Source organism: Mobilicoccus pelagius NBRC 104925, from assembly GCF_000247995.1.
GTDB classification, from domain to species: Bacteria; Actinomycetota; Actinomycetes; order Actinomycetales; family Dermatophilaceae; genus Mobilicoccus; species Mobilicoccus pelagius.
Window position 1 is genome coordinate 57,192 of sequence record NZ_BAFE01000003.1, and the last position, 115,343, is coordinate 172,534.

Consider the following 115,343-nt stretch of genomic DNA (forward strand, 5'->3'; position numbering starts at 1 on the left):
CCCGTCGCTCCTCCCGTCGGTGCGGTTCGCCGGGTACGAGAAGAGCTCCCGCTGGGCCTCGGTGACCGTGAGGTAGAGCGCATGATCGATCTCTCCTCGTGCCGCCTCCTGGATACTCACGACCCCACCCGCCATGGCGAGGCCCGACGCGGACACCCCGTACGGCGGGGGGAACGCACCGTGGGACGTCGAGACGCCGTCGACCCGGCCACCCCAGCACGCCTTCCACTCGCCGTCGGCGGAGCGACGCGTCACCCAGAACTCCCACAACCGGTCGCTCGTCGGGTCGTAGATCCCGAGCTGCGCGTCGGTCCCGGTCGCCGGCACGGCATCGTCCGGGATCGGCACGTCGACGAAGTAGGCAGGGCCGTCGTACAGGCCGGACGGCGTGTACCCCTTCCCCTGACAGTCGTAGAACCTGACCCTCCGACGCGGTGTCTGCGGAGTTGCCCGGTAGAAGGCCGAGTTGTACTCGTACGCGTTCACCCCCGCGTTCCAACCCTTGCCCGCGTCGATCGCGGTGAGCAGGCGCGCGACCGCCGCTGCGGAGTTGCCGGCCACGGGCGCGGACCTGACGTCACGCCGGAACTCGCTCGAGTCCGCGTGTGGGATGAGAGAGGCGAGGGGGAGACCGGTGGCGGCGGCCGGGTCCGTGGAGACGACCTCGATGCCGGCCACGAGCGCCTGATCGACCTCGTTGACGAACTGGATCGTGAGCATCCCGTCCTCGACCCGGGTCTCGAAGACGACGTCGTGGGCGGTGCGTGGCCCGGCTGCGGCGACCGGATCGACGTCGTCGGCGACGGTGACGCCCTCGGCGCGCAGGTCGACGACGCGCTGCCCGGGTCGCGTCCAGTACCCCTCGGCGAAGAGCAGCCGCACCCGATAGTCCGCCGCTGCCGGGACGGGCACGAGCATTCCCTTCGGGCCGACGACGCTGCGCTGGTACAACGCGTCGTCCTCGGTACCTGCGACGTCCTTGCCGACGAGGTTCGTGTTGTACTTCGACGACCCCAGGGCGGGCCCACGTCGACGCCACACGTGCCCGGCCGAGTCGACGAGGTCCGTCGGGGAAGCGGTCATCCTCATCGCGAACGTCTCCTGCACGACCTCCGGGTCACGCGGGATCTCTTCCGTGGCCGGCGCCTCCGGTGGCGGGGTACTTCCCGTCGGGGGTGACGGTTCCACGGAGGGTGGGCGGGTTCCCGAGGGATCGTGGTCCTCGGTGGGGGCGGGCGGCGTCGCATCGGGAGCCGACACGTCCGTCGTCGGGGCCGGTGAGGAACTCGTCGGCGCCGAACTCGGCGGGGGCGTGGCCTCCGGTTCCGTGACGGCAGGCACCTCGGGCGGGGGAACCTCGTCGACCTCGATGGCGCCGACGACCGGCAGATCCGCCCTCGCGACGAAGTCGATATCGAGCCGCCCGTCGTCCACCGCGACGACGAACGTCACCTCGTGGGCCGCACCCTTCCCCACCGAGTGGAAGATGTCGACCCCCGCCGCGGCGAGCACCCCCTCCGCGTGGACGTCGAACACCCGCCTTCCGGGCCCGCTCCACCAGCCCTCGGCCATGTGGAGACGGACGCGATACGAGCCGTCGTGCGGGACGGGGAGCGCGTAGCCGGTGACGCCGACGGCGCTGTACTGGTAGAGGGCGTCACGGGTGGTCCCGATGATGTCCTTCCCCTCGAGTGCGGTGCTCGACCGGACGGTGCCCAGCGTCGTGGAGCGCGCCGCCCACGTGACACCCGCGGGATCGGTGTACGGCTGCCACCTCGCCGTCATCCTCGACGAGAACGGGGCGTCGACCGCCGCGGCGGTCTGTGTGGCAGCGAGAGCAGTGGGCACGGCCGGCGACGCGGTGAGAGTCGTGAGCGCCACGACGGCGAGGAGCCGACGCCGGGTGCGCCGGATCGAGGACACGACGGGGTACGGGGATGACGGCATGGCAGGGTTCGTTTCTCGTCACGGTCCGCGGGTCTGTGGCAGCAGACGCCGGGACGGCAGGGACATGGACGGGGGTGAGGAGTCGGCGAGGTCGCCACGCGACAGAGACGTCGGGAGGGACGCGGGCCGCGCTCGTGTCCGTCGGGCGCATATGTGAACGCGGTGACGACGGTGCGGTGCATTGGACCGCCGCACCGGGTGGCAGTCCGAGGCGCGGCGAGTGGGTCAGCGGGTGGGCTTGCCGTAGTCCTTGGGCAGGACCTGGATGTGCTCCCACGGAAAGCCCTGCATTGCCTGGTAGTCGGGACCGGCGAGCAGCCCGTTCCACGGATCGACACCCGTGCGGGCCTTCTCGGCATTGCCCGACTCGGTGGCGACGGCGACGGCGCCGGCCTTGTCGGCCACGACGAAGCCGTACTTCTGGGCGGCTTCGGCGACCATCCGTGCGACGGGCGTCATGGGGATCGTCGACAGATCCAGGGTGGGGTCGAGCCGGAGACGTTGACCCTCCATGATCGCGTCGGGGTCGTTCGACAGACCGTCGGACCGGTTCGCCGGCCAGGAGTACCTGTCCCACTTCGCGACGTCGATGAGCGCGAGGTACATCGCGTGGTCGACGCGGCCACGACGGAACTCGTCGATCGAGATCACGCCGGGGGTCATCGCGAGACCCGACGCCGACGCACCATAGGGGCGGGGGAAGACTCCCTGGCTCCTCGAGACGTCGTCGATCCGCCCACCCCAACAGGCGCGCCAGGACCCGTCGGGCCGTTTCTCGGTCACCCAGAAGTCCCACAGCTTGTCCGCGGTGCGGTCGTAGACGGTCAGTTGTTTGTCGCTGCCGGTGGCGGGCACGGCGTTCGGCGGGATCGGCACGTCGACGAAGTGCTTCGGACCGTCGAACAGACCTGCCGGCGTGTACCCCTTGCGCTGGCAGTCGTAGAAGTTCACGCGCACCTTGCGCTGTGTCGCAGGCACCTCGTAGAAGGAGTTGTTGAAGCGGCGCGCGTTGAACGCGGCCACCCCACCCCAGTTGTCCCTGACCTGCTTCGTGAGACCCGCCGCGGCTCGTGCCGAGTTGGGTGCGAGGGGTGCGGTACGGATGTCGGTGAAGAACGCGCTGTTCCTCGCCAGCGGAACCTTGGGTGAGGGAGCAGCGGTGACGGCGACCGGGGTCGTCGAGACGACCTCCACCCCGGAGAGGATCGGCAGGTCCTTCTTGGCGACGAACCCGAGGTCGAGGCGGCCGTCCCGCACCGGAACGGTGAAGGTGACGTCGCGGGCCGCGTTCTTGCCGACGGCCTTGACGACATCCACGTCACGGGCCACTCGGCGTCCCTCCGCGGTGACGTCGAAGACCCGCTCCCCCGATCGCGTGAACCAGTTCTCCGAGAAGAGCAGGCGTACCCGGTACGTGGCGGCGGCGGGCACCTCGAGGCGGTACCAGGAGATTCCCGGCGCAGTACGGCGATACAGGGCATCGTCACGCGTACGGGCGACGTCGACCCCGGGCGGGATGACACCCGTCCGCCACGACCCGACCCCCGTCGTCCGGTGTCGCCACACGTGCCCCTTCGAGTCCGTGACGTCCGCGGCGCCCATGACCACCCGGGAGGAGAAGACCCGGCGGGCCGGGGCCTTCTTCACTGCACGACGCGGTCTCGCCGAGGTCGGGGGCTGGGGCGACACGGATCTGGCTGCGGGCCGCCGTATCGTGGGGGTCGCTTCGGCTGAGGTCGTGGCGGGCGGAACGAGGACGGGCAGGGTGAGCAGGCCGCACGCGAGTGCGGCACGACGTCGAGGCATGTGGCAGGGAGCCTTCCGTGGCATGGCAGGTGGTACGAAGCCGCCGACTGAAGGGCGACGTCTCCCCATCGGCATGCCCCCGGGGGCCCTGAGACACCTCCACACATAGGAAGGAAACGGACGATTCGCGCGGACCGACCGGCCCCTCGCCGCTGGGCCGACCGGCCGTGCGCCCCTGACGAACTCACCGCCGCACCGCGACCTCGAATGTCTGACCCGTGAGACATCTCTCGGGCGTGCGCCGCCACCGCGCGGCCTCTGCCACCGGGAGGCCCCCGGAGCCCCTCCGCGCGGTGCGCCCGGCCGGGCCGGTCGCGACACCCACCCCGCACCCGTGGCGCACCGCAGCCGCCGCCGTCGGCGCCACCCACCCTCCCCTGCGCCAGTTCCGTTGCGTGACAACGCTCCCCACACGGCCCGGTGTGGAGGCATCGGCTCGATGTCCTTACCCTTGACACATGACGTCCCGCGAGCCCGCGCAGTCAGGTCATCGCGCCCCGGCCCTCGACCGCCTCGGCGCCACCGCCGTGTCCCTCCTGTTGTCACCCGTGTCCGCGGCGCGTGCCGCAGTGGCCCTGGCCCACGAAGGACGCGTCTTCGACCGTCACGAACGACTCGGCGCGGACGGCACCCCCATCGTCATCCGGTCCTTCGCCGGCAACACCAAGGGGCGGCGTCTGCCCTACCTCTGGTCCGTCGCCCGGGGCGATCTCCGGTTCGTCGGCCCCCACCCCCTCGAACCGGAGGACCCCACCCCGCTGGACCGTACCCTTCCGGGACTCATGTCTCCTCAGCGCCTTCGTGCCCGCACGGGCATCGACTACGAACCCGCCGACGACGAGGACGCCCCCCTCCCGATCAAGGACCAGCTCCTTCTCGCGGCGCGCTACCTCGTCGCCGAGACGCTGGCGGGCGGGTTCGGCCGATACGACGAGACGCTTCACGTCCTCGGCGTCGCGATCGACAACACGACCATGGCCGAGACCCTCGACTGGATCACGGTCACCGCGCACCGGCGCCCCATGTCCATCCTCGCCTTCGTCAACTCCGACTGCCTCAACCAGGCGGTCGAGGATCCCGAGTACCTCGGCACGTTGCGTCGGAGCAACCGTGTCGTCCCCGACGGCATCGGCGTCAAACTCGCCGCCCGCTTCCAAGGCCACGACATCAAGGAGAACCTCAACGGCACGGACCTGCTGCCGCGCCTCTGCGAACGCGCGGTCGCCGAAGGCCTGTCGCTGTACCTGTTCGGCGCTCGACCGGGTGTCGCAGCGGCCGCTGCCGACGCTCTCGTCACCGCCCACCCAGGCCTGCGCATCGCGGGGACCCAACACGGTTATGTGATGCCCGAGGAGGACACCTCGGTCGTCGAGAAGATCAACGCCTCGGGTGCGGACATCCTCCTGGTCGCCCTCGGTGCCCCTCGCCAGGAGGAGTGGCTCGACCGCCACCGCGACGACCTCGACGTCGGCGTGGCGATGGGTGTGGGTGGCCTGTTCGACTTCTACTCGGGCCGGATCCCCCGCGCGCCCGTCTGGGTGCGCGAGATGGGTTTCGAGTGGGTGTGGCGCCTCGCCCAGGAGCCCGGCCGTCTGTGGCGCCGGTACCTCGTCGGCAACCCCCTCTTCCTCCGGCGCGCAGCCTCGGAGGCTCGTCGTATGCACGACGCCCCCACCACCGTGCAGCGTCCCCCTCTGCTCAACTACGGCCGATACGCACCGGCACCCCGCCGCAGGCAGGCAGAGCCCCGCACCGCCTGACGGTGTCCCCTCGCTCCCACCCACCGTCTCTCACGGCCGTGCGCGCCGACATCCCCGCCCCGGCGACCGCGACCGACGTGATGACACGGCTGCGGCCCGGGTCCCCGTCGGGGATCCGGGCCGCAGCCGTGTCGGAGATCAGGACCTCAACAGGTCACTTCTCCAGCTCGGCGGCCTGGCGCTCGACGTCGTCGAGGCCACCGCACATGAAGAACGCCTGCTCGGGGAGGTGGTCGTACTCGCCGTCGCAGATCTTGGTGAAGGCCTCGATGGTGTCCGCGAGCGGAACCGTGGAGCCCTCGATGCCGGTGAACTGCTTGGCGACGTACGTGTTCTGCGACAGGAACCGCTGGAGGCGGCGAGCCCGGTTGACGAGGATCTTGTCCTCTTCGGAGAGCTCGTCGATACCGAGGATCGCGATGATGTCCTGGAGTTCCTTGTTGCGCTGGAGGATCCCCTTGACGCGCACCGCGGTCTCGTAGTGGTCCTTGGAGATGTACCGCGGGTCGAGGATGCGGCTCGTCGAGGTGAGCGGATCCACGGCCGGGTAGATACCGAGCGACGCGATCTCACGGGAGAGCTCGGTCGTCGCGTCGAGGTGGGCGAACGTCGTCGCCGGCGCCGGGTCGGTGTAGTCGTCGGCGGGGACGTAGATGGCCTGCATCGACGTGATCGAGTGACCACGCGTCGAGGTGATGCGCTCCTGCAGCACACCCATCTCGTCGGCCAGGGTCGGCTGGTAACCCACGGCGGACGGCATGCGGCCGAGCAGCGTGGAGACCTCCGAACCGGCCTGCGTGAACCGGAAGATGTTGTCGATGAACAGGAGGACGTCCTGCTTCTGCACGTCACGGAAGTACTCCGCCATCGTCAGCGCCGACAGCGCGACGCGGAGACGCGTGCCCGGCGGCTCGTCCATCTGACCGAAGACGAGAGCGGTCTGGCCGAGGACGCCGGCCTCCTCCATCTCGACGATGAGGTCGTTGCCCTCGCGGGTGCGCTCACCGACACCGGCGAACACCGACACGCCACCGTGGTTGCGGGCGACACGCGCGATCATCTCCTGGATGAGCACGGTCTTGCCGACACCGGCACCACCGAAGAGGCCGATCTTTCCACCCAGGACGTACGGGGTGAGCAGGTCGATGACCTTGATGCCCGTCTCGAACATCTGGGTCTTGGACTCGAGCTGGTCGAACGCGGGCGCGGGGCGGTGAATGCCCCAACGCTCGGTGATCTCCAGCGTCTCGTCGGTACCGACGAGGTCGAGGCAGTCACCCGTCGCGTTGAACACGTGCCCGAGGGTCACGTCGCCGACCGGGACGGAGATCGGGCCGCCCGTGTCACGGACCTCCTGACCGCGGACCAGGCCGTCGGTCGGCTGCAGCGAGATGGCGCGCACGAGGTTGTTGCCGATGTGCTGGGCGACCTCGAGGTTGATGCGCTTGGTCTCCCCGCCGAGGGTCACCTCGGTGTGGAGGAGGTTGTACTGCTCGGGCATCGAGTCCGCGGGGAACTCGACGTCGACGACAGGGCCGATGATGCGACTCAGGCGGCCGACGCCACCCTCGGTCTGCCCGGAGGTCGTGGGCTCGACATACGTAGTAGACATACCGTGCGTACTCCCTGCTCTCTCTTACTTGGAGTCCGCGAGGGCATTGGCGCCGCCCACGATCTCGCTGATCTCTTGGGTGATCTCGGCCTGGCGCGCCTCGTTGGCCAGCCGGGTGTAGGTCTTGATGAGGTCGTCGGCGTTGTCCGTCGCCGACTTCATCGCGCGCTGACGTGCCGCAAGTTCGGAGGCGGCGGCCTGCAGCAGGCAGTTGTAGATGCGGTGCGTGACGTACTGCGGGAGCACCGTGTCGAGGAGTTCCTTGCCGTTGGGCTCGAACTCGTACAGCGGGTGCATGCTGTCCGGGCGGTGCCGGAGCGACTCCTCGTCGGTCGCGTCGTCCGCGTCGACGATCTCCAGCGGAAGGAGACGCAGCGTGCGCGGCTCCTGCACGACCATGGAGCGGAAACGCGTGGAGACGATGTGGACCTCGTCCACCGAGTCGGCTTCTTCACCGAGGTACGCCTCGAGGACGGCGTCGCTGATCGACTTCGCCATCTCGTACGGCGGCGCGTCCGTCGAGTCCTCCCAGGACTCGGCGAACTCGCGGTTACGGAAGCTGTAGTACCGCATGGCCTTGCGACCGACGAGGAAGGGGACGACCTCCTTGCCCTCGCTGCGCAGGCGCTCGATCACCCGCTCGCTCTCCTTGAGCACCGAGGAGGCGTAGGCGCCGGCGAGCCCACGGTTGCTGGCCATGATGACGACCGCGACCCGCTTGGGGTCCTCGGCGGCCGTGATGAGGGGGTGCTCCAGCTCACCGTAGGACGCCACGGCCGAGAGCGCCCGGGTGAGGGCGGTCGAGTAGGGAGTGGTGTCGTCCACCCGCTGCCTCGCCTTGACGACGCGGGAGGCCGCCATGAGCTCCATCGCCCGAGTGATCTTCTTGATCGAGCTGACGGAGCGGATGCGCTGCCGGTACACCCGGATCTGCGCTCCCATATCTTTCCGCCCTTCTGTGGTTCGTGTGTGCGCGCGATGCTGTCGGTCTAGCTGCCGCCGCCCCGACCGGGCCCGAGATCACGGGCCCGGTCGGTGGGTCGGCGGGATGACCCGTCAGTGACGGACGATCTGGGCCTGATCCATGTCCTCGTCGGATGCCGGCTCGACGGGCTCGTCGGGACCGTCGACGAGGCTGTCGTCCGCTCCCGGTCGGAAGTCGCGGGCGAAGGCCGAGATGGCCTCCTCCATCGCGTTCTTGGTGCCGTCGTCGAGCTTCTTCGTCTCGCGGATCGAGTCGAGGATGCCGGGGTGGTTGCGGCGCACGTCGTCGAGGAACTCGGCCTCGAAGCGGCGCACGTCGGACGCCTCGACGTCGTCGAGCTTGCCGGTGGTACCGGCCCACACGGCGACGACCTGCTCCTCCACGGGCATGGGCGACGCCTGCGGCTGCTTGAGCAGCTCGACGAGACGGGCACCGCGGGCGAGCTGCGCGCGGGACGCGGCGTCGAGGTCGGAGGCGAACATGGCGAACGCCTCCATGGCGCGGAACTGGGCCAGGTCGAGCTTCAGGCGCCCGGAGACCTCCTTCATCGCCTTGATCTGGGCGGCGCCACCGACACGGGAGACGGAGACACCCACGTCGATCGCGGGACGCACGTTGCTGTTGAAGAGGTCGGCCTGGAGGTAGATCTGACCGTCGGTGATGGAGATGACGTTCGTCGGGATGTAGGCCGACACGTCACCGGCCTTCGTCTCGATGATCGGCAGACCCGTCATCGAGCCCGCACCCATGTCGTCCGACAGCTTGGCGCAACGCTCGAGGAGACGGCTGTGCAGGTAGAAGACGTCACCCGGGTAGGCCTCGCGGCCCGGCGGACGACGCAGCAGCAGCGACACGGCGCGGTAGGCCTCGGCCTGCTTGGACAGGTCGTCGAAGACGATGAGGACGTGCTTGCCGGCGTACATCCAGTGCTGGCCGATGGCCGAACCGGTGTACGGCGCGAGGTACTTGAAGCCGGCGGCGTCGGAGGCCGGGGCTGCGACGATCGTCGTGTACTCCATCGCGCCGGCCTCTTCGAGCGTGCCGCGGACGGACGCGATCGTCGAACCCTTCTGGCCGATGGCGACGTAGATGCATCGCACCTGCTTCTCGGGGTCACCGGACTCCCAGTTGGCCTTCTGGTTGAGGATCGTGTCGACGGCGACGGTGGTCTTGCCCGTCTGACGGTCGCCGATGATGAGCTGGCGCTGGCCACGCCCGATCGGGATCATCGAGTCGACGGCCTTGATGCCCGTCTGCAGCGGCTCGTGGACCGACTTGCGCTGCATGACGTTGGGGGCCTGGAGCTCGAGTTCACGAACCCCTTCGCTCTCGATCTCGCCCATGCCGTCGATCGGCTGGCCGAGGGGGTTGACGACGCGGCCGAGGTAGCCGTCGCCCACGGGGACGGACAGGACCTCTCCCGTGCGCTTGACCTGCTGGCCCTCTTCGATGCCGGCGAAGTCACCGAGGACGATGACACCGATGTCGTGGACGTCGAGGTTGAGCGCGAGGCCGAGGGTGCCGTCCTCGAACTGCAGCAGTTCGTTCGCCATCGCCGAGGGAAGACCCTCGACGTGCGCGATGCCGTCACCGGCGTCGACGACCCGGCCCACCTCCTCGCGGGTGGCCGAATCGGGCTCGTAGGACTGCACGAAGGAATCCAGTGCTGCCCGGATCTCCTCCGGACGGATCGTAAGCTCCGCCATCGTTTCGTCTCTCTCCTGTCAGCTCCTCCGGCGGGGAGGCCGGGTGAGAAGCGTGTGCTGCTGGTTCATGATCGGCGGCGTCGGGCCGCCTGGCGGACGGGTCAGGCCGCGCCCATGGCGCGTCGTACGTCCTCGAGTCGTCGGGCCACGGTGCCGTCGATGAGTTCGCCACCGACCTTGACCCGCAGCCCACCGAGGACGCTCGGGTCGACGGCCACGGTGACGAACATCTTGTGGCCGTACACCCGGGCGAGACCGGCGGCGAGCCGCTCCTGCTGTTCCCAGGAGAGCGGCACCGCGCTCGTCACGACGGCGGTCATCTGGTCACGGCGTCGTGAGACGACGTCGAACTGCTCCTCCATCACGGCCGCGAACTTGCGCCCACGGGGGTGCAGCAGCGGTCGTTGTGCGAGCCACACGGTGTCGGGCAGTGCCCGACCCGCCAGGAGATCGATGACGAGTTGCGCCCGGTGGCGACCGTCGACGTCGGAGCGGCTCAGCGAGCGGTCCAACTCCTTGTCGGCGGCGACGAGACGCTCGAAGCGGAACAGCTCGTCCTCGACCCGGTCGACGACGTCGTCCTGCTCGGCCGCGGCGAACACGGCTTCGAAGCCGAGGCGTTCGAGTGCGTCGACGAGGTCGCGTTCGGTGGCCCACCGGCCCCCCACGACGGTCTCGAGGACCGCCATCGTGGACTCGGCGATACGGCCCCCGAAGAGGCGCCGGACCAGCTCCCGCTTGGGCTCGGCCTCTCGCGAGGGGTCACCCACGGCACGGCGGACCTGTGAGTTGCCGTCGATGGCCTCGCCCACGGCGAACAGCTCGCCGGCAAGCGTGCGGGCGTCGATTCCGGGGAGCGCCTCGTTGAGGGCGCGCACGGACTCGGTCCACGAACCACGCGAGAGGCCGTCCATCAGCGCTCGACCTCCTGGGCACCCGTGAGGGACCCGGGCGCGTCGTCGCCGACGGACTCACGCCGGACGTCGCCGGCCTCGAGGTCGGCGAGGAAGCGCTCGACGATCCCGCTCTGGCGGGTCTCGTCGTGGAGGGACTCCCCGACGATGCGGCTCGCGAGATCGGTCGACAGGCGACCGATGTCGGCGCGCAGGCTCGTCATGGCCTGCTGACGCTCGGCCTCGATCTGCTTGTGCGCGGACTCGGTGATCCGAGCCGCCTCGGCCTGGGCCTCACTGCGCATCTCCGCGATGATGCCGGCGCCCTGCTCGCGCGCCTCCTCGCGAATGTGCGCGGCCTCGGTACGGGCGTCTGCGAGCTGGGCCTCGTAACGCCGCTTGGCGTCCTCGGCCTCGGCCAGCGCACGCTCGGCCCGACCCATGTCGCCCTCGATCGCCTCGGTGCGCTCGGCGTAGGCGCGCTCCATGCGGGGCACGACGACCTTGAGCACGAAGACGAAGAACGCGGCGAAGATCAGGAGGCCGAAGACGAGTTCTCCGGTGTGCGGCAGGATCGGGAGCGCGGTGCCGTCGGCACCGCCGCCCCCGCCCTCACCGCCGCCCGCAGCGGGGGCGAGACCCACGACTGCGTGCATCAGATTGAGCTGCACGTGATTCTCCTAATACCGGTCGGTCGATGGCCCCGGCGCGGGTGCACCGGTGTCGTCGGCCGAGATGAACCGACGGGCGTCAGCGTGCGAGGAAGAACAGGACGAAGCCGAGGATCGCAAGGGCTTCGGCGACAGCGAAGCCGAGGATGGCGAGCGGCTGCAGGATGTTACGGGCCTCGGGCTGGCGGGCGACGCTGTTGATGAGCGAGCTGAAGATCCAGCCGATCGCGAGGGCCGGGCCGAGGGTGGCGATGCCGTAACCGATGAGTTCCATGGGGTCCTCTCTCAGGGTGTGTCCGCAGGGGGGTTCCCCCGTGGAGCGTTCTTGGTGGTGCGGTTGTCGGACGGTGAAGTGTGTGGGCTCAGTGCTCGTCGGCGATGGCGCTGTGGATGTACGAGGCGGTGAGCAGGGTGAAGACGTACGCCTGGAGGCTTTGGATCAGGACCTCGAACAGGGTGAAGATGATGGCCATGGCGAACGACCCGACGCCGGCGATGGCGTTGAACGCGGTACCGCTGAAGAGGAGGAACTCGCCACCGAGGATGAACAGCACGAGCAGCATGTGCCCGGCGAACATGTTGCCGAAGAGACGCAGCGTGAGCGTGAGTGGCTGGGTGATGAACTTGGTGATGAACTCCAGCACGAAGATCGCAGGGACGATCCAGGCGGGGAGGCCGCTCGGGACGAGGCTCTTGAAGTAGCCACCGAAGCCGTGCTTGCGGACACCGACGAAGTGGTACGTCAGGTAGACGACGAGCGTGAGGGCGATGGGGAAGCCGATTCGCGCCGTGGTCGGGTTCTGGAAGGGCGGGATGACACCGGCCAGGTTGTTCACCCAGATGAACATGAAGAGCGCGAAGAGCAGCGGCACGAACTGCCGGAAGTCGCGGGCGCCGATCATGTCGCGACCCACGCCGTTGCGGACGAAGTCGTAGACGTACTCGAGCATGAACTGGCTCTTGGTGGGGACCGCCGAGGCGCGCCGCGTGGCGAACCAGAGGAAGAGGGACACCAGGGCCGTGACGCAGAGGGAGACGAGCATCGGGCGGGTGAACGCCCACTCCCCGCTCGTGCCGAACAGCGGGTGCCAGAAGTCGGCCGGGGCCGGCGGGATGAAGCCCTCACCGTTGCCGGAAGCGGCGGCCCAGGCGGGCAGCAACGCGGCGACCTGCACGTGACTCACGTGGTCTCCTCATTCGTCGTACGGGGTGCGGATGTCGCGATGGGGGTCTGGACCGTGGCGTGAGGCGCGGCGCTCTGGCTCCCGGGAACGTCCTTGGTGGAGGTGTCGGACCCACCGTACCGAAGCCAGATCACATATAGCGCCAAAGCGAGGCCGATCAGTACGCCGAGCGCGACGAGAAAGGTGGTGTGGAACAGGCGGTCGAGCCCGTGGCCGATGAGGCCGAAGGTGCCCGGGCCCGCCAGGAGGTACGCGGTGACCGCGGTTCCGGCGTCGTCCTGGACGGTGTGCCGGACCGCGTCGTGGGTGGGATCGTGCGCGGGGTCGTGCGTCATCGCACGACCTCTTCGTCCGTCGGTATGGCGACGGTGGGGTACAGCAGCTGGCGGGTGTGCATGAGCACCCCGACGAGGGACGCCTGCCAGAGGAGAGCCGCAGCGAGCGCGCCGTACCCGAAGGCGACGGCGTCGAGCGCGGGGAGGGACGACGGCGCCTTCTGCGACTGCGTCCACAGGGCGAGGAGCGCGAGGACCTGGAATCCGAGGACGCTCAGCACTCCGGGCAGGACGAGTGCCTCGTGGGCCTCGAGGACGAGACGTAGGCCGAGGAGCCCGGCGCAGAGGAAGAGGGCAGTGAGGCCGACGCCGGCGAGGGCGCTCGTGGCGATCGCCGGGCCACCGGCGAGGAGTCCCACCCCGTAGGCGAGGGGCGCGAGCCCCAGCATCGAGGCGGATCCCAGGACGAACAGTCGTCCCCAGACGCGACGGTTGCCCGAAGGAGCCACGCCGCGCGGGGCTGAACTCGTCGTCGAGACCTTCACGAAGGGGAAAACCTCACTCTGGGCAGCACGCCGGGGCGCACTCCCTACTGCGGCAAAGCAGTCGGAGGACGCTGGTGGCGCTGGGTGGCAGGAGTGCCGATGTCGGCGTTTGGAAACTATCACACGCGGCGACGGCGCACCCATTCCGGCAGGCGTGCCGTGAGGGCGATCGCGGCGACGACGCCGACGGCGATGACGAGGAGCGGGAGCGGGCCGCTGACGAACGCGAAGGAGGTCGCGCCGAACGCGATGATCGCCGCCCACAGGTAGAGGAGGAGCACCGCGCCCCGATGGGAGTGTCCGAGGTGGAGCATGCGGTGCTGGAGGTGCTGGGCGTCCGGATGCCAGGGGCGCTGGCCCCGGCGGGTGCGACGCACGACGGCGAGGGTCATGTCGAGCAGCGGGATCGACATGATCGCGAGCGGCAGGGCGATGGGCAGCGCGATCGCCACCGTCGCGTTGCGGCTCACCTCGACGGTGGGGTCGACGTTGCCCATCATCGAGATCGTCGCGGCCGACAGGAGCAGGCCGAGGAGGAGCGCACCTGCGTCCCCCATGAAGAGGCGCGCGGGATGGAAGTTGTGCGGGAGGAACCCGAGGCAGCAGCCGAGGAGCGCCGCGGTGACGAACGTCGCCGTCGAGAAGACGTTCGGCGGGTTGTACTGGAACGACAGCTGGTAGGCGTAGAGGAAGAACGCGAGCGACGCGATCGCGACGATGCCCGCGGCGAGGCCGTCGAGCCCGTCGATGAAGTTCACGGCGTTGATCGTCACGATGACGATCGCGACCGTCAGCGCCATGAGGACGGGCGCGGGCAGCACGGTGACACCGAACAGCGGCAACGAGAGGAGCTGCACGCCCATCCCCGCCATCGCGCCGGCCGCGATGATCTGCCCCGCGAGCTTCGTGAGCCAGTCGAGCTCCCGTACGTCGTCGATCGCGCCGACGAGGGTGATGAGGACGGCGCCGAGGCAGATGCCGAGGATCTCGGGGTTGGCGAAGATCTGCGAGAGGTGCTCGAGACGGGTGGCGACGAGCACGGAGGCGAGGAAGCCGAACAGCATCCCCACTCCCCCGAGCCGCGGGACGGGCACGGTGTGGACGTCCCGGGCACGCACCGCCGTCATGGCCCCGATGCGCACGGCCACGACGCGCACGAGCGGGGTGAGGCCGAACGTGACGGCCGCGGCCACGACGAAGACGAGCAGGTACTCGCGCATCCCCCCGGCTCAGTCCTTGCCGGTCGGGCGGGTCGCGTCGGGGTTGACGGTCGTCTCGACACGCTCGGCAGGGACATCCGGGGTGCCCGCGGCACCCATGGCGTCCTCGGGCAGATCGGCGTCGTTCACGTCGGCCCACTCGCCCTCGGGCTCCCTGTCGGACGCCGCGAGGAACTCGCGGATCTCCTCCTCGGGGATCGCGCCGTGGCGGAGGACGACGGGTACGTCGCCGGTGCAGTCGACGATCGTCGACGCCTCCCCGTCGCTGCTGCGGCCGCCGTCGAGGTAGACGGTGACGCTCGGGCCGAGCTGCGTCGCGGCCTCGACGACGGTGCGGGCCGGCGGTTCGCCGTGGCGGTTGGCGCTCGTGACGGCCATCGGGCCCGTCTCGGCGAGGAGCTGGAGGGCGAGGGGGTTGTCGGGCATCCGTACGGCGACGGTGCCGTTGGTCTCGCCGAGATCCCACATGAGGGAGGCCTGCGCGCGGAGCACGAGCGTGAGCGCCCCGGGCCAGTAGTGGTCGACGAGACGCCGCGCATAGTCGGGCACGGCGGTGGCGAGACCGTCGACGGTGCGGGGGCTGGGCACGAGGACCGGCGGCGGCATCTCCCGCCCGCGGCCCTTGGCCTCGAGGAGCGAGGCGACCGCGGCGGCGTCGAAGGCGTCGGCGCCGATGCCGTACACGGTGTCGGTGGGGAGGACGACGAGACGGCCGGCGCGGACGGCGTCGGCGGCCGCGCGCAGACCCTCCTCGCGCCCCGCGTCGTCGTGACAGTCGATGACGGGGCTCATGATGCGCAGTCTAGGAGGCCCGACCGGATGCGTCGGTGCGGCGTGCGCGCACGGCGCGTGGCCGGTCGGTGAGGTCGGTGTGGGCGGTGACGTCCGTCCAGGCCTCGCCGGCGCGGAGATGGGCGACGAGCGCGTCGGACTGCACGTCGGCGTGTTCCATGACGAGGACCCCGCCGGGGCGGAGGAGGGGCGCCGCGGCGTGGGCGACGGCCCGAGGGATCTCGAGGCCGTCGTCTCCCCCGCCGTACAGCGCCCGGGGCGGGTCGTGGCGGGCGACCTCGGCGTCGACGGGGATCGCACCCGGGGGGATGTAGGGCGGGTTGCTCACGACGACGTCGACGGTGCCGCGCAGCGGAGCGACGGTGGGGAGGTCGCCGGTGACGTCGTCGTCGTGGAGGGTGACTGGCAGGCCCGTCCCCGCGATGTTGCGTCGCGCCCAGGGCAGGGCCTCCGACGACGTCTCGACGGCGTGGACCCGCGAGCCGGGGACCTCGTCGGCGATCGCGAGCGCGAGCGCGCCCGAGCCCGTGCAGAGGTCGACGACGACGGGACGGTCGATTCCGGCGCAGGCGGCGATGGCGAGGTCGGCGACGGTCTCCGTCTCGGGGCGCGGCACGAACACGCCCGGCCCGACGGCGAGGTCGAGTCTGCGGAAGGGCGCGGTGCCGGTGAGGTGCTGGAGCGGTTCGCGCGCGCAGCGGCGGTCGAGGAGCGCGGCGAAACGAGGCGCGAGGTCCGCCGGGAACCGCCGCCCGAGGACCGCGCGACGCTGGAGCTCGCCCGTGTCGATCTCGAGGACGAACGCGAGAAGGGAGTGGGCGTCCGCGTGCGGCGAGGCCACCCCGGCCTCGACGAGACGCGAACGGGTGTGCCGGAGGACCTCGGCGAGGGGCGCACCCACCTCCTGCGGCGCGGCCTCGGCGCCGGCCCCCGACCCGGGAGTGCTCACGACGACCCGTCGACGAGCGCGGCCATGCGGGCCGCCTCGTCGGCGTCCACGGCGGAGGAGACGACCGGGTCGAGGTCGCCGTCGAGCACCCCGTCGAGGTTGTAGGCCTTGAACCCCGTGCGGTGGTCGGCGATGCGGTTCTCGGGGAAGTTGTACGTGCGGATGCGCTCGCTGCGGTCGAGCGTGCGCACCTGGCTGCGACGGGCGGCGCTCGCCTCGGCCTCGGCCGCGTCGCGTTGCGCCTGGAGGAGCCGGGCCCGCAGCACGCGCAGCGCCGACTCCTTGTTCTGGAGCTGGCTCTTCTCGTTCTGGCACGACACGACGATGCCGGTGGGCAGGTGCGTGATGCGGACGGCCGAGTCGGTCGTGTTGACGCTCTGCCCGCCCGGGCCGGAGCTGCGGTAGACGTCGATGCGGAGGTCGTTCGGGCCGATCTCCACCTCGCCCTCGTCCTCGACCTCGGGGAGCACGAGGACACCCGCCGCGGACGTGTGGATCCGCCCCTGGCTCTCGGTGACGGGTACGCGCTGGACGCGGTGGACGCCCCCTTCGTACTTGAGTCGCGCCCACGGGGCCTCCCCCGGCCCCGGCGTACCCTTCGCCTTGACGGCGACCTTGACGTCCTTGTACCCGCCGAGGTCGGACTCCGTCGCGTCCATCACCTGCGCCGACCAGCCACGACGCTCGGCGTAACGGAGGTACATGCGCACGAGGTCACCGGCGAAGAGGGCCGACTCCTCGCCGCCCTCCCCCGCCTTGACCTCGAGGATGACGTCGCGGTCGTCGTCGGGGTCACGCGGCAGGAGCAGCACGCGCAGTCGTTCGGCGGCCTCCGCCCGCGCCGCCTCGAGACCGGGGACCTCCTCGGCGAACGACGCGTCGTCCGCACCCAGCTCACGTGCCGCCCCGAGATCGTCGTCGACGGCGAGGAGGGCGTGATAGGCGGCGACGACCGGCGCGAGCGCCGCGTACCGTTTGTTGATCCGCCGCACCCGCACCGGATCGGCGAGCACCTCGGGATCGGAAAGCGCCGCCTCGCAGTCCTCGTGCTCGGCGATCACCGGGCGCGCCGACGACAGCAGCGCCTCGTCGGCCTCGGACGACGCGGACATCACTCACCCACCTCCGGCCGGCACCCACGGCACGACCCTCGACGAACCCCCGGAACGACGGAACGCCGACCTCCCCGAAGGGAGGTCGGCGTTCGTGGACCGACTTACTTGCCGGCCTTCTTGCCGTAGCGCTTCTCGAAGCGGGCGACGCGACCACCGGTGTCGAGGATCTTCTGCTTGCCCGTGTAGAACGGGTGGCACTGGCTGCAGACGTCGGCGTTGATGCGGCCGCTCGTGGCGGTGCTGCGCGTGACGAACGTGTTGCCACAGGTGCACGTCACGGTCGTCTCGACGTAGTCGGGGTGGATGTTCTTCTGCACGGTGATCTCCTGTCGCGTGTGGGTCTTCCGGGTCGCAGGGGCCACCCGCGGATCGGGTGGTCTCCGGGCCGCCCCACAGAGCGGTCGTGCGTGAACCGGGAGCCAGCGGTCAATCATGCCACGACGGAGGGTGCGGGCCCAATCCCAGGGGGGGGGACCGGATGCGGCCGGAGCCGCATGCCGGGGCCACCGGAGTGGGTCACCGCAGCTTCGTCGTAGGGGAGAACGTGCGCGCCCGTCCCCCTATTCCGTCGAGGCCGGCTCGTACCCCTTGCGGCCTCATCCCTGGCCGCCCGCGGTGACGGGGACCGCTCGACCTTCCCGCCGGGCTCCACTGCGACCGCGGCGAACGACGACCACGACCTCCCCCTGCAGGCGAACGCCCAGGTCGGAGACGCCCCCGTGCGGGGAAGCGCGCTCGTCGATCCTCGATCGCGACGGTCGCGGGCCCCAGGACACGCGTGAGGCCCCTCCGCATCGGGAGGGGCCTCACGACGTCGGCGTGCCCGTGACGAGACGCCCGGACTCACGACCGATCAGTCGTCGTCGAGCTTGATGTTCGACGTCTGGTGCACCTGCATGAGGAACTCCGCATTGCTCTTCGTCTTCTTGAGACGGTCGATGAGCAGCTCGATGCCCTGCTGCTGGTCGAGCGCGGCGAGCACCCGGCGGAGCTTCCACATGATCTTGAGCTCGTCGGGGGCGAGGAGGATCTCCTCGCGCCGCGTACCCGAGGCGTTGACGTCGACCGCCGGGAAGATCCGACGGTTGGCGAGCTGACGGTCGAGCTTGAGCTCCATGTTTCCGGTGCCCTTGAACTCCTCGAAGATGACCTCGTCCATCTTCGAGCCCGTCTCGACGAGCGCGGTCGCGAGGATCGTGAGCGATCCGCCGTGCTCGATGTTGCGGGCCGCGCCGAAGAACCGCTTCGGCGGGTAGAGGGCACTCGAGTCGACACCACCGGACATGATGCGACCGCTCGCCGGGGCGGCGAGGTTGTAGGCGCGGCCGAGCTTGGTGATCGAGTCGAGGAGGACGACGACGTCGTGCCCCATCTCGACGAGACGCTTGGCGCGCTCGATCGCGAGCTCGGCGACCGTCGTGTGGTCGGACGCCGGACGGTCGAACGTCGAGGAGATGACCTCGCCCTTGACCGCCCGCTGCATGTCGGTGACCTCCTCGGGCCGCTCGTCGACGAGGACGACCATGAGGTGGCATTCGGGGTTGTTCGCGCTGATCGCGTTGGCGACGGCCTGCATCACCATCGTCTTGCCGGCCTTCGCCGGGGCGACGATGAGACCACGCTGACCCTTGCCGATCGGGGCGACGAGGTCGATGATCCGCGTCGTGTAGATGTTCGGCTCGGTCTCGAGGCGCAGCCGCTGCTGCGGGTAGAGCGGGGTGAGCTTGCCGAACTCGACGCGCTTCTTCGCCTCCTCCGGCGTCATGCCGTTGACGGTGTCGAGGCGCACGAGCGCGTTGAACTTCTGACGCGCCGGCAGCTGCTCGCCGTCACGCAGCGCCCGGACCGCACCGGTGACGGCGTCACCCTTGCGAAGCCCGTTCTTCTTCACCATGTTCATCGGCACGTAGACGTCGTTCGCACCCGGCAGGTACCCGCTCGTACGGACGAACGCGGCGTTGTCGCTCAGCTCGAGGACACCGGCGACGGGCACGAGCACGTCGTCGGAACCGACGTGCTGCTCGACGTCCTGCACATCGTCGTAGCCGCCGCCCTGGCCCCGGTTGCCCCGACGCTTGCGGTCGCGGCTGCGCTGACGGTTGCGACGGCGACGCCCGCCGCTCTCCTCGTCGCCACGGTCGTGCCGGTCACCACGGTTGCTTCGGTCACCACGGTCGTCGTGGTCCCCACGGTCGTTGCGGTCGTTCCGGTCGCCACGGTCGTTGCGAGCGCCACGGTCGTTGCGAGCGCCACGGTCGTTCCGGTCGTTGCGGTCGCCACGGTCGTTCCGGTCGCCACCGTCATTCCGGCCGCCACGGTCGTTGCGGTCGTTCCGGTCGCCACCGTCATTCCGGCCGCCACGGTCGTTGCGGTCGTTCCGGTCGCCACCGTCATTCCGGCCGCCACGGTCGTCGCGGTCGCCACGGTCGTCCCGGTGGGAGTCGCGCTCGTCGCGACGCTCGGAACGGTCGCGTCCCTCGGACGTGCCGGAGGCGGAGTCGTGAGGCCGGTCGGCGCTCTCGCCGCGGTTCTGCGGTGTCTGCTCCTGCTGCTCGTTACGCGCCTCGGGCGTGGTCACGCCGGTCGTGGCGCGGCGGCTGCGGCGGGCGGGGCGTTCGCTCTGCGTCGTCTCGGAGGCGCTCGGCGCGTCCGTCGTCGCCGGCGAGTGGGAGCGGGAGGCCGCCCCGCCCTGGCGTTCACGGATCGCGGTGATGAGGTCACCCTTGCGCATCTTCGCGGTGCCGGGAATGCCGAGACCGGCCGCGACTTCCTGGAGTTCGGCGAGACGCATCGCAGTGAGGCCACGGCGCTTCGCCGGTTCGGGGGCGCCTGTGAGCTCGGTGGTGTCGGTCACGTGGGTCCTTCCCCCCGAGGCCCGTAGGGCGTTCGAGGTAGGGAGAGTCGGTACCTCCCGGCGCCCCGTGTGCCACGGCGGCGCCCGAAAGAGGTCATGGAGTCGTGAGACGGCAGTCCTCGTCGAGGCCTCGGAGGAGGCGTTCGTGGAGAGGACGGCTGGTCGACGACGGGTACTGCATCCACGGGAGCGGGGGACTTCGAGCCGGCGGGACCGGTGGAAGGGATCGAACCGATCGTTCGGGCCGAGGCCGGATCGTCGCTGATGGATCTCGACTACGTGATCGTCACAGATCGACCCGGCGCACAGCCGCGCGCTCCCCGAGAGACGCCCCCAATGTAGCACGCACGGCCACCACGCCCACCGATGGAACACCAGGCCGCAGACACTGCCACGTCGTCGCACCCCCTTCGGGGGCCTGCAGGTCGGCCGCGGCGGCACGGGTCGCGAGGACGAGGACGCTCGGCCCCGCGCCGGAGATCGCCGCGGCGTGCCCCTGCTCGCGCAGGGCGTCGACGAGCGCCATCGACTCGGCGTAGGCCTCGCGGCGCTGCTCCTGGTGGAGCCAGTCGCGGGTCGCGGGAAGGAGCGAGGCGGGCTCGCTCGTGAGCGCGTGCGTGAGGAGCGCGGCACGGGCCGCGTTGAGCGCCGCGTGCGCGTGCGGGACCTGCGCGGGCAGCGCCGCGCGGGCGGTGTGCGTCGAGAGGCGGCTCGTCGGCACGAGGACGACCGGCTCGACGTCGGGGTGGGGCGTGAGGCACGTCGTGTGCACCCGCGGCCACGGCCCGGCGTGCGGTGCGACGTCGTCCTCGACCCAGGAGACCGTCATCCCACCGAAGACACTCGCGGAGGAATTGTCGGGGTGCCCCTCGAGCGCGGCGGCGACATCACCGACGAACGCGAGGTCGAGAGGGATCTCCGTGCCGGGCTCGGCCGCGGATGCCTCGCCACGACGCAGGGCGTCGGCGAGCGCCGCGCCGGCGACGATCGCGGCCGCAGAGCTCCCCATGCCGCGCCCCATGCGGATCGTGTTGCGGCACACGAGTTCGAGACCCGCAGGCCGCTCCTCCCCGAGCGCGTCGAGGCACCGGAGGAGGGTCGCGACGACGAGGTGAGTCTCGTCCACGGGGACCCCCTGGGCGTCCTCGCCGAGGTCGACGACGAGCCCGGGCTCCTCGCGCACGATCGCGCGGTAGTCGTCGAACACCCCCAGCGCGAGTCCGATCGAGTCGAATCCCGGACCGAGGTTGGCCGAACTCGCGGGCACCCGCACGTCGACGGCCGCGCCGGGGCGCAGGCTCACTCCCCCTCCACCCGCATGACCGAGGAGACGCCGACGACGACGTCGAGGTCACCGATCTCGCGCACCGTGGCTCCGAGGGCCTCGTCGGTGGCGCGGTGGGTGACGATGACGAGCTCGGCCGAGGAACGGTCGTCGGCGGCGACGGTCTGACGGACCTGCTGGATCGACACCCCGTGCCGGGAGAACGCCTCGGCGACCTGGGCGAGGACGCCCGGCCGGTCGGCGACGTCGAGGCTGAGGTAGTAGCGGGTGCGCGTCTGCCCCATCGGCAGGACGGGTAGGTCGGCGTACGCGCTCTCGGCGGGGCCGAGCCCGCCGCCGACGCGGTGCCGGGCGACCGCGACGACGTCGCCGAGTACGGCCGATGCCGTGGGGTCGCCACCGGCGCCGGGGCCGTAGAACATGAGCTCGCCGGCAGCCTCTGCCTCGACGAACACGGCGTTGAACGCCTCACGGACGCTCGCGAGCGGGTGACTCCTCGGGATCATCGCGGGGTGGACGCGGACGGAGATGCCCTGGCCACCGTCCTCGCGCTGCTGACGCTCGCAGATGGCGAGGAGCTTGACGACGCAGTCCATCTCGGCCGCGGCACGCACGTCGGAAGCCGTGACCTCGCTGATGCCCTCGCGGTAGACGTCCGGGGCCGTCACCCGGCTGTGGAATGCGAGGGAGGCGAGGATCGCCGCCTTCGCCGCCGCGTCGAAGCCCTCGACGTCGGCCGTGGGGTCGGCCTCGGCGTACCCGAGCGCCTGCGCCTGCTCGACGGCCTCGGCGAAGCCCTGCCCCGTGGAGTCCATCTTGTCGAGGACGTAGTTCGTCGTGCCGTTGACGATGCCGAGCACCGTGCGCACGTCGTCGCCCGCGAGCGACTCGCGCAGGGGGCGCAGGAGCGGGATCGCACCGGCGACCGAGGCCTCGTAGTAGAGGTCGACGCCGTGGGCGCGGGCCGCCTCGTAGAGCCGCGGGCCGTCCTCGGCGAGGAGCGCCTTGTTCGCGGTGACGACGCTCGCGCCGTGCTCGAACGCGCGGAGGATGAGGGAACGCGCGGGCTCGATGCCGCCGATGACCTCGACGACGATGTCGGCGCGGGTGACGAGCTCCTCGGCATCGGTCGTGAACAGCTCGTCGGGCAGACCCGTGTCCCTGCGGTCGCGGCCGAGACGTCGGACGGCCACGCCGACGACGTCGAGGGGACGACCGATGCGCGCGGCGAAGTCGTCACGCCCCTCCACGAGCAGTCGGGCGACGGAGGCGCCGACGACACCGCATCCGAGCAGTGCCACCCTCAGCGGGGTCTCCTCGCGGGCTTCGTGCTTCGCGTTCACCGACATTCCTTCGTCCTGGGGCTCGACAGTCACCCCTCCATCCTGCCCTGTGCCACATCGTGGATCGCGCGGAGTCCGCATCACGAAACCCGGTGTGTCGCGTCGGTCCCGCCGTCGACCAGGGTCCGGCAGGGCACCGTCGGGCGTCGGGGGACGCCGCGGCGGGCGGTCCACGGCCCTCCGCCGGAGCCGTCGGCCCTGCTCACGAGCCGCGTTCCCACGGCAACGATCGACCCGTCGTCCGCTCGTCGCCCACCCCCGCCACCCGTACGGGGACGAGGCCGTCAGTCGACGTCGAGCGCGAGGATGTCGTCGATCGTCTCCCGACGCACGATCGCCCGCGCCACACCGTCGCGGACGGCGACGACCGGCGGCCGCGGCACGTGGTTGTACTGGCTCGACAGGGCCCGGCAGTAGGCGCCCGTACCCGGCACCGCGAGCAGGTCGCCAGGGCGCAGATCGGCGGGGAGGTACTCGTCCATGACGACGATGTCGCCGCTCTCGCAGTGCTTTCCGACGACGCGGGAGATCATCGGCTCACCCTCCCCCGCGCGGTTGGCCGTCGTCACCGAGTAGTCGGCGCCGTAGAGGGCGGTGCGGGCGTTGTCGCTCATGCCGCCGTCGACCGAGACGTACGTGCGGTGCGCGCCGCCGTCGAGGGCGACCTCCTTGACCGTGCCGACCTCGTAGAGCGTGTAACCCGAGGGGCCGGCGATCGCCCGGCCCGGCTCGATCGACACGGCGGGCACGTCGAGGCCCTCGCGTTCGCACTCCCCCGCGACGATCGCCGCGAGACGCGCACCGAGCTCGCCGGTCTCGAGGGGGGTGTTCTCACTCGTGTAGGCGATACCGAAGCCGCCGCCGAGGTCGAGCTCGGGCATGTGGTGCCCGTGCTCACGCGCGACCTGCGCGTGGAGGCCGAGGAGGCGACGTGCCGCGACCTCGAAGCCCGCGGTGTCGAAGATCTGGCTGCCGATGTGGCTGTGCAGGCCACGCAGGTCGAGGGAGTCGTGGGCGAGGGTCCGCTCCACGGCCCGGGCCGCCTGCCCGCCGGTGAGGGAGAACCCGAACTTCTGGTCCTCGTGGGCCGTCGCGATGAACTCGTGCGTGTGCGCCTCGACGCCGACGGTGACGCGGAGCATCACCGGCGCGACGACGCCGAGGTCGGTGGCGATGCGGGCGACGCGGTCGATCTCGTCGAAGGAGTCCATGACGATGCGGCCGACGCCGTAGCGGAGCGCGTCCTCGATCTCGGCCGCGCTCTTGTTGTTGCCGTGCATCTCGAGGCGCTCCCCCGGGAAGCCGACGCGACGCGCGACGGCGAACTCACCCCCGGAGCAGACGTCGAGGGAGAGCCCCTCCTCCTCCACCCACCGCGCGACCTGGGTGCAGAGGAACGCCTTACCGGCGTAGTAGACGTCGAGGCTGACACCGGCGGCGGCGAATCCGGCCGCGAAGTCGTCGACGAACGCCCTCGCCCGGCGCCGGAACTCGGTCTCGTCGACGACGTAGGCGGGCGTGCCGAACTCCTCGGCGATCTCCGCCGCGGGCACCCCACCCACGACGATCCGCCCCCCCGCGTCGCGGTGGGCCCCCTCCGGCCACAGCTGCGGCAGGAGGGCGTTGACGTCGGCCGGGTACGGCAGCCACTGCGGGGCCGCCCCGTACCCGTCGGCGTGGAGGGCTCCGGCCTCGTGCGGACGCATCGTCATCTCGTCTCCTCGTCGTTCCCGGCCGGGCATGTCCACCCGCGTACACGTCGTCCGGTCGGCCGCGCGCGGTCCGGGAGGGACCTCGCGGCGATCGACCGCGGACCAGCATGGCGGTGACCTGCGGGGCCGCGCCGGGGCGTCCATGTCGTGAAACCGAAGTCCGCTCGCTGGGACGACGAGTCCGCGGTGGAGACCCGCCCCGGCACACCTGTCGACACGGCGCGCAGTCCCCGCGTGGTGCGTGGGCCCCGCCGTTCCGCTCAGAGCGGCGTCGGGACCTCGACGTCGAGGAGGTCGAGACCCGCACGGAGGACGACGGCGGTCGCCTCCGCGAGGCGCGCCCGCGCGTCGGTCCCGCGCCGGCCCGGAGACATGGGGTGGACCGCCGCGAACTCCGTCGCGACCGCGTCGAGGTGACGGAGGAGGAGCTCCGGCGCGAGCATGAGCGCCGCCTGCCCGGCGACGCGCGGGGCATCGATGAGGAGGGCCAGGAGTGGACCGTCTCGATCGGCGTCGGACGCGGCGGCCCCGCAGCTGCCGACACGCTTCTCGACCCGGCCGGGCGCCACGTCACGGCCGGGTCGTTCCTCCACTCCTGTGCCGAACTCCACGGGGCCCCCAGGGTGCGGGAGGGTGGGGCCGGCCGGCCGCAGCGCCGTCTCGCGGGCGACTCGCGCCTCACGGACGGCACATGCGTGGGCGTGGACGAGCCGGAACGCCGGGTTCGCCTCCGTCCGCCCGCTCCACCCCACGAGGGGGACCGTCGCACCCTCGCGCGCCGGAACGCGCAGGAGGCCGACCCGCAACGCGTCCGCACCGACGAGCATCGCGGCCTCCGCGAGAGCGGCGGACCCGTCCTCCCCAGGGGCACCGGCGGCGTCGACGCCCCTCACCGGCGTGCCGATCCCGGCGGAGGCGGGCGATCCACCGGTCGCCGGTGGGTTCGTCGACTCGCGGATGAACCGGACGGGGCCGACGCGCACCTCGGCCACGGGAACCTCGATCGGGGCGGGGCGGCGAGGTGACGCCACGGCGTCGCCCTCGAGGGTGGAGCCGTCGACCCGGTCGGTGACGAGGCGGAGATCGGGGCCGTTCGCTCCGGCCTCGTCGCGCGTCACCGTCGCCCCGGCCGCGGCGAGGAGGCGGTGGAGGCTCTCGGCGAGGACGGCGGCACGGAACTCCCGGACGTCGGCGACGAGCGGGGCCCCGCCCTCCACCCGGATCCGTCTCCCGGCACAGGCGGCCGTGTGCAGCCACCGCGGACCGTCGGCGACGATCTGCTCGACGACCCCGTGGGGTGTGGCGAGGGTGACGGTGAGGAACCCCGGCCCGGTCACGCGCGCGTCGGCCACCCCCTCGAGAGCCGTGAGCGCGCGGGCGAACTCCCCGGCGAGGACGGGCGCCGGACGTCCGGCCTCCCGCGCGAGTTCGAGGGCGACCCCCGTCGACCAGTCCCCGCCGACCTCCGCACGAGGCCGCCGCCACCGGGGGTCGACACGACGCTGCGCCGCGCCCCCACCGAGATCGGCGAGGACGCGGCGCAGCGCGTCGGTGAGTTCTGCCGGCGTCACATCTGCTCCGGGGCCTCCATGCCGAGGAGGTCGAGGCCTGTGACCATGACCTGGAGGGTGAGGGCGCACAGCGCGAGACGGCTCGCCCGCACCTCCTCGGAGTCGGCCTTGAGGACCGGGCAGTTCTCGTAGAAGCTCGAGAAGCTCTGGGCGAGCTCGAAGAGGTACGTGCACAGGCGGTGCGGCTCGTAGATCGCGCCGACCTGCGCGACCGTGCGACCGAACTCGAGGAGCCGCATGGCGAGCTCCCGCTCGGCCCGCTCGGTGAGCATGATCGGCGACGCCGCCGGGTCGGGCGCGGCCTCGATACCGCGGAAGATCGACCGGATGCGGGCCGCCGCGTACTGCAGGTACGGGCCCGTGTTGCCGGTCAGGGCGAGCATGCGGTCGAGGTCGAAGACGTAGTCCGAGTCGTGCGCGACGGAGAGGTCGGCATACTTGACGGCGCCGATGCCCACCTGGCGGGCGAGGTCGGCGCGGACGTCCTCGGGCAGCTCGGGCCGCGCCTCGTCCACGTACTTGCGGGCGTGGTCGACCGCCTCGTCGAGGAGGTACATGAGCCGCAGAGGCGCACCGGAGCGGGTCTTGAGGATCTTGCGGTCGTCACCGAGGACCGACCCGATCCTGACGTGGACGACCTCGACGTCCTCGGGCAGGTACCCCGCCCGGCGGGCCGTCTCGTACACCATCTCGAGGTGGAGGCTCTGGGTCACGCCGATGACGTAGAGGATGCGGTCGGCGTGGAGCTCCTCGATGCGATGCTTGACCGTGGCGACATCGGTCGTGCCGTAGCCATACCCGCCGTCGGACTTGCGGATGAACAGCGGCACCGGCCGGTCGTCGCGCCCGGTGAAACCGGGAAGGAAGACGACGAGCGCGCCGTCGTCCATCGTCGCGATGCCCTTGTCCTCGAGATCGGCGCAGATGCCGGGAAGCATGTCGTTGTAGGTCGACTCGCCCGCGAGGTCGGCGTCGGTGAGGGTGACGCCGAGCTTGGCGTACACCTTGTTGAAGTACGACTTCGACAGGTCGTAGAGCCGATTCCACAGCCGCAGCGTCTCGGGGTCGCCCGCCTGGAGCTTGACGACACGCGCGCGGGACCGCGTCGCGAAGTCGGGGTCGGAGTCGAACTTGACGCGGGCGGCCTGGTAGAAGGCGTTGGGGTCGGTCTCGACGACGTGCGCCTCGGGCGAGTCCTCGCCGACGTCGAGGAGGTGCTCGACGAGCATCCCGAACGGGGTGCCCCAGTCGCCGACATGGTTCTGGCGGACGACGTGGTGGCCGAGGTGTTCGAGGGTGCGGGCGAGACAGTCGCCGACGATCGTCGTGCGGAGGTGCCCGACGTGCATCTCCTTGGCGACGTTGGGGGCCGAGTAGTCGATCGGGATGTTCTGCCGCTCCTCGACGGGCACGCCGAGCCGCGGGTCCGCTGCGAGGTCGCCGACGAGGGAAGACAGCCACTCCTCGCGGAACGTGAGATTGAGGAAGCCCGGCCCGCTCACCTCGACCGAGGAGCACTCCTGCGACAGGTCGAGGTGGGAGACGATCTGCTGGGCGAGGTCACGTGGCTTCGCACCCGCCTTCTTGGCGAGCGCGAGCGCGGCGTTGACCTGCACGTCGGCGTATTGACTGGGTCGCAGCACGGGGTCGGCGTCGCGGTAGGCGTCGCCGAGCGCCTCGGCGATCGCAGCGGAGACCTTGGGGGCGATGACGTCGACCGGAGCAACCATGGACACGAGTCTAGAGCCCCACACCGGCACCCCCGGGCGCCCGTCACGCGGCGCACCCTCCCCGACACCCGACGGGTCTCTCGACCCCGAGCGGTGAGGATCACCCCAGGAGGCTGATACTCTGCTTCGGTGCCGCGGGGCAGATACCCCGCGTGCCCCCGTAGCTCAGGGGATAGAGCACCGCCCTCCGGAGGCGGGAGCGCAGGTTCGAATCCTGCCGGGGGCGCCATGTGAAAGGGCGTCGCGCATCGCGCGACGCCCTTTCACATGCTCGGGCGGCCCACACGCCTCGCCCGTGTCACACCCCGTGCCTCGCCCGGGGCGCCTCCACCGACGCCGGGCGATCACACCCCCTGCGTCCCACTGTGACCCGTTCGTCCGCGGCGACTCCCCAGGCCCCGCCTGCCACGGGACTACCGTGGTCGCGTTCCTGGGGCGTCGACCGTCGGCCGCGTTCCCGGACATCCCCCTGGCCACGCGCCACGAGCGCCCGAGAGGAAGTGTGCGATGCCCGCACGGACACCCACGAGCCCGACCGTCCCACGCCCCCCGGGCCTCCGCGAACTCACGATGCGCGGAGTGATCATCGGCGGGATCATCACCCTCGTCTTCACCGCCGCGAACGTCTACCTCGGCCTCAAGGTCGGCCTCACGTTCGCGACGTCGATCCCCGCCGCGGTCATCTCGATGGCCGTCCTGCGGTTCTTCAAGAACCACAGCATCGTCGAGAACAACATCGTCCAGACGATCGCGTCGGCCGCGGGCACGCTCTCGGCGATCATCTTCGTCCTCCCCGGCCTCGTCATGCTCGGCTACTGGACGGGATTCCCGTACTGGACGACCGCGAGCGTCTGCTTCTTCGGCGGCGTGCTCGGCGTCATGTACTCCATCCCCCTGCGCCGGGCACTCGTCACCGGCTCCGACCTCCCCTATCCCGAGGGCGTCGCCGCCGCCGAGGTGCTCCGCGCCGGTGACTCCACCGAGGGCGCCGAGGAGAACAAGCGGGGCCTCAACGTCATCACCGCGGGCGCGATCGGCTCCGCCGGCTACCTCCTGCTCGCCAAGCTCAAGCTCGTCACGGAGAGCGTCGGCAAGGCGTTCCGTGTCGGTTCCGGCGGTACGATGATCGGCTCGAGCCTCTCCCTCGCCCTCATCGGCGTCGGCCACCTCGTCGGCATCGCCGTCGGCCTCGCGATGGTCGTCGGCCTCGTCATCTCCTGGGGCGTGCTCCTGCCGATGCGCACCTCGGGCATGATCGGCGGCGGTCAGGAACTCGCCGACGTCGTCGAGACGGTCTTCAAGAACGACGTCCGCCTCATCGGCGCGGGCGCCATGGGCGTCGCCGCCGTGTGGACGCTCCTCAAGATCATCGGCCCCATCCTCACCGGCATCAAGGACGCCCTCGCCTCGACGAACGCCCGCGCCGCCGGCCAGGAGGTCGACATCACCGAGCGCGACCTGTCGATCAAGGTCGTCGCCGGCGTCACCCTCGCCTCGATGCTGCCCATCGGCGCATTGCTCTGGCTGTTCACCCGCGGCACGCCCCTCGAGGGCAACTCGGCCGGGCTCGTCATCACGTCGATCCTCTACGTACTCCTCGTCGGCCTCTTCGTCGCGTCCGTCTGCGGGTACATGGCCGGTCTCATCGGCGCGTCCAACTCGCCCATCTCCGGCGTCGGCATCATCGTCGCCGTCACCGCGGCCCTCCTCATCAAGGCCGTCCACGGCGCCGGCACCGGCGACATGACCGAGGCGCTCGTCGCCTACACGCTGTTCACCACCGCCGTCGTCTTCGGCGTCGCGACGATCAGCAACGACAACCTCCAGGACCTCAAGACCGGCCAGCTCGTCGGCGCCACCCCGTGGAAGCAGCAGGTCGCCCTCGTCATCGGTGTCGCGTTCGGCTCCCTCGCCATCCCCCCGATCCTCCAGGTGATGAACACGAGCTTCGGCTTCGCGGGTGCCCCCGGCGCCGGCAAGGACGCACTCGCCGCGCCGCAGGCCTCCCTCATCTCCACCCTCGCCAAGGGCGTCCTCGGCGGCGGGCTCGACTGGGGCCTCATCGGCCTCGGCGCGATGATCGGCGCGGTCGTCGTCCTCGTCGACGAGGTCCTGCGCAGGACGACGAGGCGTTACGCCCTGCCGCCGCTCGCCGTCGGCATGGGCATGTACCTGCCCATCGACCTCACGCTCATGATCCCCACCGGCGCCGTCCTCGGCCTCCTCTACGACCGGTGGGCCGGTCGCCGCGCCAACCCCGAGTCGGCCAAGCGCCTCGGCGTCCTCCTCGCCACCGGCCTCATCGTCGGCGAAAGCCTCTTCGGCGTCTTCTTCGCCGGCCTCGTCGCCGCCACCGGCGACGAGGCGCCGCTCGCGGTCATGGGCGACGGGTTCACCGGGATCGCCGACGTCGCCGGCATCGTCGTCTTCGCCGGCATCCTCCTCGGGCTGTACTCCTGGGTGCGGCGTCTCGCCGCCGCCGCGGACGGGGTGCGGGCCCGCGCCTGACCCCGGGCCACACGGCCCACGTCGCGCGATGCGCCCGGGCACCACGACGACCGGAGGGCGGCGGGTCACCACGACGACCGGAGGGCGGCGGGTCACCACGACCCGGCGCCCTCCGTCGCGTCCGGACCGTGCGCGTGGGATCCGGGCGGGATCGGGGGATCGGGCGGGGATCGAGGATCGGGACGGTCGAGGACGCGGAGGTCGACTACCGTCCCCGGCGTGAGCACCTCCAACCCCGCCCGCACGGCGAGTCCCGACCCCGGCCACCCCGGCCCCACGTCCACCTCCGGCGCCCGCCACGAGGAGGGCCCCACGGTCCTCGTCGCGGGGTGCGGCGACCTCGGCACCGAGGTCGCCCTCCGCCTCGCAGCTCGCGGCGAGCACGTCCTCGGACTGCGACGGAACACCGACGTCCTCCCCTCGAGGATCGACGGCCTCCCGGTGGACCTCACGACCGACGTCCCCGACCTGCCACCGGGTTCCTACGACCGGCTCGCCGTCGTCCTCACCGCGGACGGGCGCGACGCGGAGGCGTACCGGGAGACGTACGTCGGTGGACTCCGCCGCGTGCTCGAGGCTCTGCAGGTCCGCGGCGTGACGTCCGAGCGGGCCGTCCTCGTCTCTTCCACGGGCGTGTACGGCGACACGACGGGCGAGCTCACCGAGGCCTCCCCCGTCGCCCCCACGCGCGCCACGCACGAGGTGCTCCTCGAGGCCGAGGCGCTCTTCGCCCGCACGCTCCCCCATGGCACCGTGCTCCGTCTCTCCGGCCTCTACGGGCCCGGGCGGTCGCGCTTCGTCGAGAAGGCCCGCCGCGGGGAGGTCGAGGACTCGTGGACCAACCGCATCCACCGCGACGACGCCGCCGCTGCGATCGTCCATCTCCTCACCGACGCCGACTCCCCCGCACCGCTGCACCTCGGCTCCGACCGCCTGCCCGCCCACGCCCTCGACGTCGCCGACGAGGTCCGCGCTCTCCTCGGACTGCCACCGCACCCCGACCGTCCGCGGGTCGGCGAGGACGACGGGCGGCGCCTCGTGTCCGACGCGCTCGCCGCCACGGGTTTCGCGTTCACGTACCCGACGTACCGGGAGGGCTACGCCGCCGTCCTCGGCGGACACGGCCGACGCCACCCCTGAGGCGGGCGGCGCCCCTGTCGAGGCGCGCCGGTGGGTCCGTCGCCGACACCTCCCCCGGCCCTCCGGCGGGCCCGTCGACGCGTGTCGCGACGGGCCCACCTGCGCGTGTCACCGCCGGGCCGGAACGTCCGTGTCGCCGCGTCCCCGACGCCGTGGTGGAATCCGGTGGCGGACCCGCACCCCTGGCCACGATCCCCACATGTACCCTGATCGGGGTATGTCCTCGCTGCGTCAAGATGTCGTCACCGCGTCTCGTCGACGCCCGGCGTCGACGGACGTCGCGGGGCTCAGCCGTCACAGTCGACGTACGAAAGAGGCGTGAACTCCCGTGACCGACAAGCCCTCAAGCGACCCCCTGGCGGCGTTCGGCCCCAATCAGTGGTTGGTGGACGAGCTCTACGAGCAGTACCTCGAGGACAAGCACTCCGTCGACGAGGCCTGGTGGGACTTCTTCGCGGACTACAAGCCCGGCCGCCCGCGCAGCGGCGGCGACGCGGCCCCCGCGCAGAAGGCCTCCGCCGAGAAGCCCGCCGCCCAGAAGCCCTCGTCCCCCGACTCGGCGAAGGCCGCGAGGAAGGACACCGGCGGCGACGACGGCGCGACGAAGAAGCCGACGGCGTCCTCCGACAGCGAGAAGGCCGACAAGGCCCCCGGTGGGGAGAAGACGAAGACGGGCTCCGGTCAGAGGACGACGGAGACCGGCGACCGCAGCGCCGACAAGAAGCAGGCCGACACCCGCGCCAACGCCGACACCGGCGCCGAGGCCAAGGCCGTCAACGCCGCCGCCCACGAGACGAGCCCCGCGGCACCCATGCCCGGCTCCGGCGACGAGAAGTCCGAACCCATGACACGGCAGATGCCGACCTCCCGGGACACCCCCTCCGTCAAGGCCTCCACCGTCAACGCCGAGCCCGACGTCGAGAAGCTCCGCGGCCCCGCCGCGCGCATCGTCACCAACATGGACGCGAGCCTCGAGGTGCCCACCGCCACCTCCGTGCGCTCCATGCCGGCCAAGGCCCTCATCGACAACCGCATCGCCATCAACGAGCACCTGCGGCGCAACCGCGGCGGCAAGGTGAGCTTCACCCACCTCATCGGGTACGCCACCGTCAAGGCCCTCAAGGCCATGCCGGAGATGAACTACAGCTTCGACGTCGTCGACGGCAAGCCGTCCGTCGTCAAGCCCGCGCACGTCAACTTCGGCATCGCGATCGACCTGCCCAGGCCCGACGGCACCCGCTCCCTCGTCGTCCCCTCGGTCAAGGCCGCCGAACAGCTCGACTTCTTCGGATTCTGGAGCGCCTACGAGGACCTCGTGCGCCGCGCCCGCGACAACAAGCTCACGATCGACGACTTCGCGGGCACGACGATCTCCCTCACCAACCCGGGCACGATCGGCACCGTCCACTCCGTGCCGCGCCTCATGAAGGGCCAGGGCGCCATCATCGGCGTCGGCGCGATGGATTATCCCGCCGAGTGGCAGGGCGCGAGCACCGAGACGATCAACCGTCAGGCCATCAGCAAGACGATGACCCTGACGAGCACGTACGACCACCGCATCATCCAGGGCGCCGGCTCCGGCGACTTCCTCCGGATGATCCACCGCTACCTCCTCGGCGAGGACGGCTTCTACGACGAGATCTACGCGTCGCTGCGCATCCCGTACGAGCCCATCCGCTGGAGCCAGGACGTCTCCACGAGCCACGACGACGACCTCTCCAAGTCGGTCCGCGTCCAGCAGCTCATCCACGCCTACCGCGTGCGCGGCCACCTGCTCGCCGACACCGACCCGCTCGAGTACCGCCAGCGTCGTCACCCCGACCTGCAGCTCTCGACGCACGGCCTGTCGATCTGGGACCTCGACCGCGAGTTCCCGACCGGCGGCTTCGGCGGCAAGCCCATGATGACGCTGCGCGCGATGCTCGGCGTGCTCCAGGACTCCTACTGCCGCACCGTGGGCGTCGAGTACATGCACATCCAGGACCCGGAGCAGCGCCACTGGATGCAGGAGAAGGTCGAGGTCCCCGCCCAGCGCGTCGGCCGCGACGAGCAGATGCGCATCCTCCGCCGCCTCAACGCCGCGGAGGCCTTCGAGACCTTCCTCCAGACGAAGTTCGTCGGACAGAAGCGCTTCAGCCTCGAGGGTGGCGAGTCCACCATCGCCGCTCTCGACGAGGTCCTCCTCTCCGCCGCCCAGGACGGCATGGAGGAGGTCTGCATCGGCATGCCGCACCGCGGACGCCTCAACGTCCTCGCGAACATCGCCGGCAAGAGCTACGGCCAGATCTTCCGCGAGTTCGAAGGTACGCAGGACCCGCGCAGCGTCCAGGGCTCCGGCGACGTCAAGTACCACCTCGGCACCGAGGGCGAGTTCGTCGGCGAGAACGGCGAGAAGACGAAGGTCTACCTCGCGGCCAACCCCAGCCACCTCGAGGCCGTCAACCCCGTCCTCGAGGGCATCGTCCGCGCCAAGCAGGACCGTCTCGACCTCCACGGCGAGGCGTTCACCGTCCTGCCAATCCTCCTCCACGGTGACGCGGCCTTCGCCGGCCAGGGCGTCGTCCTCGAGACCCTGCAGCTCTCACAGCTGCGCGGCTACCGCACCGGCGGCACGATCCACGTCATCGTCAACAACCAGGTCGGCTTCACCACCGCGCCCGCGTCCTCGCGCAGCTCGGTATATTCCTCCGACACGGCCCGCACGATCCAGGCGCCGATCTTCCATGTCAACGGCGACGACCCCGAGGCCGTCGTGCGCGTCGCCCGCATCGCCTACGAGTACCGCCAGACGTTCGCCAAGGACGTCGTCATCGACCTCGTCTGCTACCGCCGCCGCGGCCACAACGAGGGCGACGACCCGTCGATGACGCAGCCGCTCATGTACCACCTCATCGAGGCGAAGCGCAGCGTCCGCAAGCTCTACACCGAGGCACTCATCGGCCGCGGCGACATCACCCCCGAGGACGCGGCCGCCGCGCTCAAGGACTACCAGTCCCGCCTCGAGAAGGTGTTCGTCGAGACCCGCGAGGCCACCAAGGGCCAGACGACCGCGGGCAACGAGGGCGCCGGCCTCGAGCGTCCGGAGGCACAGGAGCAGGACGACCGCACCCCGGGCCGTCGCGTCGCCACCGCGATCGACAAGGAGCTCCTCGAGCGCCTCGGTGACGCGTGGACGAACTACCCCGAGGGCTTCACCGTCCACAAGAAGCTCGCGAAGATGCTCGAGAAGCGCACCGAGATGACCCGCTCCGGCGGCATCGACTGGGCGATGGGCGAGCTCCTCGCGTTCGGCTCCCTCCTCACCGAGGGCACCCCGGTGCGTCTCGCCGGGCAGGACTCCCGTCGAGGCACGTTCACCCAGCGCCACGCGGTCCTCATCGACCGCGAGACGGCGGAGGAGTGGACCCCGCTGCTCTACCTCGGCGACCAGGCGCGTTTCTGGGCCTACGACTCGCTCCTCAGCGAGTACGCGGCCATGGGCTTCGAGTACGGCTATTCCGTCGAGCGTCCCGACGCCCTCGTCTGCTGGGAGGCGCAGTTCGGTGACTTCGCCAACGGCGCCCAGACGATGATCGACGAGTTCATCTCGAGCTCCGAACAGAAGTGGAACCAGCGCAGCTCCGTGGTCCTGCTCCTCCCCCACGGGTACGAGGGCCAGGGACCGGACCACAGCTCGGCCCGCATCGAGCGGTACCTGCAGCTCTGCGCGCAGGACAACATGACCGTGGCGTACCCGAGCACCCCGGCGAGCCACTTCCACCTGCTGCGTCGCCAGGCCTACGCCCGTCCGCGCAAGCCGCTCATCGTGTTCACCCCGAAGCAGCTCCTCCGCCTCAAGGCGGCCACGAGCAGCGTCGAGGACTTCACGACCGGCACCTTCCAGCCGGTGCTCGCCGACCACACGAACCCGTCGCCCGACAAGGTCGACCGCGTCATCCTCGCCTCGAGCCGGGTCGTCTTCGACCTCGAGGCGGAGCGTGAGAACCGCGGCGACGAGGCCACCGCGATCGTTCGCGTCGAGCAGCTCTACCCGCTGCCCGCCGACGAGATCGCCGAGGCCGTGGGTCGGTACCCGAACGCCGAGCTGTACTGGGTGCAGGACGAGCCCCGCAACCAGGGTGCGTGGCCGTTCATGGCACTGAACCTGCCGCAGGCCCTCGCCGAGCGCGGGGAGGAGCGCAAGCTCCACCTCGTCTCCCGGCCCGAGTCGGCCGCTCCCTCCACGGGATCGGCCAAGACGCACAAGGCGCAGGAGGCCGAGCTCATGAAGCAGGCCTTCGACCGCTGAGGCACCCCGCCTCACCGTCGACCCGTTCGACATCCACGTCGGGCCCCGACCGCCACGGTCGGGGCCCGACGTGCGTCTCGGCCCGGACATCGCCACGACACGGCGGGGCGGGCCCGGTGCGCGACGTGGCCGTCCGCCGTGGCGATCCGCCGTGCCGGGCGAGCCGAGCGGAATCGGAGGAGGGGGCGATGCGCCCCACCCACCGTGATGCCCCCCGCACCCCCGCGCCCCCGCCCCGGAGAGGTTCCCGGGCTCGCGGCATGCCACCCCCGGCGGGGGAGAGCCGCACAGTGGCGGCGATGAGGCAGAATGGGGATGTGTACTTCACCGACCGCGGCATCGAGGAGCTGGCGAGCCGCCGTGGGGACGACGAGGTCACGATCGACTGGTTGGCCGAGCAGCTTCGGGCGTTCGTCGATCTCAACCCCGAGTTCGAGATCCCCATCGAACGCCTCGCCACCTGGCTGGCCCGACTCGACGACGACGAGGACTGAACATCAGTGAGCACTGACGACACCACCGGCGGATACGACTTCGCCGGCCGCCCGAGCGCCGAGGGTATGGCCGACGCGCTGGACGACGGGATCCCGACGACCTTCACCCCGAGCGCGGACTCGTACGCCCACGAAGGGCCCCGTGACGTCGGCATCGTCTTCATCGGCGACGGGTTCGTCTCCGGGTACGGCGACCCCAAGGGCCTCGGGTGGGTCTCGCGGGTCATGGGCCGCACCTCCCACCCCGACCTCGACGTCTCGGCCTACAACCTCGGCGTGCGCGGCGAATGTTCCGCCGACGTCCTCGAGCGGTGGAAGAGCGAGGGCACGCTCCGTTGGCAGGAGCGGCGCGAGCGGCGCCTCGTCGTCGGCGTCGGGCAGAACGATGCGCTCGTCAACCTCACGACGGCCCGGTCACGCCTCAACCTCGCGAACGTCCTCGACGACGCGACGGCCCGCGGCATCGCCCCGTTCGTCGTCGGCCCCCCGCCCACGCTCGACCCGATGCTCAACGACCGCCTCGAGGTCATCGTCGAGGCCCAGGCCGACGTGTGCGCGCGCCGTTCGGTGCCGTTCGTCGACTGCTTCTACCCCCTCGTCGAGCACGACCAGTGGCTGAGCGACCTCGGCGCCTCCCGCGACCAGCGCCACCCCGGCCAGGCCGGCTACGGCCTCCTCGCCTGGCTCGTCCTCCACGGCGGCTGGGAGAGCTGGCTCCAGATCGGCTGATGCCTCCTCGTTCTTTCCCCGCGACGCCCTCGACCTCCTGGTCGAGGGCGTCGCGTCGTGTCGGGCGAGCCTTGGGCGGGTGCGCCGGGACGACCACGGGGAAGACCACCGGGGGGACGACCGGGAGGACGACCGTTGGAGGCGGGTGGGCGCTCTCGATCCGGTCTTCTGCGACCGACGTCCACCCGGCTCACGCACCGCGCATCTTGTCGTACCTCAACTCGCGATATATCGTCATTTCGACAACACGGCATCTCGCGAAGGAGACGTCTCCGCATGAACTCGTCCACGGAACAGATCGAGGCGGTCTCGACCCCCGCCGTGCGGGACTTCGCCCGGCCCCGCAGCGTCACGGTGACGATCGTCGGCGGCTCGGTCGACGTCATCGCCGCCCCCCTCACGGAGGACGCCCGCCTCGAGGTGCCCGAGCTCTCCGGCCCGCCGCTCACGGTCACGTGGACCGACGGCGCCCTCAAGATCGAGCAGGTGCGCGGCAGCGACGGGCAGCTCTGGAGCGGACTCAAGGCGATGCTCTCCGGCCTCGGCTCCGGCTCGGGCACCGCCCGCGCCCGCCTCACCCTCACGGTGCCCGACGAGGCCGCGGTTTCCGTGCGTACGGTCGGAGCCGACGTGCTCGTCGGCGGCACGCAGTCGGCGACGGTCTACACGGCCACCGGATCCGTCGCCCTCGACCGCCCCACCGGATGCGCCGACGTGACGACCGCGAGCGGCTCCGTCGACGCGGCCTCCCCCTCCGGGGAGCTCAGGGTCAAGACGGTCAGCGGTGACATCACCGTGCAGGACGCGGTGCTGCGCTCGACCCGCCTCAACACCGTCTCCGGCCGGGCGCTCCTCGACCTGCGCCACGGCCCCTCGCTCGTCACGGCGAACTCGGTCTCGGGTGAGGTCTGCGTGCGCCTGCCCGCGGGCAGCGGGTACGACGCGACGGTCGCCTCCTCCACCGGTCACGTCGTCGTCGCGGGCGAGCCTCTCGTCGAGGACGGCAACCGCGGCGGGCACCGCTACGGCGGCGACCGCAGCGTCGTCATCAAGGCCCGCACGATGACCGGAGACCTCCTCGTCCTCCACCGCGACGCACGGCTCGGCACGACCCCCGGCCCGGGCGGGCCCGTCATCGGCGACCCCACCCCCGGAACCTCGGGAATCCAGGACGACGTCCGCCCCGGCGGGTCGACATGGCCCCGTGACCCGGGCGACGACGCGGGGACGAACGGTCCGGGGTCCACGCGATGAGCGTCTTCGGACACGGTCAGATGCGGCTCTACCTCCTCGCCCTGCTGCGGGAGGGGCCGCGCCACGGCTACGACGTCATCCGCGATCTCGAGCACCGGTTCTCGGGGCTCTACTCCCCGAGCGCGGGCACGGTCTATCCGCGGCTCGCCAAGCTCGAGGAGGAGGGGCTCATCGAGCGCACCGACGAGGGACGCAAGGCGCTCTACCGCCTCACCGACACCGGACGCGCCGAGGTCGAGTCGCGCGGCGAGGAGGTCGACGCCCTCGAGTCGTCTCTCGACGCCTCGGCGACGCGTCTCGCCGAGGAGATGCGGGCCCGCGTCCGCGCCGGTGCCGCGGACCTGCGGGCGGAGATGGGGCAGGCGGCCGACGCGGCGACGTCCACGCTCCGCGAGGACGAGGAGCGCCCGGCGTGGTGGCAGGCGGCGATGGAGTCCGGCCTCGGCAACGTCGCGCGCTCCGGGGCTCCGGGTGGCCTCGGCCTCGAGATGCTCCTCGGGGGCCTGACGCGGGGGCTGTCGCCGGACGTCGAGACGGTGACGCGACTGCTCAACACGTGGGGGCCGGGGGGCTTCTCCACGCCCGAGAATACAGATGTGACGAACGACACTTCTGGGCGACGTAACGCAGCACCCGCATCCGGCGACACGGCACGGGACGCAGGGCCGACGAGCCCGTCCGCGGCCACCTCGTCCGCGACACGTTCACCCGGCCCCGACGCCGCCGGAAGCGCCGCGAGCGCACCGCTCGCCACCCCCACGGAGGCGCCCGTCGAGGTCGTCGGAGAGGTCGTGGACAACACGGTTCCTGCATCGGATTCCCCTGGCGACGGCGACGATCGCCGTCAGGACCCGTCGTTCCCCACCGCCGAGCAGGTGCGTGAGGTCGTCGCGATCCTCAAGGACGCCGGCGACCGCATCAGGGAGGTCCTCGACCGGCCGCGCGGCTGATCGACGACACCCTGCCGACAGGCCCCGGGTGGCGGTGCGGAGAGATCCGCGGAGCCGCCGCGAGGGGCCTGCGCGCATCCACGGGCCCCCTCGAAAGGCGTCCACGAAGGCGCCGCGCGGGTCCAGGACGCATCACGCGTGACTAGGGTGGGCCGGGCCCCGTCCCCCTCCAGGAGTGTTCTCATGCGCCTTCGCACCCTGCGTCCCGCCGTGGCCCTCGCGGCCGCCCTGACCGCCGTCCCGGCCGTCGCCACCGCGGCCCCCGGCCCCGTCGCCGCGACCCCGCCGTCGAGCCCGTCCTCCTGCGGGGTGTCGACGCCGCCGGTGGTCGTGTCGAGCGGCGCCGTGGCGCGGACGACGGCCCGCCTGTCGTCGTCGTGCCCACTGGGGTCGAGCGCGACGTGGCGTCTCGTCGGCCCGAACGGCCGCCAGGTGTCGAAGGTGTCGATCTCCGGCTCCCGCGCGGTGACGGTGTCGATCCCGACGCGATCGGCCGCCACCTTCGGCAACTACCGTCTCGTGCCGGTGTCGGGAACCGACACGGACTACGGCCTCATGATCGTCACCCCCGGCTCGGTCGCCGTGAAGGCGGGCTCCCGTCTGGCCGCGAAGGACTCGGGGCGGACCACGACCGTCGTCGCGACACGCTGGGACGCCGCGACGCGCAAGCAGGTCGCGTGGTCGCGCGCCCGTGTCACGCTCCAGCGCCGCACGTGCACCGGGACGACGTGCACGTGGAGCATCGCCGGGACGACCCGGACCGACTCCCGTGGTCGCGCCACGCTTCCCCGCCCCGCGGGGAACGCCGGCTCGTTCCGTGTCGTCACCGCCGCGTCGGCGACCGTCGGAGGTCGCACCGTCGTCCTCGGCGGCCACTGACCCGAGCCGCCGAGCCTCGGGCGCGTACTCGGAAGGCCGTCCGCGCAGACCGCGGAGGCTCCCCCAGGGTCTCAGGACCCACGCCTGCGACGCACCGGCCGCCGCAGATCGGGCACGAGACACCGCGCCGCCGTCACGGAGACGAACTCCGTGACGGCGGCGCGTCGCATGTGCGGGCGGGTGCCCGGGTCAGTTCGTGAGGACGATCTTGCCGAAGGTGTCCCCGGAGGCGAGCCGTTCGAAACCGCGGCGGGCCTCGGCGAGCGGCACCTCGAGGTCCACGACGGGTTCGAGGTCGTGCTGCCGGACGAACTGGGAGAGCAGGGCGAGCTCGTGCCGGTTGCCCATCGTGGAGCCGACGACGCGCAGCTGGCGGAAGAAGATCTTGGTGAGTTCGGCCTTCTTCGGCGCGTCACCGCTCGTCGCCCCGCACGTGACGATCGCGCCGCCGGGGCGGAGGACGTTGACGGAGTGGGACCACGTGGCGGCGCCGACGGTCTCCATGACGGCGTCGACCTTCTCCGGCAGCCGGGCGCCGGACTCGAAGACGGCCTCGGCGCCGAGCTCGAGGGCACGCTGCCGCTTCTCCTCGTCACGGCTCGTCACCCACACGCGCAGACCGGCGGCCGCGCCGAGCTGGATGCACGCCGTGGCGACGCCTCCCCCGGCGCCCTGCACGAGGACGAGACCACCGGGCGTGACACCCGCGTTCGTGAAGAGCATCCGGTAGGCGGTGAGCCACGCCGTCGGGAGGGCGGCGGCCGTGGCCCAGCTCATGTCGGCGGGCTTGGGGACGAGATTGGCCGTCGGCACGAGGACCCGCTCGGCGAACGTGCCCTGATGCACCTCGGAGAACAGCGACCGCTTCGGATCGAACGTCTCGTCACCCGACCACCCGGGCGAGGCGATGACGGAGTGGACGATGACCTCGTTGCCGTCGTCGTCGACGCCCGCGCCGTCGCAGCCGAGGATCATCGGCAGCCGTTCGGCGGGCAGACCGACACCCTGCAACGACCAGAGGTCGTGATGGTTGAGCGTCGCCGCCCGCAACGTGATGACCGACCACCCCTCCGTCGGCGTCGGCTCGGGCCGCTCGCCCACGACGAGACCGGCGAGAGGATCGGAGGGGGACTGGGATTCGCAGTAGACGGCGAGCATGAGGCCATGCTAGCGCCGGGACTCACGGGCGGGAGCTGACGTCGCGGTGGCGCGCCCCACGTCGACGGGGCTGCATGCGATCCACGATCCGCACGGCCGGGACCACGCTCCCGGCCGTGCGGCGGGCAGGGGACCTCCCGGCGCGCGACGGCGGAGGGGCCACGGGCGGCAGGCGGCAGTGATGGACGGGACGCGACGGCCCGCTCCTCGGCGACCGGGCGGGGACGCCGGGGAGTCGGGGCCTGGTCCGGACGCCCCACGGGGACAGGGGGATCGGGCCGACGCCGAGGCGGGTGGCAGCGAGGTGACGAGGGGCTCGCGACGTAAGATGGCGGTGTGGGACGCCTCGACGGCGTCGACTCGGCGGGGGGCCGGGGTGGTTCACGAATGGAGGACGTGTGCGCGCCGACGTGCGAATTCCGGGGCGTCCTGCCCTCCGATGGGCGGCCGTCGACGCGGCGGCCTGGGCGGTGGCGCTGTTCGCCTCGGTGTGGCTGCGGTACGACTTCCGGCCGGTGCGGGTGTTCGCCGCCGACACGTGGCTCGTCGTCGTCGGCATCGCGGTCGTCCACGTCCTCGTAGGCCTCGCGCTCCGGCTCTACGGGCGCAATCGGGCACGCGGCACGTATGAGGAGGCCGTCGACCTCACGGTCGCGACCGTTCTCACGGCGCTCGTGCTCCTCGCCTGGGTGCTCCTCGTCTACCCGCCGCCGGTGCCCCGCTCGTCGCCGGGCACGGCGGGTCCCCTCGCCCTCGCGTTCATGTTCGCGGCCCGGTTCCTCGTGCGCGCGCGGGCGACGCGACGTGCCGTGAACACGGGACGCGGCCGCCGCGCCCTCGTCTTCGGCGCGGGCGGCGCGGGCAGCCGCCTCGTGCGGATGCTCGTCTCGGAGGAGGACAGCCCCGTCTCCCCCGTCGCGTTCCTCGACGACGATCCCGACAAGCGGCGCCGCCGCATCGAGGGGATCCGCGTCCTCGGCGGCAGACACGACCTGCGCCGCGTCGCGCAGGAGGTCGATGCCGACCTCCTCGTCCTCGCCGCACCCACAGCGCCCGCGGAGGTCGTCGAGGAGATCTCCGAGGACGCCGCCGGAGCCGGCATCGACGTGAAGATCCTCCCGACGGTCGGCGAGGTGGTCGGCACGCCCGGTGTGCACGATCTCCGCGACGTCGACTTCGCCGACTTCCTCGGCCGTCGCCCCGTCGAGCTCGACACGGGCGCGATCGGCGCCCACCTCACGGGGCGTCGGGTGCTCGTCACCGGTGCGGGAGGGTCGATCGGTTCCGAGCTGTGCCGGCAGATCGCGCGGTTCTCCCCCGAACGCCTCGTCCTCCTCGACCGGGACGAGTCGGGCCTCCACGGCACGCAGGTGTCGCTCGTCGGCCATGGCCTCCTCGACACCGATGACATCGTGCTCGCCGACGTGCGCGACCGGGCTCGGCTCGACGAGGTGTTCGACGCGTGCCGCCCGCAGGTCGTGTTCCACGCCGCCGCCCTCAAGCACCTGCCCCTCCTCGAGCGGTACCCGGGCGAGGGATGGAAGACGAACGTCCTCGGCACGGCGAACGTTCTCGCGGCGGCCACGGCCGCGGGTGCCGACACCGTCGTCAACGTCTCGACCGACAAGGCCGCCGACCCCACCTCCGTCCTCGGCGTGACGAAGCGCATCGGCGAATGCCTCACGGCCTGGTACGCGCAGCACCATGCGGGGACGTTCGTGAGCGTGCGGTTCGGCAACGTCCTCGGTTCGCGGGGGTCGATCATCCCGGCGTTCACCGAGCAGATCCGCCGCGGCGGCCCCGTCACCGTCACGGACCCCGACGTGACGCGCTACTTCATGCTCATCCCGGAGGCCTGCCAGCTGGTGCTGCAGGCCTCGGCAATGGGGCACGACGGCGAGGTCATGGTGCTCGACATGGGCGAGCCGGTGCGGATCGACCACCTCGCCCGCACGCTCATCCGCCTCTCGGGCCGGCACGACGTCGACGTCGTCTACACGGGGCTTCGCCCCGGCGAGAAGCTCGAGGAGGAACTCTTCGGCGACGCGGAGGAGCGTCGCGCCACAGCCCACCCGCTCGTCCGCACGGTGGGGGTCCCGGCGCTCGATCCGGCGCGACTCAAGGAGCCTGCTCCCATCGCCGCCACCCCGCTCAAGGAGCACATGCGCGGCCTCGTCGACGCCGGGGCGCGCGCGGAGGTCAGCGCCGGCGGGGAGTGACGAGGGCGCGGACGGTGTCGAGGACGAGCCGAAGGTCCCCGGCGAGCGTCGCGTTCTCGACGTAGGCGACGTACATCGCCTGCTTGCAGGGCAGCAGGTTCTCGAGGTAGTGCCGCTCGGGGTCCTCGGCACGCGCGAGTTCGGCTCCTTCGTCGATGCCGGCGAGACTCGCGGGATCGGTGATGCCTGGCCGCACGGAGAGGATGATCGGGCGGACCACGGGGTCCCAGGCCGCGACGTAGCGAGGCACCTCGGGGCGGGGCCCGACGAGACTCATGTGGCCGACGAGCACGTCGTACAGCTGCGGTAGCTCGTCGAGCTTGGTGCGTCGCAAGAGCGCACCGACACGGGTGATGCGGGCGTCGCCGGTCGCCGTGACGGCCTGGCGGTCCTCCCCGGGCGCCGCGACGGTCATCGTGCGGAACTTGTGGATCTCGAACTCGCACCCGTGGAGGCCGACACGGGTCTGGGTGAAGAGCACCGGGCCGGGCGAGTCCGCCCGCACGGCGAGGGCGATTCCCGCGAGGAGGGGACTCGTCGCGAGGAGCCCGCCCGCCGAGACGACGACGTCGACCGAGCGCTTGAGCTGCGCCCGCCGACGGTCGACGCGGCGACGGGGCGGTCGGTGGTCCCCGGAGACGGACGTGGCCGTTCCCGTCCGTGCGGCGTCGGTCGCGCCCCCATCCGACAGGGGCGTCCCGGGCGGGGTCGTGACGGGCCGCGGCGTCGTGATCATCGGCCCCCCAGCGTGCGCCGCACGACGTCGACGACCCGCTCGACCTGGGCGTCGGTGAGCCCGGAGGACAGGGGCAGGCTCACGACGTGGGGGAAGTGCCGTTCGGCGACGGGGTAGGCCGCAGCGTCGAGCCCGTACGTCTTTCGCCAGTAGGGGTGCCGGTGGAGGGGGATGAAGTGGACGCTGGCGCCGATGCCCTCCTCCCCGAGGCGTGCGACGAACGCCTCCCGGTCGAGCGGGGCGTCCTCCCCGAGACGGAGGACGTAGAGGTGCCAGGCGTGGAGGTCGTCCTCCCGGTGCTCCCGGGGTGGGAGCTCGACGGGCAGGTCGGCGAAGGCCTCGTCGTACCGGTCGGCGATGGCGCGCCGCCGGTCACGCATCGCGACGGCCCGGCGCAGCTGGACGCGCCCCATCGCGGCGGCCGGGTCGGTGAGGTTGTACTTGTAGCCGGGCGCGACGATCTCGTACGCCCAGCCCGCGCCGGGGGTGGAGTAGCGATCGAAGACGTCGCGGCTGATGCCGTGGAGGCGCATCGTGCGGATGCGGCGGGCGAGGTCGGCGTCGTGGGTGACGACCATGCCGCCCTCCCCCGTCGTCATCGTCTTCGTCGCGTAGAAGCTGAAGACGACGGCCTCGCTCGCGCCGAGACCGATCGGGATACCGGAGGAGAGCGCGGGGAAGCCGTGTGCGGCGTCCTCGACGACGGAGATCCCCGCGTCGGCCGCGAGGGCGGCGACACCGGCCCGGTCGACGGGCAACCCGGCGAGGTGGACGGGCATGACGGCGCGGGTGCGAGGGGTGAGCGCGGCACGGGCGGCGTCGAGGTCGAGGAGGAGGTCGTCGGTGACGTCGACGATGACGGGATCGGCCCCGAGGTACCGGACGACCTCGGCGGTCGAGGTGAACGTCCACGTCGGCACGAGGACCTCGTCGCCCGGGCCGACGCCGATCGCCTCGAGGGCGAGATGGAGGCCGGCGGTGGCGGAGTTGAGGGCGACGGCGTGGACCTCGTCGGGGACGACGGCCTCGGCACCCCCCGCTGCGTGCGCACCCGCCTGAGTCCGGAGGAACTCGGCGAACTCCGTCTCGAACGCCGCGGCACGCGGCCCCGTCGTCAACCACCCGGAGCGGAGGGCCTCGACGACGGCGTCGATCTCGGCCTCGCCGACGTCGGGGGCGGCGAAGGGCACGACCGGCGGTGTCACGTCTGGGGATTCGCTCACATCGCTACGATAGGGCCACGACCTCGGAGGATGCGGCGCGCACGCCGGGGTCGACGTCTTTCGGACCCGAGGAGTAGCCCGTGCGCATCGGCGTGCTGACGCAGTGGTACGACCCGGAGCCCGGCCCGGCCGCCCTCCCCGGCGTCCTCGCGAGGGGCCTCCTCGCCCGTGGTCACGAGGTGCGCGTCCTCACCGGGTTCCCCAACTACCCCTCCGGCGAACTCGCCGAGGGGTGGCGGATGTCGCGGCGTCGCCGCCGGGTCGAGGACGGGGTCGACGTCACCCGTGTCGCGCTCTACCCGAGCCACGACGGCCGCGCATGGCGGCGCATGACGAACTACGGGTCGTTCGGCGCGAGCGCCCTCGTCAACGGGGCCTCCTCGTTCCGAGGCCTCGATGCGATGTGGGTCAACTACTCCCCCATCACGGTGGCCGCGCCGATGCTCGCGGCGCGTCACGTGCTCGGCGTGCCGGCGGTGTGCCACGTCGCGGATCTCTGGCCCGACACGCTCACCGCGGGCGGTTTCGCCCCACGACCCTCACCTCTCGTACGCACCGTCGAGGCGACGCTCGAGGCGTGGTGCGGAGCGATGTACGCCGCCTCGGAGGTCGTCACGTACATCGCACCGGGGGTGGGGGACGAACTCGCCCGCCGCGGGGTGCCCCGGCACAAGCTCGCCTACGCCCCGATGTGGGCGGAGGAGTCGACGTTCTTCCCCGCCGACGACGCGCTGCGTCGGGAGGGCGAGACGTGGCGGGCGTCCCTCGGGGTCGACCCCGACGACGTCGTCCTCCTCTACGCCGGGGCGATCGGCCACGCGCAGGGCCTCGAGACCCTCGTCGAGGCCGCGGCGCGGTACGCGGCCTCACCGTCGGCCGGGGCGCCGCGTCTGCGCGTCGTCGTCGTCGGCTCGGGCGTCGCCGAGGCCGACCTGCGCGCCCGGGCGGAGAAGGCCGGCCTCGTCCCCGATGCGGTCTCGTTCCCCGGACGGGTGCCACAGGACCGCATGCCGGTGCTCATGGCCGGCGCGGACGCCTGCTTCGTCGGCCTCGCCGCCACCCCCCTCTCCCGCATCACGATGCCGAGCAAGACCCAGGCCTCCCTCGCCGCGGCGAAGGCGCTCGTCGTCGCCGCGGACGGCGACGTCCAGGACGTGGCCCGCGAGTCCGGCGCCGGATGGGCCGTCGACTCCGGTGACGTCGCGGCGCTCACGGGCGTCCTCGCCGCCGTGTGCCAGAGTGGACGAGGAGGACTCGCCGACCGGGGCCGCCGGGGGCGGGCGTACTACGAGGAGCACTTCGGCCTCGACCGGGCGCTCGACCGCGCCGAGGCCCACCTCGAGACGGCACGCGCGGGTCGAGCCACCCGCACGACACGCACGACACGCAGGATCACGAGACGCACGACGGCGACACCCATGACATCCACGAGCACGGCGCACACGAGGAGGACGCGGTGATCGAGCACGTCGACCTCACCGGAACGACCGTCGCGATCACGGGAGGGACGGGGTCGTTCGGGTCGACGATGGCCCGGCACCTCCTGGGTCGAGGAGTGGGCGCGGTGCACGTGCTCTCCCGCGACGAGGCGAAGCAGCACGACATGCGGGTCGCTTTCGCCGACGACCGGCTCAAGTTCTTCCTCGGTGACGTGCGTGACCGGGCGAGCGTCGACGCGGCGTTCGTCGGCGCCGACCACGTCTTCCACGCGGCGGCGCTCAAGCAGGTGCCGAGTTGTGAGTTCTTCCCCGACCAGGCCGTGAAGACGAACGTCGTCGGCAGCGCGAACGTCGTCGACGCCGCCGCGGCCGCGGGCGTCCGCTCGCTCGTGTGCCTGTCGACCGACAAGGCCGTCTACCCCGTCAACGCGATGGGGATGAGCAAGGCGCTCATGGAGAAGACGGCGCAGGCGTTCGCGCGCCGCCACCCCGACGCGGCAACGACGGTGAGCGTCACCCGCTACGGCAACGTCATGTACTCCCGCGGGTCGGTCATCCCCCACTTCGTCGCGCAGATCCGCAGCGGGCGGCCGATGACCGTCACCGACCCGAGCATGACCCGGTTCCTCATGTCGCTCGCGGAGTCGGTCGACCTCGTCGAGTACGCCTTCGAGCATGCGCAGCCGGGCGACCTGTTCGTCCGCAAGGCCCCCGCGAGCACGGTGGAGACCCTCGCCCGCGCCGTCGCCGTCGTCATGGGCGTGCCCGACCACCCCATCGAGGTCATCGGCACCCGCCACGGCGAGAAGCGGCACGAGACCCTCCTCTCCCGCGAGGAGCGCGCGACGGCCACCGACGAGGGCGACTACTACCGCGTGCCCGTCGACGCCCGTTCCCTCCAGTACGAGAAGTACTTCGAGGAGGGCGACCCCCGCGCGAGCGTCGAGACCGACTACACCTCGGAGAACACCGAACGCCTCGACGTCGAGGGCACGGTCGCGCTGCTGCGCACGCTGCCCGAGATCGTGATCCTTCCTGAGGGACGCTGATGCGCGTCGTCGTCACCGGCGCCGCCGGGTTCCTCGGGTGGCACACCCGCACCCGTCTGCTGCTCACGCGCCCCGAGTTGGAGGTCGTGCCCGTCGGCCGCGCCGAGTGGCCGCGCCTGTGCGAGCTCGTCACGGGCGCGGACGCCGTGCTCCACCTCGCCGGGCACAACCGCGGTGAGGAGGACGAGCTCGCCCACGGCAACGTCGCCCTCGCCACCGACCTCACGGGCGCCCTCGACGCGGCGGGCGTCGCCCCGACCGTCGTCTACGCGGGCAGCACGTACGTCGACCCCGGCCACTGGGGCGTCGACTCCCCCTATGCCGCGGGCAAGCGTGGCGCCGGGGACGCCCTGCGCGAGTGGGCGACTCGCAGCGGTGCCGTCGTGCGGGAGGTGCGCCTTCCCGGCCTCTTCGGCGAGCACGGACGCCCGGAGTACAACAGCTTCGTCGCGACGTTCGCGCACCGCATCGCCCACGGCGAGCAGCCGAGCATCGTCGGCGACCGCGAGCTGCCGCTCCTCCACGTCCAGGACGCCGCCGAGGCGCTCCTCGACGTCGTCGAGCAGGGCGCGGTCGCGCCGGAGGTGACGTGGCCGCAGGGCCGTCCGATCCTCATCTCCGAGGTCGCCCACCGGTTCGCCCACATGCACGAGGTCTACGCCCCCCTCGGCGAGATCCCCGCCCTCGCCGACGCGTTCGACGTCGCGCTGTTCAACACCCTCCGCGCCGCGATGTGGCCGGACGCCTACCCGCTGCGCCCCACGCCGCGCTCGGACGAGCGCGGCACCCTCGTCGAGACGATCCGCGTCCACGGCGGCACCGGGCAGGCGTTCGTCTCGAGCACGAACCCGGGGTACACGCGCGGCGACCACGTCCACCTCCACAAGATCGAACGGTTCCAGGTGCTCTCGGGGACGGGGCTCATCCGGCTCCGCCGCGTCCTCACCGACGAGGTCCTCGAGTTCCGCTGCACCGGTGACGAGCCCGCCGTCGTCGACATGCCGACGATGTGGACCCACTCGATCGAGAACGTCGGCGACACCGAGCTCGTCACCGCGTTCTGGACGAACGATCTCCTCGACCCGGAGAACCCCGACACCTACCCGCTGCCCGTCCTCACCGGGCGCGACCGAACCGGAGCGTGACCATCGTGGGAGCGACGTACGAGTACACGGGCCTGCGGCCCACCGACATCGCCGAACTCGCGCGCATCCACGAGCGTGGGTTCCCGGCATTCTTCCTCACGAGCCTCGGGCTGCCGTTCCTCCGCGAGTTCTACCGCGGCCACCTCGACGACCCCAGCGCGGTCGCCGTCGTCGCCCGCCTCGCCTCGGGGCCACAGCGCGGTCGTCCCGTCGGGGTCGTCGTCGGAACGACGCGGCCCGCGGGGTTCTACTCCCGCCTCCTTCGTCGACACGGCGTCGCGTTCGCCCTCGCGGGGGCACGCGGCGCGCTGCGTCACCCGACCGCCGTGCCCCGACTCGTGCGGGCCCTCACGTACCGCGGCGACGCCCCCGCCCCCTCGTTCGCGCTGCTCTCCTCGATCGTCGTCGACCCGGCCCACGGCGGCTCCGGCATCGGCGCCGAACTCCAGGAGCGGTGGTGCCACCGGGCCGCGGCCATGGGCGCCCGCCGCGCCTACCTGCAGACCGACGCCGACGAGAACATCGCCGTCCGCGCCTTCTACCGCCGCTGCGGCTGGGTCGAGACGCAGGTGAGCACGACACCCGAGGGACGACGACTCATGCGCAACGAACGTGACCTCACCGCCCTCGCACCCGGCGACGACACCCACCCCACCGATCCGAGGAGCACGCGATGACCAGGGTCATGACGATCGTCGGCACGAGGCCCGAGATCATCCGCCTCTCGCGGGTGATGGCACGCCTCGACGAGACCGTCGACCACGTCCTCGTCCACACCGGACAGAACTACGACTACGAGCTCAACGGGATCTTCTTCGACGAGCTCGGCATCCGGCGTCCCGACCACTTCCTCGAGGTCGACACCTCGAGCCTGGGGCGGGTGCTCGGCGAGACCCTCATCAAGACCGAGCAAGTGCTCGACGAGGTGCGCCCCGACGCCGTGCTCATCCTCGGCGACACGAACAGCGCGGTCGCGGCGATCATCGCCAAACGCAAACGGATCCCCGTCTACCACATGGAGGCCGGCAACCGCTGCTTCGACGAGAACGTCCCCGAGGAGACGAACCGTCGCCTCGTCGACCACGTCGCCGACTTCAACCTCGTCTACACCGAGCATGCGCGCCGAAACCTCCTCTCCGAGGGACTCCACCCGCGCCGCATCCTCCTCACCGGCTCGCCGATGAAGGAGGTCCTCGACCACCACGCCGACGCCTTCGCCGCGAGCACCGCCCCCGCCGACCTCGGCCTCGAGCCGCGTGGGTACCTCCTCGTCTCGGCGCACCGCGAGGAGAACGTCGACGACCCCGCCCGCCTCTCGGCGCTGCTGCGGTGCCTCGTCGCCGCCCGCGACGCGTTCGACGTGCCCGTCCTCGTCTCGACGCACCCGCGGACGCGCAAACGCCTCGACGTCCTTGCGGCACGACCGGGAGCCGAGGACATCGACCTCGACGGCATCACGTTCCACCCGCCCCTCGGGTTCATCGACTACGTGCGCCTCCAGCAGGACGCCCTCTGCGTCCTCTCGGACTCGGGCACGATCAGCGAGGAGTCCTCCCTCCTGCGGTTCCCGGCGGTGACGCTGCGCGACTCGATCGAGCGGCCCGAGGCCCTCGACACCGGCGCCATCGTCATGACCGGGCTCGACCCCGAGGGCGTCGTCGAGGCCGTCCACGACGCGATCTCCACCGTCGGCCCCGACGGACGCACCGACGTCGTCCTCCCCGCCGACTACGACATCGACGACTGCTCCCAGCGTGCCGTCCGGTTCGTCCTCTCCACCCACCGCCGTCACCGGCAGTGGTCGGGGCTGCGGGAACAGGGCCCGACACGATGACGACGGACGAGACGCCACGGCCGTCCTCCCGGCCCGTCGTCGACGGGGCGGTGTCTCCCCGCACCGCGCTCGTCGAACACCGGGCCCCGCTCGTCGCGAGCGCGGGGGGCGAGGGGCCGCTCGTCTCGATCCTGTCCCCCGTCCGCGACGAGCACGCCCACCTGCGGTCGATGCTCGACAGCGTCCTCGCCCAGGACCACGCGCACTTCGAACTCCTGCTCGTCGACGACGGCTCGACCGACGACACGGCCGACATCGTCGCCGAGTACGCGGCCCGCGACTCCCGCGTTCGGCTCGTCGCCTCGGGCACGGCGATGGGCAAGGTCGCGGCGTTCGACACCGCCTACGCGGCGTCCTCGGGTGAGGTCGTGTGCCACGTCGGTGGTGACGACACCGTGCCCGCCAACGCGCTGACGAGCCGCGTCGAGGCACTGCGTCCCTACCTCGACCGTCCGGCCGTCGCGTTCTTCAAGCTCGAACTCTTCGAGGAGACCCCCGGCAACTCGCCCACCGTCGTCCCCCGCGGGCGTCGCGGCAGCATGTCGGGCCCGTCGATCACGATGACCCGTCCGCTCGCCGAGCGCGTCATGCCCATCCCCGGCCACCTCGTCTCCGAGGACATCTGGATGGGCAACGCCGCCGACGCGCTCGCCGAGGTGCGGGTCGACTCGGGCGACGTCGTCGTCCACTACCGCCGCCATGCGGGCAACTCCAACCCGCGCAACAAGCCGTTCACCGCGATGGACGAGGCCCTCCACGCGCGGTTCGCCGCGCTCGACGCCCTGCTCGCCACCGACCGGTTCGACCTGCCGGACGACGTGCGCCGTCGGCTCGCCGCCGAGGTCGAGGCCGAACGCCTCCGCCACGAGGGGCGCACGGGCGCGGTCCTCACCTCCGACCTGCCGCTCGTCGACCGTCTCGCCGTCGCCTCGATGTCGCACCCCGTGCTGTGGCGTGCCCGCGCCCGCTTCCTCACGCCCCTCACCGGCTGGCGAGGACGCTGAGCATGCGTGTCGCTATCGTCGCCGGGGAGTACCCCACTTCCCGAGCCCCCGAGCGCGCGATGTTCGTGCGGGACCAGGTCGACGCCCTCCGCGCGGCCGGTCACGACGTCACCGTCGTCCACCACGAACCCCCGACGCTGCGCCGTGCCGTCACCGACGTGCGCCGGCGCCGCGCCGTCACCGACGTGCGCCGGCGCCGCGCCGAACGCCGCGCAGCCGCATCCACGTCCACGCCGGTCGCGGGAAGGAGGGCGAGCGTCACCGTGTCCTCAGCGTCCACGACTGCGCCGTCACCCGCTCCCGCCGTCGTGGCCCCGGGCACCGCACCGTCGCCGAGCGGGTCCGCCGGAAAAGGTGCCTCCGCCCGGCTGCGCACGGCCGGTCGTGTCCTCCACGATCGCGCCGGTCAGGCCGCCGCGGCGGCGGCGATGCGGCGGGACCTGCGCCGTCTCGACCCGGCGCCCGAGGTCGTCCACGCCCACAATGTCTTCCCTGCCGGGGCCGCCGCGGTGCGGTTCGGACGGGAGCGGGACGTGCCCGTCGTCGTCACCGAGCACTCGAGCGCGTTCCGACGTGATCAGCTCGCCCCGTCCGAGATCGCCCGTGCGCGACGGATCTACGAGGCGTGCGCCGCCGTCGTCGCGGTGAGTCCGAGCCAGGCCGCGGCGCTCCCCGCCGAGGACGTCGTCGTCGTGGGCAACGTCGTCCCGGCCGGATTCGGGCTGCGACGCCCGGAGGCGGCGCGTTCCGGCGACCTCGTGAGCATCGGCACCCTCAGGGCACACAAGGGGATGGATGCCCTCGTCCGCGCCTACGCGATCCTCCCGGCGCACGTCCGGGACCGGCATCACCTCGTCCTCGTCGGGGACGGCCCCGAGGCGCCGCGGCTGGCCGCCCTCGTCGCCGAGCTCGGGCTCACGGGCCGGGTCCGCCTCACCGGCCATGTGGCGCGGGATCGGGTCGCGACCATCCTCCGGGGTGCCGCGCTCGTCGTCTCGGCGAGTCCCGTCGAGACGTTCGGCGTGACGCTGCTCGAGGGGTTGTCGGCGGGCGTCCCGTTCGTCGCGGTCCGCAGCGGCGGGCCGGAGAGCGTGTGGTTTCCCGGTGCGGGCGTCCTCGTCCCGACGGGCTCGCCCGAGAACCTCGCCCTGGGCCTCGAGGCGGCCCTGACGCCGGGGACGGACGAGTGCACGACGACGCCCGACGAGGACCGCCGCCGCGTCGCGCAGGACCGGTTCGGTGGCCCTGCGGTCGCGGCCCGACTCAGCGCGCTCTACCGGGCAGCAACCGCAGCACCCGGCGACCGCACAGGACGCTGACGGCGAACACTCCGAGCACTCCGACCGCGACGACGACCGGCCCGGCGCCGAGGAGCCGCGCCACCACCGACGCCGCTGCAGCGAGGAGCGTGACGACGAACGGGCCGAGCAGGTCGCGCAGCAACCGTTGCCGAGACACGCCCGCAAGGCCGAGCACCCACGACGTGAACGCCGCGCAGATGACCACGCCTGCCACCGAGTACCACGCCACGCCCGTCACCGCCGAGGCCGTGAGGACGCCGACGTAGAGGCCGACGAGGCGACTGCCCGCCTCCGCGAGGGAGATGAGGAGGATGCGCCCGAGCTGGTCGCGCACCGTGGCGTAGGTCGACAGTGGGGAGGAGACGAAGTTCGCCGCGAGCCACGGCGCCATCACCGCCGCGAGCACACCCGCCTCCCGCCACCGCACACCGAACACGAGCGCGAAGAGTTCCGGCCCGAGGAGCCACACGATGGAGAACACCGGCAGGGCGACGAGGACGAGGGCCTCGGTCGCCCGGCGGAGTTCGACGCCGGTCCGCGCGCCGTCGCTCTCCCGGTCGAGGCGGGCGAGCCTGGGGAAGAGCACCTGGGAGACGGCCTGCCCGAGGAGCACGGCCGGTGCCGCGAGCAACCGTGTCGCGAACCCGAACTGTCCCGCGAACGCGACGCCGTACCACCGGGCCACCAGTGGTGCGACGGCCCCCACGGAGACGACGTTGAGCAGGGCGGGGAAGGTGTTGAGCATCGGCATCCGACGCCATCGGGACGCGACCACGCGAAAGGACGTGCCGCGCCGGAGGAGACCCCCCGTACCCATCCACGCCGCGTTGAGCACCCGGCCGATCCCCTGACCGACGCTGAGACCCGGCGCCCACCCGGCGATGCCGAGGACGACCTGGGTGAGGACCTGCCCGACCGACGACACGACGCCCGCCCGCCCCTGACGGGCGAACCGGCCGTCGCGGGAGGCAGCCATGCGGATCGCGGAGAAGCAGGCCGTGCCCCACAGGACGAAGGGGATCGCCCACCAGGCACCCCCCACCCACAGACCGGGCACCCCACGGACGAGCGCGAGCCCACCGAGGACGACGAACACGGTCAGCGAGGCGAGTGTCGTCGTCGTCAGGCACAACCGCGTGAGCGCCCGGGCGTCGTCCTCGGACTCGGCGAGCGGGATCGCCATCTCGTACCTGAGCGTGGCGAGGACGGCGAGGATGTTCGCCCACGCGAGGATCACGGCGAAGTGGCCGAAGTCGTCCGGGCCGTAGAGACGGGCCGTGACGATCTGGCCGGCGGCGAGCACGATCTGCGACACGAGCGCACCCGAGGAGAGGTAGGCGATGTCGCGTCCCGACGCCCCGAGCAACGACCCGTCACGGAGTCGGCGGATGATCCTCACCCGCAGATCGTAGGCGGGAGAACGTCTCCGCCCCTGCGGCGACGCGGCCCGACGGACGGGGCGCCCTGCGACTTGAGCATGCGTCCAAGTCGAATTGGTGACGTGTGCACACGCACCTAAACTGGCAGGGAGTCCCTGCACGTCGGGGACGCACTGTCGGTTCGACGAGGGGGAAGATCGTGGCCACACCGGCCGAGAACAATCGTGATCCGTGGGGACGGTCACTGATGGCGACGCTGCGCAGGTGGTGGTGGATTCCCGCCGTCCTCGGGCTCACGGGCGCTGTCCTGGGGGGACTCGCAGGCGTCTCCGCGCCGAAGTCGGCGACGGCGATCGTCAACGTCCAGACGTCCCTGCCCGACGCGGACGCCGTCGCGAGCGCCCAGCAGAGCGCGCTCATCGAGGCCTCGTCGCGGGACGTCATGCAGGCGGCTGCACAGAAGCTCGGCATGGCGCCGAAGGACCTGTCCGCCGAGACGGAGGTCGGCGCCGAGGTCAAGACGTCGTTCCTCACGTTCAAGGCCACCGACCGTGACGCCGAGAAGGCCGCCCGCATGGCCAACGCCGTCGCGGACGCCGCCGTCGAGGCGCGCAATGTCCGCATCGACGAAGAGCTCAAGGAGCTCACCCGCTCCACGAGCGTCCTCATCCAGGGGCAGCCGCTGCGTGACAAGTCCGCCGAGGAGGCGCGTGTCGCCCGCCTCGGTGGCCAGCTCGCCGACCAGCAGGGCCAGCTCCTCACCCAGTCGCGCCGCCTCGCCGTCCTCCAGAGCGCCCAGGCCGACACGGCCGAGGGCCCCTCGACGATGCTCCTCGTCGCGATGGGTCTGCTCGGTGGTCTCCTCGCCGGCGTCGCCCTCGCGCTCGTCTTCGGCGGTCGCCGCGGCCAGATGTCGTCCATCGACGAGATGCGTCGCGTCTACCCCGAGCTGGAGTTCGTCTCGACGCGGGAGCTGCCCACCCTCCTGAGCATGGAGGCGGGCGACGTCGACCGTGTCGTCCTCACCGGGGTCCGCGCCCCTGCGGGCGCCGTCCGCAACCTCGTCGAGCCCGTCGCCGCCGGATTCCACGCGGCCGGTCGTGAGGTCGTCCTCACCGAGGACCTCGCCGCCTTCCAGCCCGACGCGACCGGTGCGCGTCCCCGTGCGGCGACGCTCGTCCAGACGCCCCTCACGAACGCCGTGGTCAAGCGCACCGGCCGCGACGAGCACGCGATGCTCCTCGTCCTCGTGCGCCCCCGTAAGACCCGATTCGAGTGGCTCGATGAGTACGTCAACTCCTTCGGCGACCGCGTCTGTGTCGTCGTCGACGGCTGAGCGCGGCCTCGACGCCGCCCCGGCCCCGACGACGCTCGAGGCCGACCCGCGCACCGTCGTCGGCCCTGACGGCCGACGGCGGGATCCGGTCCGCTGGCTGCTGTGGCTGTTCGTCCTCAACATCGTCCTGCAGCGGATCTCCGTCCCGAACATCTCGATCCCGTTGACGGTGCCGATCACGGTGCTGTGGTGCCTCGCCGCCTGGCGGGCGGGGGTCCTCGTCATCGAGCGGCAGCGTCTGCTCCTGTGGTTGACGGCCGCGGCCGCGTCCTCGGCCGTCGCCCTCCCGCAGACGTTGTTCGTCCACCGTCCCTACATCAGCGTCAACAGCTGGCTGTTCTGGATGACGATGTGGTTCCCGGTCGTGTTCATGATGAGCGACCGTTCGGGCGAGACGTACCGGCGGATGATGAGGTCGGTGACGACGGTGGGCCTCTGGCTCAGCGGCCTGTCGCTGACGTTCCTCCTCACCCAGCTCGTCGGGATCGCCTACCGGGACTGGCTGTTCGACATCCTCCCCGACTCGCTCCACGTGACGGGGTTCGCGATCAGCTACCCGATCACGTACGGCAGCCCCATCTACAAGTCCAATGGCTGGATCATGCTCGAGCCGTCGTTCATGTCGTTCACGCTCGGCGTGTGCTTCATGACGGCGTTGCTCACCCGCGCGCCCATCTGGAAGGTCGTGTTCCTCTTCCTCGGCCTCCTCACGACGGTCGCCGGATCGGGATTCGCGATCATCGCGCTCGGCGTCATCGGGATGCTCCTCACCCGTCAGGGGTCCCTGCTGCGCCAGTACGTCGTGCCGGGGCTCCTCGCGGCGATCGTCGCGATCCCGACGGCGATCGGCCAGGTGCTCCTCAGCCGCGTCACGGAGGTGGGGCAGTCGAACAGCTCCGCCGCGATGCGCAGCTTCGAGCCGTACCTCTACCTCATCCCCCGCTGGGTCGCCGAGCCGTGGGGCGTGTGGGTCGGGTACGGGGCCGGCGCCTCCCGGCAGGCCGTCGAGGCGAGCGGCACCGACGGGCTCATCGCCCCGACCATCGGCAAGGTGTTCTACGAGTACGGCTTCTTCGCGGGCGCTCTCCTGCTCGCTCTCTGCGTCGTCCCGTTCATGCGCGCCCACGAGCGGGCCCTGTCGGCGTCGCTGCTCCTGCAGTTCTTCCTCCTGCAGCCGCCGGCGCAGCCGATCATCGTGCCCGCGTTCGCCGTCGTCACCCTGTGGGCTCCCGCCGCCCGCGGCTACATCGAGGCGGGATCGCCGGGCGACACCGAGCCGCCCCCGCCGCCCACGTCGTGGCGCGGCCTCCGCAGGCGTCGTTGACCGGCGCCCGACCATCGACCGTCGACAGAAGGAACGAGGAGCCATGAACCGGCCCCGGATCAGTGTGTTGATGCCCGTCCTCGACGAGGAGGCCTCGGTCGCGGGGGCGATCGCCTCCGCCCTCGCGCAGGCCGACCAGGGCGTGGACCTCGAGGTGCTCGTGATGAACGGGCCATCCACCGACGCGACCGCCGAGATCGTCGCCGGCCTCGCCGCGGGCGACCCCCGCGTGCGCCTCCTGGACAACCCGGAGCGCAACATCCCGGCCGGCCTCAACATCGGTCTCGCCGCCGCGCGTGGGGAGTTCGTCGCCCGCATCGACGGCCACGCGTCCGTGTCGCCGGACTACCTCGCCCGGGCGCTGCGCCACCTCGAAGCGGACCCGGGCCTCGCCGCCGTCGGCGGCATCCGCCACGGCGTCGCCCGCACCCCGCAGGGGCGCGCCGTCGCGCTCGCCCTGTCGAGCCCGTTCGGCGTCGGCAACTCGATCAACCACTTCGGGCGGGAGTTCCGCGAGACCGACCACGCCTCGTTCGGGGTGTACCGCACCGAGGTCGCCCGGCGCGTGAACGGCTGGGACGAGACGCTCCTCGTCAACGAGGACGTCGACTTCGACCACCGCATCCTCGGGCTCGGATACCGCATCGCGTTCGACCCGGAGATGCACATCTACTGGCACGTGCGCGAGTCCGTGCCGGATCTGTTCCACCAGTACCGCCGCTACGGCCGGGGCAAGGCGGCGATGGTCCGCAAGAACGGCCGCGACGCGATACGTGCCCGCCACCTCGCCGCGCCCGTCGCCGTCGCGGGGACGGCCGGGCTCGGCGTTCTCGCGACGCGGTTTCCCCGCCTCGCCGCCGCGGCCTACTCGCCCTACCTCTTCGGCATCGGCGCGGCGAGCGCCCACGCGTGGCGGGGCCGGCGCGAGACGCAGGTCGAGCCCGGGGCCCCGGAGGACCGCACCGTGTCGGCCGCGGCGCTGCCCGGCGCGTTCCTGGCGATGCACTACGGCTGGGGACTGGGATTCCTCGAGGGCTACCTCCTCAGGAAGTCCCCGGCTCGGGCTTCCGCACGCACACGGCGCTGAACACCCTCCCCCGCATCCCCGCGTCCGTCGCGCGTGGGAATGCGGCCGTCGCGCGCCACGGGACGGCGGGACGAGGGTGCGGCACGACAGCGGGTTGCCCCACCCCACCCCCAGTGACTTAGGGTGGCCTCACTAAGGTCCCCCTAAGTCAAGGAGTCCCGTGCTGCCCTCCCGCACCGCCTTCGTCGGCGTCACCCTCAGCTGCCTCGCCCTCACCGCCTGCGGCCAGGCCGGCACCCCGACGGAGTCGTCGTCCTCCTCCGCCGCGGCGGTGACGATCACCGACGCCGCCGGCCGCACCGTCGAGCTCCCCGCCGTGCCGCAGCGCATCGTCTTCGGCGAGCAGCGTCAGGCCTACGCGAGCATGGTGCTCGACAAGGAGGACCCGACCCGCCACGTCGTCGCGTGGGGCAGCGACATGGAGAAGGCGGCGCCGGACATGTACGCCCGCCTCGCCGAGGCGCACCCGGCCGTCGCGGACATCCCCAAGGTCGGGTCCCTCGCCCAGGGCGACCTCACGGTCGAGAGCCTGCTCTCCCACAAGCCCGACGTGTACGTCATGACGCTCGATTCGATGCGTGCCGCGGAGAAGAACGGGCTCCTCGCCCAGTTCGACAAGGCCGGCCTCACATACGTCGTCACCGACTTCCGGGTCGACCCGGCGAAGAACACCGACGTCTCGATGCGGGCCATCGGCGCGCTGCTCGGCCGCGGCGACAAGGCCGAGGAGTTCCTCACCTACTACCACGGCGTCGTCGACCCGGTCGTCCAGAAGGCCGAGTCCGCGACGAACAGGCCGACGTCGTTCGCGTGGCGCGCGCCGGGCGTCAAGGCGTGCTGCTCGACGTGGGGCGACGTGAACTTCGGGCAGATGCTCACCCGCGCCGGCGGCACGAACCTCGGCACGAAGCACCTCCCCGGCGAGGAGGGCGACCTCACCCCCGAGCAGGTGCTCGCCGCGCAGCCCGACGTCGTCGTCGCCACCGGCGGCGCCTGGTCGAAGCAGAAGCTCGACGACAAGGCGAAGACGTCCTATCTCGCCCTCGGTTACGACGTCACGCAGAAGGAGGCGAACGCCTCCCTGGCCTCGCTGCGCAAGCAGCCCGGCTTCGACCAGCTCGAGGCGTTCGACACCGGCCGCGTCCACGGCGTCTACCACCAGTTCTACGACGCGCCGTACAACTTCGTCGCCTACCAGGCGTTCGCCAAGTGGCAGCACCCGGAGCTCTTCCCCGACGTCGACCCGCAGAAGACGTGGGCGGACTTCTCCGAGAAGTTCATGCCGTTCCCCGCCGAGGGCACCGTCGTCAGCTCGCTGCGCTGATCGCCCCCACCGTCGTCTCCCGAGGAGTTCCCATGTCCGTCACCGCACCCGGCCGCCGCGCCGACGCCGTCCCCGACGGCGCCCCGTCCTCGCCACCGCCCCCGCCGTCCGCAGCCGGGGCGACCGCCGTCACCCCGGTGGAGGCGGAGCGGGCGACACAGGCGGCCGGGGAGCGGTTCACGGCGCTTCGTCGCCGTGGCCTGCGACGGGCCGGCATCCTCCTCGTGCTCGGCGCCCTCGTCGTCGTCGCGTTCCTCGCAGGACTCGCGACGGGCCCGCTCGGTTACGGGCTCGGTGACGTCGCCCGGGCGGTCCTCTCCCCCGAGTCGGTCGACGCGCAGATGCGCAGCGTCGTGTGGGGGCTGCGCCTCCCGCCCGCGCTCCTCGCCGTGCTCGTCGGTGCCGCCCTCGCGCTCGGCGGCCTCGAGATGCAGACGATCCTCGACAACCCCCTCGCCGAGCCGTTCACCCTCGGGGTGTCGGCGGCGGCCGCGTTCGGGGCGGCGCTCGCGATCGTCCTCGGCATCTCCCTGCCGATCGGCCCGCAGCACACCCTCACCGTGTTCGCGGGCGGGATGGCGCTGCTCACCGCGGTCGTCATCTCCGCCGTGTCGATGTGGCGCGGGGCGAGCACGGAGACCGTCGTCCTCTTCGGCATCGCGATGGTCTTCGGGTTCCAGGCGCTGCTCACCCTCATGCAGTACCGGGCGAGCACCGAGAGCCTCCAGCAGATCGTCTTCTGGAGCATGGGCTCGATGCAACGGGCGACGTGGACGGCCGTCGCGGTCGTCGCGATCTCCCTCGCGGTCGCGGTGCCGTGGTTCGCGCTCAACGGCTGGAAGCTCACGGCGATGCGGTTCGGCGACGCCCGTGCCCGCGCGCTCGGCGTCGACGTCACGCGGATGCGCGTCGTCTCCCTCGTCGTCGTGTCGCTCCTCGCCGCGGTGGCGGTGTCGTTCGTCGGGATCATCGGGTTCGTCGGGCTCGTCGCCCCACACGTCGCGCGGGTGCTCGTCGGGGAGGACCAGCGGTTCCTCCTGCCCGCATCGATCCTCTCCGGCGCGGCGCTGCTCGCCGGGGCGCACGCCCTCAGCCTCGTCGTCGTGCCCGGCGTGGCCGTGCCCGTCGGCATCCTCACGGCGACCGTCGGAGTGCCGGTGTTCGTCGCGATCATCCTGCTGCGCCGCCGCGCCGCGTTCGGAGGTGCCCGATGAGGATCGCCCTCACCGACGTCGCCTACTCCTACGGTTCCCACCGCGCCCTCGACGGGGTGTCCCTCCCGCCGAGCGGCGGGGTCGTCGGCGTCCTCGGCCCGAACGGCTCCGGCAAGTCGACGCTCATGAAGGTCGTCGCGGGGATCCTCCCCGGCTCCGGTCGCGTCGAGGTCACGGACGGTGACCGACCCGTGACGGGGCGGCGACTGCGGTCGATCCTCGGGTATGTTCCACAGGACCCGCCCGGCGACGTCGCCCTCAGCGTCCTCGAGGCCGTCCTCGTCGGCCTGCGGCGGCGGTCGGCGTGGCGCACGAGCCGCGCCGAGGTCGACCAGGCGATGGCGTGCCTCGACGAGCTCGGCATCGCCCACCTCGCCGACCGCTACCTCGGGGACCTCTCCGGCGGTCAGCGTCAGCTCGCGGGCCTCGCGCAGATGACGGTGCGCCGGCCGAGCGTCATGCTCCTCGACGAGCCGACGTCCGCCCTCGACCTCCACCACCAGGTCAAGGTCCTCGGGTTCGTGCGCGAGCGCACCCACTCCCTCGGCGGCGTCACGCTCATGCCGATGCACGACCTCAACCTCGCCGCCCGCTACTGCGACCGACTCCTCGTCATGCGCGACGGACGCACGGTGTGCGTCGGGTCGCCGGAGGAGGTCCTCACCCCCGAGACGCTCGCGACGACGTACCGCGTCGAGGCGCGGGTCCTCTCCGACGGCGGCGTCCCCGTCGTCACCCCGCACGGGTTCTCCGCTTGACGCACCGCCCGCCGCGGACTCACCCCGGTCGAACGCGGACCGACGAGGCGCGACGGGTACGGCGGGTGGAGGCGGACGGCGACACGAGGCACCACGGGGTCTGGGGATCTCGCGAGCGCGCTGCAGGCACGGACATCCGGAGCCGGACACGACGCAGGGGCCGCACCTCGACGGTGCGGCCCCTGCGTGTGTCTCCCCTACGGGAGCGGCGCTCAGGACTCGAGGGTGAGGGTCTCGCCGTCCTGGCGGTAGGTCTCGCCGGTCTCGGGGCAGCGGAAGCGGTTCTCGCCGATCTCCTCGAGCGGCACACCCGCGCGGCCGACCCAGCGGATACGCCGGGCGGGGTTGCCGGCGACGAGGGCGTGGCCGGGGACGTCCTTCGTGACGACGGACCCGGCGGCGACGAGCGCCCACGCACCGATCGTCACGGGCGCGATGCACACGGAGCGGGCACCGATGGAGGCGCCCTGCTTGCACGTGACGCCGACGGCCTGCCAGTCGTCACCGCGCTTGAGGGTGCCGTCGGGGCTGATGGACCGTGGGTAGTGGTCGTTGGTGAAGACGACGGCGGGGCCGACGAACACGCCGTCCTCGAGCACGGCGGGCTCGTAGACGAGGGCGTAGTTCTGCAGCTTGCAGTTGTCGCCCATCTTCACGCCGGTGCCGACGTAGGCGCCGCGACCGACGATGCAGTTCTCGCCGAGGACGGCCTGCTCGCGTACCTGCGCGAGGTGCCAGACGGAGCTGCCCTCACCGATCTGGGCGTCCTCGGAGACGTCGGCGCTGGGTTGGATGCGGACGGACATGCAGGCCTCCTGCAGGGTCGAGGGGTCGGCGCCGATGCGCCGACGTGCGTCGCGGCAAGCCTAGGCTCCCCACCCCCGGGCCACCGGGAGCGGCCCGGGCGCGGCGCGACGACGGCCGCGAGCCGCCGCGGATAGGGTTGTCCCCGTCCCGATCGCCACCCCGAGGGAGTTCGCATGGCCGAGGCGCGACCGCACGTGTTGTACGTGGCGTGGGGGTTCCCGCCCTCCCGTGGCGGTGGGGTGTACCGGGCGCTCGCGACGGTCAACGCGTTCTCCCGCGCCGGGTGGGACGTCACCGTGCTGACCGCCGACCGGGAGACGTTCGAGAAGTACACCGGCGTCGACCCCTCCCTCGAGGCACTCGTCGCCCCGGGGATCGAGGTCGTGCGCGTGCCGTTCTCGTGGCCCGCGATGGACACGGACCTGCGCTCGTGGTCGGCCCTGCGCGTGTGGGCGCCACGGCAGTGGCGCAACCGTCGGGTGCGGCTCGACCAGCGGGACTTCCCCGAGAAGGGGTACGGGCCGTGGCGGCGGCCGCTCGAGCGGGCCGCCCTCGAGGTGCACCGGCGTCGCCCCGTCGACCTCACGGTCGCGACGGCGAACCCCAACGTCGACTTCTGCGCCGCGGCCGTCCTCAACGCCGAGCACGGGGTGCCCTTCGTCATGGACTATCGCGACGCGTGGATGCTCGACGTGTTCGACGGCGGTCTCCTCCACGAGGAGGGCGGCCGCGCCGACCGCATCGAGCGCTCCCTCCTCGCCGGCGCGACGGAGGTGTGGTTCGTCAACGAGCCGATCCGCCGCTGGCATGCCGAACGGCATCCCGAGCACGCCTCCCGGATGCACGTCGTCGCCAACGGGTACGACCCCACCTTCGCCCCGGAGGCCCGCCTGCGTCCTTCGCGGCGGCCGCTCACCTTCGGGTACATCGGCACCGTGTCGGCCAAGGTGCCGATGGCGGAGTTCGCCCGCGGCTGGCGTCTCGCCCGCTCGCGCGGCGGCGACCTGGACGGCGCGCGGGCGCAGCTGTGGGGGTACCTCGGGTTCTACTCGACGCCCTCCCCCGCCCTCCTCGCGCTCGTCGAGGAGTACGCGGACGACGGCCTCACCTACGAGGGGCCGGTGCCGAAGGCCCGGGTGCAGGCGACGTACGAGGACTTCGACGCGTGCCTCCTCGTCCTCGGCGCGGGTCTCTACGTGACGAGCGGCAAGGTGTTCGAGTACGCCGCGAGCGCCCTGCCCATCGTCTCCGTCCACGACCCGCGGAACGCCGCGACCGACGTCCTGCGCGACTACCCGTTGTGGTTCGGCGTCGAGGACCTCGAGCCGGAGACGATCGCGGACGCCCTCGAGCGGGCGGCCCACGCGGCCCTCACCGCCGACGAGGACGTGCGGGCGGCGTGCGCGGAGTTCGCGCAGCGCTATGCCCGGGATCTGCAGATGGTGCCGCGGGTGGAGGCCCTCACCCGCGCCGTGACGAAGGAGGCGCGGGCATGAGGATCGTCATCGTCGACACCGGCCGGGGCCGCACCCCCGAGACCGTCGCGGGATGGCGGGAGCAGTTGGGTCTCGTCGAGGGCGACGAGCTCGCGGCTGTCTCCTGGCAGCACCCGCGTGTCGCCCTGCCTCTCGTCGAGCACCTCGTGTTCGGGCCCACGCTCGACTGGTCGCGGCCGGAGCCGGTGCACCCCAACATCACCCGCCCGCGCCTCTCCCGGGGGGTGCTGCGTTCCCCCCTCGCGGCGCTGCCGCGCACGCACCCGCGGCGTGTCCTCGCCGCGGTGGGCCGCCGCACGGGCCGACTCACGAGGCCGGTGACGCGGCGGGTGTTCGCCCGCACCGGGCATCCTCTCGACGTCGTGAGCAGCAGTGCCCCGCTCGGTCAGGCCCTGCGGCGTCGCCTGGCGGTGAAGTCCGACGGTGTCGCCACCGACTTCTCGATCGCCGTGGCCCGCTCGCAGGAGGCCGCCGCGCTCACGACGTGGGCCGACGTGCTCGTGCCCGTCGATCTGCGTTCCCGCAAGGCGGCCTGGGTACTCGCCCGGCGTGTCGCCGGTCCCGCGGTCCCCTCCGACGTCACCGCCGCCGCCCGCGTCGTGCGGGAGCTGCGGGACGCCCCGGCCGTCACGCGCGACTGAATCCCTCCCGGTGGGGCGCCGCGTCGTGCACCGCGACGCGGCGCCCCGCCGGTGGTCTCAGCCGTGGAGGTGGAGGTGCTCGGCGAGGACCCGGGCGGCACGGCGTCCGTCGTGGACCTCACGCACGTAGGCCCGACCGGCGCGGGCGATCTCGCGTCCGCGGTCGCGGTCGGCGAGGAGCCCCCGGAGCACGTCCTCGAGGGTCTCGGGGTTCGCCTCGACGACGGGGCAGCCGGGCAGCAGCTCACGGACGTCCTCGCGGACATGTGCGAGACAGATGCGTCCGGCCGCCATGGCCTCGACGGCGGCGACGCCGTGGACGCCGACGGCGAACTGGTCGAGGACGACGTCGGCCTCCCGCACGTGCGCGGGCATGTCGGCGGGGTCGACGTCCTCGAGGCGGCGGTACTCGACGAGCCCCTCCGCGGCGAGACGGCGCCCGACGGCGTCGGCGGCGTCGCTGCCCTTGAGGCGGGCCCGGCTAGGGACGTGGAGGACGACGGGCACGTCGCGATCGAAGGGCGTCGGGTCGGCGGCCCAGGCGTCGACGTCGACGGTGAGGGGCAGCCAGATCGCGCCGGGCACGTCGGCGAGCAGGTCAGGTGTGGAGACGAACACGGGTCCGTCGCCGGCCTCGAGGAACTCCTCGACCTTGGGCAGGAGGAGGTCGTGTTCGCGCTGGAGGCGTTCGGTGAGCTCGTCACGCGGGTCGGAGAACGGCGACCAGGGCGTGCGCGCGGCGTTCGCCGCGGGGTCGCGGATGTCGGAGCCGTGGAAGACGAGGCCGACGCGGATCCCCTGGGCGCGCAACGCTGCCGCATCGGTGACGAAGTCGGCGCCGTAGCGGCGGCCGATGATCGAGCGGCCGCCCTCGAGGAGGGCGTGGGTCCACGTCGCGGAGGCCGTGTCGCGCAGGGCGGCCGACCACCGCTGGTTCTCGCGGAAGACGCTGAAGGGGATCACCTCGTCGGCGGGGAACGCGTAGGGGCGGTCCCGATCGACGGCGAGGACGAACGTGCGTGTGCCGGGCACCTCGCGCTCGACCGCCTTGGCCCAGGCCCAGCCCTGCCCAGCGGCGTTGACGGCCCCGACCGCGAGGACGCTCGGGCGGTCGTCGCGGGTGACGAACCGCTCGGACACGTCGCGCAGGGAGGTCTCGGCCGTGGGCTCGACGGGGACGGCGTCGTCGCCGAGGAGCCGCCGGTAGAGGTCGCGTAGCGAGGCGGCCTGGTGATTCCACGAGTACGGCTCGAGGAGGCCCGGGTCGGTGACGATGCGCTCGTGGAGGGCGTCGCGGCGGGAGAGGACGTCGAGGATCGCCGACGCGCAGGAGGCGGGATCCTCGGCGGTGAACACCGCGCCCACCTCGTTGCGGGTGACGAACTCGGAAAGGGCCCGGCAGTCGCTCACGGCGAGGGGAAGGCCGGCGTGGAGGTACTCGAACAGCTTGTTGGGAAGCGCGAACTCGTGGCTGCCGAAGTGGAGCATGGGGTGGACGCCGAGGTCGGCGCTCGCGAGGAACGAGGAGACCGCCTCGGGGGCGACGGGGTCGAGCAGGTGAAGGCGGTCGTCGACGCCGAGACCTTCGGCGAGATCGCGCAGGGCCTGCACCGGCCGGGTGCGGTTGTGCGGCACGCACACGACGGCGAGGTGGACCCCCGGCATCGCGGGCATCGCCTCGACGAGGGTGTGGACGCCGCGGGCGTGGGTCACCCCGCCGCTGTAGACGACGAGGGGTGTCTCCGGCGCGAGTCCGCACGCCTCCCGGATGCCGGGCTCGTCGTCACGAAGCGTCTCGGAGAACACGGGCGCGTTCATGACGACGGTCGGCGTCACCGACAGGGCGTAGGCACGGCCGATCTCCTCGGCGAGCGGCGCGGTGACGGTGATGACGGCGTCCGCGTCGCGGACGAACTCCTTCTCGAGGTCGAGCCAGGCCGCGTTGGAGCGGGGTGTGCGGGGCGGGTAGACGGGCAGGCCGGCGACGTACTCGTGGGCGTCGTAGATCCACATCGCGGGGCGGCCCGCGGCACGGCGGCGGGCGACGGCGCGGGCGGCGGTACCGACGTGGTGGATGTCGTGGGCGTGGAGGACGTCCCAGTCGACGCGGTCGACGACGGGCGTGAACGCGAGGTCGAGGTCGTCGACCTCGGGGAGGTCACGGCGCCACGCGACGCCGAGGTCCCGGGCGTTCCACCAGTCGTTGACCGATTCGACGAGGTCGGTCTCGACCTCGCCGACCCGTTCGTCGAGGTCGCTGCGCAGGCGCACGGCGCGACGGCGCAGGAGCGACCACCGTGCGCGCAGGTCGCGGTCCCGCCCACCGAGGTCGTTGCGCTCGCGGACGCGCTGCTGCGCCTCGAGCTCGGTGAGGCGCACCTGCTCCGGTGTCGGGCCGAAGTCGAGACGGCGCCGGGTGCGGCGGGCGACGCGCCGGAGGCGCTCGTCGCGGAGCCGGTAGGAGACGGGCACGCGGAGGACCCGCACGTCCTGCAGCCACGTGTCCTGCCGGTACGGCGTCGGTGACGCCCCGAGCAGGGTGACCTGCACGCCTCCGTCGGCGAGCGCGAGGGCGGACTTGAGGACGCGGGTGTCGTGGGCGATCGTGTTGCCGACCATCATGAGCACGTGGGTCACGTGCTCGATGCTACCGATGCCTTTGTCCCACGAGGGGATCCGCGTGGACGCGCCGCCGGTCGGTGCCGGTGGTCAGCGTCGTAGGTGCAGGTGCTCGTCGAGGAGTTCCGCCGCGAGTCGGCCGTCGTGATGTTCCCGCACGAACTCGACGCCGGCGCGGGCTGCGCGGCGTCCGGCCTCCCGGTCGGTGAGCAGGCCGCGGAGGACGTCCTCGAGCGTCTCGGGGTCCGCCTCGACGATGGCGCAGCCCGGCGCCTGGGCGCGGACCTCGTCGACGACGTGACCGAGGACGATCCGACCGGAGGCCATCGCCTCGACGGCCCGCAGGCCGTAGGTGCCGATGCGGAACTGATCGAGGACGACATCGGCCTCGGCGACGAGCCCCGGCATCGCCGTGGGGAGGACGTTCTCGAGGCGGCGGTACTCGATGAGCCCCTCGGCCTCCAGGCGACGTCCGACGGCGTCGGCGACCTCGCTGCCCGCGAGGCGCGTGTCGGTGGGGACGTGGAGGACGACGGGCACCTCACGGTCGAACGACGTCGGCTCGGCCTCCCAGATGTTCGTGTCGACGGCGACCGGCAGCCAGATCGCGCCGGGCACGTCGAGAGCGAGGTCGGGCGAGGAGACGAACACCGGGCCGTGCCCGGCCTCGAGGAACCCCTCCGCCTTCTGGAGGAGGAACGCGCGACGCGACCCCAGCTGGTAGGTGCTCTCCTCCAGCGGGTCGGTGAACGGCGAGAAGCGGGTGCGTCGCGTCGTGTCCTCGGGGCTGCGCACGTCGTGGCCGTGGAGGAGGAGACCGACGCGGATGCCGAGGGCGCGGAGGGCGTCGGCGTGCTTGACGAACGTGCGCCCGTAGCGACGTCCGACGAGGGGACGCCCCGCCTCGATGAGGGCGTGCGTCCACTCGGCCTCGATGCGCTCGGCGAAGCCGGCAGCCCAGCGGGGGTTGGCGCGGAAGACGCTGAACGGGACGACCTCGTCGGCGGGGAACGTGAGCGGTCCGCCCATGTCGATACCGAGCACCGAGGCGCGGACACCGGGCACGTTCCGTTCGACGGCCTTGCCCCAGCCCCAGCCCTCACCGGCGAGGTTGGAGGCGCCGATGCCGAGGACGGCGGGCCGGTCGTCGCGCCACCACGGCTCCTCGGTGACCTCGGAGAGGTCCGTGGAGTGCGCGGGCTCGGCGAGGCGGTCGGCTCCGACGAGGGAGCGGTACACCTCACGCAGCGACTGCGCCTGGCGGTTCCAGTCGTAGGGGGCGAGCATCTGGGGGTTGTCGGCGATGTGTCGACGCAGCTCCGGGACGCGGTCGAGGACGCGGCGCGCGGCGCGGGCGAAGTCGTCGACGTCCTCGGCGCGGTGGACCTCGCCGACGTCGTGGGAGGTGACGAACTCGGCCTGCGCGCGGCAGTCGCTCACGAGGAGCGGGATGCCGGCGTGGAGGTACTCGAACAGCTTGTTCGCGAGCGCGAACTCGTGGCTGCCGTAGTGGACGAGCGGGATCGTGCCGACGTCGGCGCTCGCCAGGTACGCGGAGACGTCGTCGGGCGCGACGGGCTCGAGGAAGTGGACGCGGTCGGTGACGCCGAGGGCGGTCGTGAGCTCGCGGAGCGCCTCGACGCGGGTCGTCTTCGTCGTCGGCACGCACACGACGGCGAGGTGCACCCCGGGCAGTTGGGGCAGCGCGCCGATGGCGGTCTGCACACCGCGGGCGACGGTGATGCCGCCGGAGTAGACGAGCAGCGGCACGTCGGGAGCGACGCCGCAGTCGGCGCGGACGTCGAGGCCCTCGCGGATGCCGGGATCGCCGTCGAGGACGGGCGAGTTGTAGACGACGGCGGGGCGTTCGGGCAGGTGGTGCGCGCGCTGCAGCTCCTCGGCGAGGGCGCCGGTGACGGTGATGACGGCCCCGGCCATGCCGATGTACTCGCGTTCGAGGTCGACGTAGGCGGCGCGGATGCGGGGGGTGCGCGGCGGGGAGAGCGAGAGCCCGGCGACGTACTCGTGGGCGTCGTAGATCCACCACGCCTGCCGTCCCTCGGCGCGGCGGCGGGCGACGGCGCGGGCCGCAGTGCCCATGTGGTGCATGTCGTGGGCGTGGATGACGTCCCATTCGAGGGAGTTGACGAGGGCGGAGTAGGCGACCTCGTAGTCGTCGATGGCCGGCAGGCTGCGGCGCCACGAGGCGAACTCGGTGCGGTCGTCGTGCCATTCGAGCGCGCGCGCCCGGAGGTCCTTCTCCGCGCCGTGGAGTCGCTGCTGCAGCCGCCCGAGGCGGGTACGGACCTTCGCGCCCGTCTCGGCGACCTTGGCGCGCACCTCGCGGTCGCGCCCGCCGAGCTCGGCGGCCTCCGCGGTGCGCAGGCGGGATCGGCGGACGACGGCACGACGCTCCGACGGCGTCATGTCGGGGATGATCGTGCGGTTCTCGAACCGGCGACGGCGGTCCTGCGCCTTGTGGTGGTAGCGCCACGCGAGCGGCACGCGGTAGATCTCGACGTCGCCGAGTCGCACGTGCTCGGGGTACCCCTCCGACCCGTAGCCGATGACGGTGACGTGGGCGCCACCGTCGGCGACGGCGAGTGCACTCTTCATCACCCGTGTGTCGTGCCGGATGTCGTTGTTCACCAGCATGAGCACACGCAACTTCTCCATGTCACACGATGCTAGGCGACCGCTGCGAGCGATGCCGGGAGGCGGGGCCGCCCGGTGGATCTCACGACCGTGCGGCGAGGGGGCACGCGGTCACCCGACACGCCTCGCCCACCCCGCGCGGCGCCCCGGGCGGCACGTGCCCCGCCATTAGACTCGGCCGGGTGCGGGGATCGACGACGGCTGTGACGACCACCTCGACGCCCCACAGGATGCCACCCGGGGGCGTCGCCGTGACCGCGGCGGCGGGAGTGCTCACGACGCTCCTCGTCCTCTCGATCAACGCGGGCCGGTTCGTCACCGCCCCGCTCAGGACCGCGGGTCTCCTGTGGCCCGTCTACCTCGGGCTCCTCGTCCTCGGCGTCGCCGCCCTCGCCGGGACGGGCCGCTGGCGGCGCACCCCCGTGTGGGGACTCCCTGCGTTCTGGTTCGTCGGCCTCGGGTGGATGCCGTACGCGTGGCGGGTCGCCCCCGATCCGGAGTGGGCCTCCCGTGAGGTGCTCCTCCTCTCCTACTGCGCCGTGCTCTCGACCGCGGCGCTCCTCCTCGGGCGCCGGGCCTCCCTCGCCTGGTGGCGGCGCGGGTGGGTGCTCTCGCTCGTCCTCGCCGGGGCCGTCGCCGTGTGGGAGATGACCACGGCGCAGCACCTGTGGGTGCACCCGTGGCCGTTCCAGCCGCGCATCGCCGTCGCGACCTACGGCAACCCGAACAACTTCGGCATCGTCACCCTCGCGATGCTCGTCGCGGTGCTCGCCTGGCGGGCCGAGTCACGCTCCCGCGCCGTGCGTGCCGGGCTCGGTGTCGCCGCCGTCGCCTGCGCCGCGTTCGCGATCCTCTCGGAGAGCCGCTCGGCGGTCCTCGGCCTCGTGCTCGTCGCGCTGCTCGACGTCTCCCGTCGGCTCGCCGCGCACCCCGGGCTCGTCCGCGCGACCGTCGCCGCCCACCGACGGGTCGCCGCGACCCTCGCCGTGCTCGTCGGGATGCTGGCGGTCGCGTCGTTCGTCGTGCCCGCCCTCGCCGCCCGCAATCCCCTCGTGCGGATGATTCACGCGGCCCTCCAGCCCGAGACGGCGGCCTCCGACCTGTTCCGGGTACGGGTGTCACTCCTCGGGCTGCGGTACTGGCGGGAGTCGGGGTTCCTCGGCACGGGCGCCGGATCCTTCGAGCCGATCATGTGGAACGACCCCGCCTCGGGCATCGAGATCGAGGCGAACCTCCACAACGCCTTCGTCGAGCTCCTCATGCAGTACGGCGTCGTCGTGTTCGCGGCCTTCGCCCTGCTGCTGCTCGTCCTCGTGCGGGTGTGGTGGACGACGCGCCTCGCGGCCCGGCTCCGACCGCGGGTCGGGATCGTCCGCACGGAACTCGCCGGGCACCTGCTCGTCTTCGCAGCGCTCGGCCTCACGGCGAGCTCGGCGCTCACGCTCACCGTGTGGTGGCTCGTCCTCGCCAACGCCTGCGCGTGCGGGGCGCGCCTGCTCGACCTGCGGGCCCCGCGCGATCGGCGGGGCCCGCAGGAGGTCAGCGCCCCAGGCGTCGGCGGGTCGGCGGGGTGACCGGCCGGGCCGCGATCTCGCCGAGACGCTCGACGAGCGGCGTCATCTGCCGCACCCGCTCGAACCGCTCCGCATAGGCCGTGGCCGCGGCACGCTCCTCGTCGGTGACGGTGTGCGCCCGCACCTCGGCCTCGCAGAACGCCCGTGCCACGTCCTCGGACTCGAGCGAGGCCGCCTTGACGAGCAGCGGGTAGCCGCCGAGCACGTCGGCGACCGCGCAGTCGTCCTCGTAGAGGCCGACGACGGGCTTGCCGGTGGCCATGTACTCGAAGACCTTGCCGGAGGTGACGTACGGGGAGTCCGCGACGATCATGACGAGCACGTCGATCGCCGCGTACGCCGCCGCGATCTCGGCCTTGGCGACGGGGCCGTGCCACGTGCAGTCCTGCGTCGGGTCACCCGTGGGCAGGACGTTCGCGACGGCCCGGCTCACGCCGAAGAACCCGAGGTGGCCGTAGAGATTCATCGTCGCCTCGGCCATCTGCGGGTCCTCCTTGGCCGCGCGCCAGCCCGCCCACACCTGGGCGTGGGGCTGGTTGCCCGTGAGGGTGCCGACGTATCCGAACCGCACTCCGGGCCGGGCGTCCTCGCCGCTCTCGGGGTCGGGCGCGACGTCCGAGTCCTCCGCGGGGCCCGCCGCCTCGACCGCCGCCTCGACCGCCGTCGCGTCCTCGCGGGCGGCGGCCTGGTCGCGTGCCGCCGAGTCGACGGCGTCGGTGAGGGTGCGGACGACGGAGGTGTCGTACCCGTTGGCGACGACGATCATCTTGTCCGCGTCCTCGGGATAGGCCCGCTGGTGCCAGGCGAGGAGCGGCTGGTTGACGAAGCAGATGAGTTCGGCGTCGTCGAACGTGCGCTTCTCCCACGTGTAGGCCGGGTGCCCGGGCGGGAACGCGAGCTCGTCGGTGAAGAGGTCGAGGGTCCAGCTGTCGCGGCTGTCGAGGACGTAGGGCACGCCCGTCGCGCGCTTGAACAGCCACGGCGCCTCGTAGCAGGAGTACGGGTTGCCGGTGGCGAGGACGACGTCGAGGCGGTGTCGGCGGTGCACGCCGATCATGCGGGTGAGGAGTCCCGGCACCCACGAGCCGTACTGGTCGAGCCACACCGTCTTCGTCGCGCGCTGCGTGAGGCGGCGGTGGAGCTCGGGGAAGTTGCCCCGCAGCCAGGAGAACCGCCGCGGGTGCGTCTCGAGGTGCTGCATGGGCAGTGGGATGCGCTCGACGTGGACTCGCGGGTCGATCGCGTCGAGGAGGCTCTCGTCGGAGGAGCGCGTGATGTGCTCGAAGAAGTCGGGGGTCACGGTGAAGACGGTGACCTCGAAGTCGCTCTCGACGAGGTGGTTGGCGAGCGCGAGCATCCGGTAGACGCCACTCGCGCGCGACGGCGGGAAGTAGAAGGCGACGAGGCCGACGTGTCCGCGACTCATGCCACTCCCCCGTCCGTCGTGCCGGTGGTCCCGCCGGGGGTGCCTGCTGCCGGGCCACTCGGTCTGCCGTCGGGGCCGTCGCTCGTGGGCGTCTGCGTGGCTCCCTCGGCCGGTGCGTTCATCCCGGTGGCCTGCCCACTCGCCGGGTCGATCGGCGAGGCGGTCGTCGGCTCCGCGGCAGGGGCGGCCTCCTCGGCCTCGGGCGTGGGGTCCGGTTCGACCTTGTCCGCCTTCTTGAGGGCCTCGGCCCACCACCGGGCGACGTGCTTGGCGGTGAACACGCCCGAGTGGTACTCGGCCTCGGGGTGCTTCTTGAGGAGGCGGTACGTGAGCTGGGTGAATCGGGTGCCGCCGTGGACGATGACGTCGATCTGGTCGGCGGTGTAGAGCTCGGGCTGGCTCTCGGCGCGGCGGGCCATGACGAGTCCGCGGACGAGGAGCCACGGGCGGCGGTAGAGCTGCCGCTGGGAGAAGCGGGAGACGCGACCGTGGAAGGTCTCGGCGCGGGCGAGGACCTTGCGGGCCTGCGGCTGCCGCTCGGAGGGCAGAGTCCCGGCGACCTTCTCGGCCCCGCGGAGCACGGTGCGCGGCGCGCGGTCGACGACGGCGCGCTCGACGCGCTGGAGGGTGTTGTACCGGTCGGGGTCGCCGACGGTGACGAGCGCCATCCCCTTGGGCACGACCCCGGCCGTCATCGACTCGAGGTCGACGGCGACGACCTGGGCACCCATGTCGATGGCCCGCTGCACGCCGTGCATGAGGCGACGCCACTGGAGCATGCCCTGGTAGACGACGACGACGCGGAGGTCGCCGGGTCGGGTGAACGGCTCCGGCGGCGGGTCGCCGAGGACGTGGGTGTGGAGCAGGTCCGCGACGCGCTCCTCACCGTAGAACCCGCGGAGGACGCCGCGGACGTGGGTGAGCTCGGCGCGGCCGACGTCGGTGCGCAGGGCGGCGACGGCGTCGGCGACGGCCTCGGGCTCGGGGTCGCGGGGCACGAAGACGGCCATGCCGACGTCCTCGGGCAGCGCCATCGTCTCCTCGGGCCCGCCGCACTTCGTGACGACGACGGGCAGGCCGCTCGCGACCGCCTCGATGAGGGTGATGCCGAACGTCTCGTAGGCGGAGAGGTGGACGAGGACGTCGGCGTCGCGCAGGTAGGAGCCGACCTCCGTGGGGGCGACGATGCCGGCGAATGTCACCCGGTCGGTGAGGCCGAGCTCCGCGATGCGTTCGACGAGCTGCTCGTGGAGGGGGCCGTCACCGACGAGCGTGAGGTGCCACGGCCGCTGCGGGTCGCGGGAGACGGCGACGGCGAAGCTCTCGACGAGCTTGTCGACGCCCTTGCGCTCGATGAGGCTGCCGACGTAGAGCCACCGGTCGGGGTGGCGCATGGGTTCGGTGCGCAGCGGCACGTCGTCGAAGCGCACCGGGTTGGGCACGGCGCGGATGATGTCGGCCTGCTGCCCGCAGTAGCGGCGCAGGACGCCGGCGGACTCGTCGCCGACGGCGATGACGGCCTGGGCGCGGGCGACGGCGGCGCGGTAGGCGGAGGCGGCCTCGAGGTCGGCGAACACGGCGCGGACGTACGTCGCGTGCTCGGTGATGACGAACCGGGCGGGTCGGGAGAGGAGCGGCGCGACGGCGGCCCCGGTGGGGGCGCCGACGTGGGCGTTGACGTACGTCGCCTGCGTGATGTGCGGCAGCGCGTGGCGCACGATCGCCGCGCGCTGGACGTCGATCGCCTCGTGGCGTGAGGTCATCGGGTCCATCGGGGCCCGCACGTGGACGATGCGCGCCTCGGGACGCTCGCTCACCGTCACCCAGCTCGACGCGGGGCGACCGTCCTCGTCGAGCGGGCGGTCGGCCTCCGGCGCGTCGTCGTCGACGGGGGTCGAGTCGACGTGGACGACGGTCACCGGGCCGGTGTGGTGGCGACGCAGGGTCGTCACCGCGTCACGCACGAAGGTGCCCCACATCGGATTCGTCTCCGTGGGGTACCACGGGGTGACGAACACGAGGTCGTCGTACCGTTCGCCGTGCACGGGTTGCGCTGCAGCCGTGAGGGGATTGACGTCGCTCACCGCGGCCTCCTCAAAGGGTTCGGGATCGACCGTCAGCCTATCGTCGCGAGGCGTCCGCGCCGGTCAGCCTCGCGCAGGGGGGAACGACGTCCCGTCGTCGGGGTCGCCCCCCGGTCCGCCGTCGCCGTCGCTGCCCGCCGTCGTCGTGGGACCGCCCGGGGGGTCTTCGTCCACCCCGTCGAGAAGTCCGTCGGGGACGAGGTCGGGCACGAGATCGGCGTCGAGACCCGCCACGAGGTCCGGGTCGAGATCGAGCTCCGGGTCGAGCCCCGGGGCGAAGCTCCGTGTCCCGACGCCGAGGAATTCGGCGAGGACGGCGGCGGAGCGTTCGCCGGAGTGGATGCGGCGGACGAAGCTCGGTCCTTCGGCGGCGATCGCGCGGGCGGCGTCGCGGTCGGCGAGGATGCCGCGGATCACGTCGACGACGTCGACGGGCGTGGCCTCGACGATGGGGACGTCCTGCCCGGTCGCCTCCCAGACGCGGGCGCGGGCGGTGTCGCCGACGTAGGCGACGACGACGCGGCCGGCGGCCATCGCCTCGGCGGCGGCCACGCCGTAGAGCCCGAGGACGAACTGGTCGAGGACGATGTCGGCCTCGCGGTACACCCGCCGCATCGCGGCACGGTCGAGCCCACGGAGGGTGCGGTACTCGATGAGGCCGGCGTCGTGGAGCGCCTGCATCTGCGGGTCGACGAGGTCGCTCCCCTTGAGCCATCCGTTGCTCGGGGCGTGGACGACGACGGGCCGCTCCCGTTCGAGGACGGGGGTGTCGCTCGCCCACGCGTCGGCGTCGACGACGACGGGGCACCAGCGGGCGCCGGGGACGACGTCGATCATGTCGGGCGTCGAGACGAACACGGGCGTCTCGCAGCGGTCGAGCCACGCGACGTTGCGCCGGGTGAGGCGCTGGAGGCGCGCCGTGCGCGGGTCGCGGGGGTCGCGGAACGGCGAGTGCGGGTGGGTCGCGGCGTGGAGGTCGGGGCGGCGGGCGTCGGAGCCGTGGACGACGTGCGCGACGGTGAGGCCTGCGCGACGGAGCGCGGGCGTCTCCGCGGCGCATGAACCGTAGAGGCTGCCGAGGACGGGCCGCTCGGCCTCGACGAGGACGTGCGTGTAGTCGAGCAGCGCGCGACGCTGCTCGCGCTGCCAGCCGAGGTCGCGGTAGACGGCGGCGGAGACCTCGTAGTCGGTGGGGAACCGGATCGGCCCGGCGATGTTCATCGACCGGGCGCCCACGCCCGGGAGGCGCTGCGCGGCGCGGGCCCACTCGTGGCCCTGACCGGCGAAGTTCGCGGGCGCGACCCACAGGCGCACGTCGGTCTGCGGCGCACCGGGCCGGTCGCGGCGGGCCTGGGCGAGCTCGTCGGGGGCCGCGACGGGGCGGCGGGCAGCGCGCTCGGCCAGTCGGGCCGCGGGGGCGGGCGTGAGGCGTCGCGCTCCGGCGAGCCCCTCCTTGACCCCGTCCTTCGCCCCGCGCGGGAGCGCCTGCAGCACACCGCTGCGGAGCGTCGACACGACTGCACGGCCGCTGCGCGCGAGGGAGGGCGTCGACCGCTCGGCCATGATCACCGCCCACCCCCGGGGCGACGGAACCGATCGAACACCCCGGAGATCCGAGCGGCGATGCCTGGTGTGCCGTCGGCGGCATCTGTCACGTCGGTGTGGACGTCGTGGAGCGTGCCGTGATCCGCGTCGTGCGCAGGCGTCGCACCGGCGTCGGTCTCCTCGGCGGCGTCCCCTGCGATGCGCACGTCGTGGTCGGTCACCGCGATCTCGGCGTCCGCGTCGATGTCCTCGTCGGTGGGGCCGGTGAGGAGGTCGACGACGGTGCGGGCGAAGCGGGCGTAAGGGTCGTCGTGGTCGCCGCCGCGGACGGAGGCGGCGACGGCGGGGGCGCGCATCGCGTGGAGTGAGGCGGGGTCGGCGGCCCAGGCGCGGAGGTGTTCGGCGACGGCGGCGCCGACGGCTTCGTCCTCGCCGACGGGGACGACGACGCCGACCGCACCGTGGCCCGCGCTGCCGCGGACGACCGCGGCCTGGCGGGGTAGGTCGGTCGTGACGACGGGCAGGCCGCAGGCGAGGTACTCCCCCACCTTGCTCGGCAGCGCCTCGCGGAACGCGGGGGTGTCGTGGAGGAGGAGGAGCCCGGCCCAGGCGCCGCGGGCGAGGCACCACGCCTCGCGCGGGGGCCTGCGGCCGTGGAAGGTCACGCGCGCGGCGAGGTCGGTGTCGGCGGCGAGGAGCGCGTCGAGCGCATCCTGGTCGGCCGGGGCGACGGGGCCGACGACGTCGAGGCGCCACGTCGGCGCGGCGCGGAGCGCGGCGAGCATCACGAGGAGGCCGCGGGAGGTGCGGACGTCGCCGATGTAGAGGGCGCGCGGGGTCGCCTCGGGCTCGGCCGGTTCGGGGAGCATCGAGACGTCGGGGTCGTTGGGGAGGACGAGGCGGCGACGGGCCCGCAGCGGGGGCACGTGCTCGTCGGCGACGACGGTGAGCGCCGCCCGGCCGGCGATGCGCTGGAACGCGCGGACGACCTCGTGCCCGGCGCGTCCGGCGAGGCCTCCGAAGGAGGAGGCCCAGGCCCGGTCGGCGAGGAGCGCGGCGTAGTCCTCGTGGACGTCGACGACGAGTTCCCGACCGCTCGCGAGCACCGCGGTGTGGGCCGCGAGCGCGGAGTCGGGGTCGAGCGACACGAGCACCCGTCCCCCGGCCTGTGCGGCCATGCGGGCGGCCAATCCGGCGCGGCGCACCCCGCCGGCGCGGGGCCAGGTGCGGACGGTCGTGTCGGGCGGGCCGTCCGCGGCGTCCCCGAGGCCGAGGACCTCGACGCTCAGCCCCTCGGCGACGAGCGCAGCGGCCTCCCGGTGGAGCCGCGCGTCGGCGACGTCGTGCCCGGAAGTGAGGATGCTGACGTCGTAGGAGGTCACATCTCGTCCATCGTCTGCGGCGTCTTGCCGACCTTGACGAACTGGGTGTAGGCGTCGATGCACTCGTCGGGCTTGCCGCGCATCATCACCTGACCCTTGTGGAGCCAGATGCAGTCGGTGCACATGTCCCGGATGCTCGAGAGGCCGTGGCTCACGAGGAACATCGCGCGGGCGCTCTTGCGCAGCTCGTCCATCTTGGCGTTGGCCTTCTCGCGGAACTTCGCGTCACCTGCGGAGAGGGCCTCGTCGATCATGAGGATGTCGGGCTTCATGTGTACGGCGACGCTGAACGCGAGGCGACTGAACATGCCCGAGGAGTACGTGCGCATGGGGGCGTCGATGTAGTCGCCGAGTTCGGCCCATTCGGCGACCTCGTGGGCGCGTTCCTCGACCTCGGCGCGGGAGAGGCCGGAGGCGAGGCCGCCGAGGATGACGTTCTCGCGGCCGGAGAGCTGGGCGTTGAACCCGACGCCGAGGGCGAGGAGGGTGCTCGCACGCCCCCACACCTCGACGCGGCCCTCGGTGGGTGGGAGGATCCCGGCGATCGTGCGCATGATCGTCGACTTGCCCGCGCCGTTGGCGCCGATGATGCCGAGCTGGGTGCCGTTGGGGACGTCGAAGCTCACGTCCTTGAGCGCCTGGACCTCGACGAGGGCCCGCTCGCCGCGGCCGAAGCGGACGATGGCGTTCTTGAACGTCGGCACCCGCTCGAAGGTCGTGCGGTACGTGATCGAGAGGTGTTGGACGCTGACGGCGAGGTCGGTGCGGGCGGAGTTGTCGACGTAGACCTTCTCGGGCCCGGCGTCGGTGGCCTCCGCGGCGCGGCGGGCCTTGTCGGTCTTGCGGTCGCCGAGTGAGAAGGCGCCGCCGACGGAGAAGCCGTGGCCGCCCGTGGCGGTCGATCCGGTGGGGCCGCTGGGGGTGGTCTCAGAGGCGGACAGCGAAATCACGCTCCCTCATGAGGAAGTAGGAGCAGCCGACGACGACGGCGAGCAGCGCCCACGCGACGGCGAGCAGCCAGATGGTCGGCGAGGGGAAGATCCCCTCCTGGAGCGATTCGTTGTACCCGCCGATGAGGGCGTAGAGCGGGTTGGCCCACGCGAGGGGGCGGAACCGCTCGGGGATGCGGTCGATCGTCCACAGCACCGGCGAGGAGTACAGCCAGATGCGCATGACGTAGGGCAGGAAGCTCGCGGTGTCGCGGAAGTAGACCTGGGCGGCGGCGAAGAACGAGGCGAGCCCGGTGGTGAACACCGTGAGGAGCACGAGGAAGATCGGGGCTGCGACGAACGTCGCGAGGTTCCACGGGTTGCCGGCGAGGATGTGGAAGACGAAGTAGACCGGCAGGGTGGGCAGGAATCGGAAGAACCCGGTGCGCACCGCGGCGATCGGCAGGAGGAGCCGGGGCATCGCCGTGTTGAGGATGACCTTGCCCGCGCCGGTGACGGAGTTCGCACCGGTGTTGACGGCGCCCTGGAAGTAGTAGAAGACGAACAGCCCGCCGGTGAGGTGGGCGAACGCCTTGGGGTCGAACGGCTTGCCGAGCCGGTTCTGGAGGACGTCGATGAGGAGGTAGTAGACGAACGCGAGCAGCAGCGGGTTGATGATGAGCCATGCCGTGCCGAAGAACGTCCGCGTGTTCGCGGCCCGCATGTTCGCCTTGGACGTCTCGATGGCGAACTCCTTGCGCCGCCAGAGCTCCGCGAAGTAGGTGCGCAGCGGCGGCATGCCCGCCTTGTGCGGTTCGTACCGGTGGTAGACCGGCGCGTCGGCGTCCGTGGGCGGAGGGACGACGGTCATCGCGTCTCGCTCCTTGTCTGCGGTCGCGCGGTCATCGTGCTCCTCGTGTTTCGTGGTGCTCTCACGCTACCCAACCGCCCCGCTCGTCGCCGTTCCGTCGGTGGCGAGCCGGTGGTACAGGGCGAGGAGTCGCGCGCTGTCGGTGTCCCAATTGAGTTCGCCCTCGGCGTCGCGGACGGCCTGGGTGAGCGCGGCATAGTCTGCCACGGCCTCCCGGGCGGCCTCGACGAGCGCGTCGGGGTCGCCGGGGGTGTAGAGGGTGCCGAGGCCGTACTGCCGCACGGTGGCGGCGAGTTCGCCGACGTCGGTGGCGACGACGGGCACACCGGCCTGGACGGCGTGGAAGAGCTTGTTGGGGAGGGCGAGCCGGTGGTTCTCCCACGTGTCGGAGTGGGTGACGAGGACGAGCCCGGCGGCGGCGAGGTGGGCGGTGACCTCCTCGGGCGGGCAGGGCGGCTCGATGCGGGTGGCCTTCTTGTCGAAGGAGGCGAGCCACGTGGGGTCGGCGGGGCCGCGGAGCGCGACGGGCAGGCCGAGGCCGGCGAGGCGGGCACTCGCGTCGGCGACGGTCTCGAGTTCGCGGTAGGCGGCGAGGCGGCCGGCGTAGACGAGCCCGCGGGGGCCGTGAAGGGGCTCGCCGGGGGTGGCGTGGGGGAACGTGTTGCGGACGACGGTGACATGGTTCCAGCCGTAGCGGTTGCGCAGGGCGCGCGCGACGCCGTCGCCGACGGTGATGACGGCGGCGGCGCGGGAGCCGAGCTCGCCCTCGACCGTGCGTTCGTGGCGGTCGAGGAGCGGCGTGGGTCGGTACTCGCGCGGGCGTCCGCTCCACAGTTCGTGGGTGTCGTAGACGAGGGGGACGCCGCGCTCCTCGGCGAGGGTGGCGCCGGCACGCAGGGCGGTGAAGTCGTGGGCGTGGACGACGTCGAACTCACGGGCGCGCCCGTCGGCGATCGCCCCGTCGGCCCAGCGCCCGAACGCGGAGTTGCGGTGCTGCGGCAGGAGCATCCAGCGGGCGAACCGCATGTGCGGGGGCAGTTCGAGACCGGTGAGGGAGGGCGTGCCCTCGGCGCGGAACACCGAGGAGGTGCCGACGCTCGAGGCGGTGATGCCGTGCGGCGGTTCCCAGTCCTCGGGGACGGAGCGGCCGATGACGTGGACGGCGTGGCCGGCTCCGACGAGGGTCGTCGCCTCGCGGAGCACGCGGGTGTCGGTGGCGACGGTCGTCGCGACGAGCATGAGGATCCTCATCGGGCCTCCTCCCCCGTGCGCGGCGTCTCGACGCTGCGGGCGAGGGCCTTGTCGCGGAGTTTCTTGGGGCTCGTGAGGAATCCGAGCCCCCAGCACCAGTGCATCGTCGCGAGGACGAGCGGGGTGCGCAGGCGCGTCTCGGGCGCCTCGCCCCGACTGATGAGGGCGCCGCCGACGGTGACGGCCGCGGCGTAGGCGGCGGGCAGGGCGAGCGCGAGGCGGGTGCGGCGCGAGGCGAGGCCGAGGATCGTCGCGGCAGTCGTGCCGACGACCATCGCGGGCGGCGCGAGGTAGCGGAGGTTGATCGTGCCCTCGTGGCGGGCGGCGACGACGCGGCGCCAGCGGCCGTAGTTGAAGTACTGGCGGGCGAGCTTCTCCAGCGTGCCGCGCGGCCGGTAGGTGACGGTGAGGTCGGGCACGAACCACACGAGTCCGCCCATCCGGCGGATGCGGTGGTTGAGCTCCCAGTCCTGCGCGCGGGCGAAGTGGGAGTCGTAGCCGCCGGCGGCCTCGAGGGCCTCGCGGCGGAAGACGCCGAGGTAGACGGTCTCGGCCTCTCCGGCCTCGCCGCCGACGTGGAACCGGGCGTTGCCGACGCCGATGCGGCTCTTCATCGCGGCGGCGACGGCGCGTTCGAAGGGGGTGCTGCCCTGGGCGTCCATGATGCCGCCGACGTTCGCGGCACCGACGGTGAGGAGTTCGGTGACGGCGGTGCGCAGGTACCCGTCGCAGAGTTCGGCGTGGCCGTCGACCCGCGCGATGACGTCGTAGCGGGCCGCGCCGATGCCCGCGTTGAGGGCGTCGGGGGTGCGGCCGGAGGGGTTGCGCACGAGGCGGACCCGTGGGTCCTCCTCGGCGAGGGATTCGGCGACCTCCTGCGTGCGGTCCTTGCTCGGCCCGACGGCGAGGACGACCTCCATGTCGCCCGGGTACTCCTGGGCGAGGACGCGGCCGACCGCCGCGCGCAGATGCCGCTCCTCCTCGAGGACCGGCATGACGACACTCACGGCCGGTAGCCGCTCCGGCGCTGCTCCGCTCACGTCGTCTCCCTGTTCCGTCTCGGCTTCACGTGGTCGATCGTGCACGTCGACCCGTGTCGCATGGGGTCGCCGCGGCCCGGGATGGCCCGGTCGTCGGCGCGCCCGAAGGGGTGGACGGCGGGTCCATTCTGCCGCTCGCCGTGGCCGAGCCGGCGCGGGCCGGTGGATCGCCGCGTGTCCGGGTGTCCCATAGGGGGTCTCGGGGCGCCCGCGCCGGTCACGGGACCGCGCAGATGAGGCCGGAGGAGTCGCTCACGCTGAAGCTGTACTTCGCCTTCGCGCCCTTGCTGGGCTGGGGCGTCGCGTTGCCGTCCGTGCCGCGCGTCTTCGCACCCGAGGCGCGGGAGGGTGCGGGCTTCTTCGCGGTGCCGTCGGCCGTCGAGGCCTCGGCACCGGTCGGGTCGGGGTCTCCGGCGATGGTCTTCGCGACGATGTCGCGGACCTTCTGCGGGTCGTAGCGCCACGGGTCGATGAGTGGCGGGGTGAAGTTGACGGTCGTCATCTCGCCGTCGCGCGCCTTCATCGCGAGTGCGCCGAGGCGGCCGAGGTCGCGGGAGGGGATGTCGGTCTCGACGACGCTGCCGGAGACGGCGGCGATGTCCTGCGCCTTGAGGACGACGGTCTGCGGGTCGAGCTGGTGGAGCATCGCCGTCATGACGCACTTCTGGCGGGCCATGCGGTCGTAGTTCGAGGCGCCCTCGCGGGAGCGGGCGTACCAGAGGGCGTGGTAGCCGTCGAGGTGCTGCTCGCCGGGCTCGATCCAGCCGGAGATCTTCGAGGTGCCGCCACCCATGGGGGTGCGCTTGCCGACGACGAGGTCGAGCCCGCCCACGGCGTCGACGAACCGGCGGAACCCGACGAGGTCGACCATCGCGTAGTACTGGATGTCGAGGCCGGAGAGGGCCTCGACGGCCTCCTTCGTCGCCTGCGCGCCGGGGTTCTTCACGTCCTTCGGGAACCGGTCGGCGTGTTCCATGCCCCACTGGTAGATGCCGTTGAGGAGGCACTGGTCGCCGCAGTTCCAGCCCTCGGGCATGAGCCGGTGCATGATCGACCCTTCGCGGAAGTCGATGTTCTCGGTGTCGCGGGCGAAGCCGAAGAGTGCGCTGCGGCCGGTGGCGGCGTCGACGCTCGCGAGCATGAGGGTGTCGGTGCGCACGCCGACGCGGTCGGAGCCGCCGTCGGAGCCGATGAGGAGGATGTTGTAGCGGCCCTCGACGGGGGCGTGCCGGTCGTGGGCGTCGAAGACGTTCGTCACGGCGGTGCGTCCGGCCCACACGACCCAGGCGGCGCTGAGGAGCGCCCCGCTCGTGAGGACCATGAGCAGGACGGTGACGATCGCGACGAGGCATCGGGTGCGGCCACCCACGCCGGAGAGGCGTGCGAGGCGCATCGCGTCGAAGAACAACCACGCCCAGAACACGGCGCCGAGCACGAGGGCGCCGACGAGGGCGCCGAGGAACCACGGGGCGGCGACGACACCGAGGAGGAGACCCGGGCTCACGAGGGAGAGGAGCGCGGCGAGGAGCAGGAGCGCGACGACGAGCACCGCCGTGCGGAGCGCGAACCGCCCGACCCGCCGGTTGCCCGCCGCGATCTGCGCACTACCGGGCGCGACGAGGGTGAGGAGCACGAGCGTCCACGCCCGCCGCCGACGGAGGCGCGGGGTGAGCATCTCGGGTTCGGCGAGGCCACGTTCGTCACCGGCTCGCACTTCGAGGACGTCGTCCGGTCGCCGCGGCGGCACTGCAGAACTCATGATCCCCGAGTATCGGCCATGAGCCTGCCCGGCGCCTGAACGTCACCGGGGTGTCGGTCGCGAGCGGGGGCCGGGACCTAGGGCCCCGGCCTCTCATGTCCGGATGGCCGGATTCCTCCCCCCTGGGACAGTGAGAGCGCCGCCGGCCCCCCGCCGGTGACGTCTTCCCCTGCCCCACCAGGAGCGCCGGATGCCACCCACCGCACTGACGACGACCGAGTTCTCGCGCCGATCCCTCCTCCGGTGGAGCGCCGTCGCCGGTGGGGGCGCGGCGTTGCTCGGTGGATGTGGCACGAAGGAGGCTCCCGCGACGCCCGCGCCGGGCGCGATCCCGCCGAAGGGCCGCACGGTGTGGTCCGCGTGCGTCGTCAACTGCGGCTCGCGGTGCCCGCTGCGCCTGCAGGTGCAGGACGGCACGGTCGTGCGGGTCCTCCCCGACGACACCGGGGACGACTCTCTCCTGGGCCGTCAGATCCGGGCCTGCGTCCGCGGCCGCAACATGCGTCAGCGCATCTACAACCCCGACCGCATCAAGAAGCCGCTCAAGCGGGTCGGCAAGCGCGGCGAGGGCAAGTGGCAGGAGATCTCCTGGGAGGAGGCCTTCGACCTCTTCGCGAAGAAGCTGCGGTACACGATCGACACGTACGGCAACGAGGCGATCTTCAAGACGTACGGCTCCGGCGTGTGGAACGCGCACATCGCCTACTCCGGCGGGTGGAAGCGACTCTTCAACCTCCTCGGCGGGTCGCTCGACTACTACGGCAACTACAGCTACGGGCAGATCGGCACGTGCACGAAGTACCACTACGGCGCCGACGACGAGCAGATGTCGAACAGCTTCGAGGACGCGGCGACGAACTCCCGCCTCCTCGTCCTGTGGGGCAACAACCCGCAGGAGACCCGCATGTCGGGCGGCGGCAACACGTTCACGTCCCTGTGGGCGCACAAGAGGTCGGACCTGCGGATCGTCGTCGTCGACCCGCGGTACTCCGACTCGGCCTCGCTCCTCGCCGACGAGTGGATCGCCCCGCGGCCGGGCACCGACGCGGCGCTCGTCGCGGGCATGGCGTACGTCATGGTCACCGAGAACCTTCACGACCAGAAGTTCCTCGACGAATACTGCTCCGGGTTCGACGAGGAGCACATGCCGGCCGGCGTGCCCAAGGGCAACTCGTACAAGAGCTACCTCCTCGGCGAGGGGAAGGACCGCACGAAGAAGACCCCGGCGTGGGCATCGCGCATCACCGGCGTCCCCGAGGCGACGATCGTGAAGTTCGCGCGGGAGCTCGCGACGACCAAGCCCGCGAACATCACGCAGGGGTGGGGGCCGCAGCGCCACGCCAACGGAGAGAACATCGCGCGCGCCATCTACACGCTCGCGGCGATGACGGGCAACGTCGGCATCCCCGGCGGTGGCACCGGCGGCCGCGAGGGCTACTACTGGCCCGTGACCCAGTGGTTCCCCGACGGGGACAACCCGGTCGAGGCCTCGATCTCGTTCTACGGCTGGACGGACGCGATCGTCCGCGGGCCGGAGATGACGGCCACCGCCGACGGGGTGCGTGGCGTCGACAAACTCAGCACGGGCATCAAGTTCATGCTGTCCTACGGCGGCAACGTCCTCGCGAGCCAGCACGGCGACGTCAACCGCACGAAGGAGATCGTCTCCGACGAGTCCCTCTGCGAGTTCATCTGCGTCGTCGACAACCAGATGACGGCCTCGGCGCAACTCGCCGACCTCGTCCTCCCCGACACGACGGCCGCCGAGCGGTGGGACCTCATTCCGAGCGAGTACACCGGCGACATGGCCTACCTCATCATGGGCGAGAAGGCCGTCGAGCCGCTGTTCGACTCCAAGCCCGCCTACGACATGTGCACGGAGATCGCCAAGCGTATGGGGGTGGAGAAGGAGTTCACCGAGGGACGCACCCTGGAGGGGTGGGCCCGGCACATGCAGGCCGAGACCGTCAAGGAGCACCCCGACTTCCCCGACTTCGAGACGCTGCGCAAGAAGGGCGTCCACCGGTACCAGAACCCCGACGGACTCACCGTGGCGCTCAAGGAGTTCCGCGAGGACCCGAAGAAGAACCCCCTCGCCACCCCGTCGGGCAAGATCGAGATCTTCTCGAGCGACCTGTGGGAGCTCGCCAAGACGTGGACGTTCCGCGACCCGCTGCCCGGCGACGAGATCACGGCGCTGCCCGTGCACCTCGACACGTGGGAGGGCGCCGTCGAGGCGAGGTCGAACGAGAAGTACCCGCTGCAGGTCATCGGCCATCACTTCAAGGGCCGCACCCACTCGACGTACGGCAACCTCGCCTACAACCGTGAGGCGCACCCGCAGAAGGCGTGGATGAACTCCCTCGACGCCGCCGATCGCGGTATCAAGAACGGTGATCGGATCCTCGTCTTCAACGACCGCGGCCGACTCACCGTGCCGGTGATGGTGACCCCGCGGATCATGCCCGGCGTCGTGTCGGTCCCCCAGGGGGCCTGGCTCGAACGGGGGCCCGACGGCACCGACCACGGCGGCGTCGTGAACATCCTCACGAGCCAGCACCCCACGCCGCTCTCCAAGGGCAACGCCCAGCACACCGTGCTCGCGCAGGTGCAGCTCGCCACCGACGTCCCCGACGGTGTCGGCCGCCCCACCCCGCGTGCCGGATCCCCGGTCTGAGCCCGTTCGCGAAAGGACCTTCTCATGCTCGGTTTCGCCTTCGACCAAAGCGCGTGCAACGGGTGCAAGGCCTGCCAGATGGCCTGCAAGGACAAGCACAGCCTGCCCGTCGGCGTGAAGTGGCGCCGCGTCGTGGAGTACACGGGTGGCTCGTGGCAGCGCGACGGTGACACCGTCACGCCGAACGTCTTCTCCTACTACACGTCCGTCTCGTGCAACCACTGCGCCGACCCCATCTGCGTCAAGGTGTGCCCGACGACGGCGATGACGGTGCGCGACGACGGCACCGTCTACGTCGACGCCGAGAAGTGCGTCGGCTGCCGCTACTGCGAGTGGGCGTGCCCCTACTCGGCGCCGCAGTTCAACCCCGAGACGGGACACATGAGCAAGTGCGACGGCTGCTACGACTACCGCCAGGAGGGCATGCAGCCCGCCTGCGTCGCGGCCTGCCCGTCCCGTGCGCTCGAGTGGGGCGAGATGGACGAGCTCGAGAAGACGTACCGGTCGGGTGCGAGCACGGCTCCGCTGCCCGACCCCTCGATCACGAGGCCCAACCTCGCGATCCGCCCGCACCGGGACGCCCAGGACTTCTCCTCGGGCACCGGCGAGATCGCCAACCCCGAGGAGATCTGAGCCGTGAACGTCCACGAACTGCCGATGATCCTGTTCACGGTGCTCGCGCAGATGTCGGCCGGGGCGTTCGTCGTCCTCGGGCTCATCCACGTCGGCGCCCGGCTCAGCCACCGCTACACCGAGAACGACGTCGACCGCATCAGCGACCCGGCCGTCCTCGCCGTCGGGGCGACGCTCGTGCTGGGGCTCTTCGCCTCGATGTTCCACATGAACGACGTCTTCCACGTCCTCAACGTGTTCCGGCACATCGACTCCTCGTGGCTGTCGCGCGAGATCGTCGCCGGCATGGCGTTCGCCGCTTCCGGTTTCGCCTACGCCTGCTGCCAGCTCTTCCGCTGGGGCAGCCCCCTCCTGCGTGAGGTGCTCGCCGTCCTCACCGCGCTGCTCGGCGTCGTGCTCGTCGTCGTGATGAGCATGGTGTACGGCGTCCTCGTCACCGTCCCCGCGTGGAGCACCTGGCTCACGACGGCGCGGTTCGCGACGACGGCGCTGCTCCTCGGCGCGTTCGCCGTGGGCACGGCGTTCGTCACGGTCGTCATGCTGCAGCGGCGACGCGCAGGGCGGGTGCGGCCGGAGGGTCGTGACGCCACGGGCACGTCGCGGGTCTCGGGCATCGTCGACCGGCTCGTCGGACGCGAACTCACCCCCGGGGCGATGAGCCTCGTCTTCGCCTCCCTGCGGGCGATCGCCGTCGCCGGCATCGCGCTCCTCGCCGTCGAGATCCTCCTCCACCTGCTCACGCTCGGCCGCCTCACGCGCCTCGGCGCGGTGGGCGCGCCCAGCGCCGCCGTCTACACCGGCCCCGGTGTCATCGCCCAGCTCGTCCTCGCGGTCCTCGGGGCAGGGCTGCTCGGCATGTTCCTCTTTCGTCTGCTCGGCGACCCCGCGACCGGCCCGCGCACGGGTTCAGTCGCCACCACTTCCCTCGGCGACGGCGCGGGGGCGTCCCGCCTCGATGCCGTGGGCACCGGCGCCGCCGCCCGCACCGGCTGGGGGCGCATGGAGTGGATCGCCGCGCTCGTCACCGTCGCCTTCGGCTGCGTGTTCGTCGCCGAGATCCTCGGCCGCGCGGCGTTCTACGAGTCGATGGTCCGGGTGGGGATGTGAGCACACCCCTCCCCTGGCCCGAGGTCGGCGACGCCGTCCCGCCCGCGCCTCGTCCCGAGCGCCTCGACGTGCTCGCCGGTGCCGCGACCGCCCTCTCCCGCTGGTTCCTCACGCCTCCCGACGCCGCGGCGCTCGCCGCCCTCGGCGAGCCGGGCGTCCTCGAGGACTGGCCCGTGCCCCTCGACGACGCGGGCCGCGACGGCCTGCGCCTTCTCGCCGGTCCGCACGATGCGGGCGAGGTCGCCGTCGACCACGCGCGACTCTTCGTCGGGCCGGGGCATCTGCGCGCCGCCCCGTACGAGTCCGTACACACCTCGGAGGAGGGGCTGCTCTTCGAGCCCGAGACCCTCGACGTGCGCGCCTGGTACCACCACTACGACCTCGCGGCGCCACGCGAGGGCCGTGAACCCGACGACCACGTCGGACTCGAGCTCGAGTTCGTCGCGACGCTCGCCTCCTGGGCGTGGGAGGCCCTCGAGCGGGGCGACACCGACGCGGCCGCGGTGTTCGCCGAGGGCGCCCGCGGGTTCTGCGAGACCCACCTCGGGCAGTGGGGCGTCGGCTTCGCGGAGCTCGCCGCCCGCGAGGCCCGGACCGACTTCTACCGCGGCGTCGCCTCTCTCACCTCCGGGTTCCTCCTGGCACTCCCCCACCTCCTGGAGCCGTCGTGACGGAGGGCGCCCCCTCGCCCGCCCCGCACCTCTCCCCCGACGACGACCGGGGTGACACCGACCTCGGACTGCGGGCGGTGCGGCACTGGGTGCAGGCGCGGTCCACCGCACCGATGCTCGTCCTCGCCTGCCCGGAGCATCCCGACCCGGCGGACTCCGCCCGGCGGTGCCTGCCCCCGGCGGAGTGGGAGACAGCGGTCGTCGTCCGTATGCCTGCGTGCCTCGGCACCCTGCCCCGCGCGGCGGCGCCCGAGGTGCTCCTCGACGGGGCCGCGGGTGTGACGTACCTCCTCGACGGGTGCGCCGAACCCGATTCCACGGCAACCTCGCTCGCCGACGTGCTGCCACTGCTCGCCTCACCCGACGCGCGCACGGGGGTCCCCGCCCTCCGCGTCGTCGCCTCCGTCCCCGAGGCGTTCGACGGCGACGAACCGACGCCGTCGCTCCACGTCCTCGACGCCCGGTCCATGCCGGTCCCCCGGCGAGCGCTTCTCGGCGCCGAGGCGCCCGCGCCGGAACCCACCCCCACCGAGGACGACGCAGCGTCCACCGATCACGCCCGCCTCGTGACCGCGCTCGCGGCCCTTGCCGCCGATCCCGCGCGTGGCGTCCCCGACGTCGGCGTCGCCACGGGGCGTCCCGGCCCGGGTCTCCTCCTCCGGGCGCACGGGTGCACGGCGTGCGGTGTCTGCGTCCGCGTCTGCGGTGAGGGCGCCCTCACCCTCCGTGTCGAGGACGGCGCGAGCTTCCTCGAACAGCGCGTCGACCGGTGCTCCGGCAGCGGGGAGTGTCTCGACGCGTGTCCCGTCGACGCCCTCTCGACGAGGCGCCGGGCCCGGTGGGCGGAGCACCTGCGGGAGGGCGTGCTGCCTCTCGCCGTCGTCGACACCCACCCGTGCGGCCGCTGCGGCGCCCCCACCCCGACGCACGACGACCTCTGCACCGTGTGCGCGTTCCGGCGGGCCAACCCGTTCGGCTCCCACCTCCCACCGGGCGCCGAGGCGCTGGTGCGTCGCGCTCGCGGCATCTGACCCGACCCCGGCGCCTCACCCGGCCTCGCCCGGCCTCACCCACACGCGCTTCGGCCCACGAGGAAGGACGCGGCCCGCCCCTCGCCGAGATCGGGAGGAGGCGGGCGGCGTCGGTTCTGCGGGGTCGATCACTTCACGAGCATGCGACCCATGACGAGGCGCTGGATCTGGTTCGTGCCTTCGTAGATCTGCGTGATCTTGGCGTCGCGCATCATGCGCTCGACCGGGTGGTCCTCGACGTAGCCGGCGCCACCGAGGAGCTGGACGGCGTCGGTCGTGATCTTCATCGCGACGTCACCGGCGAAGCACTTGGCCGCGGCGCCGAAGAAGCCGAGGTCGGAGTCCTGACGCTCCGACTTGGCGGCGGCGACGTACACCATCTGGCGGGCGGCCTCGAGCTCCATCGCCATGTCGGCGAGCATGAACTGGATCGCCTGGAACTCGGCGATGGCCTTGCCGAACTGCTTGCGCTCCTTGACGTAACCGATGGCGTAGTCGAGGGCGCCCTGCGCGATGCCGACGGCCTGCGCGCCGATCGTCACGCGGGTGTGGTCGAGGGTGCGCAGCGCGAGCTTGAGGCCCGTGCCCTCGGGGCCGATCATCCGGTCGCCGGGGATGCGCACGTTGTCGAAGAACAGCTCACGGGTGGGGCTGCCCTTGATGCCGAGCTTGCGCTCCGGCTCGCCGAACGTGAAGCCCTCGTCGGACTTCTCGACGACGAACGCGCTCACGTTCGCGCCACGACGCCCGTCGGGGTCGGTGACGGCGAGGACCGTGTAGTACTCGGAGACACCGGCGTTCGTGATCCAGCTCTTCTGGCCGTTGAGGATCCAGTCGTCGCCGTCGCGCACGGCGCGGGTCTTCATCGACGCCGTGTCGGAGCCCGCCTCGCGCTCGGAGAGGCCGTAGCTGAACATCGCGTCGCCCTTGGCGAGCGGCGTGAGGTACTTGCGCTTGATCTCGTCGTCGCCGCCGAGGATGACCGGCATCGAGCCGAGCTTGTTGACGGCGGGGATGAGGCTGGAGCTCGCGCAGACGCGGGCCACCTCCTCGATGACGATGCACGTCGCGAGGGCGTCGGCGCCCATGCCGCCGTACTCCTCGGGGACGTGCGGGGCGTGGAAGTCGCTCGCGACGAGGGCGGAGAGCGCCTCGTCGGGGAACCGCTTGTCGTGGTCGACGGAGGCCGCGTGGGGGGCGATCTGGTGCTCGGCGATGGCCCGAATGGCTCCGCGGAGCTCCTCGTGGTCGTCGGTGGTCTTGAAGAGATCGAAATCGGGGTTGCCACTCATGCCCGAAGACTATCCAGGCGTCGTGCTGCTCGACGCCGGGCGAGGGCGCGGTGATTCGCGGGTCGGTCCGCCTCGGACACCGGCCGACCCCACGATGCCGTCGTCGAGAAGCCGCGGGTCGGGTGGTCACGGTGGCGCGGCATGTCACGTCGGCACCTGCCCGTCGCTGGCCCCGCGACGGCGACGGCACGGCCGTGCAGGACGTACGTCCGCAGGTCAGAGGCGGTTTCCTCTCGCTTCGGCCCCGGATTGGCAAAGTTTGTTCACAGGCCCGCGCTCCGACGTCAGCATCGCGACCGACCCGCCGATGGGAGAACGATTCCCGGGGCTGTGCCTGTGCGCCCGGCCGCTCGGGGATCACGCACCGGCGGAACGGCCGTCGGCGCGCCGTCCGTGCGAGAGGGAGATCGGCAGGTGACCGAGACGCCGACCCGCGCCCTCTTCCCTCTCGAGCAGCACACGTGGGTGGTCGTCCTCCGCGTCGCCGTGGGATTCGGTCTCGTCGGCGCCCTCGCGCTCCTCGCCGGCGGCGAGCGCACGCAGGCGGGCCTCTGCCTCCCCATCCCCCTCGTCTGCGCGTACACGGCGCAGGCCCTGCACCGACCCGGCGGATTCGTCCGTCGAGGCGTCGCACGGTGGGCGAACGTCGCGATGATCGTCGTCGCGATCGCCCTCGCCGTCCTCCCGGTGCGTCCCCTCGTCGGTCTCGACCTCCGCACGATGCACCCTTTGGTCCTGCCCGGGACGGCCATGGCCGTCCTCATCCAGGTGGCGGTCGCTATCGTGGGCGTGGAGTCGATCGGACGACTGACTCCGGGGGCAGCAGGACCTGACAGGGGGCACCTTTCGCCATGACGACGCATCTCATCTACCGCTCCTACGGCGGCGAGAACACCAAGTCGCGGCCCGATTGGTTCAGCAAGCTCCTCTGCGCGGCGTCGTTCGCGCGGGCGGCCGAGCAGGCCGACGTCCGCGTCCACTGGCTCGACGACGGCCCCGTCCCCGCCGACCGCATGCGCCTCTTCGAGGAGTTCGGCGACGTCCAGACGATCGCGGGTGGCCCCGTCGGCATGCGCCGCAGCTACGTCACGGCGCTGCGTCTCGCGATCGAGAGCGACTGGGCCGACGACGATCTCGTGTACTTCTGCGAGGACGACTACCTTCACACGCCCGACGCCGTGCAGGCGCTGCGAGCGGCGGAGGCGCGCCCGGAGATCTCGTACGTCGCCCTGTACGCCGCCACCCCGGAGTACGCCAACGACCTCGAGTTCCCCGAGGGGTTCCGGCACCCGGAGGGCTGGTCGCCCGAGCCCGACATCGACACCGACGGATTCCGGTTCGTCCACGCGGTGAGCACGACGAGCACGTTCGGCGGCCGGGTGGGCGCGTTGCGTGCCGACTATCCGATCTTCCGTCAGGCGATGCTGCCGTTCCGCACCCGGTTCCTCGATCACGAGACGTGCGTCATCTACCAGGGGCGACGCCCGTACTCGCCGGTCGAGCACCTCACGGGCCCGCCGCACGACTTCGAACTCACGCCGCGTGGAGTGGCGCGGGCGGCGTTCCTCATGCCGTTCCGGGTCGCCCTCACGCTGCGGTCGAAGCGCAACCTCGACGACCCGCATCTCCTCTACGCCGCGGCCCCCAACCTCGGCTGCCATGCCGAGCTGGGCGTGATGAACCCGGGCCGCGACTGGGACGCCCTCGCCGCCGACACCCGCGCCTGGGCCGTCGAGCGCGGCTTCGTGCCGGCCTGACTCCCGCCCCGGCACGTCGGCACTCCGGCACGTCGGCACGACGACCCGGCGGCCGCAGGAACCGGCCGGGAGGGTCGGCGTTAGCGTGGGGCGATGGAGACCTACGCGCTCAACGACGGAGTCACGCTCCCGCGCATCGGATTCGGCACCTACCCCCTGCGGGGCGAGGCCGGTGTCACGGCCATGACGAGCGCCCTCGAGGCCGGGTACCGGATGCTGGACTCGGCGGTGAACTATCGCAACGAGTACGAGGTCGGGGAGGCGCTGCGACGTAGCGGGCTGCCGCGCGAGGAGGTCCGGATCGCCACGAAGGTTCCCGGCCGTGACCACGGCCGCACGAAGGCCGTCGCGTCGATCGAGGCGTCGCTCGAGGTCATGGGCCTCGACCGGCTCGACCTCGTCCTCATCCACTGGCCCAACCCGAGCCGTGGCCTCTACGTCGAGACGTGGCAGGGCCTCGTCGACGCGCGCGAGAAGGGGCTCGTCACGTCGATCGGGGTGAGCAACTTCACCGAGGAGCATCTGCGGGAGATCATCGCGGCGACCGACGTCGTCCCGGCCGTCAACCAGATCGAGCTGCACCCCCGGTTCCCGCAGGCGGAGATGCGGGCGGTGCACGCAGAGCTCGGCATCCGGACCTCGTCGTGGAGCCCGCTCGGCAAGCGCGACGCCGCCTACGACGAGGCCCCGGTCGCCGACGCCGCCAAGGCGCACGAAGTCACGCCTGCGCAGGTCATCCTCCGTTGGCAGCTCCAGATCGGGTCGCTGCCGCTGCCCAAGTCCGCCAACCCGGAGCGTCAGCGCACCAACCTCGACGTCTTCGGCTTCGAGCTCACCGACGCCGAGGTCGAGGCGATCACCACCCTCGGCCGTCCCGACGGTCGCCTCTTCGGAGGTGACCCCCGCACGCACGAGGAGATGTGACGCCGCTCGTCGCACTCTCACCGACGCCCCCTCCCCCGTCCCGCACGACGCGGTGGCGAGGACCGTGCCCGACACGAGTCCTCGCCGGCCGCACCGGGACCCGCGGGTGGGGGCGCCGGTCGTCGGTGGCCCGGCCCGCCGCTGCGACACTGGGGGCGCCGGCCCGTGGCCGGGAGTGATCCGGCCCGAGGAGGCGCGCGTGGGGAGTGAGCAGGCGGCGGTGACGGCGGTCCGGCGTCGTCGTGGCGGGTGGTGGCCGGCGGCGATTGCGCTCGTCGCGGCCGCGGGGGGCGTCCTCGCGTTCCTCGCCCGGGTGGGCTGGGGCCTCGACCGCACCGACGAGGGCCAATACCTCCTCCTCCTCGCCGACCCGACGATGAGCCGCGCGACGGTCTTCCTCTTCGGATACGTCCTCCACCCCTTGTTCGCGCTCGTCGGCGGCGACGTGCTCGCCCTCCGCGTCGTCGGGATGCTCGTCGGCCTCCTCACTGCGGGGGCGCTCGGCTGGGCCGCGACCCGCGCCCTCGGCCTGCTCGGTGCGGATGCGTGGGCGGTTCGCGGCGTCGCGGCGACGGCCGGGCTCCTGCCGGTCGTCTCCTTCCCGCTCACCCCGAGCTACAACACCCTCGCGTTCTGGGGGACGTGCCTGTGGGCCTCCGGCCTCGTCCTCGCGACGTGGCCCGGCCCCGGTCGGGCCCACGAGGACGCCCACGACGGCCCTCGCGACGCGGAGTCCGCGCCCGGTCCCCGGAGGCGGCTCGGCGCCATCGCACGCGACACCACCCTCGGTCCGGCCCTCGTCGGCCTCGGCGGGGTGGTCGCCGCCTCGGGCAAGGTGACGACAGGTGCAGCGCTCGCCGCTCTCACGCTCGTCGCCGTCGTCGTCCGGGCCGTCACGTCCCGTCGCCAGGTGCTCCCGTTCGTCGGGTGGGTCGCGGGTGGCGCGGTGGTGGGGCTCGTCGCGCTCATGGCGCTCGTCGGTCACGGCCCCGCCTGGATCGTCGACTTCTACCGTGAGGGCGCCCGCAACGTCGCGCTCCTCCAGGGCCACGACGACCTCGTGCGGTGGGACCCGTTCCCGTGGATCGGGTTCCTCGCCGCCCCGGCGCTCGCCGTCGTCGTCGCCGCGCTCGTCTCGTGGAGGCTCCTCCGTCGCGGCGCCCCCACGCGTCGCCGGGGGCGCGCGATCGCCGCCGTGACGGCCCTCGCCGTCCTCGTCGAGGTCGTCGCGTTCGCCACGGGCCTCGCTCCCACCCGCGCGGTGCCGATGGTCGGCGCGTGCTGGTGGATCCCGCTCCTCGCGATCCCCGTCCTCCTCACCACGCGTCGCACCCCCGGCAGCGGCACGGACCACTCCGTCACGACGACAACGACGTCGACGACGCCCATGAGCGCAGACGACGAGCCCGCCCCCACGACATCGGCATCGGCGGTGGCATCGACATCGGCATCGACAGAAGCGCACGCGTCGCGGCGTCCCGGGCAGTCCCGAGCGGTCGAGGCCGTCACCCTTCTCGCCCTCACGCTCGCGCCGCTCGCGTACGTCGTCGGGACGAACGGCAACTATGCGATCGCGCAGGCGCGGGCGTGTCTCTTCTGGTTCGTCGCGGTCCTGCTCCTCACCGGCGTGCGGCACGGCACGGGCCGTAGGGAGGGGGAACGCCGTCTCGTGCGGCGGGTCGTCACGGCGGCGTCGGCCGGGCTCGTCCTCGTCGCCTCGCTCTCGGGGCTCGGGCACGCGTACCGCTATCCCCCGGTGACGTCGGCGTGGTCCGACCCGGCCGCGACGGAGGTCGCCGTCGTGAGCCCCGAGGGCGCGCGGCTCCGGGTCACGAAGGCCGACGCGGAGACGTCACGTCTCCTCGCCGAGGTCGACCGCGAGCATCACCTCGCCGGGGTGCCGATCCTCGACGTCACGGGCGCGTCGCCGGGGTACGTCCGGCAGCTCGGGGGCAGGCCGGTGGGGAGTTCGTGGCTGCTCGGCGCGTATCCGGGGAGTCTCGACGCGGCGCTCGACGCGGTGCGCGGCGACGACCCGACGCTCGTGGATCGGGCGTGGGTGCTCGATGCGCCCGCCTCGCCACGACGCATCGAGGGGCTGCTTCCCGCGCTCGGTCGTTCGGTGGATCGGGACTACGAGACGGTCGCCACGTTCCGGCACACGCTTGGATACGAGGTGAGACTCCTCCGCCCCGTGACCGGATCGTGACAACGACCCTCCGCGGGACGGGAATTGGACGGACGCCCGGACCTGAGCGTTTCGAGACCGGTTTTCTCGCAGGTCGAGAGCCTGCAGAGGTGGCATTCGGGGGCCGATGAGGTCTCGGGCTCCAGGGACGGGGCCTGCTCATCGTTCCGTCACGGAGGGGACTCCGCCCATGTCGCGCCTGCCACGCGCTCTCACCACCCTCGCCGCCGGCCTCGCCGTCGGGGTCGCACCCCAGGCGGCCTCGGCGTCCGTCTCCACGGACCGGGGCTCCGACCTCGAGGTCGTCACCACGACGACGACCACCGCCGACATCGACACGCGCGCCGTCACCGCCGGTGACGCCGCGACCGCGCCGATCGTCCAGCGCGCGATGGCCGGTCCTACCCGCCTCGCCGGCGCGGACCGGTACGAGACGTCCGTCGCGATCAGCAAGCGGGCCTACTCCCCCGGCACCGCCAGGAGCGTGTACCTCGTCGGCGGCAACCGCCTCGACGAGGCCCTCGCCGGCGCCGCCCTCACCGACGGCCCCGTGCTCCTCGTGCCGACGGCCGGCACCGTGCCCCGCGCCGTCCGCGACGAGATCGCGCGTCTCTCCCCCTCCCAGGTCGTCGCGCTCGGCGGATCCGCCTCGGTCTCCTCCGACGTCCTCGGTCAGGCCGCCGGCGGGCTCTCCACGACGCGTCTCGGCAGCAACGACGTCTACGCGACGGCGGTGGCGATCGCCCGCCGCGCGTTCCCCGAGGGGGCGTCCCACGTCTACGTCGCGCAGATCGGCGGGCGCGCCGACGCCGTCGTCGGTGGTGCGCTCAAGGACGGCCCGGTGCTTCCCGTGCCGGCGACCGGCGCCGCTCCCGCCGCGGTCCGGTCGCTCGTCGCGTCATGGGGCCCGTCGAAGGTCACGGGCCTCGGCGGCACCGGCGCGGTCTCGGCGACGACGCTCGCCTCCGCCGCCGGAGGCCGGCCCACCGACCGCCTCGCGGGTGCCGACCGGTACGCGACGGCCCAGGCCGTCGCCCGCGCCGCGTTCCCGTCGGGCGCATCGGTCGCCTACCTCGCCGGCGGGACGATGTTCGCCGACGCCGTCGTCGGCGGCATGCTCGCCGACGGCCCCATCCTCCTCACCCCGCCCGCAAGCGCGACGACGTGGAGCAAGAGCGTCGCGAACACCCTGACGGCACTCGGCGTTCGCAACATCGGGACGCTCGGCGGATCGGGTGCGGTCTCGGACGCGGCGATCGGTGCGGTCACGGCGAAGGTGCCCACGGCGACGACGGGATCGCTCCCGACGTACCGGGTGCCCGGCGCCCCCGCCCCGAGCCCGGCTCCCACCGGGGCGCCGACGCCTCCTCCGGCACCGGCCCCGGTTCCTGCACCGGCCCCTGCCCCCGCACCGGCCCCCGCACAGCGGACGACGACCACGACGCCGACGGCTCCGTTGCCCGACACGTGTGCGGAGGCGATCGCGTCGTTCCGTCCGGTCCCGCGGGATTCGCGGTACACGATCTCGTGCGTGCGGGGCTTCGACACCCCCGACACCCTCGGCCTCACCGAGACGTGGGTGTCGAGCACGACGGGCGAGTTCGTCGAGGGCCGGGTGAAGATCCGCTCTGATCTGCGTGGGCCGCTGCTGCGCGCCGTCATGGCGCATGAGCTGAGCCACGCGTGGTCCTACTCCGAGCTCACGACCGCGCAGCGGACGGCCTTCGCGAAGTTCACCGGCGTCTCGTCGTGGGGCGGCGGCGATTACAACTCGATGCCCGCCGAGGTGTGGGCCCGCACCCAGGCGACGTGCGTCGGCTACCCCGACGGGTACCGCCGCAAGCAGGTGACGTGCAACGACATCGCCCGGTTCGGGTGGCGCCCCTGAGACGGCGCCGGCCTTCCGGCCGCAGGTGAGACGACGGTGGGCGTCGGTGTGGGACGCACGTCGGCGCCCACCGCCGTGCGTCGTGACGGCCCGCGTCGAGGGGACTCGCGGGCCCCGGATGTGACGTCCGGAGGGTCGGGCGGGCGCCGCGTGTCGTGCCACCCGGGCCGATCGCGAAGCGGTGTGGTGCCTCCCCATGGGGCAGGATGACCCGTGCCGGGTGGACGCGTCTCGTCCCCGGCGTGGGTGTCGTTCTTTCGTGTGGGGGTAGGTCGTGAAGTCGTCGTCGGCGTTGGTGGGGGTTCTCGTCGCAGGTGTGGGTGTGGGTGTGGGTGTGGGGGCGCCCGCCTCGGCGCAGGCCGTGTCGTCGCCCGGTCCGCAGCCGATGCAGCCCGTCTCGGCGTCGGTGGCGCCGGACGCGTTCGTCGGGGTGAGCGTGCCCGACATCCGGGCGCGGGTGCGCCAGGCCGACGCATCGAAGATGACGGCGCAGGACGAGCGGTGCGTCAAGTACGTCAAGGCGCGAATGCCGAAGTGGTGGTCCCCGTCGGGCCACACCGTGGTGTGCCGCGGCGGCACGACGAAGGGCTACGACTTCTACTTCGACGGCGTGGCGGTCCTCACCGTCAACACGAAGGTCGGCCCGCAGGGCTGGACGCAGGCCCCGGCGTGGGGTGCGGCGCAGGTCGCGGCCACGGAGCGTCGTCCGCTCACGGACGCGCCGAAGCTGTGCCGCCAGGCGATCTCGACACACACGGGCCTCGCGAAGCGGGCGGGCAACTACCGCATCCGGTGCGTCTCGCGGATCACGTGGAAGGCGCCGAAGACGAATGTCCGTGACGCGGCCGTCCTCGGCTACGTCCAGTACGGCAAGCGCGACATCGCGATCCTCGAGACGCGCGACGTGTCGTCGATGTCGTTCATCACGGCGCACGAGCTCGGCCACGCCGTCTCGTACATGCCGAAGGCGGGCGGGCTGCGTCAGGAGGTCACGCGCGCGGCCGAGCGGCGCACGTTCACCTCCGACCCGTACGTCGGGATGCCGGCAGAGGTGTGGGCCGAGTCGTTCGCCCGGTACTGGACGGGCCAGAACCCGCCGTCGGTGCAGAAGACCCGCCTCGGCCCGGCCCAGGTCGACCGCCTCCTGCGCCGGTACGGATTGCCGCGCCGCTGACGGTCCTCACCGACGGTCCCCGCCCACGGTCCTCTCCGACGGCCCCCTCCCCACCGGGAGGGGGTCGTCGGTGTCCCGTCACCGTTCTGGGCCAACAATCCCGGTCGAATACCCCCGGTCGGCGACGCTCGCGGAATCACTGCGGTTGCATCTCACGTCGAGGGTGCCTCGAGGAGCGTTCACCACCGGGGTGACTCGTTCTCGCAGGGGCGGGTGAAGCGGGGGCGTGACCTCCCCGACGCACGTGCACGGGGAACGCTCACGGGAGGGCCCGGCGGACCTGTTCTCGGGGCCGCAGAACGATCGGGAGGACGGCGTTGAGGCGGCGCGAGTCGGACATGTGTCCGAGTTGACGGCACTCCCTGTGGCCCCCACCATCGAAGAAGACCGATTCTCGGTCGTGTCGCGGCGCTTGGGGGGATCCGGCATGCCGCGCTGATCACCGAAATGGTCGCTCTGCCGGCGACCGGAGGGGTTTCATCGATGACTGTTCTTCGTACTCGCACACTCGCTTCCGCGGGTGCCACCCTGGCGCTCGCCGCGGCCGGTGTCGTCGCCGGCCCGTGGGCGGCCTCGGCCGCTCCCGCCATCCAGGTCGACGCCTCGACGAAGCCCATCGCGGGCCAGTCGTTCAAGGTGCAGACGTCCGGCGTGACGTCCGGTTCGTCCTACCGGATGGTGCTCGCGAGTGGCGGCGTCACGGACACCCGTGACGCGGCGGAGGCCAACTCGTGCAGCACCGCGTCGGCCGCGACGGCGACGACGCTCACCTGCCAGATCACGGAGGGGACGGCGGGCGCCTACTCCCTCAACCTGCTCGACGACAAGGGTGCCGTCGTGGCCTCCACGGCCGTCACCGTCGCCCCGGTCGTGAGCAACGTCACCAAGCCGCGCCTCTCGGACCTCCCGGGTGCGAACGCCGACACGGTGACCGTCTACGCGAACCCGAACGTCGACTCCTACACCGTCCAGGGCGACAAGGTCACGTTCGCCGCGAACGAGACGCAGAAGGACGTGACGATCAAGCCGACCGGCGGCGCGCAGTCGACGGACGTCACGGTCGTCGCGACCGCCAAGGCCGGTTCGTACTTCGCCGACGGCACGACCACGCAGACGTGGACGATGCGCACGACGGCCGGGGACCCGGTTCCGGCGGCGCTCACGGTCACCGAGCCGACGCGCGTCGACGCGGTCGGCTCGGACAACGACACGATCACGCTCCGCAAGGACCCGAACGTCACGTGGACGATCGGCGGCAAGGCCGTCGACTTCGGCAGCGCCACGCAGATGACGCTCCCCGTCACGGGCTCCCGTGACAAGGACGGCGTGCTCAAGGTCGAGGTCGTGGCGAAGGCGGCCGACGGGTTCACCTTCGGCGACGGCCAGACGAGCAAGACGTTCTCCTACGAGTACACGAACGCGCGCGCCGAGCCGACGTCCACGCGGATCGCCGGTGACACCCGCTTCGACACCTCCGTCGAGGTCGCGAAGAAGTACTTCCCCGGCCAGCACGACACGGTCTACGTCGCGAACGGGATGAACTTCCCCGACGCGCTCGCGGCCGGCCCGGCTGCCGCGCAGGCCAACGCGCCGCTCATCCTCACGGCGAAGTCCTCGATCCAGGACAACGCGATGGCGGAGATCGGCCGGATGCAGCCGAAGTCCATCCGCGTCGTCGGTGGCTCGGACGTCGTGAGCGACGCCGTCGCCGAGAAGCTCGGCAAGATCGCCCCCGTCACGCGGGTGCAGGGTGACGACCGCTTCGAGACGGCCGCCAAGGTGGCGCAGTCCTTCAAGTCGGCCGACACCGTCTACATCGCCTCGGGTCTCAACTTCCCCGACGCGCTCGCCGGTGGCTCGGGTGCCGCCCGTGAGAACGCCCCGATGCTCCTCACGAACGGCACGACCCTCTCCGACGACACCGTCGTCGAGCTGCGTCGCCTCAAGCCGTCGAAGGTCGTCGTCGTCGGTGGCGACAAGGTCGTCAAGTCGTCGGTGCTCCGTCAGGTGGGCGACGTCGTCCCGAGCGCGTCCCTCGTCCGCTCCGCGGGCAAGGACCGTTTCGAGACGTCCGCGCTCATCATCGAGAACGTCACGGGCAAGTCATGGGACGCCAAGGAGGAGAAGGTACGCCCCACGACGGCGTTCCTCGCGACGGGCCTCAACTACCCCGACGCGCTCGCGGGCATCCCGGCGGCGTTCGCGGCCAAGGCCCCGCTCGCGCTCACGATGCCGAAGTGCCTCCCGGCCCCGGTCAAGGCGGAGCTCGACAAGCTGCCACTCACGGGCACGGTGCGCCTCGGCTCCTCGAACGTCGTGGGTGACTTCGGCGTCCTCGGTGGCGCCTGCAGCTGACCTGCTCCCGCTCGACCCGAAGCCCCGGTGGACTCCCCGTCCGCCGGGGCTTCGGCGTGTCCGATGGTCGTCGCAGCGCAGGGGACTCTCCCCCTCCCGAGCCACGAGGTCGTCTGCCAGGCGGGATGCCGGGGCGAGGGCCAGGTCGTCAGACGGAGGCGTCGACGGTCTCGGAGCGGCCGGTCGTGCGTCGTGCCCAGAGGTGTCCGGTGAGGACGGTGAGGGTGGCGATCATGAGCCACCACACCTGCCAGTTGAGGGCGGAGCTCGTGACGGTGCCGGCGAGGCCGATGCCGACGAGGAGGACGGCGAGGAGGTGGCGGACGCCGGCGTCGTCGAGGGTGCGGGGACGACCGTCGGTGAGCGGGGCGCGGATGGGGCGGACGACGGTGACGGCCGCGAGCGTGAGCAGCGCGAAGAGCGCCGCGGCGCCGACGAGGCCGTACTCGGTGAGGAGTTCGACGAACGTGTTGTGCACGGGGAGGACGTGGCCGACCTCGGGGTGTTCGTCGCGGAGGAGCATCTCGAAGCGGCCGCCGCCGATGCCGAGCCAGGGTTCGTGGTGCCAGTGGTCGAGGGCGAGGCGGACGAGGGTGGCGCGGAGTCCGTCGGATCGGGCCTGCTCGTCGCCGGTGGTCGCGACGATCCGCCAGAGTGCCGCGGCGGCGACGAGTGCGGGGGTGGCCATGGCTGCGACGAGCGCGACTCGCGCCCGCGTGCGGAGGCGGCGGGGGCGGAGGAGCCGGCGACCGCGGGGGCTGCGGCTCGCGGCGAGAACGGCGGCGGAGAGGCTCACGACGGCGGTGGCCGCGACGGCGGCCCGGCTGAGGGTGAGGACGACGAGGGTGAGCGTGAGCGTGGCGACGAGGGCGAGAAACACGCGCCGCAGGATCGTGAGGCGTTCCGACATCCGGCCGAGGACGAGGCCGAGGACGACGACGAGGACGCAGGCGAGGTTGTTGGGGTTGCCGAACGGCCCGGCCGGGGAGAACGCGGGTGGGGCGTAGGGCCCGCCGGGGCTGAAGTGGGTGCGGGTGAGGACCTCGCCGGTCGCCATGACGAGGAGGGTGCCGCCGATGAGTGCCCACAGGCGTCGGACGGAGCGGACCCCGAACCGCCGGGCTCCGGCGAGGGCGGCGGCGCCGACGCTGTTGAGGGCGCAGGCGCGGAGGGCGTAGGTCTCCTGGACGGCGCGGGTGTGGGTCGTGTCCCACGCGGCCCAGTGGTCGTGCGTCGCCCACAGCACCGCCCAGTGCGCGAGGTACAGGATCAGCGGCGGGAGGGCCGCCCGCGGCCAGCTGCCGCGCGAGAGGGCGATGACCCCGAACCCCAGGGCGGCGCCGTAGAGGATCTGCGCCTGCGCCCAGCCGAGGTGGACCATCGGCGCCCACACGGCGTAGAGGCCGAGGAGCGCGAGCACGACGGTGCGCAGGGCGCGTTCGAGGCGTCCTTCGGTCGACGCCATCGCCCTCGACGCCGGGCGACCCATATCCGTGGACGGCGCATCGACGTCCCTCGCCGACACGTCGGCGCTCGCCGGCGGCACCGAACCCGGGGTCGGGTCCCCCGCGATCGGTGCGGGGTCGATTCCGGCCGCCGGGTCGCCGTCGGCGGAGCCGACGTGGAGGGGGCCGCGTGCCACGTGATCGGCGAGGACCTCCTTCTCGAGGACGACCTGGCGCCGCACCTCCTCGACGATTCCCGCCTCGTCGATCGCGTCCGCCCTGTCGGCGACGCCTGCCGGGTCGGCGACGCCCACGGCCTTGGCCTGATCCGGGCCGGCGGCGTCCGACGCAGCGGGGGTCGCAGAGTCGGTGGTGCCCGCGGGGTCGGCGTCGTCGCGGGTGACCGTGGAGCGGTCGTCGTGCATTCCTCTCCCCCCCCGTCGGGCGTGGCGGGCGCCTCGCTCCCCTTCCCCTTCGGCAGGGGAACGCCTGGCATGCAGGGGAATTGGGGGGATCGTGGGACCGGGCAGGTCTGACGTCGCGGGTCGCGTCGGTGCGGCTCGGCGGCGATGTGCGCCTCTACGCTGGCGGGATGGTCCAGGTCGCCGAGGTCGCCGAGGTCGACGGGCGCGCGTCGGCGGACTCCCGGCGGCCGGTGCGGCGGGACATCCAGGCGTTGCGGGCCTTCGCGGTGATGTCGGTCGTGGTCTACCACGTGTGGCCGTCGGTGATGCCGGGGGGATTCGTCGGTGTCGACGTCTTCTTCGTCATCTCGGGGTTCCTCATCACCTCGCATCTGTTGTCGGAGGTGGAGCGGCGCGGGACGGTTCGGACGGGGCGGTTCTGGGCGCGGCGGATCCGGCGGTTGTTGCCTGCGTCGTGCACGGTCCTCGCGGTGTCGCTGGTGCTCGTCGTGCTCGTGGCGCCGCGGGTGTCGTGGGCGCTGAACCTGCGTGACGTCCGGACGGGTGCCGCGTACGTGGAGAACTGGGCGTTGGCGTCCCGGGCCGTGGACTATCTCGCGGCGGAGGAGGCGCCCGGGGTGGCGCAGCATTACTGGTCACTCGCAGTGGAGGAGCAGTTCTATCTCGTGTGGCCGCTGCTCGTGTTCGCGGCGGCGCGTGCGTCGTGGTGGCCGGGCGGGTCGGCGAGGGCGCGGGTCGGGCGGGCGTTGGCGCTCGTGACGGCGGTGTCGTTCCTCGCCGGTCTCGTGTGGACGTGGGCGACGCCGGCACCGGCGTTCTTCAACACGTTCGGTCGGGCGTGGGAGTTCGGCGTCGGTGGTCTCGTGGCCGTGTGGCGGTTGGGTCAGGTGCTCGGGGAGCACGCGCGGGCGGCGTGGGCGTGGGTGGCGGTCGTCGTGCTGGGCGCGACGGCGTTCCTGCTCCCGGGGCACGAGGTGTCGTTCCCGGGGTGGGCGGCGCTCGTGCCGGTGGGTGCGGCGGCACTGTTCCTCGTCGCGGGTGAATCCCGGCTGAGGACGTCTCCGACGCGGTACTACGCCTTCCCCGCCGTGCAATGGCTCGGTGACCATTCGTACGGCATCTACCTGTGGCATTGGCCGTTCGTCGTGCTCGCGCCGTTCGTCACGGGCCACCCGGTGGGGCTCGTCGACGGGGTCGCGCTCGTGGCCGGGACGTTCGTGGCGGCGTGGGTGACGAAGCGGTGGGTCGAGGATCCGTTCCGTGGTGGGGCGTTGACCCGGAGCACGCGGGGGGCGTTCCTCTTCGCACTCGTCGGCCCGGGGCTGCTCGTCGCCTGCTCGACGCTGCTCCTGCATCGGGTCGACCGCGGCGTCGCGGAGTCGGCGGCGCGGGTGACGAAGTCGATCTCGTCGGGCGAGGCCTGTGTGGGTGCGGAGGCGATGGATCCCGGCTGCCCGGATCGCTTTCGGCGCCCCGACGACTTCGACAGCGCGTTCGCCGACCGCGACTACGACGCCGCGGCGTACGACTGCCAGGTGGACGCGGACTCGGCCGAGGTGAAGATCTGCCGGTTCGGCCGGGCGGACTCCCCACGGCTGCGGGTGGCGTTGGTCGGCAATTCCCATGCGGTGCATCTGGTTCCCGCGCTCACCGAGTACGGCCGGTCGCGCGGGTGGGAGGTGCTCCTCGCGGCGCAGACCGACTGCCTGGGCGTCGATCGTGCCGTCGAGGGTGGGCAGTCGCCCGGGTGTGCGCGACGGGCCCGGGAGCTGCCGAGGCTCCTCGAGCGGGAGGGCGTCGACGTCGTCGTGTTCGCGAGTCACGACAACGCGGAGGGGTACGTGGCGGGGCCGTCGACGTCGCGGGCGCAGGTCGCGGAGGCGGAGGCCCGCACGGTGACGTCGTGGCGGCGGTACGTCGATCGCGGTATGCGGGTGCTCGTGCTCGGTGACGTGCCGGGGGTGCGTCCGGAGTCGGGCCCGGCGTGCGTCGCGGTGGGGTCCGCCGACGATCCGTGTGCTCGGCCGCGTGACGAGGTGGCCCACGACAACCTCTTCGACGTGGTCGCCCGCCGCCACCCGGAGCTCGTCGCCCATCACGCCCTCACGGCGCTCATGTGCGACGACGACCGATGCCACGCGATGGTCGGTGGGGTGTCGGTGTATCGGGACGCCCACCACCTCACACGGACGTACGCCCGCACGATGGCCGACGACGTCGGCGGGGCCGTGGCACGGGCAGCGCGGCGGTGAACCCCGCTCCTGCGCGCACGTCCCCGCAGGCGGGCGCGTGCTCGCCGGGGCCCCTGGGACCGTGGGCCGCCTGATCTTCGCCCGCGCGCCTCTCCGACGTCGGCGCGATGCGCCCGACTCCGCCCGCACCCACCCGAGACCCGCGGACGCCCGAAGCCCCGTAGGGGAGGACGGTGGGGCGCGCATCGAGCGGACCGCTCAGCGGTCGGATCGTCGACCGAGAAGGGTCGGCATCTGCCCAACTGCGGCGAGGGGACGAGGAAAAGCCCTACTCCACAACGACACTGACCCGATGAGTGCGGCGGGGTCGGGACGGGGCGGGCGTTTGGAATCGCTCGACGTGTGTCGGGGCGTGATGCTCGTCGTGAGCGTGGTGGTGAACGCGTGGTTCACGGCACCGGAGTGGTTCGAGCATGCGGCGTGGACGGGGGTGCATCCGGTCGATCTCGTGTTCCCGGCGTTCGTCACGTTGAGCGGTGCGGGCATGGCGATCGCGTTCGCTCGGCGGGTGCCGGTGGCGCGGCAGGTGCGGCGGGTCCTCGTCCTCACCGCGGCGGGGCTCGCGTTCGCGGTGGCCGGGCAGGTGCTCGGCACGGGCGCGGTCGACGTCGCGACGTTGCGGTTCACGGGGGTGTTGCAGCTGTACGCGTTCCTCGTGCTGGCGCTCGGTCTCGTCGCGGTGGTCGTGCGGCGGTGGTGGCACTGGCTCGCGGCGGCGGCCGTCGTCGCGGGGGCGCAGGCGTGGCTCCTCGCCTCGTGGGCGAGCTCCTGCCCGGGCGGGGCGTTGACGAAGGCGTGCAACCCGTCGGGTGTCGTCGATGCGGCGGTGTTCGGGCCGCACATGTACGTGATGGGGCGGCTCGGTCACGACCCGGAGGGGTTCGTCGCGGCGGCGGGTGCGCTCGTGACGGCGCTCGTCGGCGCGGCGGCGGGGCGGCTCATGTGGGAGCACCGGCGCGGGATGGGGGCGGCGGTGTTCGGTCGTGCGGTGCTCGTCGTGGGGGTGGCGACGGTCGTCGTCGTGCGGGCCTCGGTCGTGGTCGTCGAGCCGTTCAAGCGGCTGTGGACGGTGCCGTTCGGGTGGGGCATCGGTGGGGCCGTCGCGGTGACGCTCCTCGTCGTGCACGTGCTGCTCGACGGGCGGGTGGCTCCGCTCGGGGAGCGGGTGGCGCGGTATCCGCTGATCGCGTTGGGCCGCAACAGTCTTCTCGTCGCGGCAAGCGTCCCCACCCAGCGCCAACGAGACGGCGAGGTCGCTCACCACTTTCGCAGGATCGTGCCTGGACACAGGCCTACGCCACGGCCGCAACGCCTCACTCAATGCCGCACCCAGGCCCGAGACCCCCACCGTGCGCGTCAGCAGCGTCCCTCCCGCGTGCGCCACCGCCGGCACCCTCGCGGCGTCGACTCGGACACGCGGGTACAGCCCGCTACGCTTACTCACCTGAGAAGTGCCCTTCGGATCCTGCGGATATCGACTTCAGCAATCGACATCCTTGCAGGTCAAGGGCACTTCTCGCGTACAGGGGTCACCCACCCCCGTGAAATCTCCGGGTTAGGAGTGAGCGTCAGCTCATCGGCATGGAGTCGATCTGGGCGACGTCGCAGGTGACGTTGCCCTTGACGGGCTTGTTGGAGGCGCCGGTGGCTTCGGCGGTCTCGCCGGCGGGGATGGCGTCGGCCATGACGGCGGCGGAGCCGGCGACCTTCTTGTCTCCGTCGTAGACCATCACGGTCGCGATGTAGGAGCGCTTCTCCTTGGTGGTGTTCGTGATCTTGGCGGTGATGTCGACACCGTTCTTGCCAGCCTTGCAGCCGGTGACTTCGACCTTGCCTTGGTCGGCGCCGATGACGGGCGCGCCGGCGGTGCGGCTGGGGCCGACCTGCTGCGACGGGTCGGTGGGGGTGCTGCCCGAGGTCGCGCCGGTCGCCGGGGTGGAGTCGCCGGAACTCTGTGACGTCGCCGCGGTGTCCTTCGACGACTGCTGGTTGGCGGCCTCCTTGTCGGCGGCGGTGCCGCACGCGCCGAGCGCGAGGGGGAGGGCGAGGACGAGGGCACAGAACGAGCGCTTCATGTTCTCAAGTCTTTCTGATGAGGGGAATGGAGGGGGTCAGCGTTCGGTCAAGAACGCACACGGAGGGCCGGAACCTCGTAAGGTTTCGGCCCTCCGCTCGGGTCAGACGGTCATGCCGTCAGTTCCGATGGGTCGTGCTGGTGTCACTTGCTGGAGACGATCTTGTTCGCCTCCGCGATGACGGCGCTGCTGACGGCGTCGCCCTGGCCCAGGCCGGCGGTGCCGGTGATCTGCTCGGCCTTCTCGCTGAGGAACGCAGCGGTGGGCTCGGGCAGGTCGTTCTGGAGCGTCATGACCATCGCGTTGCGGGTGCGGGAGATCCACGGGCCCGCCACGAGGGCGTCGGGGAACTTCATGCCGTTGGCCAGGTAGGCCGTCATGGAGCCGCCGACCACGTTGGTGCGGGCGTCGTCGGAGTAGACGCGGTTGCCGTCGAAGCCGAGACCCGGGATCGGGTTGGAGTCGGAGACAGCCTGGTCCGCCATGGCGAAGCGGTTGACGTTCGCCGCGGTCTCCCAGCGGTCCTTACCCTCGATGCGGTGGCTGGTGAGGCCCTGCTCGGCGACCTGGTCGTTGACCGACTTCGACAGGGCGTCGTCGCTACCGATGAGCAGCGCGTGCTCGAGGTGCAAGGCCTTCATCTGGGCCTTGGCCTCGGGAACGAGCTGATCGGGGCGGGTGAGGATCGTGGGCAGCGCGTTGACGTTCGACACGGTCGAGTCGTACGCCCACGTGCTGGCCGGGTTGGCCGTGACGGTGAACGTGTTGCCCGACAGCGCCGTCCCGTTCACGGCGAAGTTCACGCCGTTGATCGTGATGACGTTGGCCGTGTACGTACCCACCGGCTGACCGTCGAGAACCACGTTGCCGTTGTTCAGCGTGTACTCGCCGGCACCGACCTTGTTGAGGGCCGGGTCGGACGCGAAGGTGAACGAGCCAGCCGTCACAGCGACGGTGTTGCCACCGCCACGCTGCTCCTTGAGGCCGCCCACGCGACCGGCGGAGAGCACGGAGGCGGAGAGGGCGTCGACGAAGTCCTTGTTGTTGGAGCTACGGGCGATCATCGTCGTCGTCTTGAGGGACTGGCCGGCGCCGACGGCGATCTTGCCGACCGGGGCGTTCGACGCGGTCTGGGCCGCGGCGTACGTGTTCACGCGCCAGTTGGTCTCGTAGCGGTTGTCGCCACCGAGCTGGAGGACCTCGAGCTTGTCACCGCGCGGCTTGATGGCCTTGGCGGCGTCGTCCCACATGTAGGCGTTCTGCTCCTTGAGAGCGTTGAACACCTTGTCGCCGACGGCGGTCTTGCCACCGACGATGTAGACCTTGCGGACACCGAGGTCACGCAGGGCCTCGACCGTCTCCGTGGGGAGCTGGCCGGGGGCGGTGAGGAGGATCGGAGCACCCTCACGCTGGGAGAGGAAGCTCGCGGACAGTGCGTCCGGAGCAGCCATGCCGTTCACGACGATGGCCGTGTCGGCGGTCGGGCGGCCCGTGGACTTGACGTACTCGCTCGCAATGCGTGCAGCGGTACCGAAGCGGTTCGTGCCACCGATGCTCGCCACACCCGCGCTCGAGGAGCCGGTGACCGTGAGGTCGTTCAGCGGAGCGAGGATGTCCTTCTGCCAGACACCACAGGAATCCTCGGTCGCGTTCTCCTCGACCGTGAAGTTGCCGTCGTCCTCGGCGAGCGCCGCACCGAAGGTGATGGTCGCGGGCGCGCCCGCAGCCTCACCGCTGGCCTTGGTGAAGGCCCTGCCGTCAGCCGAGTTGTAGGTGACGTCCGGGTACACCGTTCCGTCAGCACCGACGACGTCGGCAGTGAAGGTCCACTCCGCCGCGTCGCCTGCGTTCGCGATGGTGAACGAACCTGCCTCCAACGCGGAACCAAACGTGACAACCGCTTCGCCGGTGTCGCCAAGGTCCCCGTCGGAGTTGCCATCGGTACCGAAAGTGGTGCCGTCGTAGCTGATGAGGTTGCCGTCCGGCGTGGCAAGGGTCCAGAGCTGCGGTGTCGTCACGTCGACGGTGAACGCGCCGTCCTGGGTGTCCAGTGCGGTTCCGCTGGAGAAGGCGCGCACACCCGAGACGCTACCGGGCGTGGTGCCCGTCGGCGACGTGCCCTGGGTGTAGAAGTCGGTGCCGTTGATCGAGTAGTACGGCACAGTCGATGCACCGGTCACAGTCCAGAACTGGTTGGCGCCGATGGCCTGGTAGGTAACCGTCGCAGGACCTTCACCCAGGAGGTTGGCCTCAGCCGAGTCGAGCGTGATTCCAGCGGTGTTTCCCGTGGCCACAACCTCGGCCACCGGGTCGGCGATGGTCACGGTGTACGTACCCGCGCCACCCATCGCCTCGATCTCGGTAGCGTCCGGGTCAGAGGCAGGGGCGGCGTCGCCGACGCCCGTGTCAGCGCCGTCGGCACCAGTCGCCGTACCATCGACCACGTTGTACACAGGAGCTGCTGCCGTGTAGTCGACCGCGACGATCTGGTCGGCACCGGCCGGGGTGTCGAACTTGCCAGCCTCCTGCTGGGTGAGCTCAGCACCGGCCGTGTTCGTGGCATCGTCGAGCACGGTGTTGTACGGCGTGGCTCCGGTCTCGCTGAGGAACGAGGCGTCGTCACGGATCAGGGTGGTGCCCTGAGCGTCGACGACCTGGGGGCTGGTGCCCGCGGTCGACATGAAGCCGGCGAGCGGCGCGCCGGTCAGGCCCCATTTGATCTGGTTGGCGGTGGCCGACTTGAGCTGAACGCCGGTGATCGAGTAGGTGGCGACCTTGGCCGGGTCCGTGCCCTTGAGCGAGAGCGTGACGGACTTGCCGTCGGCGGCGATGCCCGTGACCGTGGCCACTTCGTTGGCGCCACCGTTGGCGACGGCGACCTTGATGGTCTTCGGGTCGGTGTTGGCAATGGCCGCACCCTGGAGGTTCAGCGTGTAGGTGCCGTCGCCGAGGGAGTAGCCCTGCGTCTCGGTGATCGTGAGGGCGCCGATGTCCTGAGCGGTGCCGTCGGCGATGATGTCCGTGTTCTCCGAGGCGATCTTCGCCGGCGAGACGTACGCGGGCACGGTGTAGATACCGATTTCACGGGGCGTGTCGTCCGCCGTCGTCGTCGTGTTGTTGTTGGAGAACCGAGCGTTACCGCAGAACCACTCGGTGGCATTGCCATCAGCGTTGATGCTGAACGGGACCAGACGCAGCGCGCCCGGCGTCACCGAAGCTCCGAGGTTCACCTTGAGGTCAGAGAGGGTGACCGCCCAGCGGCCGTCCGGGTCACCGGTCGACGCCTCGCTGTTCACGGTCAGGCGCAGCACGTTCTGACCAGGGCCACCGTTGGACGAGGCAGTGCTGACCGAGAACGCCGGCGCGACGCCCGGCTTCGTCACAGTGGTGTTGCCCGTCGGTGCGGCCCAGGCCGCCATCGGCGTCGTGGCGTCGCTGTCGGGGTCGATCTGGGCGTCAGTAGCCTTCGGGGCGGCGTCGATGGTGACCTTCGGCGTACCCGAGAAGCCCACGGCCATCGACGGACCGGAGTTGAACTTGTAGTCCTTCTCTTCGGACACCTGGCGGTCGAGCAGGTGCAGCTCGATGACGTCGCCGGCCTTGAAGCGGTTCGGCAGCGTGATCATCGTGTCGGCGATGGCCTGGTCGTTCTGGCCCGCCTGGATGAGCTTGGCGCCCTGGTTGTCGGTCGTCTTGGCGTCGGCGTCGGCGATGCCGATGGTGCCCTGTCGCTCGGCCTGCTCGATCGTGGCGGCCTCGTTGACCGTGGCGGTCTGCGGGGCGTCGTCCCACGCAGCGAAAGCCGCGGGGCCGAAAGACGTCATGACGAGAGCGGTGGTCGCGACGATCGCGGACCCGCGCCCGAACTTACGCAGCTTGGCTGCACTCACTGTGGCCTCCTGAAGGCATCGTGCTGTTGGTCGAACTCAGAGGGTGATGAAGCAAGCAGCCCCCAGGGGCTAATCCCCCAGATGCTCACCGAGGTTCGGTGAGCTGCCCGCCTCACTGATGATTACACCAACCTGGTAATCGCTCAACAGGCGCTGGCATTACACGCAACTTTTCCTGAGGGCACGCAACGGTGCCTCTCCATATAGTTCGGACCACGCGCGTTGTCGGCAGATCCGGCATCCAACTGAGCGAAATGTGTGTGACGGAGATCACTTCGATCCGAGGGGTCGAGATCGGCGATCCAGCGAAGATCAGTATGGACAGGCCTATGAGCTGGACATATGACCACCAGCCGTCCAGGACCGCGTAGCCATCACCCCCAAGCGAGAACCTCGCAGATTCGCTCCACAACCCAGATCGAGACACTCGACCAGGACGGTCGACCACCCATTCGTACGGATGAAGGGATTCTCGCAGGTCACCCGGCCGGCCACTGCGAGACACGCCGACTGCAATACGCCATTTTGATGTAAGACGTTCGTTTGGGTCGTCCGTTCAGAACACCTGTCATGTCAGCCGGGATTTCTCTGCCGTTTCCGTACGGGCCCCGCAAGCGTCACCACCACTCCCCCCGAACGGACCCCCGAGCAGACATCCGAACCCCCTACAGCGCCAACCCCACCCGGCGAACGGTCTACCCTTCCGGGACTCGAGGAGCAGCGGCGACGCCATCCCCCGCCCATTGCACTGAACCGTCACGACCACTCAAGGCCCGCAACCGCCCGGCGATGGGGATGATGACGGCGCAGCCCGCGTCGGCCTCTCCACACAGCGCGCCACCGGACGCCACCGCCCGAAGCAGTACCACCCCGTCGCCGGAGATCGACATGTCCTACCGCCCCATCGCCCTGGCCGCCGCCCTCGCATCCCTCGTCGCCCCTGCTGCGGCCCTCCCCGCCGAGGCCGCGGCCCCCACCTGCACGGGCCGCGTCGTGGCCCGCACCGACGTCGACGGTGACGCGCGCCGCGACACCGTCAGCGTCACGCAGGTCGGATTCGACGAGTTCCAACCGAGGTTCCGCCTCTGCGCGAGGACGGCGACGGGCAAGGTCTCGAACGCCCTCGACACGGCCGACTTCCCGCTCGCCGGCTTCGCGCCCTACTACGGGGCGGCCGGGCTGGACGGCGTGCGGGGCAACGAGATCGTCCTGCGGGCCGGCTTCGGTGCGCACTCCCAGCACTTCCACGTCTACACGTGGCGGAACGGCCGCCTCGTGCGGCAGAACGCACCCGACACCCGTCGGCCCGACTGGTACACCGACTGGGCGGCCTCGGTCATCAAGGGCTACCGGTTCCACACGAGCCGTGGCGTGCGGTACGTCGTCGCCACCTACGGCATGAAGGACCCGTCGGCACCGACCTTCCGCGTCCGCCAGACGACGTTCCGCTGGAGCAAGGGCGGCTGGGTGCGCGGCACCACCCGCACCGTGACGATCCGCGACAACTCCAAGACCGCCGACGCCGTCTACGGCTGGCACGGCGTCTCCCTCCCCCAGGACTGAGCCCCGCCCCCCCGCACCCGCCACGTCGTCTGTAGCGGGGCGCGGGGACGGGCGCATCACCGACACCTCCTACCCCACGCTCGCCGCCTGGGCTCGGGCGTCGCTATCCCCCATCTGCGGTGACCCGCAGCCTCGGCCGGACCCGTCGTCGACCCCACGAGCCGCTCTCGCGGGTGTCGACGCTTCGCCCCCCATCCGTCCGTGCGATGGGCAAGGGTGGGTGGCATCACGTCCGTCCCTCCCCGCACCGGGGTCCGCGCCTGTGGCCGGCCCGGTCGTCGCACCGCTCACGGCCTGCGTCACGGCCGTACCGATCACCCGCCGTGCCGCGCCCGCGGCACGTGAGATTCGAGGATTCCCATGACTCGCCGAGCAGTTCCCACCGCAGTCGCCGTCGCCGTCGCGCTCGCCGGAGCGGTCGTCGCCGCCCCCACCGCCACGGCCGCCCCCGCAACCCCGGCACGCACCACCGCCCCGGCCGCGTCGCAGGCCGCGAAGACGTTCACCCACCGCGTCGACATCGACGGCGACGGACGAAAGGACACCGTCACCCTCCGCCTCGTCTCCTCGCGGGGGTACGTCAACGGGTACCGCCTCGCGGTGCGCACGGCGAAGGGCCGGTCGTCGTCCCTGCCGGTCTACGTCACCGAGAACATGAACAACCCCGCCCCGCGCGACCTGTGGGTCGGCGCGACGGGCATCGACGGCGTCCGCGGCAACGAGGTGATGCTCGACCTCGGCGGCGGCGTCGGCGACTTCGCGTGGATCCACACGTACACGTGGCGCAACGGCAAGCTCACGCCCCTGGCCGCGCCGAACTCGACGCGGACGAGCCGGTCGTGGTCGGTGACGTTCCCGCCGTTCCCCGTGAGCGGCTGGACGTTCTCGATGAAGGGCGACACCCGGTACGTCGTGCACCACCAGCTCAACCCGTCCCCGAGCGGCCGCACCTACTCCGGCACGAACACGACCTACCGGTGGACGCCGAAGGGCTGGAAGAAGGTCTCGACGGCGAAGTCCGGCGTCGTCTCCCGCAAGACGGCAGACAAGATGTCCGACTTCCGCGGCCTCATCTGGCGCTGACGCACGACGCACGACGGCCGGGGACGATCCCACGTCCCCGGCCGCCGTCATCCGCCCCGCCACGTCCTGCCGCGTCCTGCCGCGGCGGGGTGCGGCGGGGTGCGGTCGTCAGCGGCGATCCCCGTGCACCGCGGTGACGGCGTCGCGCCGGGACGCCCCCGCGAGGATCCGCCGGTACACCTCCGGCACCGGCTCGCCCCGCTCCTCCATCGCCGCGAGGGCGTGGGATCACGCCCCGGCCGCCGTCGGGAGAACAGTGGCCCCCGCGAACGTCTGGTGCGGCACCGCCGGCCTCGGCGGGGAGCGTGGCGCGGAGATCGACGTCGACGAGTCACCCGTCGGCCAACGCCACTACGCCGACCTCTTCGGCGTCACCCTCCACTGCCTCGACCGCACCTCGACCGCACCTCGACCGCGCCCCGACGGCGGGCGCCCCTCACCGGCCCCGCCCTCCGTCCTCCGCCCCCTGCGCAGAACGACACCGAGGCGTATCCCTGCCGACCCATGGTCCAGGCCTGCCCCACCTCCACGCGCCACCGGAAGGCCGACCGACGAGCAGCGGGCGACGAGCGGGGCGTCCGCCTGGGCCGCCCACACGCGTCGGGGCCTCCGACTGTCGGAGCAGCAGGCGAGGACACTGCGCACGAGAGGCCGCCGGCGCGATGAGGCCTCGGCCGACCGCCACAGACCCACCCCACATGCTCCCCACCCACCCGACATCACTCCGGCACCCACCCGAAACCCCACTCAGGATCACGACATCTCTCGCGCCCCAGCGACGGATGGGGTGTCACCCGAAACAGCGCCCCTCGGCAGCGGTCACGACCCTCCACACGATGCAGGAGATCGCCCGCTCCTCCACACCCGGAGAGTCCGACTCCGACGACTCCCTGCGGAGCGGCGACCCTGGCGACATGTCCGTCGCCGCACCCAGCCCTCACCTCACGCCGCTGCTGGATGCACTGACCACCGGTGATGAGGGAGTCTTCTCCGCCGAGCAGGCGCGCGACGCCGGGGTGAGCCATGCCCAACTGCAGCGCCTCATGCGTCACGGCCTCGTCGTCCGCGTCACCCACGGGTGGTACGCACGCCGCGACGCCGCCCTCG

Annotated in this window: 85 protein-coding genes and 1 tRNA gene (2 of these 86 cut by a window edge); 44 read left to right on the forward strand and 42 right to left on the reverse strand. The window is 72.0% G+C overall.

From position 1 onward, the window contains the following. Together MOPEL_RS15530 and MOPEL_RS15535 are read right to left on the reverse strand one after the other, a co-directional pair. On the reverse strand, window positions 1–1,947 hold the 5' portion of the coding sequence (locus MOPEL_RS15530) for a malectin domain-containing carbohydrate-binding protein (RefSeq protein ID WP_051992154.1). The gene continues 306 nt to the left of window position 1, outside the view; only the first 1,947 of its 2,253 coding nucleotides appear in the window; the start codon lies at window positions 1,945–1,947; the stop codon falls past the left edge of the window. Between the two features lie 225 nt (window positions 1,948–2,172). Next, window positions 2,173–3,594, reverse strand: a complete 1,422-nt coding sequence (locus tag MOPEL_RS15535; RefSeq protein WP_051992155.1) for a malectin domain-containing carbohydrate-binding protein — start codon at window positions 3,592–3,594, stop codon at window positions 2,173–2,175. A 617-nt stretch (window positions 3,595–4,211) separates the two neighbouring features. Here MOPEL_RS15535 and MOPEL_RS00730 point away from each other — a divergent pair. Next, entirely contained in the window at window positions 4,212–5,513 is a 1,302-nt protein-coding gene (locus tag MOPEL_RS00730; protein WP_009480925.1) for a WecB/TagA/CpsF family glycosyltransferase, read from the forward strand. 154 nt (window positions 5,514–5,667) lie between these two features. On the opposite strand, the gene atpD is transcribed toward MOPEL_RS00730, so the two are convergent. The 20 genes from atpD to argS all read right to left on the reverse strand — a co-directional run bounded on the left by atpD (window position 5,668) and on the right by argS (window position 27,955). Then, on the reverse strand, window positions 5,668–7,125 hold the full coding sequence (gene atpD, locus MOPEL_RS00735; RefSeq protein ID WP_009480926.1) for a F0F1 ATP synthase subunit beta: 1,458 nt from the start codon (window positions 7,123–7,125) through the stop codon (window positions 5,668–5,670). A gap of 24 nt (window positions 7,126–7,149) precedes the next feature. After that, a complete protein-coding gene (locus tag MOPEL_RS00740; protein ID WP_009480927.1) occupies window positions 7,150–8,067 on the reverse strand; it encodes a F0F1 ATP synthase subunit gamma in 918 nt (305 codons plus the stop codon). A gap of 114 nt (window positions 8,068–8,181) precedes the next feature. After that, on the reverse strand, window positions 8,182–9,816 hold the full coding sequence (atpA, locus tag MOPEL_RS00745; RefSeq protein WP_009480928.1) for a F0F1 ATP synthase subunit alpha: 1,635 nt from the start codon (window positions 9,814–9,816) through the stop codon (window positions 8,182–8,184). Between the two features lie 101 nt (window positions 9,817–9,917). Then, the gene (locus MOPEL_RS00750; protein WP_009480929.1) at window positions 9,918–10,730 is read right to left on the reverse strand and encodes a F0F1 ATP synthase subunit delta; all 813 of its coding nucleotides are present in this window, start codon (window positions 10,728–10,730) and stop codon (window positions 9,918–9,920) included. Next, window positions 10,730–11,380: a F0F1 ATP synthase subunit B gene (locus MOPEL_RS00755; protein ID WP_009480930.1), complete on the reverse strand. Its 651-nt coding sequence runs from the start codon at window positions 11,378–11,380 to the stop codon at window positions 10,730–10,732. The genes MOPEL_RS00750 and MOPEL_RS00755 overlap by 1 nt, the downstream gene beginning before the upstream one ends. A 79-nt stretch (window positions 11,381–11,459) precedes the next feature. Beyond that, window positions 11,460–11,654, reverse strand: a complete 195-nt coding sequence (locus MOPEL_RS00760; RefSeq protein ID WP_009480931.1) for an ATP synthase F0 subunit C — start codon at window positions 11,652–11,654, stop codon at window positions 11,460–11,462. Window positions 11,655–11,742: 88 nt separating this feature from the next. After that, window positions 11,743–12,564 carry a F0F1 ATP synthase subunit A gene (gene atpB / locus MOPEL_RS00765; protein ID WP_009480932.1) on the reverse strand — a complete coding sequence of 274 codons (822 nt, stop codon included), beginning with the start codon at window positions 12,562–12,564 and terminating at the stop codon, window positions 11,743–11,745. Continuing rightward, the gene (locus MOPEL_RS00770; protein WP_009480933.1) at window positions 12,561–12,899 is read right to left on the reverse strand and encodes an AtpZ/AtpI family protein; all 339 of its coding nucleotides are present in this window, start codon (window positions 12,897–12,899) and stop codon (window positions 12,561–12,563) included. Before MOPEL_RS00770 ends, atpB begins: the two co-directional genes overlap by 4 nt. Next, a complete protein-coding gene (locus MOPEL_RS00775; RefSeq protein WP_141631094.1) occupies window positions 12,896–13,384 on the reverse strand; it encodes a hypothetical protein in 489 nt (162 codons plus the stop codon). Before MOPEL_RS00775 ends, MOPEL_RS00770 begins: the two co-directional genes overlap by 4 nt. A 119-nt stretch (window positions 13,385–13,503) precedes the next feature. After that, window positions 13,504–14,604 carry a glycosyltransferase family 4 protein gene (locus tag MOPEL_RS00780; protein WP_009480935.1) on the reverse strand — a complete coding sequence of 367 codons (1,101 nt, stop codon included), beginning with the start codon at window positions 14,602–14,604 and terminating at the stop codon, window positions 13,504–13,506. 9 nt (window positions 14,605–14,613) lie between these two features. Then, window positions 14,614–15,396, reverse strand: coding sequence for an L-threonylcarbamoyladenylate synthase (locus MOPEL_RS00785; protein WP_009480936.1), 783 nt, complete (start codon window positions 15,394–15,396; stop codon window positions 14,614–14,616). Window positions 15,397–15,406: 10 nt separating this feature from the next. Beyond that, window positions 15,407–16,345, reverse strand: a complete 939-nt coding sequence (gene prmC / locus MOPEL_RS00790; protein WP_009480937.1) for a peptide chain release factor N(5)-glutamine methyltransferase — start codon at window positions 16,343–16,345, stop codon at window positions 15,407–15,409. Then, window positions 16,342–17,457, reverse strand: coding sequence for a peptide chain release factor 1 (prfA, locus tag MOPEL_RS00795; protein ID WP_083841680.1), 1,116 nt, complete (start codon window positions 17,455–17,457; stop codon window positions 16,342–16,344). Before prfA ends, prmC begins: the two co-directional genes overlap by 4 nt. 104 nt (window positions 17,458–17,561) lie before the next feature. Continuing rightward, a complete protein-coding gene (gene rpmE, locus MOPEL_RS00800; protein ID WP_009480939.1) occupies window positions 17,562–17,777 on the reverse strand; it encodes a 50S ribosomal protein L31 in 216 nt (71 codons plus the stop codon). Between the two features lie 536 nt (window positions 17,778–18,313). Continuing rightward, window positions 18,314–20,314, reverse strand: coding sequence for a transcription termination factor Rho (gene rho / locus MOPEL_RS00805; protein WP_009480940.1), 2,001 nt, complete (start codon window positions 20,312–20,314; stop codon window positions 18,314–18,316). 286 nt (window positions 20,315–20,600) lie between these two features. Next, window positions 20,601–21,617: a homoserine kinase gene (gene thrB, locus MOPEL_RS00810; RefSeq protein ID WP_009480941.1), complete on the reverse strand. Its 1,017-nt coding sequence runs from the start codon at window positions 21,615–21,617 to the stop codon at window positions 20,601–20,603. Then, window positions 21,614–22,948 carry a homoserine dehydrogenase gene (locus MOPEL_RS00815; RefSeq protein ID WP_009480942.1) on the reverse strand — a complete coding sequence of 445 codons (1,335 nt, stop codon included), beginning with the start codon at window positions 22,946–22,948 and terminating at the stop codon, window positions 21,614–21,616. Before MOPEL_RS00815 ends, thrB begins: the two co-directional genes overlap by 4 nt. A gap of 278 nt (window positions 22,949–23,226) precedes the next feature. Further along, window positions 23,227–24,648: a diaminopimelate decarboxylase gene (lysA, locus tag MOPEL_RS00820; RefSeq protein ID WP_040632250.1), complete on the reverse strand. Its 1,422-nt coding sequence runs from the start codon at window positions 24,646–24,648 to the stop codon at window positions 23,227–23,229. A 266-nt stretch (window positions 24,649–24,914) separates the two neighbouring features. Then, window positions 24,915–26,225 (reverse strand): DALR anticodon-binding domain-containing protein, encoded by a 1,311-nt coding sequence (locus MOPEL_RS00825; RefSeq protein WP_009480944.1) that lies wholly within the window; start codon window positions 26,223–26,225, stop codon window positions 24,915–24,917. Beyond that, window positions 26,222–27,955 carry an arginine--tRNA ligase gene (gene argS, locus MOPEL_RS00830; protein WP_009480945.1) on the reverse strand — a complete coding sequence of 578 codons (1,734 nt, stop codon included), beginning with the start codon at window positions 27,953–27,955 and terminating at the stop codon, window positions 26,222–26,224. Before argS ends, MOPEL_RS00825 begins: the two co-directional genes overlap by 4 nt. 154 nt (window positions 27,956–28,109) lie before the next feature. Here argS and MOPEL_RS00835 point away from each other — a divergent pair. From MOPEL_RS00835 to MOPEL_RS00870, 9 genes are all read left to right on the forward strand, one after another. Continuing rightward, window positions 28,110–28,184, forward strand: a tRNA-Arg gene (locus tag MOPEL_RS00835). A gap of 278 nt (window positions 28,185–28,462) precedes the next feature. Continuing rightward, on the forward strand, window positions 28,463–30,463 hold the full coding sequence (locus tag MOPEL_RS00840; protein WP_009480946.1) for an OPT family oligopeptide transporter: 2,001 nt from the start codon (window positions 28,463–28,465) through the stop codon (window positions 30,461–30,463). A 219-nt stretch (window positions 30,464–30,682) separates the two neighbouring features. After that, window positions 30,683–31,603, forward strand: coding sequence for an NAD(P)H-binding protein (locus MOPEL_RS00845; RefSeq protein ID WP_009480947.1), 921 nt, complete (start codon window positions 30,683–30,685; stop codon window positions 31,601–31,603). Window positions 31,604–31,931: 328 nt separating this feature from the next. After that, window positions 31,932–35,891 carry a multifunctional oxoglutarate decarboxylase/oxoglutarate dehydrogenase thiamine pyrophosphate-binding subunit/dihydrolipoyllysine-residue succinyltransferase subunit gene (locus MOPEL_RS00850; RefSeq protein WP_009480948.1) on the forward strand — a complete coding sequence of 1,320 codons (3,960 nt, stop codon included), beginning with the start codon at window positions 31,932–31,934 and terminating at the stop codon, window positions 35,889–35,891. Window positions 35,892–36,208: 317 nt separating this feature from the next. Beyond that, window positions 36,209–36,385, forward strand: coding sequence for a DUF6104 family protein (locus MOPEL_RS16945; RefSeq protein WP_009480949.1), 177 nt, complete (start codon window positions 36,209–36,211; stop codon window positions 36,383–36,385). Between the two features lie 6 nt (window positions 36,386–36,391). Next, complete coding sequence (locus tag MOPEL_RS00855; RefSeq protein ID WP_009480950.1) at window positions 36,392–37,114, forward strand: GDSL-type esterase/lipase family protein; 723 nt, start codon at window positions 36,392–36,394, stop codon at window positions 37,112–37,114. A gap of 276 nt (window positions 37,115–37,390) precedes the next feature. Then, on the forward strand, window positions 37,391–38,368 hold the full coding sequence (locus MOPEL_RS00860; RefSeq protein WP_009480951.1) for a DUF4097 family beta strand repeat-containing protein: 978 nt from the start codon (window positions 37,391–37,393) through the stop codon (window positions 38,366–38,368). Beyond that, window positions 38,365–39,318, forward strand: coding sequence for a PadR family transcriptional regulator (locus tag MOPEL_RS15540; RefSeq protein WP_009480952.1), 954 nt, complete (start codon window positions 38,365–38,367; stop codon window positions 39,316–39,318). Before MOPEL_RS00860 ends, MOPEL_RS15540 begins: the two co-directional genes overlap by 4 nt. 183 nt (window positions 39,319–39,501) lie before the next feature. Further along, the gene (locus tag MOPEL_RS00870) at window positions 39,502–40,197 is read left to right on the forward strand and encodes a hypothetical protein (protein ID WP_009480953.1); all 696 of its coding nucleotides are present in this window, start codon (window positions 39,502–39,504) and stop codon (window positions 40,195–40,197) included. A gap of 189 nt (window positions 40,198–40,386) precedes the next feature. Here MOPEL_RS00870 and MOPEL_RS00875 read toward each other — a convergent pair whose 3' ends face one another. Next, window positions 40,387–41,355 carry a zinc-binding dehydrogenase gene (locus tag MOPEL_RS00875; protein ID WP_009480954.1) on the reverse strand — a complete coding sequence of 323 codons (969 nt, stop codon included), beginning with the start codon at window positions 41,353–41,355 and terminating at the stop codon, window positions 40,387–40,389. A gap of 398 nt (window positions 41,356–41,753) precedes the next feature. Between MOPEL_RS00875 and MOPEL_RS00880 the strand changes: the two genes are divergently transcribed. Next, window positions 41,754–43,574, forward strand: coding sequence for a polysaccharide biosynthesis protein (locus tag MOPEL_RS00880; protein ID WP_009480955.1), 1,821 nt, complete (start codon window positions 41,754–41,756; stop codon window positions 43,572–43,574). On the opposite strand, the gene MOPEL_RS00885 is transcribed toward MOPEL_RS00880, so the two are convergent. Continuing rightward, window positions 43,555–44,310, reverse strand: a complete 756-nt coding sequence (locus tag MOPEL_RS00885) for a sugar transferase (RefSeq protein WP_009480956.1) — start codon at window positions 44,308–44,310, stop codon at window positions 43,555–43,557. The genes MOPEL_RS00880 and MOPEL_RS00885 overlap by 20 nt on opposite strands. Then, window positions 44,307–45,533 (reverse strand): DegT/DnrJ/EryC1/StrS family aminotransferase, encoded by a 1,227-nt coding sequence (locus MOPEL_RS00890; protein WP_009480957.1) that lies wholly within the window; start codon window positions 45,531–45,533, stop codon window positions 44,307–44,309. The genes MOPEL_RS00885 and MOPEL_RS00890 overlap by 4 nt, the downstream gene beginning before the upstream one ends. 80 nt (window positions 45,534–45,613) lie before the next feature. Between MOPEL_RS00890 and MOPEL_RS00895 the strand changes: the two genes are divergently transcribed. From MOPEL_RS00895 to MOPEL_RS00925, 7 genes are read left to right on the forward strand one after another with little or no spacing between them, the layout of a single operon-like run. After that, window positions 45,614–46,993, forward strand: a complete 1,380-nt coding sequence (locus tag MOPEL_RS00895; RefSeq protein WP_009480958.1) for a glycosyltransferase family 4 protein — start codon at window positions 45,614–45,616, stop codon at window positions 46,991–46,993. Continuing rightward, complete coding sequence (locus MOPEL_RS00900; RefSeq protein WP_009480959.1) at window positions 46,990–48,021, forward strand: polysaccharide biosynthesis protein; 1,032 nt, start codon at window positions 46,990–46,992, stop codon at window positions 48,019–48,021. Before MOPEL_RS00895 ends, MOPEL_RS00900 begins: the two co-directional genes overlap by 4 nt. Next, window positions 48,021–49,166: a polysaccharide biosynthesis C-terminal domain-containing protein gene (locus tag MOPEL_RS00905; RefSeq protein ID WP_009480960.1), complete on the forward strand. Its 1,146-nt coding sequence runs from the start codon at window positions 48,021–48,023 to the stop codon at window positions 49,164–49,166. Before MOPEL_RS00900 ends, MOPEL_RS00905 begins: the two co-directional genes overlap by 1 nt. After that, window positions 49,163–49,843, forward strand: coding sequence for a GNAT family N-acetyltransferase (locus MOPEL_RS00910; RefSeq protein ID WP_051992156.1), 681 nt, complete (start codon window positions 49,163–49,165; stop codon window positions 49,841–49,843). The genes MOPEL_RS00905 and MOPEL_RS00910 overlap by 4 nt, the downstream gene beginning before the upstream one ends. Next, window positions 49,840–51,000, forward strand: coding sequence for a non-hydrolyzing UDP-N-acetylglucosamine 2-epimerase (wecB, locus tag MOPEL_RS00915; protein WP_009480962.1), 1,161 nt, complete (start codon window positions 49,840–49,842; stop codon window positions 50,998–51,000). The genes MOPEL_RS00910 and wecB overlap by 4 nt, the downstream gene beginning before the upstream one ends. Beyond that, complete coding sequence (locus MOPEL_RS00920) at window positions 50,997–52,004, forward strand: glycosyltransferase family 2 protein (RefSeq protein WP_009480963.1); 1,008 nt, start codon at window positions 50,997–50,999, stop codon at window positions 52,002–52,004. Before wecB ends, MOPEL_RS00920 begins: the two co-directional genes overlap by 4 nt. Before the next feature lie 2 nt (window positions 52,005–52,006). After that, window positions 52,007–53,323, forward strand: coding sequence for a glycosyltransferase (locus MOPEL_RS00925; RefSeq protein WP_009480964.1), 1,317 nt, complete (start codon window positions 52,007–52,009; stop codon window positions 53,321–53,323). Here MOPEL_RS00925 and MOPEL_RS00930 read toward each other — a convergent pair. After that, a complete protein-coding gene (locus tag MOPEL_RS00930; RefSeq protein ID WP_009480965.1) occupies window positions 53,268–54,704 on the reverse strand; it encodes a lipopolysaccharide biosynthesis protein in 1,437 nt (478 codons plus the stop codon). The genes MOPEL_RS00925 and MOPEL_RS00930 overlap by 56 nt on opposite strands. A gap of 227 nt (window positions 54,705–54,931) precedes the next feature. Here MOPEL_RS00930 and MOPEL_RS00935 point away from each other — a divergent pair, with 227 nt between their 5' ends. The 6 genes from MOPEL_RS00935 (at window position 54,932) to MOPEL_RS00960 (ending at window position 61,727) form a co-directional block, all read left to right on the forward strand. After that, entirely contained in the window at window positions 54,932–56,020 is a 1,089-nt protein-coding gene (locus MOPEL_RS00935) for a YveK family protein (protein WP_009480966.1), read from the forward strand. Next, the gene (locus tag MOPEL_RS00940) at window positions 55,968–57,344 is read left to right on the forward strand and encodes a hypothetical protein (protein ID WP_141631097.1); all 1,377 of its coding nucleotides are present in this window, start codon (window positions 55,968–55,970) and stop codon (window positions 57,342–57,344) included. The genes MOPEL_RS00935 and MOPEL_RS00940 overlap by 53 nt, the downstream gene beginning before the upstream one ends. A 43-nt stretch (window positions 57,345–57,387) precedes the next feature. Beyond that, entirely contained in the window at window positions 57,388–58,431 is a 1,044-nt protein-coding gene (locus MOPEL_RS00945) for a glycosyltransferase family 2 protein (RefSeq protein ID WP_009480968.1), read from the forward strand. Between the two features lie 160 nt (window positions 58,432–58,591). Further along, window positions 58,592–59,755: an ABC transporter substrate-binding protein gene (locus MOPEL_RS00950; RefSeq protein ID WP_009480969.1), complete on the forward strand. Its 1,164-nt coding sequence runs from the start codon at window positions 58,592–58,594 to the stop codon at window positions 59,753–59,755. Window positions 59,756–59,787: 32 nt separating this feature from the next. Next, window positions 59,788–60,969: a FecCD family ABC transporter permease gene (locus tag MOPEL_RS00955; protein WP_009480970.1), complete on the forward strand. Its 1,182-nt coding sequence runs from the start codon at window positions 59,788–59,790 to the stop codon at window positions 60,967–60,969. After that, window positions 60,966–61,727, forward strand: a complete 762-nt coding sequence (locus tag MOPEL_RS00960; RefSeq protein ID WP_009480971.1) for an ABC transporter ATP-binding protein — start codon at window positions 60,966–60,968, stop codon at window positions 61,725–61,727. The genes MOPEL_RS00955 and MOPEL_RS00960 overlap by 4 nt, the downstream gene beginning before the upstream one ends. 212 nt (window positions 61,728–61,939) lie before the next feature. Here the strand turns inward: MOPEL_RS00960 and MOPEL_RS00965 are convergent, their stop codons facing one another. Beyond that, the gene (locus tag MOPEL_RS00965; protein ID WP_009480972.1) at window positions 61,940–62,533 is read right to left on the reverse strand and encodes an acyltransferase; all 594 of its coding nucleotides are present in this window, start codon (window positions 62,531–62,533) and stop codon (window positions 61,940–61,942) included. 174 nt (window positions 62,534–62,707) lie between these two features. Here MOPEL_RS00965 and MOPEL_RS00970 point away from each other — a divergent pair, with 174 nt between their 5' ends. Then, entirely contained in the window at window positions 62,708–64,030 is a 1,323-nt protein-coding gene (locus MOPEL_RS00970; protein WP_009480973.1) for a glycosyltransferase family protein, read from the forward strand. Beyond that, on the forward strand, window positions 64,027–64,671 hold the full coding sequence (locus MOPEL_RS00975) for a hypothetical protein (RefSeq protein WP_009480974.1): 645 nt from the start codon (window positions 64,027–64,029) through the stop codon (window positions 64,669–64,671). Before MOPEL_RS00970 ends, MOPEL_RS00975 begins: the two co-directional genes overlap by 4 nt. 57 nt (window positions 64,672–64,728) lie before the next feature. On the opposite strand, the gene MOPEL_RS00980 is transcribed toward MOPEL_RS00975, so the two are convergent. Continuing rightward, on the reverse strand, window positions 64,729–67,308 hold the full coding sequence (locus tag MOPEL_RS00980; RefSeq protein WP_009480975.1) for a glycosyltransferase family 4 protein: 2,580 nt from the start codon (window positions 67,306–67,308) through the stop codon (window positions 64,729–64,731). A 72-nt stretch (window positions 67,309–67,380) separates the two neighbouring features. Beyond that, window positions 67,381–69,966 (reverse strand): glycosyltransferase family 4 protein, encoded by a 2,586-nt coding sequence (locus tag MOPEL_RS00985; RefSeq protein WP_040632215.1) that lies wholly within the window; start codon window positions 69,964–69,966, stop codon window positions 67,381–67,383. Window positions 69,967–70,175: 209 nt separating this feature from the next. On the opposite strand from MOPEL_RS00985, the gene MOPEL_RS00990 reads away from it, so the two are divergent. Further along, the gene (locus tag MOPEL_RS00990) at window positions 70,176–71,519 is read left to right on the forward strand and encodes an O-antigen ligase family protein (protein WP_169316258.1); all 1,344 of its coding nucleotides are present in this window, start codon (window positions 70,176–70,178) and stop codon (window positions 71,517–71,519) included. Here the strand turns inward: MOPEL_RS00990 and MOPEL_RS15545 are convergent. The 9 genes from MOPEL_RS15545 to MOPEL_RS01040 all read right to left on the reverse strand — a co-directional run bounded on the left by MOPEL_RS15545 (window position 71,485) and on the right by MOPEL_RS01040 (window position 83,806). Then, window positions 71,485–72,945 (reverse strand): glycosyltransferase, encoded by a 1,461-nt coding sequence (locus MOPEL_RS15545; RefSeq protein ID WP_009480978.1) that lies wholly within the window; start codon window positions 72,943–72,945, stop codon window positions 71,485–71,487. The two genes, MOPEL_RS00990 and MOPEL_RS15545, sit on opposite strands and share 35 nt — an antisense overlap. Beyond that, window positions 72,942–75,029, reverse strand: coding sequence for a glycosyltransferase (locus tag MOPEL_RS15550; protein ID WP_009480979.1), 2,088 nt, complete (start codon window positions 75,027–75,029; stop codon window positions 72,942–72,944). Before MOPEL_RS15550 ends, MOPEL_RS15545 begins: the two co-directional genes overlap by 4 nt. 63 nt (window positions 75,030–75,092) lie before the next feature. Continuing rightward, window positions 75,093–76,592 (reverse strand): hypothetical protein, encoded by a 1,500-nt coding sequence (locus MOPEL_RS15555; protein WP_009480980.1) that lies wholly within the window; start codon window positions 76,590–76,592, stop codon window positions 75,093–75,095. A gap of 2 nt (window positions 76,593–76,594) precedes the next feature. Beyond that, window positions 76,595–77,956 carry a glycosyltransferase gene (locus tag MOPEL_RS01010; protein WP_009480981.1) on the reverse strand — a complete coding sequence of 454 codons (1,362 nt, stop codon included), beginning with the start codon at window positions 77,954–77,956 and terminating at the stop codon, window positions 76,595–76,597. After that, window positions 77,953–78,906, reverse strand: coding sequence for an ABC transporter ATP-binding protein (locus MOPEL_RS01015; protein WP_009480982.1), 954 nt, complete (start codon window positions 78,904–78,906; stop codon window positions 77,953–77,955). The genes MOPEL_RS01010 and MOPEL_RS01015 overlap by 4 nt, the downstream gene beginning before the upstream one ends. Beyond that, the gene (locus MOPEL_RS01020) at window positions 78,884–79,756 is read right to left on the reverse strand and encodes an ABC transporter permease (protein ID WP_009480983.1); all 873 of its coding nucleotides are present in this window, start codon (window positions 79,754–79,756) and stop codon (window positions 78,884–78,886) included. The genes MOPEL_RS01015 and MOPEL_RS01020 overlap by 23 nt, the downstream gene beginning before the upstream one ends. Before the next feature lie 66 nt (window positions 79,757–79,822). Further along, window positions 79,823–81,007 (reverse strand): glycosyltransferase, encoded by a 1,185-nt coding sequence (locus MOPEL_RS01025; protein WP_009480984.1) that lies wholly within the window; start codon window positions 81,005–81,007, stop codon window positions 79,823–79,825. Next, window positions 81,004–82,047, reverse strand: coding sequence for a glycosyltransferase family 2 protein (locus MOPEL_RS01030; protein WP_009480985.1), 1,044 nt, complete (start codon window positions 82,045–82,047; stop codon window positions 81,004–81,006). The genes MOPEL_RS01025 and MOPEL_RS01030 overlap by 4 nt, the downstream gene beginning before the upstream one ends. A gap of 217 nt (window positions 82,048–82,264) precedes the next feature. Beyond that, entirely contained in the window at window positions 82,265–83,806 is a 1,542-nt protein-coding gene (locus MOPEL_RS01040; protein ID WP_141631098.1) for an LCP family protein, read from the reverse strand. A 190-nt stretch (window positions 83,807–83,996) separates the two neighbouring features. On the opposite strand from MOPEL_RS01040, the gene MOPEL_RS01045 reads away from it, so the two are divergent. From MOPEL_RS01045 to MOPEL_RS01065, 5 genes are read left to right on the forward strand one after another with little or no spacing between them, the layout of a single operon-like run. Next, complete coding sequence (locus MOPEL_RS01045) at window positions 83,997–86,483, forward strand: DMSO/selenate family reductase complex A subunit (protein WP_009480987.1); 2,487 nt, start codon at window positions 83,997–83,999, stop codon at window positions 86,481–86,483. Between the two features lie 24 nt (window positions 86,484–86,507). Beyond that, on the forward strand, window positions 86,508–87,116 hold the full coding sequence (locus MOPEL_RS01050) for a DMSO/selenate family reductase complex B subunit (protein ID WP_009480988.1): 609 nt from the start codon (window positions 86,508–86,510) through the stop codon (window positions 87,114–87,116). Window positions 87,117–87,119: 3 nt separating this feature from the next. Then, on the forward strand, window positions 87,120–88,223 hold the full coding sequence (locus tag MOPEL_RS15560) for a dimethyl sulfoxide reductase anchor subunit family protein (RefSeq protein WP_009480989.1): 1,104 nt from the start codon (window positions 87,120–87,122) through the stop codon (window positions 88,221–88,223). Then, the gene (locus tag MOPEL_RS15565; protein WP_009480990.1) at window positions 88,220–88,894 is read left to right on the forward strand and encodes a TorD/DmsD family molecular chaperone; all 675 of its coding nucleotides are present in this window, start codon (window positions 88,220–88,222) and stop codon (window positions 88,892–88,894) included. The genes MOPEL_RS15560 and MOPEL_RS15565 overlap by 4 nt, the downstream gene beginning before the upstream one ends. Further along, entirely contained in the window at window positions 88,891–89,925 is a 1,035-nt protein-coding gene (locus MOPEL_RS01065; protein WP_009480991.1) for a 4Fe-4S dicluster domain-containing protein, read from the forward strand. Before MOPEL_RS15565 ends, MOPEL_RS01065 begins: the two co-directional genes overlap by 4 nt. A gap of 128 nt (window positions 89,926–90,053) precedes the next feature. Here the strand turns inward: MOPEL_RS01065 and MOPEL_RS01070 are convergent, their stop codons facing one another. Next, complete coding sequence (locus tag MOPEL_RS01070) at window positions 90,054–91,217, reverse strand: acyl-CoA dehydrogenase family protein (RefSeq protein WP_009480992.1); 1,164 nt, start codon at window positions 91,215–91,217, stop codon at window positions 90,054–90,056. 414 nt (window positions 91,218–91,631) lie between these two features. On the opposite strand from MOPEL_RS01070, the gene MOPEL_RS16950 reads away from it, so the two are divergent. From MOPEL_RS16950 to MOPEL_RS01105, 7 genes are all read left to right on the forward strand, one after another. Then, window positions 91,632–92,072, forward strand: a complete 441-nt coding sequence (locus MOPEL_RS16950) for a hypothetical protein (protein ID WP_009480993.1) — start codon at window positions 91,632–91,634, stop codon at window positions 92,070–92,072. Then, window positions 92,069–92,974, forward strand: coding sequence for a hypothetical protein (locus MOPEL_RS01080; protein ID WP_009480994.1), 906 nt, complete (start codon window positions 92,069–92,071; stop codon window positions 92,972–92,974). The genes MOPEL_RS16950 and MOPEL_RS01080 overlap by 4 nt, the downstream gene beginning before the upstream one ends. A 93-nt stretch (window positions 92,975–93,067) precedes the next feature. Beyond that, entirely contained in the window at window positions 93,068–93,898 is an 831-nt protein-coding gene (locus MOPEL_RS01085) for an aldo/keto reductase (protein ID WP_009480995.1), read from the forward strand. 199 nt (window positions 93,899–94,097) lie between these two features. Next, window positions 94,098–96,107, forward strand: a complete 2,010-nt coding sequence (locus MOPEL_RS01090) for a hypothetical protein (RefSeq protein WP_009480996.1) — start codon at window positions 94,098–94,100, stop codon at window positions 96,105–96,107. 169 nt (window positions 96,108–96,276) lie between these two features. Next, window positions 96,277–97,974, forward strand: a complete 1,698-nt coding sequence (locus MOPEL_RS15570; RefSeq protein WP_009480997.1) for a cell wall-binding repeat-containing protein — start codon at window positions 96,277–96,279, stop codon at window positions 97,972–97,974. A gap of 322 nt (window positions 97,975–98,296) precedes the next feature. Then, the gene (locus MOPEL_RS01100; RefSeq protein WP_009480998.1) at window positions 98,297–99,148 is read left to right on the forward strand and encodes a sensor histidine kinase; all 852 of its coding nucleotides are present in this window, start codon (window positions 98,297–98,299) and stop codon (window positions 99,146–99,148) included. Between the two features lie 483 nt (window positions 99,149–99,631). Next, window positions 99,632–101,503 carry a cell wall-binding repeat-containing protein gene (locus MOPEL_RS01105; protein WP_009481000.1) on the forward strand — a complete coding sequence of 624 codons (1,872 nt, stop codon included), beginning with the start codon at window positions 99,632–99,634 and terminating at the stop codon, window positions 101,501–101,503. A gap of 148 nt (window positions 101,504–101,651) precedes the next feature. Here MOPEL_RS01105 and MOPEL_RS01110 read toward each other — a convergent pair whose 3' ends face one another. Beyond that, a complete protein-coding gene (locus tag MOPEL_RS01110; RefSeq protein WP_009481001.1) occupies window positions 101,652–103,373 on the reverse strand; it encodes an O-antigen ligase family protein in 1,722 nt (573 codons plus the stop codon). Window positions 103,374–103,540: 167 nt separating this feature from the next. Between MOPEL_RS01110 and MOPEL_RS01115 the strand changes: the two genes are divergently transcribed. Then, entirely contained in the window at window positions 103,541–105,625 is a 2,085-nt protein-coding gene (locus MOPEL_RS01115) for an acyltransferase family protein (RefSeq protein ID WP_051992157.1), read from the forward strand. Between the two features lie 292 nt (window positions 105,626–105,917). Further along, complete coding sequence (locus tag MOPEL_RS18880; RefSeq protein ID WP_009481003.1) at window positions 105,918–107,237, forward strand: heparan-alpha-glucosaminide N-acetyltransferase domain-containing protein; 1,320 nt, start codon at window positions 105,918–105,920, stop codon at window positions 107,235–107,237. On the opposite strand, the gene MOPEL_RS01125 is transcribed toward MOPEL_RS18880, so the two are convergent. After that, window positions 107,194–107,700 (reverse strand): hypothetical protein, encoded by a 507-nt coding sequence (locus tag MOPEL_RS01125; protein ID WP_009481004.1) that lies wholly within the window; start codon window positions 107,698–107,700, stop codon window positions 107,194–107,196. The genes MOPEL_RS18880 and MOPEL_RS01125 overlap by 44 nt on opposite strands. Before the next feature lie 143 nt (window positions 107,701–107,843). Then, window positions 107,844–111,590 (reverse strand): cell wall-binding repeat-containing protein, encoded by a 3,747-nt coding sequence (locus tag MOPEL_RS01130; protein ID WP_009481005.1) that lies wholly within the window; start codon window positions 111,588–111,590, stop codon window positions 107,844–107,846. A gap of 888 nt (window positions 111,591–112,478) precedes the next feature. Between MOPEL_RS01130 and MOPEL_RS01135 the strand changes: the two genes are divergently transcribed. The 3 genes from MOPEL_RS01135 to MOPEL_RS18680 all read left to right on the forward strand — a co-directional run. Continuing rightward, complete coding sequence (locus MOPEL_RS01135) at window positions 112,479–113,153, forward strand: hypothetical protein (RefSeq protein ID WP_040632220.1); 675 nt, start codon at window positions 112,479–112,481, stop codon at window positions 113,151–113,153. A 360-nt stretch (window positions 113,154–113,513) separates the two neighbouring features. Then, window positions 113,514–114,236 carry a hypothetical protein gene (locus tag MOPEL_RS01145; protein ID WP_009481007.1) on the forward strand — a complete coding sequence of 241 codons (723 nt, stop codon included), beginning with the start codon at window positions 113,514–113,516 and terminating at the stop codon, window positions 114,234–114,236. A gap of 836 nt (window positions 114,237–115,072) precedes the next feature. Further along, window positions 115,073–115,343, forward strand: the 5' portion of a protein-coding gene (locus tag MOPEL_RS18680) for a type IV toxin-antitoxin system AbiEi family antitoxin domain-containing protein (RefSeq protein WP_009481008.1). It continues 785 nt past the right edge of the window; 271 of the gene's 1,056 nt are visible here — the first part of the coding sequence; its start codon is at window positions 115,073–115,075; its stop codon lies off the right edge, out of view.

Coding starts and splice junctions, on each gene's coding strand:
- MOPEL_RS00730 (WP_009480925.1), top strand. CDS start 4,212: ATGACGTCCCGCGAGCCCGCGCAGTCAGGTCATCGCGCCCCGGCCCTC.
- atpD (WP_009480926.1), bottom strand. CDS start 7,125: ATGTCTACTACGTATGTCGAGCCCACGACCTCCGGGCAGACCGAGGGT.
- MOPEL_RS00740 (WP_009480927.1), bottom strand. CDS start 8,067: ATGGGAGCGCAGATCCGGGTGTACCGGCAGCGCATCCGCTCCGTCAGC.
- atpA (WP_009480928.1), bottom strand. CDS start 9,816: ATGGCGGAGCTTACGATCCGTCCGGAGGAGATCCGGGCAGCACTGGAT.
- MOPEL_RS00750 (WP_009480929.1), bottom strand. CDS start 10,730: ATGGACGGCCTCTCGCGTGGTTCGTGGACCGAGTCCGTGCGCGCCCTC.
- MOPEL_RS00760 (WP_009480931.1), bottom strand. CDS start 11,654: ATGGAACTCATCGGTTACGGCATCGCCACCCTCGGCCCGGCCCTCGCG.
- MOPEL_RS00770 (WP_009480933.1), bottom strand. CDS start 12,899: ATGACGCACGACCCCGCGCACGATCCCACCCACGACGCGGTCCGGCAC.
- MOPEL_RS00780 (WP_009480935.1), bottom strand. CDS start 14,604: ATGCGCGAGTACCTGCTCGTCTTCGTCGTGGCCGCGGCCGTCACGTTC.
- MOPEL_RS00785 (WP_009480936.1), bottom strand. CDS start 15,396: ATGAGCCCCGTCATCGACTGTCACGACGACGCGGGGCGCGAGGAGGGT.
- prfA (WP_083841680.1), bottom strand. CDS start 17,457: ATGTCCGCGTCGTCCGAGGCCGACGAGGCGCTGCTGTCGTCGGCGCGC.
- MOPEL_RS00815 (WP_009480942.1), bottom strand. CDS start 22,948: ATGTCGGTGAACGCGAAGCACGAAGCCCGCGAGGAGACCCCGCTGAGG.
- lysA (WP_040632250.1), bottom strand. CDS start 24,648: ATGCGTCCGCACGAGGCCGGAGCCCTCCACGCCGACGGGTACGGGGCG.
- argS (WP_009480945.1), bottom strand. CDS start 27,955: ATGGTTGCTCCGGTCGACGTCATCGCCCCCAAGGTCTCCGCTGCGATC.
- MOPEL_RS00840 (WP_009480946.1), top strand. CDS start 28,463: ATGCCCGCACGGACACCCACGAGCCCGACCGTCCCACGCCCCCCGGGC.
- MOPEL_RS00860 (WP_009480951.1), top strand. CDS start 37,391: ATGAACTCGTCCACGGAACAGATCGAGGCGGTCTCGACCCCCGCCGTG.
- MOPEL_RS15540 (WP_009480952.1), top strand. CDS start 38,365: ATGAGCGTCTTCGGACACGGTCAGATGCGGCTCTACCTCCTCGCCCTG.
- MOPEL_RS00870 (WP_009480953.1), top strand. CDS start 39,502: ATGCGCCTTCGCACCCTGCGTCCCGCCGTGGCCCTCGCGGCCGCCCTG.
- MOPEL_RS00875 (WP_009480954.1), bottom strand. CDS start 41,355: ATGCTCGCCGTCTACTGCGAATCCCAGTCCCCCTCCGATCCTCTCGCC.
- MOPEL_RS00885 (WP_009480956.1), bottom strand. CDS start 44,310: ATGATCACGACGCCGCGGCCCGTCACGACCCCGCCCGGGACGCCCCTG.
- MOPEL_RS00905 (WP_009480960.1), top strand. CDS start 48,021: ATGCGCGTCGTCGTCACCGGCGCCGCCGGGTTCCTCGGGTGGCACACC.
- wecB (WP_009480962.1), top strand. CDS start 49,840: ATGACCAGGGTCATGACGATCGTCGGCACGAGGCCCGAGATCATCCGC.
- MOPEL_RS00920 (WP_009480963.1), top strand. CDS start 50,997: ATGACGACGGACGAGACGCCACGGCCGTCCTCCCGGCCCGTCGTCGAC.
- MOPEL_RS00925 (WP_009480964.1), top strand. CDS start 52,007: ATGCGTGTCGCTATCGTCGCCGGGGAGTACCCCACTTCCCGAGCCCCC.
- MOPEL_RS00935 (WP_009480966.1), top strand. CDS start 54,932: ATGGCGACGCTGCGCAGGTGGTGGTGGATTCCCGCCGTCCTCGGGCTC.
- MOPEL_RS00940 (WP_141631097.1), top strand. CDS start 55,968: ATGAGTACGTCAACTCCTTCGGCGACCGCGTCTGTGTCGTCGTCGACG.
- MOPEL_RS00945 (WP_009480968.1), top strand. CDS start 57,388: ATGAACCGGCCCCGGATCAGTGTGTTGATGCCCGTCCTCGACGAGGAG.
- MOPEL_RS00955 (WP_009480970.1), top strand. CDS start 59,788: ATGTCCGTCACCGCACCCGGCCGCCGCGCCGACGCCGTCCCCGACGGC.
- MOPEL_RS00960 (WP_009480971.1), top strand. CDS start 60,966: ATGAGGATCGCCCTCACCGACGTCGCCTACTCCTACGGTTCCCACCGC.
- MOPEL_RS00965 (WP_009480972.1), bottom strand. CDS start 62,533: ATGTCCGTCCGCATCCAACCCAGCGCCGACGTCTCCGAGGACGCCCAG.
- MOPEL_RS00970 (WP_009480973.1), top strand. CDS start 62,708: ATGGCCGAGGCGCGACCGCACGTGTTGTACGTGGCGTGGGGGTTCCCG.
- MOPEL_RS00975 (WP_009480974.1), top strand. CDS start 64,027: ATGAGGATCGTCATCGTCGACACCGGCCGGGGCCGCACCCCCGAGACC.
- MOPEL_RS00985 (WP_040632215.1), bottom strand. CDS start 69,966: ATGGAGAAGTTGCGTGTGCTCATGCTGGTGAACAACGACATCCGGCAC.
- MOPEL_RS00990 (WP_169316258.1), top strand. CDS start 70,176: ATGCCACCCGGGGGCGTCGCCGTGACCGCGGCGGCGGGAGTGCTCACG.
- MOPEL_RS15545 (WP_009480978.1), bottom strand. CDS start 72,945: ATGAGTCGCGGACACGTCGGCCTCGTCGCCTTCTACTTCCCGCCGTCG.
- MOPEL_RS15555 (WP_009480980.1), bottom strand. CDS start 76,592: ATGGCCGAGCGGTCGACGCCCTCCCTCGCGCGCAGCGGCCGTGCAGTC.
- MOPEL_RS01020 (WP_009480983.1), bottom strand. CDS start 79,756: ATGACCGTCGTCCCTCCGCCCACGGACGCCGACGCGCCGGTCTACCAC.
- MOPEL_RS01025 (WP_009480984.1), bottom strand. CDS start 81,007: ATGAGGATCCTCATGCTCGTCGCGACGACCGTCGCCACCGACACCCGC.
- MOPEL_RS01040 (WP_141631098.1), bottom strand. CDS start 83,806: ATGAGTTCTGCAGTGCCGCCGCGGCGACCGGACGACGTCCTCGAAGTG.
- MOPEL_RS01045 (WP_009480987.1), top strand. CDS start 83,997: ATGCCACCCACCGCACTGACGACGACCGAGTTCTCGCGCCGATCCCTC.
- MOPEL_RS01050 (WP_009480988.1), top strand. CDS start 86,508: ATGCTCGGTTTCGCCTTCGACCAAAGCGCGTGCAACGGGTGCAAGGCC.
- MOPEL_RS01070 (WP_009480992.1), bottom strand. CDS start 91,217: ATGAGTGGCAACCCCGATTTCGATCTCTTCAAGACCACCGACGACCAC.
- MOPEL_RS01080 (WP_009480994.1), top strand. CDS start 92,069: ATGACGACGCATCTCATCTACCGCTCCTACGGCGGCGAGAACACCAAG.
- MOPEL_RS01085 (WP_009480995.1), top strand. CDS start 93,068: ATGGAGACCTACGCGCTCAACGACGGAGTCACGCTCCCGCGCATCGGA.
- MOPEL_RS15570 (WP_009480997.1), top strand. CDS start 96,277: ATGTCGCGCCTGCCACGCGCTCTCACCACCCTCGCCGCCGGCCTCGCC.
- MOPEL_RS01105 (WP_009481000.1), top strand. CDS start 99,632: ATGACTGTTCTTCGTACTCGCACACTCGCTTCCGCGGGTGCCACCCTG.
- MOPEL_RS01110 (WP_009481001.1), bottom strand. CDS start 103,373: ATGCACGACGACCGCTCCACGGTCACCCGCGACGACGCCGACCCCGCG.
- MOPEL_RS01115 (WP_051992157.1), top strand. CDS start 103,541: ATGGTCCAGGTCGCCGAGGTCGCCGAGGTCGACGGGCGCGCGTCGGCG.
- MOPEL_RS18880 (WP_009481003.1), top strand. CDS start 105,918: ATGAGTGCGGCGGGGTCGGGACGGGGCGGGCGTTTGGAATCGCTCGAC.
- MOPEL_RS01125 (WP_009481004.1), bottom strand. CDS start 107,700: ATGAAGCGCTCGTTCTGTGCCCTCGTCCTCGCCCTCCCCCTCGCGCTC.
- MOPEL_RS01135 (WP_040632220.1), top strand. CDS start 112,479: ATGTCCTACCGCCCCATCGCCCTGGCCGCCGCCCTCGCATCCCTCGTC.
- MOPEL_RS01145 (WP_009481007.1), top strand. CDS start 113,514: ATGACTCGCCGAGCAGTTCCCACCGCAGTCGCCGTCGCCGTCGCGCTC.